We start from the raw sequence: 115,343 nt of genomic DNA on the forward strand, positions 1-115,343 counted from the left end.
CTGCGGCGCTGGCATACACCTTGGGGTCGCGGCGACAAAGCGCCAAGTACTCCTCGAGGCTCATGTCCTCTTGCTGAACGCGGGCAAAACGGTCTTGAACGTGATCAAAGATGCTCATGGAACTCTCCTGTGGCCCATCCCCCAGCGCAACCGCCAAGCCAATACCCCAGACGGCGTGCTATTCGAGGTGTCGCTCTATCAGCGTAGTCAGCATTAGCAAAAAGTGATGACACTATCTTCAACGCAGCTCATGTGACCGCTGAGATACCCTTATGAGCGTATGAGGAGAGGTTTAGTTGCGTTGAATCCAACTCGGCGCTACAACGCAACACGCCACCTTTTAGGTGGCGTGTAAGCAGTGCTCTAGCCGCTTGGCCAGGCTATCCTAGTACCTCTTTCACATCGGCCAATAGCTGATCGAGCAATTCAACGGTGGTGTTCCAAGCGCAGACGAACCGCGCTCCGCCAGCACCGATGAAGGTATAAAAGGTCCATCCTTTGGCTTTCAACGCTTCGATGGCGTGAGGCGGCAATTCAACGAACACGCTGTTCGCCTGGGTGGGGAACATCAGCGAGACACCCGGCAGCGCCTGTAGCCCTTCCGATAGATAACGCGCCATGGCGTTGGCATGTTCGGCGTTGGTCAGCCAGGCCCCGCTCTCCAGCAAGCCCAACCACGGCGCAGAGACATAGCGCATTTTCGATGCTAGCTGCCCCGCCTGCTTGCATCGGTAGGAGAAGTCTTCCGCCAATTCGCGATTGAAGAATAGGATCGCCTCACCAAACGCCAAGCCGTTCTTGGTGCCCGAGAAGCACAGTGCATCGACGCCCACTTGCCACGTCAGCTCTGCTGGCGATGCATTGAGGCTTGCGCAAGCGTTGGCAAAGCGTGCACCGTCCATGTGCAGCCGAAGGTCATGCTTATCTGCCATGGCGCGAATGGCCAGCAGCTCTTCGCGAGAATAGACGGTACCCACTTCGGTGGCCTGGGTGAGCGAAACGACTTTCGGTTTCGGATAGTGAATGTCGCTACGCTTGGTGACCAGCGCTTCGATCCCCTTGGGCGTCAACTTGCCATTTGCCCCCGGCGAGGTGAGCAACTTCGCACCGTTGGAAAAGAACTCAGGGCCGCCACACTCGTCGGTCTCGATATGTGCCAGCTCATGACAAATCACGCTGTGGTAGCTGCGCCCCATCGCGGAGAGCGCCAGTGAATTGGCTGCAGTGCCGTTGAACACGAAAAACACGTCGCAGTCGTAGTCGAACATTTCCCGAAAACGGTCGGCGGCACGGGCGGTCCAGCGGTCATTGCCGTAGGCGAGGTCATCCGCCTGATTGGCTTCGAGTAAGTACTGCATCGCCTCCGGGCAGATACCGGAGGTGTTGTCACTGGCTAGAAATCGTGGGGTACACTCCGAGGGCATGACGATAATCCTTATGTCTGACGGTCGTGCGGCGCAGGCTGGGTGCCACCTGCGCCTTAAATCCCTAACGTGGCTTAGTAGTTAGGGTGATTCATCAGTCTATCGCCATTGTGCCGTTAACGTCACGCTCTCGATGCGCGTTACAGCGCTGCCGCCAACCGCGTGCCTTGATCGATGGCACGTTTGGCATCCAACTCGGCCGCTTCTGCTGCGCCACCAATGACATGCACGCGGCCACCTAACTGGGTGAGCGGCGCTATCAAATCGCGCACGGACTCCTGCCCTGCGCACACTACGACGGTGTCCACCTCGATCACTTGCTCCTGTCCGTCGCGACGAATATGCAACCCGGCATCATCGATACGCACGTATTCGCAGCCGGTGAGCGTCTGCACACCCCGCTGCTTTAGAGAAGCACGATGTACCCAGCCCGTGGTTTTGCCTAAGTTTTTGCCTGGCTTGGAGCTTTTACGCTGCAGCATGACGATACTGCGCGGTGAGCGCGGCGGCTGTGGCGCTTTCAAGCCGCCTCGCTCGCCCACTGCCAAATCCACGCCCCATTCATCGCACCACGCGTCGATATCCGTAGCAGGGTGGCCTTCGTGAGACAGCAGCTCAGACACATCGAAGCCAATTCCGCCTGCCCCAATGACCGCCACGCGTTGCCCCACCCGCTCGGGCTGCTCGATCGCCTCGGCATAGCTCAACACGCAGGGATGGCCGGCGCCCAACAGCGCCAGTTCACGGGGCATCACTCCAGTGGCCACCACGATCTCATCGAAATCCGCCAATGCGTCTACGGTGGCCTCGGTATTCAGACGCACATCCACCGCGTGTTTCTCCAGCATCACACGGAAGTAACGCAGCGTTTCGTTGAACTCTTCCTTTCCAGGAATTTTACGAGCGTAATTGAACTGTCCGCCCAGCTCGCTGCGCCGCTCGAACAGCACCACGGCGTGGCCACGGCTGGCCGCCGCCACGGCCGTCGCCAACCCCGCCGGGCCGCCGCCAACGACCGCGACCCGCTTAGGCGTTTGCGTCGGTGTCAGGGTAATCTCGGTTTCGTGGCAAGCGCGGGGATTGACCAAGCAGGAGGTCAACTTACCCATGAAGGTGTGGTCCAGACAGGCTTGGTTACAGGCAATGCAGGTATTGATCTCATCCGCCAAGCCCGCCTGCGCTTTGCGTACCCACTCAGGGTCTGCCAAAAACGGGCGCGCCATCGACACCATGTCCGCATGGCCTTCTGCCAGCACCCGCTCGGCCACCTCGGGCATATTGATACGGTTGGTGGTGATCAACGGAATCGACAGGGCCGCACGCATGCGCCGAGACACCTCGGTAAATGCGGCCCGGGGCACGCTGGTCACGATGGTCGGCACCCGCGCCTCGTGCCAGCCAATGCCGGTATTGATGACGTTGGCGCCAGCGGCTTCGATGGCTTGGCCCAGCTGCACGACTTCTTCCCAGGAGCTGCCCTCCTCTACCAAATCGATCATCGAGAGCCGGAAGATCAGCAGGAAGCGCTCGCCCACGGCTTGGCGAATACGCTTGACGATCTCGACGGGGAAACGCATGCGCCGCTCGAAATCTCCCCCCCAGTCGTCATCACGCTGGTTGGTACGCCGGCAGATGAACTGGTTGATCAAGTAGCCTTCCGATCCCATCACCTCGACGCCATCGTAGCCCGCCTGTTTCGCCAGGATGGCGCAGCGAACGTAGTCGTCGATTTGCTGCTCGACGTCGTCGCTGGAGAGCGCCCGGGGCGTAAAGGGGTTGATCGGTGCCTGCAGCGCTGAAGGAGCGACCAACTCCGGAGAGTAGGCGTAGCGCCCCGCATGCAGAATCTGCATACATAAATGGCCGCCTTCGGCGTGAACCGCCTCGACCACCTGGCGGTGCGCCGCTACCTGCGAGGCGTCCGTCAGCGCATTGGCTCCCTGAAAGACGGCGCCTTCGGCGTTCGGCGCGATGCCTCCCGTCACGATAAGGCTGACCCCCGCCCGCGCCCGCTCTGCATAGAACGCAGCCAAACGCTCGAAACCGTTCGGCGCCTCTTCCAAATTTGTGTGCATGGACCCCATCAAAACGCGATTGGGCAGCGTCAAATGACCGACGGTCAGCGGTCGAAACAGGTGCGGATAAGCTGGCGCTGGGTGCATCACGGCGCTCCTTTAATGTTATCGATGTGGCTAGCCTCTCATATTCAAACAAGCGTATGACATGGCGCGTTCGACGTACAGCCTTTTAGGCGGCTCGTTGACCTGCTCTTTGGTCTACCACGAAACGCCGCTGCCCCTTGCTCATCGTAGCAAAGCGCGTCACATTAACCGGCTAACGATAAGGGACCGAGTTAAGGGAAGCCGCTATGCCGTTGATGTACTTTTTACCCCCGCTGGCCACGGTGTTGATCTGGTCGGGCAACATGACCATCAACCAGCTGACCGTTGGGGCGATTGCCCCCAGCAGCATCGCCTTTTTGCGCTGGCTGCTCGCGCTGCTGGTCATGACGCCCTTCGTGCTGCCTGCCGCTCTGCGCCACCGTGAGGAAATAGTGCGTAACTGGCCGAAACTGGCGCTGCTGGGGCTGCTGGGCATGGGGCTGTGGCAAGGGCTGGCCTACGTGGCTGCAGAGACCACCACCGCGACCAACATGGGCATTTTAGCCGCCATGGTTCCGCTCCTGACGGTGCTACTCAGCGCCTTGATTCTCAAGGAACCCCCAACGCTGGGCGGTGTCGTAGGCGGCGTGCTCGCCTTTATCGGCGTCACCGTGCTGCTGGGCCGCGGCAACCCACTTTCTCTGCTGCAGTTAGAGGTGGCGCAGGGCGACGCGTTAATGGTGGTCGCCGCCACTTGCTATGCGCTTTATGGCGTGATGCTCAAACGCTGGGCGATGAATCTGCCTCCTTGGGTCATGCTCTATGCCCAGGTCTGTTTTGCCGTGTTGTTCTTGCTGCCGCCCTATCTCATGGGCCCCATGACACCGGTGGATGGGCAGAACGTTTGGCTGATCCTGTACGCGGGCATTCCCGCCTCGGTCATCACCACGTTTTTATGGATGCGCGCCGTACGCCAGATCGGTGCCAATCAATCGAGTATTTTCATCAACCTCATGCCATTATTTAGTGCGCTGATTGCCATGGCGCTATTGGGTGAGCAGGTATCGGGCTTCCACTTCATTGGCGGCCTGCTGATTCTCGCCGGGGTGATCATGGCCCAAACGCTGACGCGCCCGCTGGTACGCGCCGCCGCGCCGCATAAAACGCGCAGCGCCCAGCAGTGATACACTAGGCTATCTCCATTCGACGACTGGGTACCCCTGAACTATGTCCCTAGAAGACCTGCACCTCAATCTGCGTAACCTCGCCAGCGACGACTACGATCAGTTGAAGTCGCTGATGGACGCGGTGTATCACGACATTGGTGGCGCTTGGCCCAAGCACACCATCGATAAGCTGATCCAAGAATTTCCTGATGGTCAGATTGCTATCGAGGACGATGGCGTGCTGGTCGGCGTGGCGCTCACCGTGCAGGTGGATTACGACGAGTTCTCCAACCCGCACAAATACGACGATTTGATCGGCCATCGTGAAATCATCCTGAACGATCCGGAAGGCGATGCCATGTACGGGCTGGATGTACTGATCCACCCAGACTATCGCGGCTACCGCCTGGGCCGCCGCCTGTACGAAGCGCGTAAAGAGCTGTGCCGTTCGCTCAACCTGCGGGCTATTTTGGCGGGCGGACGTATTCCCGAGTATCACCAGCACGCCGTCGAGCTAACGCCTGCCCAGTACATCGACAAAGTCTCCCGCAAAGAGATTTACGATCCGATTCTGTCGTTCCAGCTTGCCAACGACTTCCAGGTCAAACGTCTGTTACGCAAGTACCTGCCGGAAGATGAGCAGTCCCGAGGCTACGCCACGCTGTTGGAGTGGAACAACATTCTGTTCGAGCCCGCTGAAAACGTGCTGGACACTCGCCCCACTCAGGTACGCGTGGGCGCGGTGCAGTGGCAAATGCGTGAGTTCGCCTCCGTGGAGGCTGCGCTGCAGCAAATCGAGTATTTCGTCGATGCTTTGTCGGATTATCAGAGCGACTTTGCCGTTTTCCCGGAGCTGTTCACCACGCCACTCATGGGGCTTCAGGACCGGGCTGCCCAAAAAGACCAAACGGCGGCCATTCGCTTTTTGGCGGGCTTTACCGACCGCTTCAAGAGCGAGCTTTCCCGCATGGCGGTCTCTTACAACATCAATATCATCGGTGGCTCGATGATCGAGGTGGGCGAAGACGACCGTCTTTATAACGTAGCGTACCTGTTCCACCGCGATGGCGAGGTCGAGAAGCAGCTCAAGCTACATATCACCCCGCAGGAGCGCCGCGACTGGGTGATCGAAGGGGGCGACAATCTGCAGGTCTTCGACACCGACGCGGGCCGAGTGGGCATTCTCATCTGCTACGACGTGGAATTCCCGGAGCTGGGCCGCCTGCTGGCCGATCAGGACATGGACATTCTCTTCGTGCCGTTCTGGGTCGATACCAAAAACGGCTACCTGCGGGTACGCCACTGCGCCCAGGCCCGCGCCATCGAAAACGAGTGCTACGTGGTGATTTGCGGCAGCGTCGGCAACCTGCCGTCCATCGAGAACCTGGATATCCAATACGCGCAGTCGGCGGTGTTCACGCCCTCCGACTTCGCGTTCCCCCACGATGCGGTGCTGGCCGAAACCACGCCCAACACGGAGATGATCTTCTTCTCCGACTTGGACCTCACCCGCCTCACCGTGGTGCGCGCCGAAGGCTCGGTCACCAACCTCAAAGACCGCCGCAAGGATCTCTTCGACCTACGCTGGCGCGACTGGTCGTGGAAGTCCGGCAGTAAGCAGGAAGACTGACGGCCAAGCCGCCAATCCATCCCGCATAAAAAACGCCGCCCACACCGGGCGGCGTTTTGCCATTCACAACTAGCTATTCACAACTAGCCATTCACAACTAGCCATTCACAACTAGCTATTCACACCTCCCCATTCACCACTTACAAATCACCACTCACCACAAAGCTACTCATCCGGCCAAACGAGGTGGCGCGGCACGCGGCCTTTGGCATCGAACGCGACGCCCTCGGCACGCAGCTTTTCGTGCTGGCGTGCCGCGCCGCCGTGGTCAGCCAGTTTGAGTGACGCGGCAATGACACGATGCCAGGGTAGCTGATGCCCCTCAGGCAAGTGGCGCATGGCCGACCCCACCATGCGCGGCGTGGCCCCTTCGGTCATCTTAGCGATGCGCCCATAGGTCGTGACTCGCCCTGCCGGAATCTGATCGACGATGGTGTAGATCTGTTCGAGCAGTTCGGGGCGTGGCATGGCGACCTCGTTAGCAGGTGTCGATTTTAGAGTGCTTCGACGAGCTGATCGATGGCTTGGAAGGCTTCTTTCAGCGCGGTATCGCGGTGAGCATCGCCCATGTTCAGGCCTTCTGCAAACACCACCTCCACATCGCTGATGCCCATCAGGCCTAGCATGGTTGTCAGGTGCGGCGTTTGGCTATCGAACTCGGTGCCTGCGTACTGGCCCCCACGCGCGGCCAGAATGATGGCCCGTTTGCCTTCGATCAGCCCCTGAGGGCCGTTTTCGGTGTAGCGGAACGTTTCACCGGCGCGCAGCACGCGGTCGAACCAGGCTTTCAACTGGGAAGGAATGCCCAGGTTATACATCGGTACCGCCAACACCAGCACATCATTAGCGCGCAGCTCTGCCAGCAGCTCATCCGAGTGGGCGGCCAGCGCCTGCTGCTCGGCGGTGCGCTCGTCAGCAGGCGTTTGCCACGCGCCCAACTCTTCGATGGCCAGGTGCGGCAGCGCGTTGGCAACGACATCGCGATGGGTCACCTTGACGCCCTCGCGTGCCGCGGCCTGCTGTCGAAAATGGCTCGCTAACGCATTGGACTGGCCGTTATCACCCAAAATCGAAGACGTCACTAATAGGGCATGGGTGGTCATGAAAACTCCTTAAAAATCAGTGGGAAGGTTAAGCGCTATTCTACGTCGCTTTTCGGTAAGCAAAAGCGCAACGTTTTCCGAGTTACATTCGACAAAATCGAACTATCCACCCATGAAAAAGCCCCACGCGTGGCTGCTTTTATCGCAGCATCGCGTGGGGCGGATGACGCCTAGCAGGCTAATGCGTGGCTATTTCTTAGTCGGCCAGGCGTTCGGATCTACTTTGTTCGCCAGTTTCGGAAACTGGTTGGGGTCGAAGACCGGCTCTTTACCCGCTTTGAGCTGGATGTCGTAATCTTTGAACAGCGCAAAAGCGATGGGCGATAGCAGCAGGATCGCCACGAGGTTGATAATCGCCATCATGCCCATGGAGAGATCGGCAAAATTCCAGATGGCCCCCAGGCTTGCCACCGAACCGACCATGATCATGCCCAGCACGGCGACGCGATACACCATCACCGCCAGGGGCGCACGACGGCCTGCCAAGTACTCGATATTGGATTCGCCGTAGGAGTAGTTGGCAATTACCGAGGTGAAGGCAAATAGTAAAATGGCGATGGCAATGAACATACCGCCCCAGTCACCCACATGGCTAGACAGCGCCATTTGCGTGAGCTGTATGCCGTTATTCTCTTCACCCGCCAGAAGCTCAGGGCCTGCCATGATGATGATGGCCGCCGTCGCGGTACAGATCACCAGGGTGTCCAGAAAAACGCCCAGCATTTGAATGAAGCCCTGAGCCGCCGGGTGATCCGGACGGGTGCTGGCGGTCGCTGCCGCGTTAGGCGCCGAGCCCATGCCCGCTTCATTGGAGAACAGTCCGCGCTGAATCCCGTTCATGATCGCCTGAGAAATCGCATAGCCAACCGCTCCACCTGCTGCCTGCTCGATACCAAACGCGCTCTGCACGATCGTCATGATGGCCGCGGGCAGGTCGCTGATATTAAGCGCCACCACGACCAGCGCCAAGATCAGGTACAGCAGCGCCATCAGCGGCACCACCAGCTCGGCGACTTTGGCAATCGATTTCAGACCACCGAAGATGATCGGCGCAACGATGGCCATCAAGACGAGCCCCATGGCCCAGGTGGGAATGGCAAACGCCTGCTCCATGGCCTGCGCGATGGAGTTGGCCTGCACGCTGTTGAACGCCAACCCAAACGCAATGATCAGGCAGATCGAAAACAGCACCGCTAACCAGCGCAGGCCCAAACCGCGCTCGATATAGCGCGCCGGGCCACCGCGGAAAGTATTGTCGCCATGGTCGGTCTTGTACGCCTGGGCCAGCGTGGACTCCACGAAGCTGGTCGCCATGCCGACCATGGCCGTCATCCACATCCAAAAAATAGCCCCTGGGCCACCAAAATAGATGGCGACCGCCACACCCGCCAAATTGCCCGTACCGACGCGGGCAGCCAGACTGGTCGAGAGCGCCTGAAACGACGAGATCCCGCCGTTGGCTTGCCGCGAGCCGCGCAGCAGCTTGAACATATGACCGAAATAGCGAATCTGAATGGCGCGGGTCATGACCGTAAAATAGAGGCCAGCGCCGATGAGCAGGTAAATCAGTACACTGCCCCATAACAGCCCGTTGCCGCGATCCACCATCGCGGTCAACAGAGGAGGAAGAGTAACATCCATACGAAACACGCCTTTTTGAAACAATGAAGGCGCATCATTCTTCATGGCTGCACCAAAATGGCAAGAAAAAGGGCAAATTTCTTGTCCAGCAGTCGTAATCACTGCTGGATGACTCAAGGCAACTCGCGAGACGCTGCCAGCCACGCCCACACGTCTGCGGCTTCGTCGCTGACTTGGCGCTTGCTGGGCCGCACCAACCAGAAACGCTCATCGCTGGGTACACTCATATCGAAGGGGGCCACCAAATCCTCACGCTGCTCCAACAGTCGGTGATGCGTGAGCGCCACCCCACCGCCCTGGCTAGCGAGCGCTAGCGTCATCACCTGATTATCGCAGGTGAGGGAGCGACATTCGGACTCTAGATGGGCTATTCCCGCCGCTTGCAGCCAACCAGGCCACCCAACGCCAAAGCCCACCGCGTGTAACAACGTATGCCCGGCCAAATCTGCAGGCACGTTGAGCGAGCGCGCCAGCGCAGGGGCGCACACGGGCAGCAAGTGCTCGTCGCCCAGCGGCAACATCTCGAGCCCACTCCACTCACCCCGACCATAGCGAATCTCGATGTCGGCCCCTTCAGGCCCAAAGTCGTCGGGCCAAATCGCGCTGACCAAGCGCAGCAAAATCGTTGGTTTCTGTCGATGCAGGGCCACGAGCCTTGGCGCGAGCCAAGATTGTTGGATCACCGGCGTAGCGCGCAGCGTCACCGGTCGTTCGCTGGTAATACCAAACACTTCCGACGTCCCTTCACTGATGCGTGAAAACGCATCGTGAATGCTGGGCAGCCACGCTTGACCTGCCGGGGTCAACGAAAGGCTGCGCGCGTGGCGAACGAACAGCTTTTGCCCCAGGCGATCCTCCAGCAGCCGAATGCGCTGGCTGATGGCCGCCTGGGTCACGCCCAGCTCATTACCCGCCGCCGTAAAGCTTAGGGTTCGGGCGGCGGACTCAAACGCTTGTAGCCATAACAGCGGAGGGAGTGAGCTCATGGGAAAGCAACCTATAAGTTAAACAGGGTCTTTGGGGCCAAATTCATCGTTTGTCACTGCGCAAGGGACTCCGCATCCTAATAAGCAGATCGTGTGTTACGTCACCCATTCTCAGTGAGGTTTCTATGTCCAGCGCACTAGCCACAACGGAAAAGCGTTCAGCCCCTCAAATGAGCGAACTCATGCCGTATGACCACGGCCCGGCACTCAAGGACGCCACGCTCACCGACAGCGGCCTTTCGCTAACGTGGCAAGACGGTACGCAAACGACGCTACCTCTGTTGTGGTTTCGTGATCACTGCGCTTGCCAGGCGTGTCGCCACCCGCAAACCCGCGAGCGCCTCTACCTACCGCTAGACGATATCGAACAAGCGCCCAGCGTTACCTTGGCCGATGGTCATCTCTATCTTCAGTGGCACGACGGGCATGACAGCGTCTTTCATAGCGGCTGGCTTTACCAGCGCCGCCCCGAGGCGACTCGCGTCTCATCCCTGCCGAATCCGACGCCGTGGCGCGATGACTTTTTCCCAGAGCGCGTTCGCCATGCCGATTTCATGACCCCGGCAGGGGAGAAAGCCTGGCTGACCGCCCTGCTACGCGACGGTTTGGCGTTGATCACTGACGCACCGCTGGTGGAAGAGGAAGTTAGCCGCCTTGCCGAGCGAATTGGCCCGCAACGCACCACCAATTTCGGCGGGCGATTCAACGTGCGCTCCAAGCCCAACCCTAACAACGCAGCCTACACCGCCGTAGGCTTGCCGCTGCATATCGACCTACCCAACTGGCAGCAGCCGCCGGACATTCAACTGCTCTACTGCTTGCAAAACGACGCCAGCGGCGGTGAGTCACTGTTTGCCGACGGCGCCCGGGTCATCGATGCGCTACGCGAACAGGACCCTGAGGCACTCGCCATTCTGAGTGAGACCCCCATCGACTTCCGGTTTCAAGACAACCATCACGATATCGCCTTCAAAGCTCCGGTGATCACCTTGGATAGCCAAGGCGAGCTGATGGAGATACGCCTCAATAATTGGATACGCGATACGCTCCATTTGCCGGCCGAAAAAATGACGGCTTGGTACCGGGCCTACAAAGTACTGTGGCAACTCTTCCACAGCGAGGCGCATCAGTTGGAGTTCACACTAACACCGGGCCAGATGGTGGCGTTCGATAACCGTCGCGTACTCCACGGCCGCCGGGAGTTCGATCCTAATAGCGGTGCTCGCCACCTTCAAGGCACCTACCTAGACCGGGACATGCTGGCCTCGCGCCTGCGTGTTCTTGCCCGTACGACCGCACCATCACAATAACCCTAGCAAGGAGACCCTCCTCCATGACACGTTCACTTCGTCCTTTCGTTGCGACCATTACCCTGGGCCTAGCAGGCGTTACTACCCAAGCCGCCGTCGCCGATGACGCCACGCTAGATTTCGGCGTTCCCGCTTGGCCTGGCATTACCGTGAAAACCGAAATCGCCGAGCAGCTCCTTAACCCGCTGGGCTACGACACTCAAACCCATGAAATTGGCCTGCAAGTGATCTATCAAGGCCTGGAAAGTGGCGACGTCGACGCCTTTCTAGGCGCTTGGCTTCCTGCGCAAAAAGAGATGTTCGAGCCTCGCAAAACCTCCGGCGTCATCAGGGACATCGCCAACAACGTCGATGGCGCGCAGATGACCCTGGCCGTTCCAGCGTATTTACATGAGCGCGGTATTCGCAGCTTTGCCGATCTAGACGCGCACCGTGACGAGTTCAATGGCCAAATTCATGGTTTTGGCGCAGGATCGGCCGCCAGTGAAATTCTACATAACGCCATCGATAACGATATCTGGGGCCTCGGCGACTGGCGCTTGGTGGATACCAGCGAAGTGGGCATGCTCTCTGCAGCACAAGATGCCATTTCCAGAGAAGAAGCCATCGTTTGGGTCGGTTGGACGCCCCACTGGATGAATCTCGAACTCCCCATGCGCTACCTGGAAGACCCGGAAAACCTGTTTGGTGAGAACAACGGCGAAAGCGACGTACGTACCCTGCTGCGCAGCGACTACGCTGATGCCCACCCGGCGCTGGTCACCTTTTTCGAGCAGTTCAGCTTTACCGCCGAGGAACAGAGCTGGATGATCCAAGCCTTCGGTCAAGAAGAGCGTGACCTCGCCGAGGTGGCTCAGCAGTGGATCAACGACAACCCCGAACGCATAGAGGCCATGCTGGCCGATGTCACGACCGCCGAGGGTGATGCCGCTTGGCCCGTCATTGAAGCGCGCCTACAGTAACGCGCTCGTTCACCCCACCGCCGCAGTGGCGTATGCTAACGCTCTTTTGCCAGATAGGCGGTGGGGATGGAATGTCACGAACGTTGCTAAAAGGGCTAGGCTTACTGATCACGCTGGTGATACTGGGCGTGATGTGGCGCTACCTGCAGCAGCAAGGGCTGCTGACTCAGGCGCAGCTCGAAGCACTCACTACCACCATTAGCCAGTGGCAGCGTGCCCCCTGGATGTTTGCCGCCGTCATGGCCGTCTATACCGGTTCGCTGTTAGTGATGTTTCCGCTAAGCCTGCTGGTCGTGTTGACCGGCATGCTGTTTGGCCCGGTATGGGGATTGGCTTACGCTACGTTGGGCACGCTGAGTTCGTCGGTGGTGTCTTACTGGGTGGGCCACTGGCTGGGGCGAGATGCCCTCATGCGCTACGGTGGCCGCCACCTACGCGGCCTTTCCGGCTATCTCTCCCAACGCGGCATTCGTACGATGACGGTGATCAACCTGCTGCCGCTGGCTCCCTTCACGCTCACCAATATGTTGGCCGGGGCGTTTCATCTCAATTTCCGCGACTACATGATCGGCTCGACGCTGGGCATCGTGCCGGGACTGGCCGCCGTCATCCTGCTCGGCAGCCAGCTAGGGGCGCTGTTCACCGCTGCCTCACAACAAGAGTTGGTGCTGGCCGTGGCAGGCGTGGTCGTCGGGGTGGGCCTACTCTGGCTACTCAAGCGCGTGGCCACCGCTCGGACGAGCCGTCCTCGAAACGACGGCTAGCCTCTCGCTTGCATCACTTGGGCTGACGCTCGTGGGTCTGATGCGTCGTGTGATGTTTCGCTAGCACCTCGGCATAAAAGTGCGCCACCGCGGCGGCAAACTTGCCGATATCGTAGTCAGCGGCGAACGCTTTGGCTTGATCGCCGAGGGTTTCGCGCAACGCGTCATCCTCGACCAGTTCCACCACTCGCTGCCCCCACTTCTGGCGGTTTTGCGGCGTCTTGAAGCCGTTGTGGCCATCGCGCACCACGTCATCGATACCGCTCGAGCGTACGGCGACCACCGGAAGCCCAGCGGCCATGGCCTCTAGAATCACCATACCTTGTGTTTCCGAGGTAGAGGCAAACACGAACACATCGCCTACGTGATAGTAAAGCGCCATCTCTTCTGGCGGCACGGCCCCCACCAAGGTGACCTGTGCTTCCAAACCCAGCGTGTCGATCTGTGTTTGGATCGCTTGTCGGTCCGGGCCGTCGCCGACCAACAGCAAGCGTAGGCCGGTCTTTCCCTGGCGCTTCAACTCTGCCAACGCTTCCAGCATGAAGCCGATGTTCTTCTCTTTACTGATGCGAGAAACGCTTACCAGCACCGTATCGTCGACCGCGATAGCCAACTGCTGGCGAAGCGACGCCACGGCCTCCTCGTCGGCATCGGCAAAGCGTGCCGCGTCGATCCCCGTGGGCTGCACCAGCGTCGGCGTCTTGACCCCGATCATGCGCAGGTACTCCTCTGCCGAATAGGTCGGCACGATGACCCCCTGGCAACGATTAGAGAAGCGCTTGATCAAATAGTGAGAGATCAGGTTGCGAAACAGTGCCCCCGGCAGCGGTACGAAGTGCGCGTAGTGCTCCAGGCGCGTGTGATAGGTGTAGATGACCGGCACTTTCAAACGACGCCCCATCCACAGACCCATCGACCCCAGCCAGAACGGGTGATGTACATGGATCACATCGGGCTTGAACTCACGCAGGCAGCGGCGAAAGCCCGCGCTGAACGGGTTGGTCAAGCGAAATTCACGCTTCTCGCCAAACGCCATCAGCGTGGGTACCCGCAGAATGGTGTCATCGTCCTGCCACGACTCCCGGTAGCGCGGTACCAGCAGCTGCACCCGATGTGAGAGATCGCCAAGACCCTGGCGTAGCCGCTCCACCGATACCGACACGCCGGAAACGAACGGGAAGTAGTTGTTCGACACCATCGCCACTCGTAAACTTTTTTCCAGATAGGGCGTGGGGTCGATATCGAAGTCGGGATAGTAGTCGCGCTCCTCGAAAATCAGCCTGTAAAGCCGCATGGCCAACAGTGTCAGCAGCCCGACGATCAGCAAGAACCGCGGATAGCTGACGTAGAAGAAGGCGTAAATCGTCGACCCCACGCTGCTCAGCATGCGCCACCAGCCGGGGCGGTCGACGTTCAATCGCACCGGCGAGATGCCCACGCTGTCACCGGCCACCTCGACGACGACGTAATGATGAAAACTCTCATCGGCATCCAGCAGCAGGCCGCCCGCGCCGCCGGTGGTCACGTACGTCACCCCGTTGACGGTGTGCTGGGCGTATAGCGAGAGATTCGCGGAAAACACCGTATCGACCCCATAGCGCTCGGCCAAACGCATGATGCCTTCAGCAAGCCGGGGATCGTTGAGGTAGTTATCTTCTTCGAACAGCGGGGCATCCTGGATGACGTTATGCAGTGGCAGGCCCACGAACACGAACCGATGGGCCGCGTCAGAGGCGGCTAGCTCGCGCTCCAGCCAATCCAACTGCCAGGAAGTCGACGACTTGCCAGTGCCATCTAGAAAAATGAAGTGGCTGTTGCCCGCTACGAACGCATAGAAATGCGGGCCAAAGTAGTCGTAAAACAGATAGCTGCCGAAATCGCTGTCTTCATTATCGCCGTAGGTCAAGAGATAAGGCATGTCGAGCAGTTCGAGGCTGTGATAAATCGCCTGATAACTCTCCTGCTGGCCGCCACTCACCGCATTGCCCGCCGACACCATGAAATCGATATCGCCCTGGTTGAGCAGCGGAACGATCTCGTCTTGAAAGACATTTACCGAGTTATTGATGTTGCCCACCACCGCAAAGCGGTAGGCATCTCGGCCTGCTAGTCGGTCGCGTACCTCGGCGACTTCTACGGTATGCAGCGATTCGAACTCGGGTTCGGCCACGTAGAGCCACACTTGGTGAACGATCAACCCCGCCACCAGCGCAAGGTTCAAAACGAAAAACAGCCTCAACCAGCGCTGGCGGGAGAGGCGAAAAAGGCGTCGAGGCATGTAGAGGCGCTTATCTCAAAGAGTCATTCGGTGGCTGTGACTAAAGCGCGGCACAGCCGTTCAAGGTGGCCAGCAAGCGGCGCGAACCACCCTGCTCACGATGCTCACCTAACCACACCCCTTGCCACGTGCCAAGGGCCAAGCGGCCATCGCGTACCGCAAGGCTGAGCTGAGTGCCCAATAGACTAGACGCCACATGGGCGGGCATGTCGTCGGGGCCCTCTAACGTATGCTGAAAGTAGCTCAGTCCTTCTGGCACCAAACGTCGCATGAAAGCATCCAGATCATGGCGCACGTCCGGGTCGGTGTTCTCGTTGAGCGTCAACGACGCGGAGGTATGCATGAGCTGTAGATGCAAAAGCCCCTGATGGCACTCCGCCAAACAGGGCAGTGCTCTGGCGATCTCATCAGTAATCAAATGAAAACCGCGGGACATTTCCGGCAAGTGAATCTCTTGTTGATGCCACATAAACACTCCTTTGTTATATGCATTGTCAGAGGATACGTTAACAGACATACCATAGCCTATTTCCACTACCTGCCGAACAGTACCAAGAGGACCGCGTGGCGTGGTGCCACCTACCCTGATAAATTGAGCGCTGTGATGGTCTGACATTAAAAGGAGCGAGATGATGACATCCGTATGGCGGCCAAGGAGCATGGCCACGCTGGCAACCCTGGCCGTGACCGGCACATTCTTGATGGGTTGCACCGGCATTCCCGATGGCACGGAACCGGTGACTGACTTCGAGCTCGAGCGCTATCTTGGCGAGTGGTACGAAATCGCTCGCCTGGATCACTCCTTCGAAGAGGGACTAGACTGCGTCACCGCTACCTACAGTAGGCGCGACGATGGGGGCGTCAAGGTGATCAACCGAGGCTACGACCTGGAAGAACGCGCCTGGGACGAAGCCGAAGGTCGCGCCTACTTCATCGATGACGAGAGCGTGGGGCGGCTGAAAGTCAGCTTTTTCGGCCCGTTTTACGGCGGCTACAACGTTCTCGAACTCGACGATGACTACCAGTGGGCGTTGGTGGCAGGCCCTAACCGAGACTACCTGTGGATTCTGGCACGCACCCCCACGATAGCAGGCGACGTGGAGCAGCGCCTTCGTCAGCGCGCCGCCGAGCTGGACTTTCCCACCGACGAGTTGATCGACGTGGTGCAGGATCAAACCTGCCCAGGCCGCTAACGGACCCACGTTAGCCATTGGGCAAGGCGGGCACCCGGCCCGCCATTTCTCGCTGTAAGAAGTCGATCAACGCGCTGATCCTTTCCGGCACATGGCGGCGATGCTCGAACACGGCGTAAAAGTCAGCGCGTATGCCCTGCCACTCCGGTAGCAACGTTTGCAACGTCCCACTGGATAGTTGCTCGTTCACATCCCACCAGGAACGCAGCATCACGCCGTGGCCATCCAGCGCTAAGCGGGTAATGACCTCGCCGTCGTTACTCGCCAATGGCCCCCTGACCTTCACGGCCTGGCGCTGCTGGGATTGCCGGTGCTCGAAGCGCCATAGCGGGAAGTCGCTATCGTTTTCACGAATCACCAGGCAACGGTGCTGAGTAAGATCGCTCGGAGCCTTCAGCGGCGGCATTTTTTTCATATAGCTAGGCGCAGCGCACAAGACGCGGCGGTTGGGTAGGATACGCTTGGCGACGAGGCGTGAATCCGGTGGCTCGCCAATACGGATGCCGACGTCAAAGCCGTGATCGCTCAAATTGAGGGGGAAGTTGGTCAGCTCAAGCCAGCTCTCCACGCCTGGGTGCTCGGCGCAAAACCGCGATAGCAGCGGCGCGATATGCCGCCTGCCAAAGCCGAAGGTCGCGTTGACCCTCAGCCGACCGCTTAGGCCTTGGTTCGCGGTCTCGCTGAGTGAGCTTTCGAGCGTTTGTAACTCCTCCAGAATGAGACCACCTTGAGACAGGTAGCGCTCGCCTTCGAGAGTAAGCGTCAACCGGCGCGTCGTACGCGCCGCCAGCGTCACCCCCAGCCGAGCCTCTAGCTGCTTCAAACGTTTACTCACGGCTGAGAGAGACAGCCCAAGCTCGCGAGCAGTGGCGGTCAAGCTTCCCGCTCGCGCTAGCTGCTGAAAAAAGGCGAGGTCATCCAGCATCATGGGATTATTCACTTTTAGGCAACAATAGCTTGCATAATAGCCTGATTATCTCGTCGCCAACAGGCGCTACACTCCTACTAAGCAATCACACTCCATCCTTTCCGCGACATCCAACCACATAAGGATCTTCCATGGCCCATCGTATTGCAGTCATCGCTGGCGACGGTATCGGTACCGAAGTGATGCCCGAAGGTATTCGCGTGCTGGAAGCCGCCGCCAAGCGCTTCAATATCGACCTGGCGTTCACCACCTTCGAGTTCGGCAGCTGTGACTACTACTTGGAACACGGCAAGATGCTGCCCGACGACTGGTTCGACCAGCTCAAAGGATTCGATGCACTGTTTTACGGAGCCGTGGGCTGGCCAGACAAAGTGCCCGACCATATTTCGCTATGGGGCTCGCTGCTGCAGTTTCGTCGCCAGTTCGACCAGTACATCAACCTGCGCCCCTGCCGATTGATGCCCGGCATCAAAAGCCCGCTAGCGGGCCGCAAGCCCGGCGACATCGACTTTTACGTCGTGCGCGAAAACACCGAGGGCGAGTACTCGAGCGTCGGCGGCAAGATGTATGAAGGCACCGAGCGTGAAATCGTCATTCAGGAAACGGTGATGAGCCGAACCGGTGTCGACCGCGTACTAAAGTATGCCTTCGACCTAGCGCAAACCCGCCCACGTAAAAAGCTCACCTCGGCCACGAAGTCCAACGGCATCTCGATCACCATGCCCTACTGGGACGAGCGGGTGGCCGAGATGGCCAAGCAGTACCCAGAGATCGCGGTGGATAAATTCCATATCGATATTTTGACCGCCAACTTCGTGCTGCATCCGGACTGGTTCGACGTGGTGGTGGGCAGCAACCTGTTTGGCGATATTCTCTCCGACTTAGGCCCTGCGTGCACCGGCACCATTGGCGTCGCCCCCTCGGCCAACATCAACCCAGAAGGCAAGTTCCCCAGCCTGTTCGAACCGGTACACGGCAGCGCACCGGACATCGCCGGTCAAGGCATTGCCAACCCTATCGGCCAAATTTGGTCTGGGGCGATGATGCTGGAGCACCTGGGCTATAAGGAGGCGGGCGACGCGATGGTCGAGGCCATTGAAGCGGTGCTGAGTGAGGGCGATAGCCAAGTGCTCACCCGCGACGTGGGCGGCCAGGGCACGACCGAAAGCCTCGGTAACGCCATTGCCGAGCGGATTCGCGGTTGATTCTTCTATAAAAGCGTTCGTTAACGAACAACGCCTCGCTGGCAGCGAGGCGTTGTGCGTTTCAAGCGTCGATTAGTTTGCCAGTTTGGCAGCAATCTCAGCGACATGTTTGCCCTGGAAGCGGGCAATTTTCAGCTCGCGGTCATCCGGCTGGCGGGAACCATCACCACCGGCCAGCGTCGCAGCGCCATAGGGCGTACCGCCGCTGACTTTCGAAATATCGAACTGCTCTTCGATGCCGTAGCCAATGGGCACGATGACCATGCCGTGGTGGGCCAACGTGGTCCAGGTAGAGGTAATGGTCATCTCATCGCCGCCGCCAGTGCCGGTCGACGTGAACACGCTCGCCACTTTGCCGCGCAGCGCGCCGTTGGCCCACAGGCCGCCGGTTTGATCGAGGAAGGTGCGCATCTGACCCGCCATGTTGCCAAAGCGCGTCGGCGTGCCGAAGATGATGGCATCGTAATCCGACAACTCCTGAGGTGTGGCTTCCGGCGTGGTGAAGTCCTGCTTGCCGCCAGCGTTTTTGAACGCCTCCTCCGGCATGGTTTCAGGCACACGTTTTACCGTCACTTCGACACCGTCCACTCCCTTAGCGCCTTCGGCCACCGCGGCAGCCAGTGTATCGATATGGCCATACATGGAGTAATACAGCACCAGTACCTTCGTCATAACGCACTCCTTTGGACTTGCATTCGAGCATTGGACAGGTTGCCCGTCGAGGGCAATGAAAACTCACTAAACCATAGCCTAGTCAAACGTAGAGAAAAGCGAATGTTTTCGATGCTCCGCATCGATTTCATCGACGTGCCGACCTTGCGCTTTTGCCACTTCGGCACTAATTTTTCTTGTATCGTATTTACGGTATGTTTCATTCACGTATAACGCCAAGGAGTCCGGCATGACGATTTTCGAAGCACTTCGCAAAGATCACGACATCCAGCGAGACCTGCTGGCCCGCTTGGTAGAGACCCATGGCGATAGTGAAGAGCGCGATACCCTCTATCAACAGGTACGCGCCGAACTGAAATACCACGCCAACGCGGAAGAGAGAGCGCTTTACATCCCCATGATGGACATCGATCTCACCCAAGAAAAAGCGCGCCACAGCGTGGCGGAGCATCATGAGATCGACGAGCTGATCGAACTGCTGGACGACACCGACTATAGCGCCAGCCACTGGCTCACTCACGCTAAGCAGCTTCAACACTTGGTGACGCATCACTTGGACGAAGAGGAGCAGGAAGTTTTTCAACTGGCAGGCCGCGGCCTCCAAGAGAACCAGAAATCCTCTCTGGCCAAAGAGTATCAGGAAGAAATGCGGCGACAGCGAGCAGACTAAACGTCCTTAGTGTGCGACAGACGCAAGAGCGTCGGTGATCAAAGCGCTTGTGGCAAAGGGCCATGAGCGCTTTTTTGTACCGGCAACTTTCATCATCCCACCCGCCATTTTCACGCGAACGACGCCTCCCCTTGTGGACAGCTACGGGCGTGGGTAAAGGTAGGAACGATAAAAAAGCAAATGCCCATGCTCAAGGACACTTTCATGCTAGGCCAATGGCTCGACTGGACGCTCGACGAGGAACGCCCCTCCCCGCGCATCGGCCGCTTCCCAAGCGGCACTTACCATCTTCACGGGCCAGGTATTCTAGAGCTCACCCCTAACATTCTGCGCCCAGAGGCACGCGCCTGTGTATTTTCTGCGGCGATACACGGTAACGAAACCGCCCCGGTGGAACTGCTCGGTGATTGGCTGAGCGCTTTGGAAGCCAGCACGCTGCAGTTAGGCGCGCCGGTGCTGGTGATCTTGGGTAACATTCCCGCGTTAAAAGCGCACAAACGCTTCATTGCCACCAACCTCAACCGGCTGTTCAAACGCGATCTGGACGAGCGGGGGGCCGAACCCGACCGAGCGCGAGCGTTAATGGAAGCAGTAGATACGTTCTTCGCCCGCCACCATGCGCTGCCGAAACTGCACTACGATCTGCACACGGCGATTCGGGACAGTTTGTATACCCGCTTCGTCGTCGAACCCTACGCCCTCGCCGCCACCGATGCGCAGCAGTGGCAGTGGCTGGCCGGAGCCGATATGCAGGCCGTGCTCCACCAACATCAGCACAGTTGGACGTTCTCCCACTACAGTAAGCACTATCATCACGCCCAAGCGTTTACGTTCGAACTGGGTCGGGTTGCCCCGTTTGGTGACAATGATATGGCTCCCCTGGCGCCAATGCTGACGCTCTTGGGCTCACTCAGCTCAGGTTATCCGCCGCCGACAAAGCCCGCAGATAACATGGCCTTTTTTAAAGTACAGCACGAGCTGATGCGCCAAGCGGAGGACTTTACGCTCTGCTTCGACGATGACGTACCCAATTTCAGCCGTTTCGAGCCCGGCACCTGCCTCGCCAAAGATGGGGTAGCGGGTGATTTCATCGTGGAGAAGACACCATTACATGTGGTGTTCCCCAATGCCCACGTCGACATAGGCGCTCGTGCGGCACTGTTGGTGGTGCCCAGTCATGCCATTACCTGACGGACACTTGCGCTACTGCTTGACGATGAAAACGTACTTTTCATAACGACGTCTTTTTTTATAACAACAACGTGAAGGGGCCGTCAGGACACATCGCCACGTACCAAGACCAATGTCGTCCTGATAAAGTACGCGCATTTGGCGCAGTCCTGATAGAATCGCCCCTTTTTTCGCGCCAGCCGCACACACGCACGACAAATTCATTTGTTGCTGCTGCGGCAACCCTGTACTGGAGCCTACGTTATGGCCGCTACGCCTACTCCCCTTGAAGTGCGCAATATTAAAAAGCGCTTTGGCGATACGGAAGTTCTCAAAGGTCTCTCCCTGGAAGCCCAAAAAGGTGACGTCATCACCCTCATTGGCGCCTCAGGGTCGGGCAAAAGCACCTTCCTGCGCTGCATGAACCTGCTTGAACAGCCCGACGATGGAGAGCTCTACGTCCACGGCGAACAAATTCGTTTTAAAACCACCAAACACGGCCGTGAGCCCGCCGACTGGAAACAGGTGGTGCAGATGCGTGCCAAGCTCTCGATGGTCTTCCAAAGCTTCAATCTATGGGCACACATGACGCTGCTGGAAAACATCATCGAAGCGCCGATCCACGTGCTCGGCAAGCCCAAAAAAGAGGCAATCGAGCATGCCCATGCGCTGCTGGATCGCGTAGGGCTGAGCGCTCGCGCCAATGCCTACCCGGCACAAATGTCCGGCGGCCAGCAGCAGCGCGGTGCCATTGCACGGGCGCTCGCCATGGACCCGGAAGTCATGCTGTTCGACGAGCCCACCTCGGCACTGGACCCGGAGTTGGTCGGCGACGTGCTGAAAGTCATGCGTGACTTAGCCAATGAAGGACGCACCATGGTCGTGGTCACCCACGAGATGAGCTTTGCCCGCGACGTGTCCAGCAAAGTGATCTACCTGCACCAAGGCTTGGTAGAAGAAGCCGGGGCGCCGAACGAGGTGCTGGGTAATCCGCAGTCACCGCGCTTGAAGCAGTTTCTAGCGCCCAAATACTGATCCGCGAGGCACGCACACCATGCTCGATTTGCAAGGTTACGGCCCCCGCCTGATCGAAGGGGCGGGCGTCACCGTTCAACTGGCCGTTCTATCGCTGATCTTGGCCATCCTCCTAGGGCTGCTGACGGCCAGCGCCAAGATGTCGCGTAACTGGCTGTTACGTCGCACCGCCACCGTTTACACCACGGTGATTCGCGGTGTGCCGGACCTAGTGCTGATGATGCTGCTGTTCTTCGGCGGCCAGATCGGCGTCAACGCCATCAGCGACATGCTGTATTACAACTACGACATCGACATTTATATCAATTTCAATGCCTTTGCCGCAGGCGTACTGACCATCGGCTTTATCTTCGGTGCCTACATGGGCGAAACCTTTCGTGGGGCGTTCATGGCAGTGGATAACGGCCAGATAGAGGCAGGCAAAGCCTACGGCATGAGCAGTGGTTTGGTGTTTCGTCGCATTCGCTTCCCCCAAATGATGCGCCACGCCCTGCCCGGCCTTTCCAATAACTGGATGGTACTGCTCAAAACCACCGCGCTGGTCTCGGTAATCGGCCTGACCGACATGGTCCGAGTAGCCGCCGAAGCCTCCCGCGCGACCCACGAGCCCTTCGTGTTTTTGATCCCCGTCGCGGTGGCCTACCTGCTCATTGCCAGCGTCTCCGAGTGGATCTTTGCGCGCCTACAAAAACGTTACGACATCGGCTTTGGGGGGCAGTGACATGTTAGATATCTCTGCATGGTTCAACGACCTACTAGCGGACAACCTGATTTTCACACCGACGACCCTCGGCTACTACTGGGAAGGATTGGTGACCACCACACAATTGGTCTTTCTCTCGCTGGTGGCCGGGCTCATCCTAGCGGTACCGCTGGCCATCATGCGTAGCTCCAGGCACAAATGGATCAGCCTGCCAGTCTATCTGTATACCTACGTGTTTCGCGGAACGCCGCTGTTGATCCAGCTCTACATCATTTACTACGGCGTCGTATTTATCGACGGCATTCAAGAAACCTTTCTGTGGCCGGTGCTGCGCGAAGCGTTTTACCCCGCGCTGATTGCCTTTACGCTGAACACGGCCGCCTATACCACCGAAATTTTCCGTGGTGCCATCAAGGCAACGTCGAAAGGCGAAATAGAGGCCGCACGGGCCTATGGCATGTCGCAACGTTTGATGATGCGGCGGATCATTCTGCCCAGCGCCTTTCGACGCGCGCTGCCAGCCTACGGCAACGAAGTCATATTCATGCTGCATGCCAGCGCCATTGCCAGTGTGGTGACGTTGATGGATCTGACCGGTGCGGCACGCTTCGTGTATGCGCGCTTTTATGCGCCCTTCGATGCGTTCCTATTCGTCGCAGCCATCTATCTCTGTTTGACCTTCGCGATCTTGTATTTTTTCCGCTTCTTAGAGAAAAAGCTGCTGGCCCACCTGCAGCCACAAACCACCTAACCAAAACAAAGACAACACGCGCCAGCGTAAAACAAACGTTGGTTCAAATGCAGACTCCCCCTTTTCGCCAACCTCAACCTGGGGTACGTTAAGGGGGATCACCTTGGGTGAACCTGCTTCTTTTGGAGTCTAAAAATGAAAAAACTACTGACTGTTTCTCTGCTGGGCTTGGCCGTCGCTGCAGCATCTTCTGCTCACGCGCGCGATTACGACAACGTCCGTATCGGCGTCGACGTTCCCTACGAGCCCATGGAATACCGCACCGCTGAAGGTGAACTGACCGGCTTCGACATCGACCTGGGCAACGCCCTATGCGAGCGTATCGGTGTTACCTGTGAATGGGTCGAGCAGGAGTGGGACGGTATCATTCCAGGCCTGATGTCACGCAACTACGATGCGATCATGTCCTCCATGACCATCAACGACGAACGCCGTCAGCAGGTACTGTTCTCAGACCCCTACATCACCATGCCGTCTGCCTGGTTCGCTCCGAGCAGCCTGGACATCAGCGAAGCCAACGAAGAGACCCTGGCAGGCAAAACCATTGGCGTTCAGCGCGGCACCCTACAGGATAACTACGTCACCGATAACTTCAGTAGCGTCGCTGACATCAGCCGCTACTCCACCGCCGACGACATGGTGCTGGACATGGAAGCACAGCGTCTGGATATCGTCTTCCTCGACTTCCCGATCGGCCAGTCCACGCTGCTCGAAAGCGATGAAGCCGAATATGTCGTAGTGGGTGAGCGTATCAGCGAGCCGAAAGAGTACTTCGGCGACGGTTTCGGTATCGCCTTCCGTCAGCGTGACGAAGCGCTAGCCGAGCAGTTCAACGAAGCTCTGGCGGAGCTCAAAGAAGACGGCACCTACGATGAGATCTACGCCCGTTATTTCGGCGAAGAGTAAGCGCTAGCTGCTTGAGCGAGCCTCCCCACTTGGGGAGGTTCGCAAGCGAGACGCCAACATGCCCTCACGCCTCCTCTTATCCCCCGCGCTGCACGCGCTTCGCCCAGGTACCCGTGGCAACATCGCCCGTTTCTACCTGAGCGAATGGTTCGACGAATAGCCCTCCCCTTTTGGCACGCCCGTGCCAAGGCACGCCCCTGTGCGTGCATATTGCCCTGCGTGTAAGGCGCACGGCACTCCTGCGCTTAGCGCACCCCATGCAATAGCCGCCCTAAGGCGGTTGGCATACAGCAGCATCGACCTACCTACTAAAAATCGCTTCAGGAGACTGACTATGCGTTATGCAACGCTGTCCGTGGCCGCTGTTCTTGCGGCTGGTGTTTCACTTTCATTGGCATCCACTGGCGCCTTTGCCCGGGATTATGACGAGATTCGACTCGGCGTCGATGTCCCTTACGAACCCTTCATGTACCGCGAGGCCGACGGCACGCTCACCGGTTTCGAAATCGAGCTCGGCAACGCTGCCTGCGCCTACATGGAGGTCACCTGTACATGGGTCGAGCAAGACTGGGACGGCATCATTCCGGGACTGCTGGCGCGTAACTACGACGCCATCATGTCCTCCATGGCGATCACCGACGAGCGCGCCCAGCGGGTGCTGTTCTCCGAGGCGTACTACACCACGCCCAGCGCCTGGATCACCACCCGTGATAAAGAGATCGATATCGAAGATCGTGCCAGCCTGGAAGGCTTGACCGTTGGCGTGCAGCGAGCGACGTTGCAGGACAACTACGTCACTCAGCTTTACGGCGATGTCTTGGAGATCCGTCGCTATACCGGTGCGGACGATGTGGTCACCGACCTGATGGCGGGCCGCCTGGACCTCACCTTCATGGACTACCCCATCGCCGAAGCCACCATCGATATCGACACGCCAGAGAGCGATTTCCAGCGCATCAGCGACTTCATCAAGCAGCCCGAGGAGATTTTTGGCCAAGGTGTGGGGATGGCGTTTCGCCCCCGCGATGAAGCCCTGGCCGAACGCTTCAACGAGGCTCTGCACGCGCTCAAGGAGAACGGCACTTATGATGAGATCATGAACCGCTACTTCAACTACGATGTACGTTTATAAGCGCGCTGTTCGAATAGCCTGACGCTACCACTACGAGCGCCGGCCTCTGGTCGGCGCTTATCGTTTCTGATGACTCTCCAGGGAACTCCATGCTGACACTTGTAAAGAATGCCCAACTCTTTGCCCCCGAACCGCTTGGGCTGTGCCACCTGCTGATCGCCGACCAACGCGTTGCCGCCGTGCTGAATGCCGATGAAACGTATCAATTGGGCACGCTGATTCGTACGGTGGACCTGGAAGGGCGCCGCGTGATTCCAGGGTTCGTCGACCCGCTGGTGCACTACATCGGCGGTGGCGGTGAAGGCGGCTTTGGCAACCGCACCGCCGAACTCAGCCTGGAAGACGCCTGTGCCTCCGGGGTGACCACGCTGGTGGGCGCGCTAGGCACCGATGCACTTACCCGCACCCCAGCCAACCTGATTGGCAAAGCGCGGGAGCTGGCCGCTGGCGGGCTGAGCACTTACGCCTACACTGGCTCTTACCAACTCCCCCCCGTTACGCTGACTGGTTCGGTAGCCAGCGATATTCTCTACATTCCTGAGTTCATCGGCGTGGGTGAAGTCGCGATTAGTGACCATCGCGGCTCCCAACCCACTACCCAAGAGTTAACGCGGCTAGCCTCCGACGCCCGCACCGCCGGGCTGCTCGCAGGGAAATCAGGCATCGTCTTCATTCACACCGGCGACGCCGACACCCACTTGGAGCCGCTGCGCCAAGTCGCCAAAAACAGCGCCATCCCGCTGACGCAGTTCTACCCCACTCACATAAACCGCACTGCCGCGCTGTTCGAAGATGGCCTGCGCTTTGCCCGTGAAGGCGGGCGCATCGACTTCACCACCAGCACCACGCCCGAGCTGCTGGCCGGTGGTGAAGTGCCTGCCTCCGAGGCAGTGGCTCGGGCGCTGAAAGCGCGGATCGAGCCCGGCCAACTCAGTCTCTCCTCCGATGCCAACGCCTCGCTGCCGGAATTTGATGATCAACACCGGTTTATTGGCTTGAAACCCGGTAAACTCAGCAGTCTATTCGAGGTGCTGGGCGAGTGCGTCAATGAGCATCAGATCAACATGGAGCACGCGCTACGCTGCGCGTCGACCACCGCCGCCGATACGCTCAAACTGCCCCGCAAAGGCCGCTTACAGACGGGTTCGGACGCAGATTTCATCGTACTAAGCGAAAATCACTGGGCCATCGACCAGGTCTGGGCACTGGGCAAACCCATTTTCAGCGCCAGCTAAGTGTCACGCCCTCCGGCGAACTTGCTCAGCCAAACCGGGTCTTTACTATCACCCCACCACATACAAGGAGGTAGCATGGCTGAAACGACGGCGGGCCCCGCAACGCCCCATCAGGAGACGACAAGCGCGTTTCGTCCCTCCTCCCACTGGACCGCATGGGGACAGTGGCTAGCGCTGTTCACCATGACCGTGGATCACCTCACCCGCTACGTGCTTCCGGGTGATTGGGATTTGAGCTGGGCGGGTTCCTCGATTGGGCGCATTGCGTTCCCCCTCTTTGCCGCCATGGTGGCGTGGCACGGCCTGTTCAATACCCGCAACCCACTTCGCTATTCGCGACGCATTCTGATCATTGGGCTCGTTGCGCAAATTCCCTACATGATGATGCCCCGCGCGTCCGATGCGTTCATTTTGAACGTCTGTTTTACGTTGGCCAGCGGGTTGGCACTAGGAGCGCTGGTACGGCAAGGCTGGCAGCACTATCAACAGCAAACGTTAGGCTTTGGTTGGCTCATGTTAGGCGCTGCCGTCGGCGTTACGGTGTGGTATCTATTGGGATTTTGGGTGGAGTATGGCCACAACGGCCTGCTGCTGATTCCGCTGTTCATGTTTGCGATGCAGGCGCTCAGTGACACAGGGGATGCGCTGAAATCACGCCTATGGGCGGGGCTCGCGGCATTTCCCGTACTGTGGATTGCCGGGCAAATGAACGCCTCCGACATGGCCAAATCGTTCACCGTCGCCACGTGCGTGCTGGTCCTGATGCTCGCCGCAGGCGCAGCCCAGCGAGTGCCGCCGGTGGCGCTGGCCATGCCCCGACGTTTATGGCTGGCGTGGTACCCAGGGCACTTCGCCCTCATTGCCCTGTGGCTTCTGCTTAGCGGTCAATTGGCGGGGTAGATGCCTGCTCGGCGACGCGCTTGTTCACGTCATCACGCATCCAGGGCTGGTAGCGGCGAAGCCGCGCTCGGCCCTCGGTCTTGGCTTGATACATCGCGGTATCCGCCTGCTTGAGCACATCTGCGTGGTCACAGTCAGCGGCATTGAAACAGGTATAGCCCATGCTCGGGGTGACCTCGACCCAGCGGCTCTCTAGGCGGTACTGACCGGCCAACGCCTGCTGTACGGTCGCCATATAGCGGGCAGCGGCAAGGTCGAGTGCCTCGCTCTCCGACACATCGAACAGTGCCAACAGCACAAACTCATCGCCGCTCAGACGGGCAGCCATATCCTGGTCGTGTAGGCAGGACTCCAAACGGCGCGCGACCTGTACGAGCAAATCATCGCCCGCTGCGTGGCCAAGCGTATCGTTAATCAACTTGAAGCGGTCCATGTCCAGGAACATCACCAAGCCTCCGCGTTGGCCGCTCTCTGGCTCTCGGCATAGCGCCTCCAGACGCTCGATGAACAGCCGTCGATTGGGCAAATCGGTCAGCGCGTCGTAGTAGGCTTGGCGATAGATGATCGCCTCGCTGCGCTTTCGTTCAGTGAAGTCCTCGATGATCGCCACACCACCTATCATTTGATCGCTAGCACTGTGAACCCCATTGAAAAACGCCCTCAGCGGCGTTCCCTCATTGGCTTTGGGCAGTCGATACGTGCCTTCGTAATAGCCGGTGCCTTTTTCCAGCGCATCCTTCACCGCTTGCGCCACATCACGGTCGGCAGAGCGATCCAGCATACGGTAGCCGAGCAGGTTCGAGCGCTCCACGCCCAGTATATCCAGCAGCTTGCTATTGCAGTCGGTGATCTGGCCCTGCTCATCAAAGTGCAGAACGCCTAGCGGCGAGTGCTGAAAAATGGAGCGATAGCGATTTTCGCTCTCCTTGAGCTGTGCTTCGCGGGCCCCCATGCTCACCCGCAGAGCGATATTGTCATGGATGGTCCGGCTAAAACGTCGGCTGGTCGCCATGATCAACCCTAAAAACAGCACTAACATCAAGCCAATCAAAATCGATAGTGGCGAGCCTTGCAGCAGAAACTGCAGCTTAAGCGGCAATAGAATGGGAAGCACGAAGCCAATGGCAATCCACCATACCGACGAGAGCGTCGTCACACCGCCTGCCGCAATGCCAGCCAGCACGATCGATAGCGCAGCGATTTGGCCAGGATGGTCATGGCTGAACAGCAGCACGCCGGAAGCTCCCCAAACACAGCCTGACGCAATGGCCCCCATGGCAAACCAATGCAACCACCGTCGACGCTGTTGCTGGAGAGCGGGCAACCGTTTGAACCGCTGCGCCAGCAGTAACCTTACGGTAGAAATCAATGCCAGTGACACAAACCACCCCAACAGCAGTGGGGTGTCCACTACGGGCCACATGGCCGCCACCAGCAGCCCACCTGCCAGTACACTGCTCAACACCGGTTGCCATAAGTTGTCGTAAAGCAAGCGCACTTTTTCACCGCGCAAACGCTGCAACGTAATGTGGTGATCACGCTGATAACCACTGCGCAGCCCAGAGGCCGTTGCCGTGGCGGCAAGGGGGGTGGGGGGCGACATACAAACTCCCTGTTTTTAGTCGGCTTGACGCCAATCTTATTGGTTAGGTTGTTTTTAATACACCTGTTTTAGCACGTTTACGCGCTATTAAGGAGTAGCCGCCGACAATAAAAAAGCCGCGTTATTAAGCGGCTTGCCTTACGAAAAGAGGGCGATGACGTCAGCCCATCAGGACTGCCTGGATCGCTTCATGCCCTAGAGATCTAGCGGCGCGGGGCCACATGGGAAGATTGTTCGCTAACACGCCTGTTGACCTCATCACTCATCCACGGCTGATAGCGACGCAGCCGCGCACGGCCTTCGGATTTGGCCTGATACATGGCGATATCGGCCTGCTTGAGCACGTCGACATGGTTATAGGCCGCCGTATCAAAGCAGGTGTACCCCATACTCGGGGTAACATCGACCAAGCGGTTTTCCAACCAGTATTTCCCTGACAGCGCCTGCTGAACGCGGGCCATGTACTGCTCGGCAAGAGCGTCCGTTTGGCTCGCGTTCTCTTCGTCAAACAGGGCCAGCAAAACAAATTCATCGCCACTTAACCGTGCGGCCATATCGCCGTCGCGTAGGCAAGACTCCAAGCGTCGCGCGACCTGCACCAGCAATGCATCCCCAGCCGCATGCCCCAGGGTGTCGTTGATCAACTTGAAGCGGTCCATGTCTAGAAACAGAACCAACCCGCTGCGCTTTTGGTCGATCGTGTGGGTATCGAGCGATTCCAGCCGTTCGATGAACAGACGCCGATTGGGCAAATCCGTGAGCGCATCGTAATAGGCTTGGCGATAAATGATCTCTTCGCTGCGTTTACGCTCGGTGAAGTCCTCGATAATGGCCACCCCACCAATAATGCGATTGTCCATGCCGTGCACACCGTTAAAAAAAGCACGCAGTGGCGTCTTTTTTTGGGTGTTGGGGAGGTGGTACGTGCCTTCGTAGTAACCCGCCCCTTTTTCAATCGCATCCCTGACGCTGTCGGCCACCCGGGGGTCTGCGGAAGGCACAAGCAAGTCATGGCCCACGATGCAACGACGATCAACGCCCAGGATCACCGGCAGCTTGCTATTGCAGTCCGTCACCTTGCCGTCTTCATCGAAGTGAAGCACGCCCAGCGGTGAGTTTTGAAAGATGGAGCGGTAGCGATTTTCGCTCTCAAGCAATTTTGCTTCTCGATCGGCCATGCTCATGCGTAGCGAAATATTATCGTGAATGACTTGTCCCAGGCGTCGGCTGGTAAGAATCAACAAACCGACAAACACAATAATCAACCCACCGATAGCCTGCTGGGTCGGCGCTGGCGAGAGCAGTAGCAGCACTTGCAAGGGCAAGCTAATCGGGATGATGAAGCATACGGCCACCCACCACACAGCCGAAAGCATCGTAACGCTACCCGCTGCCACGCCTGACAGCACAATCACGAGAAAAGCCACATAATCCGTTTGCTCACCCTGAAACATCAAGACGCCACCGCCGCCCCATGTGCACCCCGCCACCAGCGCTCCCAGAGCGAATCGCCACAGCCACTGGGCCTTTGCCTGCTCTTCCAGCGACGACTGCAAAAAACGACGGGCGTCACACAACCGCCAGGCAGACACGGCCAAAAGGACGATAAACCACATCACTACATGTGCCGTATCAATTACGTTTCGCATGACGGCCGCTAATACGAGAGCACCTAAAATGCCTGCTGACACAGGCTGCCAGATGTTGGCGTAAAGAAGGCGCACTTTTTCGCTGCGTAAACGCATGGTGTCTACCGAGCATGGTTGAGGAAAATCACTGGGCAAGCCTGAAGACGTTATCATGGGCAAGACACCATACGTTCAGTGATACGGAGAGCGACCTTTCACATAGGTAATGCCTTTCACGCATTCGTGGGTGAACGGTGGCGACATCCAAACGACATGGTCCTTGTATCATGGTGGCGTCGTTTGAGGAGTCCTTGTCACAAAAATTCACCTCCATCGCTGGGGCATCCAACGATGGAGGTGAAGTAGTAAAAGGCGAGGGGTCGACCTGTAGGAATCCCTATAGCATGGATTCGAAACTCCACGCCACGGGAGGCGCATCGGGAATCAATGCTTGGCAAGCACGCACTTTCTCTAACAGCTCGGCGTGGGTGGCGGCCACGACGTTGACATGCGCCAGCTTACGCCCAGGGCGCTCTTCCTTGTCATAGCGGTGTAGATGCGTGTCGGCCATGGCCAGCAGCGCAGCATTGTCGCCTTCCAAGCCGATGACGTTCACCATGCAAGTGGGCGCAGTGGCGTTCGTTGCGCCTAATGGCAAACCTTGCACTGCCCGCAGATGGTTCTCGAACTGGCTGGTGACGGCGCCATCCATCGTCCAGTGGCCAGAATTATGCACTCGCGGGGCCATTTCGTTGGCCAACAGGCTGCCGTCGCGGGTTTGGAACAGCTCCAGCGCCAACACGCCAACGTAATCCAGCTCGTCAAGCAGCGCACGAATATAGCTGTCGGCCGTCTGCTGAACGCTGGCGTCCAAATCCGGTAGCGGCGCCACGGAGTAGCGCAGAATGCCGCCCACGTGTTGGTTTTCGGCCATGGGGTAGAACACCACCTCCCCATCGCGGCCGCGCACGGCAATCATCGAAACTTCGCGAACGAAATCGACGAACGCCTCGACGATGAGCTGTGAATGGCCAATGGCCTCCCACGCCTCTTGGGCCTGCTCTGGCGCTTTCAGCACCGCTTGCCCTTTGCCGTCGTAGCCTTCGGTGACCGACTTGGCTACCACCGGGCAGCCCAGCTCGGCGGCGGCGGCGGCGAGCTGCTCAGCACTTTCCACCACGCGGTAGGCGGGCGTGGGAATACCTAAGCGGTCGAACAGCGCCTTCTCTTCTACTCGGTTCTGGCACACCGCAATGGCGCGACTGCCGGGATACACCGGCTTGTGCTGCTCGATCTGCTGGACCAGCGCCACGGGCAGGTGCTCGAACTCGTAGGTGACCACGTCGACCTTCTCGAGGAACGCCGCCAAGTGCTGGTTATCAGGGTCGACGATCACCTCACCGATGCCCGCGCTGGGGTTACCGGTGGTATCCAAAAACGTGAAGGTATTGCCCAGCGGATAGCCTGCCAGCGCCAGCATACGGCCGAGCTGACCCGCCCCAAGAACACCAATGTTTTTTGCAATCATACGGTTTGCACTCTGTCCGCTCATGAGGGCTACCTATTGGGCTTGGTCCGCTTCGGGGCGCGGATCGGGGTTGTCAAGCACCATCTGCGTCTGTTCGGCACGGAAGGCATCTACGGCGTCGCGCACGGCGCTGTCGTGCAGGCCAACGATTTGAGCCGCCAGCAGGCCAGCATTGGTGGCCCCCGCTTTGCCGATGGCCAGCGTCCCCACGGCAATACCGCCCGGCATTTGCGCAATCGAGAGCAGTGAGTCCAGGCCTTTCAGCGCTTTGGACTCCACCGGCACGCCGAGTACCGGCAGCGCCGTTTGTGATGCCACCATGCCAGGCAAATGAGCCGCTCCACCGGCACCGGCCACGATGACTTGCAAGCCGCGCTCGGCAGCGCTTTTGGCATAATCGAACAGCAAGTCAGGCGTGCGATGCGCCGACACCACGCGAGTCTCGTAGGGAACGCCCAGCCGCTCCAACATCGCCACCGCGTGCTCCATGACCGGCCAATCGGACTTCGACCCCATGATCACGCCCACTTTGGGTGCGCTGTTCGACATGCAAAACTCCTCGGCCAACGGCCTAACATAAGCTAGAAAGCAGTCCATAAGCCGTGCAAAGCGCGGCTCACTCAGAATTAGGAAGGCGCATAGTTTACCAGAGCCACGGGCGTTTGCGGGCGTGGTGAGGCGTGTGAAATTTTCCTCGAATTAGGCATTGAAAACCGCGTGAGTTGGCGGCATTGTGTGTTTGTCATTTCAGACTGATGGAGTCACATGAGTACGGCATACTCGACTGCTCACGCAGAAGCGATGGATCCTCCGCGAAGCAGCCCTGACCTCGATGTCAGGGAACTTGAAAAACGTACGCGCCTTATGCGCATCATTACCCGCCTGATCGCCGTATCAGATCTGGGGAGCCGTGAAATCGCCCGCCGGGCTGGCTTACCCGTTCAAAAGATCAGCGACCTGCTCGCCGGAAGGCTCGAGCATCTGGACATCGACGAACTGAATGTCCTGCGTCGCACGTTAGAGCCGGAGACGCCATAGTAGCCACGCCACCTCCCGCTCGATACCCTCTTTGAGTATCTTCCCGCCCCGATTACAGGGGCGGAATCATCACGCCGCCCAGCGCCACCAGAATGACGACGAGCCAAGCAGGCAGCTTCCACACGGAGAGCAGCAGAAAGCCCGTCAATGCCAGCACGAACGCGTAAGGCCCCACGATGGCACTGGTCCACACCGGCTGATAGAGCGCCGCGCCTAAAATCCCCACCACCGCAGCGTTGGCACCGCGCATCAGCGCTTGAGCGCTTCTCCACTGACGGAACTGATTCCAAAAGGGCAGCACGCCGACCAGCAGCAAAAACCCCGGCACAAAAATCGCTAGCAGTGCTAACAGCGCACCCACCAAACTAGGGATGCCCGGCAGCAGCGCTCCCAAATACGCCGCAAACGTAAACAGCGGCCCCGGCACCGCTTGTGCCGCGCCGTAACCCGCCAAAAACGCATCCGCCGTGACCCAACCCGATTGCACCACTTCCGCTTCCAGCAGCGGCAGCACCACATGGCCGCCGCCAAATACCAGCGCCCCTGAGCGGTAGAAGGCATCGACCACGTTCAACCAACCGGCGCTTCCGGCTAACAGCGGTAAGAGCACCAACAGAATGGCGAACAGCGCCAACGCTAACGTGCCCGCTCGGCGCGACACCGGGAAGTGCAGCGATTCGCTGGACGCCGATGCCGTGCTGTCGCGGCACAGCAGCAAGCCCGCCGCGCTGCCCAACACGATCGCCGCCACCTGACCCAGCGGCCCGGTGACCACTACCACCGCAAACACCGCCGCCAAGGCAATGCCCGTGCGAGTTTTATCCGGGCAGAGGTTGCGCGCCATGCCCCACACCGCGTGGGCCACGATGGCCACCGCGACGATTTTCAAGCCGTGAATGATGCCGCTGGCCACCCGGCCCTCCAGCACGGCGGCACCCAGTGCAAACAGCACCAACACGATGGCCGAGGGCAGTGTAAACGCCAGCCACGCCAGCGCGGCTCCCCAGGGGCCAGCACGCATCAACCCTAAGGCAAAGCCCACCTGGCTGCTGGCGGGACCCGGTAAAAACTGGCACAGCGCGACCAAATCGGCGTACGCCTGCTCGCTGAGCCACTGGCGGCGTTCAACGAAGGCCGTGCGAAAATAGCCCAGGTGCGCCACCGGCCCGCCAAACGACGTCAGCCCCAGCGCTAAAAACGCCCAAAAAACCTCGCTAGCGCGTCCTCGAATCTTATTTTCTACCGCCATCATGCCCACCGTTTACTCATTAAAAAGCGCAAAGCGTTGAGGGTACGCCTTGCGCTTGACGACTTAGTGACAGCCTAACCGGACAGGTTACTCTTGGTCGGTGACGGCCCCCGTGCTTGCCGAACTGACCAGCCGCGCGTACTTGGCCAGCACGCCGCGGGTATAGCGAGGCGTAGGCTGCTGCCAGGCCGCGCGGCGGCGCATCATCTCGTCATCGCTGATGTGCACGTCGATGGTATCGGCTTCGGCATCGATGGTAATGGGGTCGCCATCTTCGACCAGCGCCAGCGGGCCGCCGTCGAACGCTTCCGGCGAGACATGCCCCACCACGAACCCGTGACTGCCGCCCGAGAAGCGACCATCGGTAATCAGCGCCACGTCGTTACCCAAGCCACGCCCCATGATGGCTGAGGTGGGCGTGAGCATCTCGCGCATGCCGGGGCCGCCCTTCGGGCCTTCGTAGCGGATCACCACCACGTCGCCCGCCACCACGGTGCCATCGTTGATACGCGCCTGGGCTTCCTCTTCCGAGCCAAACACCCGCGCCGAGCCGCTAAAGCGGGTGCCCTCTTTGCCGGTGATTTTCGCCACCGCCCCTTCCGGCGCTAGATTACCGAACAGAATACGCAGGTGGCTTTCGGCTTTGATCGGATTACCCAGCGGCGCGATGATCTGCTGATCCATCGGGTAGGGCTCGACATCGGCGAGGTTTTCCGCCAGCGTTTTACCGGTCACGGTCAAGCAGTTGCCGTTGAGCAGTCCAGCGTCCAGCAGAATTTTCATCAGCGGCTGAATACCGCCAATCGCCACCAGCTCGCTCATCATGTAGTGGCCGCTGGGGCGCAGGTCGGCCAGTACCGGCACGCGCTTACCGATCTCGGTGAAATCGGCCAGGGTCAGCTCGACGCCGATGGTGCGCGCCATGCCGATCAAGTGCAGCACCGCGTTGGTGGAGCCACCCAGGGCAATCACCACGGTCACGGCGTTCTCGAACGCTTCGCGGGTCATGATATCGGAAGGCTTGATGTCTTGAGCCAGCAGCGCCAACACGGCTTCGCCTGCAGCTTTGCAGTCGTCGCGCTTCTCTTGGGAAATCGCGTTCTGCGCCGAGCTGCCCGGCAGGCTCATGCCCAGCGCCTCGATGGCCGAGGCCATGGTGTTGGCGGTGTACATGCCCCCACAGGAGCCAGGGCCGGGAATCGCCGTCTCTTCGATGTTTTTCAGCTCGATCAGGTCGATGTCGCCACGGGAATGGGCGCCCATCGCCTCGAACACCGAGACGATATCGGTGTGGCCCTTGCCGGGCATGATGGTGCCGCCATAAACGAACACGCTGGGGCGGTCGAGCCGTGCCAGCCCCATCACGCAGCCCGGCATGTTCTTATCGCAGCCGCCAATCGCCACCAGGCCATCGAACCCTTCGCAGCCCGCCACGGTTTCGATGGAATCGGCAATCACCTCCCGCGAGACCAGCGAGTACTTCATGCCTTCGGTGCCGTTGGCAATGCCATCAGAAATGGTGATGGTATTGAACACCACGCCTTTGCCGCCTGCGGCATCAGCCCCATCGCGGGCGAGCTCCGCCAACTCACCAATGTGGCTATTGCACGGCGTCACCATGCTCCAGGTGGACGCGATACCTACTTGGGGCTTTCGAAAATCGTCATCGTTGAAGCCCACGGCGCGCAGCATGGCGCGGCTAGCCGCTTTACCGGGGCCATCCACCACCGGGGCAGAGTGGCGGCGGGTACTATGATTGGTCGGCTCGGTCATCACGGACTCCTCTTCATTGCATGGCAGAGGCCACAGCTTGGCGATATATCTTACATCCCGCAAGGTACTTAACTTATGGCACCATAGCGTCACCGCACCCCGTAACGCCGATTGCCGTGAAGGAACGCCGCCGTATGCATGCCAATGCCTTGTTCTCCCCCACCTCGCTGACGCCCGGGTTTATGGTGGTGCACGCCAATCGCCTGGAGGATTTACGCGGGCTGGCAGTGGAGTGGATGCGGCTGCACCCGCTGGGGCCGCTAGAGAACGAAACCATTCTGGTGCAGAGCAATGGTATTGGGCAGTGGCTAAAGCTGGCGTTAGCGGAAGACCCTAAGAACGGCGGTGCGGGCATTGCGGCGGCGCTGGACGTCATGCTGCCCGCGCGGTTTTTATGGCAGGCCTACCGCACGGTGCTTACCCACGTTTCCCAACACGCCGATGCCGTGCCGGAAACCTCGCCGTTCGACAAGTCGCGCTTGGTCTGGCGGCTACTGCGCCTGCTGCCTACGTTGGCCGGGCAACCAGTGTTCGAGCCGCTGGCGCAGTTTCTAGAAACCGACCGCGACCAGCGCAAGCATTACCAGTTGGCCGAGCGGCTAGCAGACCTGTTCGACCAGTACCAAGTGTACCGCGCCGACTGGCTGGACGCCTGGGCCAACGGCCACGATGTGCTGATTACTGCCAAAGGCGAGCACCGCCCATTGGAAGAGCATCAGCGCTGGCAGCCTTCGCTGTGGCGCATCCTGCGTGACGATGTGGCCGCCACCCAAGGCGAGGCCGGGCTGAACAGCAGCCGCGCCCAGGTACACCAGCGCTTCTTGAAAGCCACCGAAAAGTTAGAGGGCCAAGCCTGCCCGCCGGGGCTGCCCCGTCGGCTGATCATTTTCGGTATTTCGTCGCTGCCCCAACAAACCCTGGAAGCCCTGGCAGCGCTCTCCCGCTGCTGCCAAATCGTGCTGTGCGTGCACAACCCCTGCCAGTTCTACTGGGCGGACATCATCGAGCACAAAGACCTGCTACGCGCCCAGCGTTATCGTCAGCGGCGCAAAACCGGCATGCCTGACACGCTGGACGTACTAGGCACCGGCGATGCCGATGACGCCCTGCACCTGCACGCCCAGCCGCTGCTGGCCGCCTGGGGCAAGCAGGGCCGCGACTACCTCCGCCTACTCGATGAGCACGACGACGCGGGCAACTACCAAACGCTTTTCGAGCAGCAGGCGCTGCGCATCGATATGTTCGAGCCGTTCAGCGGCGAGGAGCGCCACTGCCTGCTCAGCCAACTGCAAGACGATATCCGCGAGCTACGCCCGGTGGCAGAAACCCAAGGCCACTGGCCCGCACTGCCCGAGCACGACGACTCCATCGTGTTCCATATCGCCCACGGCCCCCAGCGGGAAGTGGAGATTCTCCACGACCAGCTGCTGGCCGCCTTCAGCGCCGACCCCGCCCTGCGCCCGCGCGACATCATCGTCATGGTGCCGGATATCGACCGCTACGCGCCGCACATTGAAGCAGTATTTGGCCAGCTGCCCACCGACGACCCGCGGCATATTCCCTATACGCTCTCCGACCAAGCCAGCCGCCACCGCCTGCCGCTGATGATTGCGCTGGAAAAGCTGCTACGGCTGCCGGAGCTGCGCCTGTCGGTGAGCGATTTACTCGACCTGCTGGATGTACCCGCCCTGCGCCAGCGCTTTGGCCTAGAAGAGCGCGACTTGCCAGTACTGGAGCGCTGGATGGAAGGCGCGGGCATCCGCTGGGGGCTGAACGCCCAGCAGCGCCAGCGGCTGGAGCTGCCCGGCGGGCTGAGCCAAAACACCTGGGCCTTCGGCCTGCGCCGCCTGCTGCTGGGCTACACCGTGGGCGACGGCCACGCCTGGCAAGGCATCGAGCCCTTTGATGATATTGGCGGCTTGGAAGCGGGCCTGGCAGGGCCACTGGCCACGCTGCTTGAAAAACTCGACGCCACCTGGGAAACCTTCTGCCAACCCACCGATGCCGCCACTTGGGTCGCGCGGCTGCGGGCGCTGCTGGAAACCTTCTTCCTCACCGACGATGCCCAGGAAAGCATCATGCTCACCAAGCTGGAAAACGGCTTGCAGCAGATGCTGGAAAGCAGCCAGGAAGCAGAACTCGACGACCCGCTGCCGCTCTCCATGGTGCGCGAACACTGGCTGGCACAAATCGATGAACACAGCCTTTCCCAGCGCTTTTTGGCCGGGGCGGTCAACTTCGCCACGCTGATGCCCATGCGCGCCATCCCCTTCAAGCGGGTGTGCCTGCTGGGCATGAACGACGGCGACTATCCCCGCTCCCAGCCACCGCTGGATTTCGACCTGATGGGCAGCGACTACCGTCCCGGCGACCGTTCCCGCCGGGAAGACGACCGCTACCTGTTTCTCGAAGCGCTGCTCTCCGCCCGGGACCAGCTCTACATCAGCTGGATGGGCCGCAGCCAGATCGACAACTCCCCGCTGCCCCCCTCGGTACTGGTGGGCCAGTTGCGCGACCACCTGGAGGCTGGCTGGCAAACGCACACCGGCGCTCCGCTGCTGGAAAGTCTCACCACCGAACACCCGCTGCAGCCGTTCAGCCGCGCTTACTTCAACCACCCGGCGGGCCGCCTGTTCACCTACGCCCACGAATGGCGGGAAGTGCACGCCCCCCGCACGCCGCCTGCGGTGGAGCGCATGCTACCCGCGCCGGAAAACGCCCCCACCAGCCTCTCGCTGGCGCAGTTGGGCGGCTTTCTGCGCGAGCCGGTGCGCAGCTTCTTCAATACCCGGTTGGGGGTCTATTTCGAGCAGGAGGCAATGGCCGAACTGGATGCCGAGCCCTTCGCGCTGGATGGCCTGCAAAATTGGCAGCTCCAAGACCAATTGATTGCCGCCCAGCGCCAGGCGGTGGATCACGGCCAGCCGCGTATCGAGGCATTGCACGAGGCGCTAGAGCGCTTTCAAGGCCAAGGCGTACTAGCCATGGGCGCGTTCGGCGAACGCATGCGCGCGGCACTCGCCGACCCCATGGAGGAATTGTTCAACGCCTACGAAGAGGCGCTAGACGCATGGCCGCATCTCCTGCCCGACACCATGATTCACTTCCAAGCCCACGGCCTAACGCTGGAAGAGCCTTTGGGCGAGCTGCGCCAGGATGAGGAAGGCCAGCGCTGCCGCCTGCTGCTGCTCAGCAGCAGCCTGATTAGCCAGGGCAGCGGGCGCGGCCAATACCGCTGGAGCCACCTGCTGCGCCCCTGGGTCGCCCACTTGGCAGGCAACCTCAACGGCCCGATGACCACCCGGCTACTTTCCAAAGCCGGACACGTCACGCTGGAGCCGATGGATGCCGAGACCGCACGCCAGCACCTAGAAACCCAGCTCGCCGCGTGGCAATCGGGCCTGCAAACCCCGCTGCCGCTATCCCCACAGGCCGGTTTTGCCTGGCTGGCCAAGCAAGGCACGCCGGACATGGCACAAGAGAAAGGACGAGAGAGCGACGCCTACGCCGCCGCCGAAGCCGCCTATGAAGGCGGCTACAAAGTGACCGGGGAAGTAGCGCAAAGCGCCTATCTAGGCCACCAATGGCCCCGATTCGAGCGGCTGTTTTTCGAGCAGGCCAACGGACATACTTTTGCCACACTGACCGAATCACTTTACGCACCGCTCTTTTTCGCTGTTAAGGGCAAAAAGGAGTAAAGCCACACGGCTAGGAACGGCCCATGCTGAGGACTTTCTTCGCCAACGCAATCATCTCCGGGTCGCCGGTGTGCTTGGTAGGCACATCGGAGAGCTTCACCACCGGCAGCCAGCCCTGCCCTTCGGGGCGGGCCTCGACCATCTTGATCACCATGTTCATGGGCGCCACGCCAATATCGTTGGTGAAGTTGGTGCCAATACCAAACGCCATGCCAATTCGCCCCTGGCAGAACGAACGAATGCGCTCCACTTTTTCAGGCGTCAGGGCATCGGAGAAGATGATGGTTTTGCTCAATGGGTTGATGCCCAAGCGCTGATAGTGGGCCATGGTGGCATCGGCGAACTCGATGGGGTCGCCGCTATCGTGGCGAACGCCGTCGAACAGCTTGGCGAACTTCTTATCGAAGCTCTCGAAAAAAGCACGAGTGGTAAAGGTATCGGTCAGCGCGATGCCCAAATCGCCCCGGTAGACATCCACCCAGTGCTCCAGCGCCAAGCTATTGGCCATTTTGAAACCAAAACGAGCGCCGTGGAACATGAACCACTCGTGAGCGTGGGTGCCGATGGGTTTTACCCCATGGCGCATCGCGAGCAGTACATTGCTGGTGCCACTAAACGCCTCACCGCCGTAATAGCGCAGCGCCTGCACGACCCGGTCGTGTACCGCAAACGAGAAGCGCCGCCGAGTGCCGAACTCGGCAATCTTCAGCCCGTGCTGGCGATACAGCTCGATCTTCTCGCGGGTGCGCTGCTCGATGAGCGCTTCATCCTCTTTGGTCACCGCCACGCCACGCAGTTGGTACCAAAGCTCGCTAATCACCGCCATCAGCGGCACTTCCCATAAGATGGTGCGGTACCACGGGCCTTCGATCACCACCGACAGCTCGCTGCCCTGCTGCTCGATCGTGACCTCACTGGGGTCATAACGAAAGCCCGCGAGAAAATCGAGATAGGTGGGATCCAAATAGGGGCAGGTGGTTTGCAGGTAGCGCTTCTCTTCATCCGACAAGCGCAGCGTCGCCATGCGAACCACTTCACCGCGCAGCGCCTCACCAAAGCCCTCGGGAAACGCATGCTCACCGCGATTGATGAACGCGTAGCGGGCATGGGCATAGGGGAAGCGTTTGATCACGGCATTCTGCATCGTGATCTTGTAAAAATCGTTATCCAGAAGCGAGGTCAGCATGAGATCCCTTCACCAGCATCAACAGATCGCCAAGAGCGGCTAGCCCATTAGATTACCAGTTGGCGACGATACCTCACAGCCTAACCCCTGTTTACTGTGGCTAGCAGGTGGGCGAACGGCTATCTGCTATCGTGAGTAGAGTGCTACCATTTAAACACCGGTTTATCACTAGGAGCGGACTCCATGCGTCTTTCGCAATCACAGCGCGAGCTTATTCTGTCAGGCGTCCGTGAGTTTGTAGGGCCTTCGGTGGCAGTGCATGTTTTCGGCTCGCGGCTAGATGATAGTAAGCGCGGCGGCGATGTCGATCTGCTGCTTATATCCCCCAACGCCATCCCGCTACTCGCCTGTGCTGAGTTCAAGATGGCGCTAGAACAACGCCTCCAGCTACCGCTTGATATCGTGACCTACGTAACAACAGCTGAACCTACTCCGTTTCAAGCCATTGCACTCGCCCAGTCACGGCCAATGACGCTTGAGGTAGCCGCATGAGCCAGGATGTACTTAGCGAACAGCAGCGCTATCTGGCGCAACTGCTTGAAGCCATTCAGCGCTGCGCTTGGTTTCTTCATCAATCACGCAAAAAAGTCACATGGCCTTTGGACGGTGATTGGTTAGCCGACCATAAAAAAGATGTCGACCTTTTTGAAACACTGGCCGCTATCAATGAGCGGTTTGCCAAGCTACAGGACTCTATTGCTTCTGCTATGCGGCACAGCGCCCTGTTGGCAGGTGAGTCTACTGACAGTTTTCTCAAAGTCCTTTCGCTGTTCGAAAAGCAGGGCGTCGTGGACGCTACCAGTGACTGGCAGCGCTGCCGCGCTATTCGCAATATTGCCGCTCATGATTACTCGACGCACTATGCACAAATAGCAGAGCACTTTAACTTGCTGAACGAACTTGCCGACGTTCTCCTTGTGACCTCAAAAAGACTAGTGACATGGAGTGCTGAACAATTGGGCATTTTTCCTGCCACCCAAGACTTCTCTGACGAATTCGACACCGTCTTTCAACCCCGTCTCTAACGCTGCTTTGCTCTTTTGCCCAGCTCTTGGCAACGCGATATAGTGCCGGTGCCTTGGGTCAGCCACCCAAGGCGCTTTGCTTTTCGCCTGCCGTGATGTTCGGAGAATGAGAATGAGCCAGCCCGCCCCGCTGAACCCGCTGACGCTGCCGCTTCACGGCAGCCGTTTGATCGAAGCCAGCGCGGGCACGGGGAAAACCTTCACCATCGCGCTGCTCTACGTGCGCCTGGTGCTGGGCGGGCAGCACAGTGACGACGACACCGCCTTCATACGCCCACTCACCCCGCCGGAAATTTTGGTGGTCACGTTCACCAACGCCGCCACGCAAGAATTACGCGAACGTATCCGCCACCGGCTGGTGGAAGCGGCGGCGGTGTTTCGGCATCAGGGTGAAGACTCACTGCTTCTAGCACTGCGCAGCCAATACCCCGAGGCCACGTGGCCCGCCTGCGCCCGCCGCCTGGAGCTGGCCGCCGAGTGGATGGACGAAGCCGCCGTTTCCACTATTCATAGCTGGTGCTACCGCATGCTGCGCGAGCACGCCTTCGATAGCGGCAGCCTGTTCTCGCTCAATTTGGAAAACGACCAGCAAGAGCTGGAGCAAGAAGTGGTGCGCGACTACTGGCGCACCTTCTACTACCCGCTGGACGCCGAAGCGCTGGGCAGCATTACCGGCTACTGGAAGTCGCCGGACCAGCTCCACGGGCAGGTGCGCAAACTACTGACCGAAAGCGAAGCCCTAGGCAACCCACGCCCCGCGCCCGAGCAAACCCTAAGCGCCGCCCAGGCCGAGCGCAGCGCACGCCTAACCGAGCTAAAAGCCCCCTGGCCTGCGTGGCTGGATGAACTAGTACCCGCACTGGAAGACGCCGCCAAACGCAAAGCCTTCAAAGGCCAAAGCTTCAACGCCAAAAGCCGCGCCAACTGGCTAGGCGCGCTGCGGGAGTGGTGTGACAGCGACGCCACCCGCCCCGCACTCACCGATGCCGCCTGGAAACGCCTTACCCCAGACGGCATGGCCGAGATATGGAAAGAGGGCGCGCCCCCTTGCCCCGCCGCCTGGGAAGCGCTGGCCGAGCTGCCCACCGCGCTTAACGCCCTGCCCGAGCCGCGTAACGACCTGCTGATTCACGCCGTGCAGTGGTGCAAAGTGCGCCTGGAGCGGGAGCAAGAGCGCCGCGCCGAAATGGGCCCCAACGACCTGCTCACCCACTTGGACCGCGCCCTGCAAGGCCCCAATAAAGAGGCCCTAGCCGCGCAGATACTGCGCCAGTTCCCCGTGGCGCTGATCGACGAGTTCCAAGACACCGACCCCGTCCAGTACCGCATCTTCAACGCGGTGTATGAGGTCGCCAAGCCCCGCCGAGACGCCGCCATGCTGCTGATCGGCGACCCCAAACAGGCCATCTACGCCTTTCGCGGCGCGGATATCTTCACCTACCTCAAAGCCCGCGAAGACACCGCAGGCCGCCACGTGACGCTGGGCACCAACTTCCGTTCCAGCCGCGCCATGGTCGAGGCGGTGAACCACTGCTTCCGCTACGCCGATGAACACCCGGCCGGGGCGTTCCTGTTCCGCGAAGAAGGCGGCAACAACCCGCTGCCGTTTCTGCCGGTAGATGCCAAAGGCCGCAGTGAGCAGCTCGTTCACCAAGGCCAACCGCTGCCCGCCATGACGCTCTGGCCGCTCGCCGCCGACGAGCCGCTCTCCAAAACCGCCTACCAGACCGAAATGGCCGAACGCTGCGCCTCGTATATGGCGGAACTGCTCAACGCAGGCCAACACGGCAAGAGTGGCTTTCAAACCGACGACGCACTCACCCCGCTCAAACCTTCCGATATGGCAGTGCTGGTGAACGGCCTGCAGGAAGCCCGCGCCATTCGTCAGGCGCTGGCCAGCCGAGGGGTGAAGAGCGTGTACCTGTCGGACCACGACAAGGTGTTCAGCTCGCCCATGGCCGCCCAGGTAGAGCGCTGGCTGCGCGCCTGCGCCGAGCCGCTGGCCAGCTCCCGCCAGGCCGAAGCGCACCTGCGCGCCGCGCTGGCCACCCCAGTGCTGGGGCTCAGCCTTGCCGAGCTGGACCACCTGCAGCAAAACGAGCTGGCCTGGGAGGCGCGGGTCGAGCAGTTCAGCCACTACCACCGCCTGTGGCAGCGCCAGGGCGTGCTGCCGCTGGTGCGCCGCATCATGGTGGATTTCGAGATTCCCGCCCGGCTGCTGGCAGAGTTCGAGGAAGGTGAGCGCTTGCTCACCGACCTGCTGCACCTGGGCGAACTGCTGCAACAGGCCAGCGCCGAGCTGGACGGCGAACACGCGCTGATTCGCTTTCTGTTTGATGCCATTGCCGACCCGGAAAGCCACGGCGACAGCCACAAGCTGCGCCTGGAGAGCGACGCGGATCTGGTCAAGGTGGTCACCATCCACAAATCCAAAGGGCTGGAGTACCCGCTGGTGTTCCTGCCCTTCATCGCCAACCACCGGCCGGTGAAAGCCGAAGACGTACCGCTGCGCTGGCACGACAGCGAGGGCAACCTGCAGCTCAGCCTGGACGCCGATGACACGATACTCGCCACCGCCGACCGCGAACGGCTGGGGGAAGACCTGCGCAAACTCTACGTGGCGCTCACCCGCGCCCGCCACGCCACCTGGCTGGGGCTGGCCCCGCTAAAAGGCCTGGAAAACAGCGCGCTGGGCTATCTGTTGACCGGTGGCAGCGCCCTTACCCCCGATGCGCTCCCCAAAGCGCTCGGTGCTCTGGTGGAAGGCAGCGATATTCACCTCGGCACGCCGCCCGAGCCCACCGCTGATCGCGTGACGCCCGTGGCGGAAAGCGGCGCCCTGGGCCATGCCCGCACGCCCACGCGCCCGGCCAAAGAGCACTGGTGGATTGCCAGCTACTCCGCGCTGCGGCTTTCCGGCACGCTCACCGCCCCGGTGCTGCCACCGCTGGAGCCCACTACCGCCCAGGAAGCCACCGCCTTCGAAGTACTGGATGAACCTCGGGATCTTTCCCAACCAGAAGCGTATCACCTGCACAAATTCCCCCGTGGCCCCGGCCCCGGCACCTTCCTGCACGGGCTGCTGGAGTGGGCAGGCAAGCAAGGTTTCGATGCTGCCGCAAATGATAGAGACGCGCTCAACGACATGCTGTGGCGGCGGGTGCAGCTACGCGGCTGGCAAGCATGGCAAGAGCCGCTGGCGGGCTGGCTAAGCGCCCTGCTCACCACGCCGCTACCGCTGGCCGCGCCCTCCCCGCAAAGCGTGGCGCTGAATGAGCTGGAAAGCTACCAGGTAGAGCTAGAGTTCTGGTTTGCCGCCAAGCGGGTGAACACCCAAGCCATCGACGCGCTGGTGAGCAAGCACTTACTGCCAGGCATCGAACGCCCCGCGCTGGATGCCGACACCCTCAACGGCATGCTGAAAGGCTTCATCGACCTGGCCTTCGAGCATCAGGGGCGCTTCTACGTGCTGGACTGGAAATCGAACTACCTGGGCCCCAACGACAGCGCCTACGAACCCGAGGCCCTGCGCCACGCGCTGCTCGCCAAACGCTACGACCTGCAGGCCGCACTCTACCTGCTCGCCATGCACCGGCTGTTAAAAGCGCGCCTGCCAGATTACGACCCGCACCAGCACTTGGGCGGTTCGATGACGGTATTTCTACGCGGCAGCCGCAGCCCTGTGCGCGGCGTGGTGGGCGAACCCGCCCCGGTTGAACTCATCGACGCCCTGGATAGCCTGTTTGCAGGCGAGCCACACGCCACCCAGCAGGAGGCCACGGCATGAGCCGCCAGCACGATACTCACACCTTCGATATGTTCGGCGATGCCGCCAGCGCCCACCCGGCACTCGGCAGCACCCCGGAACTGCTGGCCCTGTGCGAACGCTGGGTAGCGCGAGGCTGGCTGCGGGATTTAGACCGCGCCCTGGTGCGCTTTTTAGCCAGTGAAGCCCCGGACGCCCCCACGCTGCTGCTACTGGCGGCAGCGCTGGCCAGCCACCAGCTAGGCCGCGGCCATGTATGCCTGGATATTAACGCCACGCTCAACGCGCCGGATTTCGCCCTTTCGCTACCGCCCGAAGGGGACGACCTCACCGACCCGCCGCCGCTGCCCAGCGACGTGCTGGCCACGCTCACGCTCAGCGAATGGCAAGCCGCCCTGCACCACCCGCTGCTCACCAGCGAAGGCCCCGGCAACACACCGCTGGTTGTAGTGACCACTCACTCAGTCAGCGGCACCCCCAGCACGCGGCTCTACCTGCGCCGCTACTGGCAGTACGAACAAAGCCTGCACCAACACATCGCCGCACGCCTGGAAGCCACCAGCACCGGCTCAGAAAGCACGGGCACAGAAGGCCAAAGTGGGAGGCCAAATCATCTGACAACCGAGCCAACCACTAGCCACACAGCAAGCACAGGCTCAGAAAGCAAAGGTGGGAGGCCAATTCATTGGGCGACGGGTGACGCCAGTCACCCTGGGTTACTCCCCCAAGCCCTGAACATACTGTTCAAACAAAGCAACGGCCTAGACTGGCAAAAAACCGCCTGCGCCCTGGCTGCCCGCAGCCGCTTCGGCATCATTACCGGCGGCCCCGGCACCGGCAAAACCACCACCGTGGTACGCCTGCTCGCCCTGCTGCAAACCCTGCAACTGGCCCAGCACCCCAGCCAGCCGTTGCGCATTCGCCTAGCCGCCCCCACCGGCAAAGCCGCCGCCCGCTTGAACGAATCTATTGCTGGGCAGGTGAATGCGTTACCGCTCGCTGAATTGGCAACGCTACTCAGTGAACACTCACCTGCGGCAACAGCCAGCGAGATCGCGATTCCCACGGAAGTTACCACCCTCCACCGCCTGCTCGGCGCACGCCCCGATACCCGCCACTTCCGCCACAGCGCCGCCAACCCGCTGGCGCTGGATGTGCTGGTGATCGACGAAGCCTCGATGGTGGATATCGAAATGATGGCCGCGACCCTCAGCGCCCTGCCCGCCCACGCCCAGTGCATTCTGCTGGGGGATAAAGACCAGCTCGCCTCGGTAGAGGCAGGCTCGGTACTCGGCGACCTATGCCGCCGCGCGGAAGCCTCACACTACACCCCCGCCACCGCCGACTGGCTGGCCCAAGCCACCGGCCAGCCGCTGCCAGCCGAGTTCATCGACCCTGCAGGCCAACCGCTCGACCAAGCCATTACCATGCTGCGGGTTAGCCACCGCTTCAATGAACACAGCGGCATCGGCCAGTTAGCGAAAGCCATTAACCAGCCTGGCCATGCGCAAAGTGATCGGGAAAAACAGCAGGCGGTAACGGCCGTGCTGCGCCACGGCTACCCAGATATTCACCATTTGGTGATGAGTGACGACGCCGCGCTGGATAAGCTGGTAATTCACGGTAGCCCCAGCGGCTTTGCGGGCAACGGTGACGGCCGCACCGACCACGAAGGCCAGCCTATCGCCCCGCCCACCGGCTACTGCCACTACCTCAACGTGCTGCAAGCCCAGCGCCCACGGGGGGAGTCGTTCGAGGAGAACCAAGCCGCCTATAACACCTGGGCCAGCGAGGTGCTCAGCGCCTATAGCCACTTCCAACTGCTGTGCGCGCTGCGCAAAGGCCCCTGGGGGGTTGAAGGGTTAAACCAACGCATCGCCAGCACATTGCGCCGCGAAAAGCTGCTGTTCGGCAGTGACTACACGCTAGAGAAAGGCTGGTATGAAGGCCGCCCCGTGCTGGTGACCCAAAACGACTACGGCCTGAAACTGATGAACGGCGATATCGGCATCACCCTGGCCGTGCCCGACCCGCGCCATCCGCAGCAAACGCTATTGAGAGTGGCCTTTCCCACTAGCGACACCGACAAACCCATCCGCTGGGTGCTGCCTTCACGCCTGCACGCGGTAGAAACCGTGTTTGCGATGACGGTGCACAAATCCCAAGGCTCGGAGTTCTTGCACACCGCGCTACTGCTGTCCCCCACGCTCAACCCCATTCTGACCCGCGAGCTGGTCTACACCGGCATCACCCGCGCCCGCGAATGGCTCACGGTGGTGGAAGCCAAACGCGGGGTGTTGAATGAGGCGGTGACTCGAGAGGTTATGAGAGTTAGTGGAGTGAAGAGGTAAATACCGCTTAATAAAAACACTACCTAGAAAGCAAGACAAAAATAAAGAAAGAAATCCAAGAACAAGCTATCAAAACACCTGATAGAGTAGAGCGAATATACTCTGCATTTGTACCATTTGGGATTTTTCTTACAATCTTTGCTAGCAAAGACCAACTAGGCTGAGGAGTCATTTTAAGAATTATGCCTTCAGCTATAGTCATTGCTACCGCTGCGGCTAGAACACTTAAAAAAACAGCTAACCATAAGAAAAAATCATGCTCTGAATTTTCAAAATAAACACTTGAAATAGTTAGCATCCCACCTACTGTAAGCATTAAAAATTTTACCACAAACTTCAAGTAATCAATTTTCATTTTCTTACTTTCAATTATTTCATATTGCATAAAACCACCTCATAAAAAATACTGTTCTTTAAAACTAAAATCAATATAAATAAAATTATACAACAAAAATATTAAAATTAAATAAACCATCGATTTTTTTAGGGATCATTCCCCATCTACCATAAACGTCCAGACCGATTATCACACGCGACCTGGTCGACATCACCCGCGCCCGCGAATGGCTCATGCTGATCGAAACCAAATACGAGATTTTGAAGAATGCGGTGATGAGGGAGGTTATGAGGGTTAGTGGGATAGGGCAACTTTTCTAACAAAGAAAACAGCTGAAGAGAAGATATCGATGGTTTAACTATGTTCTACTATTACTTATAACCTTAAAAAATTACACTAACACAGTGCATATTAATAAATATTAAATATTGAAAAAATAAAACAAACATTTACAATCTCGAACACCCAGATACAAACATATTATATTTATTTAAAAAAAATCAATCATCAACCAACGGGTTAGATTAAGTTTCTTCAAAAAGATTGTATGTCAAAGAGCGTTCTTTTATTTTATAAAGCAATTCAATCTGTTCAAGAAAAACATTCTGACCACCATAGCTTGGATGCCTTACTTTTACGTATTCACACTTATCGCTATATCGGCGAGCAGTTTTCTCAGCATCATTACCAATAGCAATAAGTCTTTTAGGTTTTAAAATTCCAATTAGATCATCAAGCAATTCCTCGCCCACTTTCCTTTCTGCAGCATTATGAGGTCTGTTACTAAAAGGCTTACCAGACTCAAATGGGTGAAACGGGAAAACGTTCCATAAAAAAACTGGCGCTGAAATATGGGCCAGTGCACTCCAAATTACAGCCGCTGTTCTCTCTGGAACAGCATTGCCTTTATTGATTTTTTCACATGCAATACCCCAGCGATTAGCATGATGTATCAAATGAATATCATCAGTTAAGGCTAATCCTGTACGTCGTCCCCCACGATATCCCAAATCCCGACCTATCCATATCGAATCAATTTCAACTTCACTTGCTGCGCAAAGCATTTTTTTCAATAGAACACGGCGCTTCTTAGGCGCATCAGCATAATCATAAACTTCACAACGATCAGAATAAGGATTAAAAACATTTTCAAAATGAAAATCACTTATTTTCTGAATGAATTTATCAGCCCTCATTCTCTTCTCCAATAGCTCTATACTTTAATGTTCTTTTTTCTCTATCGCCGATAACAATTCCACCATTATTATCTTTGACCTTCCTAAAGACTGAATATCCCTGAAGAATAGCATCTTCCCATAATTTAAGAGGGCATTCTTCCACCTCATAACCTTGAATAAATTTCTGAATTGTTTTTAAGACGTCAAAAGATACTCCATCATGACCATCAAAATAATTAAGACCTTTAGAATAAGAATAAATCCACGCAGTCAGCCCCTCCTCTACAACGATTGCTCTCCCACTATCTTGAGCTTCGTCGTAGAAAGGATCACTTTTCCGCTTATGTTTTATTAATGCCCTGAATGTTGGAGACCAGTGTAAAATTGCAGCATAAGCAAAATGAAACACATCGTGAAATCTATATCCGTCTGGGTTTTTAATATTATCAGTTAAAGGGGAACCAATAAAAACACCATTCCACCTCATATATGATTGTCCGCTTTTTCGCTCAGAAATATAAATTTCAAAATATCGAGGAAGCTGTTCTTCTTCTGGAAAAAACACATCAAAATCTGGTAAGTTTTCTATTACTGGTTTTGAAAATCTGCCGAATGTTTTTTTGACGTTTCCTTTTATAACCTTTGCAAATGAAAGCTTTGTTGTCTGTAACGCTTGAACATAGACACGTGCAAATGCAACTAATGTCTTTCTTCCATCATCCGAATTCACATCGACTTTTAAAAGCTGCGCAGCAATGTATCCTAGTTCCAACAAAGAGGCATCGAGACTCTCTGCATTCTCAGCAAATATAAGTTGAGAAATGGGTGCATGCTCTTGATCATTTGCCGATATTAATTTACTTAAACTTCTAATAGTTGCTTCGTCAAATACCTCTGATATATTTAAAGACACACGACGACATAAGGCTGTAAAATACCATAGCGCATCACCGAACTCTTCTTCAACAGCCTCTTTATAACCAATGTAAGCCTGCTTTTCTCTATGGTATTTCTTTGACGCTGACATAATGCTACCAACTTCACCATAAAGTCCTAGAAGGATCGGCGTTATAACATCTTCTTCAAACCGGTCGGTTTCTTTTATTAAACGCTCATATTCGCACAGAGGAATAGAACCGCTCATGATTTCAAAATCTTTTGGGCTTAACCTTTCCATAAAACAATATCTCCTTTGACTTAATCATATACAATTAGTTTTTTATATTTTTCAAGCCTTTTAATACTATATGTACGCACTCATCTATAAAAGGAGAGGTCATCAACTTCTTGTATTCATTTTCATCCAACCCACACAATGATGCCAAACTAGATAATTGCGTATTCTGTAAAACTTTTAAAATTTCATAATATTTGGCATCAAAACCTTGTTCGCTGGCTATTTTTTGTAATTCATCATAACCTGCGTTATGAGCAACCTGCCATTTTAAGGTTAATGAATCGGGGGTTTTTTTATCAATAATAGCTTTACAAACATCCTTAACAATTCCACCGAATGCACCCAATAAAAAAATGGGTTTGTTTTCTTCTAAAGCAATGATTATTTCTTCTAACACTCCCGGCATCTTGCCTTTATAGCCAGAAACTCTACCACCAGCACAGATCCTTGCAGTGGAATTAAGAATAGAAGACCTTCGCATCTCAGTTAGACACCTAGACCATATGTATAGATTCTGAGGCGTATCTGGAGGTAGAAAAGTATTCTCGCTTACCTCTCCGGCCAAATCACTAGGTATTGGATGCTCTTTAGTACTCATTACATCATTATATCTTGCTCTCCAAGCCACAACTTCTGTATTAGAAATATACAAAGGCCAAGCCAAGTGGTTTTCTACATGAATAGAGGGTTCTGTAAGTCTCTCATTTAATATCCGAGCCTCATCTAATATAAACTCTGTAAACCCACCCGGCCTCAAATCCCCACCATAAATAAGAATCGCCGATCGAGCTAATAAGTGCCTTGCAATGTCTTGCGAGAGATTTACTAAACAATCTTGATGAATGTTTTCACTAGAAGAATAAGATGTAGTAAAATCTGAAATTGATAGACCAACTCTTTTTTGATAAAAACAATTTTGATCTTCCTTATTCCAAAGAGGAGTAAATGCTTCTATCCCTATAAACTCATGCCAATCAGCTTCTTCAGAATAAATAGGAGGCTCAGGATAACAAATCATCTTCTTATTTTCTTTTTTTAATTTTATGACCTGCCTAATTTCTGGCGGTCTTGCCACTAGAGCACAGTCACTGTTAATCCATCTTGCACGTTTATAAGATTCTAGGCATTTCATCGAATATTCAAAACGAATTGCCTCTATGATAGTAGCAGCAAGTATTCTTAAAATATCTTTATCGGTAATGTCACCAGAAGATGCTAAATGAACACATGGTACATTTGATGCTGCTGGAAAAATACGGTCTTCATAATCCTCAAGGCAGTTGACTACTATCACTGGGCGATTATACTCTTTAGCCAACAATATCTCACGTTGACACCAGTACCTAGAAGAATAAGCATCACTTTCGAGCGCAACTAATGTTGACTTTTTTATATGTTCAATAATCTCATTATCAAATCCATAGCCAGGAGATATTTCATTAGCATCGAAAAATCTATTCATATTTGTATTATCGATAAACTGTTTGATTCTCTCAGAATAAATACGTCCTGTATCGCCAGCTTTTGCATGACTTAAAAATATAGAGATAGATGAACTTTTACCCTCCTTATTTGGGTTAAGCGTACACAGCCCAAAACGATAAATTTCGTGAGATAAAAAAACCGTAGCATAAAGGCCTATATCAACTTGAGCCCATTCATACATACGAATACAGTTTAGACCAAATAGCGCGCCATTATGAGCTAACCCATTTCTGTCTACAGCCACAGGAATAATATGAAAAGAATCACCTGCTGGAATTGATTCAATATACTTTTTCCATTTTTCATTACCCAATGTATTTACACTTGTAAAAACAAAAATAATGTTCTTTAAAGCTAATTTTTTTGGTTTATTCTTAGGTGGAATCACAGGGCTTGATGAATTAAAAAAAAATAAAGGAATGTTTAAGCCACGGGAAAAGGGTCTATTTTTGTCACGTGCCAAACTAACTCTAAGAACTTCTATTATCGGCAATACATATTCTTGATCTGAAAGATTCCAAACAAAACTTACAGCCAAAGGTGACATATACGATTCTTTCATTTACCTACCTTCCAATTAGTATATTTTACCCAATTTCTGATTAACCCTTTTTTGGGAATCAATAAACTGACAAGGATCTGATACCACACTATTCAAATCATTAAAATAATGCTCATAGACTCTCTCTATCAACTTTCTTCCTTCATTGGATTGTGAAATTTCTGTCTTTTTAAAACCAACTCCAGATTTATAATTGATAGAAGCCAAGTTTACTGGTATGGCTTGTGAACCAAAATAGAAAAAAAAATTTGAAATTAAAACCTTATCAGAAGTACCCGTATCTCTTTCTAAATTCTCTATATTGAGACTCCCATCTGGATTACTATGATGGGAGTCTTCTTGAACCCACTTACCTTCAATATCTTGATGGTAAATATTATCACCAAGCATCATTACATTACTGCCATTGCGACAAGGCTTTTTTAATAAAAAACGTTCATCTTCCCAGTACTCCTGAAAACTAATTTTTTCAGTAACCTTCATCAGAAGAATACATTTTTTGTGAACAGAGCCTAGCCTTTTGCCAGCCACTCCTAAAATCCAATCGCCAACACATGCTGACCTCCTGATGCCTGGCTTACATGTGGCAAGTGTACATATACCATGGAAAGGGTTAGGTGCAAAACCAAAGTCTCTTGCTATGACATATGTAAACAGACGGGAATTTGGTTCTATTAACATACTATGTGCCGTCCATCAGTTTTAGGAGATGGTGTACCATCTGGGTTCTGAAATTGACTTTCACCCTCAAGAGCACTTATCACTGTAGCTGATCTCCAGCCTACGATTGAGGTTGCATATTTCTTAAGGTTCTCAGGTAGCTCGACTTTATTTTTCAAGCCACTCTCATAAACTCCAATTATAGGTTTACCGAGCTTATGTGCTGCTTGTACTTCCCAGTTTACCCATTTTCTTTGATGTGTTTCTTTGCCAATAATGACTATAACTTGGCTCGCCCACCGCATCTTCATTCTCAAAAGTCTTTCAATTGTTCTATTACTAATCTTATCTTTATCAATACGCTCTTGATTTTCTGGTTTTACACGAATTGAGCTATTCCTTATTTTATATTCTTTTCCAGATAGCATTTTAGTTAAACCATCGACGCTTGAATCATCTTTGTGATGGTGGCTCACAAATACATTCTTAATTTTTTTAGTCACGCCAGCCCCCTTCTAACCGAATGCTCATATTAATCTTAAAAAGTTATAACTTACACTTTACATATCTTTCCATTCTATATGTTCATTTTTACTTGAAACCCAATGGTCATATGTTGCATAAGTTGAATTATTTTTAAATATAAATAAAACATCTCGCCCTGATTTGCTTTTTTGTTTAACACTATACGGATATAGCCCAAGATATTCTTGTCCTTTAAAATCATTATCATACGATTTTTTTACAACAGGAGTTATAGCAACTTTCCCCTTAAAACCGTCAAAAAAACCACACTCCCAAGGCATCCATTTTGAATGGAAAGAATTTTCAGTAGTAATATAAAATAAAGAATCACACGATTTCATTCTGTTTTTTAGTGCTTCTGCTGTATTTCTATTTACTCTTTCTCGATCTAAAAAGGGGTCTTCTATCCAATCCACATAAACAGAATATTGCAAATCTTCCAAAATTCCTTTAATACCTAAAATAATGTCAGCATCATTTAGGCTATGAGATAAAAAAATATTATAATTTTTATTTTCATCAAATGACTCTAGAGATTCCGTTAAAATCTCACTTTCACTTTTAAAAAAATATTTTGATTTTTCTTCTTGAGCTCTTTTTTTAACATTTGCTTCTTCGAATAACATAACCACCCCCTAAAAATTAAAAAAACCTCTCGTAAAAACCATACACTTTCTTTAAAATTTTCTTCTCATATAACCGAGCAGAAATATGACCAAAAGAGTGGACGCACTAAAGTAAAACACTCCATGCATATACTATTTAATGAATGAAAAATATGCTTATATCGCGCCAATAAAAAATTAATGCCGTTTTGTTTAGACGCACTAGCGGATTTTCAGTGGCATTTTTAAGTAACATCCGTTGTCAATAATTTGCAAGATTTTACGATGGGACTGAAGCCCGATACGAGAGCCATTCCCATTTTAGTTGTTTGTTATGGCGATTTTTTGCCCTAACTATTTCAGACTAGCAGCTAATTTCGCTGAAGCCCATGCTTGATTCATTAAACTTTAGGCTACGGCTATGGCCTAAGTCATGCTCATACCTCATTACCGCCCTACTCCTTCCTAAGCTACTCCAGAACAGTACGGCTAGGATCTGTAATATTTTGAGTATCATGCATTGCAGGAAGGCATCACGAAAACGCCTCGCAGTAGCGAGGCGATGAAGGCAATGAGTTTATTGGGCGGTTATGCTAAGCGAATGCAGTTTCCTGAAAGCTATCGCGCGCAGTCACACCAGTATGCCATGCCTGAAGCCGCGGATACTCTTCTTTCCAATTCACCTCTGGCAGCCTGAATGCCAAATAATCCAGCGCGACCGCAATAGCGATTTCACCCAGGTTAATAGAGGCCTGCTGTTTGTCGCCAAGCTCGCTGTTCAGTTGATTCAACAGCCGCTGAATGGCTCGCGAGCGCCGCTGGCCCAGCTCGCTATTGTCAATCTCGTTGCCGTAATGCTTTCTGGCAATCACGGTGGTGAACGCGGCGTCCATCAGGTTTTGGCCCAGCCCCGCTAGGTGTAGCACATTCCCCAAACTGGCTGCTGGCAGCATGGGCGGGTTGGGGCTTACGCTATCCAGGTACACGGCAATCAGCATGGATTCACTAAGCGTGGTGCCCTCCTCCGTTACCAGTGCGGGAATGCGCCCGGCGGGGTTGGCCTTTAACAGCTCGGCATCGTCTGCCCAGGGGTCGCACCACTTCAGCGTCACGGCATCCATCAAGCCTTTTTCTAGTAATACGATGCGCACTAGGCGTGCATAGGGCGAGGTTGCGTTTAGGTAGAGTTCCATTATTGCCTCCCGTGGTGTGTAGAGTGCTGGGTAGCGTGCTTTGTGATTTGTTGGGCAGAACGTTGCGTGTGGCGATGCTGTACGCCCCGGCTAAGCAGCACCAGCAAAAAGCCCGCGACGAGGATAAGGCCGCTGATGGCAAATAGTGGTGTGTAGCTGCCCCAGCTGCCATAAAGCGCCGACATGGCATAGCCTGCCACTGCCTGGGCGGCTGCAAAAGCGGCGGTGGCTTGCCCCCAGAGCTTCTTGTGGGCGGTTGGCCCTACCAGCTCTGCAAGGCGGCCAGAGGTAAGGGCGACAATGCCGGGGATCATCGCTCCCACCATGAACGAGGAAACTGACTGGCTTAGCAGTGCGAGCGAGAAGACCGGCAGCAAGACGGCGGCGGCCTTCGCCGCAAAGGCGATCATCAAGCCACCCTGCCAACCTACTCGATGCGCCAGCGTGCCTACCATGAACGGCCCACACAGGGCGCCTAACCCGAAGATTCCCCACTGCAGTGAAGCCGCTTGATTGCCTAGGGCGTTTTCCCTGGCGAGATAGTCCACCCAGAACACGGTATGGGGCACAAAGCCAATCGCATCTAGGGCATAAGCGCCCACCACCAACATCACGATTATCTTTACCCCCGCATACCCTGAAGGGCTATTCCCCTTTGGGTTAGCAGTGATCGGTGAGGCCAAGTGTGCTACACCCCAGTCGCACAAAAGGCCAGCGGCAACACACAGCAGCCCAAGCGTGCCCCAGGTGACGGAGAGGCTTAACGCTAGGAGTAGCGGTACGATAAAGGCCGAAAGCAGTGCCCCAAAGCCAATGCCGGTAAACACCATGGCACCGACACGCGTTCGCCTTTCAGGTGGCGTGGCTGCTAGCGCCAGCGAGGGGCCAACGACCATTAAGATGGCCCCGGCAACCCCCGAGACCAGCCGCCAGAAGAAAAACCAGAGAAAACCGCCCGCCCCGGCGCAGAGCACAAAGCTAAGCACGATACCCGCGAAGCTTGCGGCCATCACTAAACGAGGCGAAAAGCGCTCACTCAGTGAGTGGGCGGCGAGTGCGCCGATAAAATACCCCAGCAGATTAGCGGCCCCCAGGTAGGCGCCTTGGTTCGCGGTGAACCAACCCTCTTGAATAATCGCAGGCAATAGCTGGGTATAGGCGAAGCGTGCGATGCCAATCGCCGCTAGGGTCGCCATTATGCCTGTCATTAGGGCGGGCAGATCATCGGTAGTGAGTGTTCGCTTCATCACGCCAGTTCCTTTTGGAGCCACCCTGAGTAGGTCAGCAGCAAGTGGTTACCCACTTAGGCTACGCGTGCGTATCCATTCCTAGAAACGATTAGTTTTGATCGCTACTATCTTGTTTATAGATAATCTGATTGGGGGATGGCGCGTGCAACTTAAATCGCTGCGACTACTGGTGGCCGTGGCCGAAACCGGCAGCTTTGGGGCGGCGGCCAAACGGCTGCACACGGTGCAATCCAATGTGACCACCCACATTAAGAAACTTGAGGAGGAGCTTGGCGTACAGCTGATTCACCGTGCGGGGCGGGTGCGCCCTACCAGTGCCGGGTGGGCGCTGGTGGAGTACGCTGAGCGCATGCTAACAGCCCACGATGAAGCGGTGTCGTTGTTTAAAGGTCAGGAGAAAGCATGTGGGCGGCTGCGCATAGGTGCCATGGAGACCACGACGGCGTTGCGCCTTCCACCGATACTGGCGGCTTACCACGCAGCGCAGCCTGACGTTGATATCCAGATCAAGACCGGCCCCACGGCTGAGTTGGTCGAGTTGTTGCTTAATGGGCAGGTGGACTGTGTCTTCGTGGCCGGGAGGCTCGAGCATGGCCGCTACCACTCGCTCAAAGCGTTTAGCGAGCAGCTTGTCTTAGTCGGCTCGACGCCGATGACGAAAGTGCCCTCTTCACAAGCGCTGCTGACGTCTGCTTTCCTGGCATTTCGCCAGGGGTGCAGCTACCGCCAGCGTATCGAGCTGCTGCTGGCCTCTCAGGGTGTTAATGCAGGAAGGATCTTTGAGTTCGGGTCGCTGGACGCGATGCTTGGCTGCGTTGCTGCCGGGATGGGTTACACGGTGCTCCCCCGTGGCACGGTTGACGCTCACCAGCACCGGTTCGGGATTCACACACTGGAGCTGCCCGCCTCCATCGCCAATATCGATACCTATTTTGTCGCCCCCGAAACAGAAACCTGGACACCCGCCCTTGCAAGCTTCGCTGACACCTTGCGTGACGCGGTGGTGGTGAATGAGCCTCAGTTGACGGCGTCGTGAGGTGGGCGGAAGAATTCCGGGGGTTGTGACAGCCTTTTAGGCCTTCTGATCTTACCCAGCAACAGTGGACACTGGTTTAAGCGATCATTCGGGCTTCAAATGCCTCTGGGCTAATCATCCCAATAGCACTGTGCCGCCGTTGCTTGTTGTAGTCCAGTTCGATGTATTCAAACACCTGGCGCTTCATCGTATCCCGCGCTTTAAATGGCTCTCCGTGGATCGCTTCCACCTTGAGACTGTGAAAGAAGCTTTCGGCACACGCGTTATCATAGCAGTTGCCTTTAGCGCTCATGCTGCACCTAAGCTCATGACGGGTAAGCAGCGATTGGTAAAGCGTGGAACAGTACTGACTACCTCGGTCAGAGTGAACTATCACGCCTTTGGGCATTTTCCGTTTCCATAGCGCCATCTGAAGCGCGTCACAGACAAGATCGGCTGTCATACGCTCACTCATTGCCCAACCGACCACTTTCCGAGAGTAAAGATCAATGAGCACGGCTAGGTAAAGCCAGCCTTCGCCCGTCGCTAAATAGGTGATGTCACCTGCCCACTTTTGATTGGGGGCTGATGCCATGAAGTTTTGCTCTAGTAGATTCGGCGCCACTGGCAGCGAATGCCGAGAGTTCGTGGTGGCCTTAAACTTGCGGGCTGCTTTAGCGCGCAAGCCTTGACGCTGTAAGCTGGCAGCCACCGTCTTACGGTTGATCGGCATGCCATCATCTTGCAGGTCTAGAGCTAATCTCGGGGCGCCTGAGCGGCCTTTACGCTGGTGAAAAGCCTCAGCCACACGCTGATCGAGAATGGCCTGCTGGCTGCGTTTTGGAGACGATGCACCCTCGCGTTGCCGCCAAGCGTAGTAGCCGCTTCGAGCGACCCCAACAACATGGCACATCCGTTGAACGCTGAAAGCCTGACGATGACGATGGATAAAGGCGTACTTCACTTCAGGCTCTTCGCAAAGTACACCGCGGCTTTTTTTGTGATGGCCAGCTCTTCATTTGCTTCGGCTAATTGGCGCTTCAAGCGAGCGTTTTCTTCTGCTAACGACCGCTCTCGTTCAGATGTGTCTTGCTGCAGCTGTGCTTTAGAGCGCCATTGATAGAGCTGACTCGCGTGTATTCCCAGTTCACGAGCCGCTGCTGCAACGCCAATGCGATCAGCGAGTGCTAACGCTTCTTGACGGTAGGTATCTGAGTAACGGGTATAGGATTTTTTCTTCATTGATGTTGTCGATCTTGCCATGGTTCACCTCAGCGTAGCGTATTACATTTTTGAGGTGTCCACTGTTACTGGGCAGGATCATTCTTCACAAAATGGGCGGTCACCATCATGTCGCCTGCGCCGTCTACTTTGCAGTCCAGTTGATGATCCTTACTATCCATGAGCCGCTTAATAACGGCTTTGGTGCCTACCTTGAGTACCAATGAGCTGCCTTTGACTTTGAGGTCTTTGATCATGGTTACCTTGTCGCCTTCCGCCAACAGGGTGCCGTGGGCATCTTTTACCGTCACGGTGTTTTCCGCCTCAGTCTCAGCAGGGTTCCATTCGTGGGCGCATTCGGGGCAGACGAACAGGCGCTGGTCCTGATAGACGAATTCCGACTGGCAGCGGGGGCATGGCGGGCAAGACATAAGCAGTGGCTTCTGTGGTGAATGAGCGGGTGATGATACTGAGCCAGGGCGGCCTTGGCGACTGGCGAGCGCCTTGGGTAGCGCCTTGGGTAGCGCCGCCGTGGGCGCTGGCGAGGCTCAGGCGCTGGCATCGTCCGCGTGTTCGCTGGGGTGAAACGCTTCTTTCTGCTCAGCCCATTTCAGCAGCGCATCCAACGCGGGGCAGAGCGCTTGGCCCCACTCGGTTAGGCGGTACTCCACTTTGGGCGGCACTTGCGGGTACACCTTGCGCGCCACGATGCCGTCGGCTTCCAGTTGCCGTAGCTGCTGGGCGAGCATCTTTTGTGAGATGCCGGGGATCAGCTTCTCAAAATCGGAGTAGCGCTGCACGTTACCGTCGAAGAGGTGGAAGAGAATAATCAGCTTCCAGCGCCCTTCTAGCATTTTTAATACATCTTCCACTCCGCTGGCCGCGCTAGTGGGCGTGTAAATCCTTCTCATGGGTAAGCCACTTACCTTTTTGTGCGTTCTTGATAATCGGTAAGCCTAAGCAGAAGATCCTCGTACAGCAACCACGATGAGGAAGGCCTACCATGAGCGTGTCACTCTCTACTCCCATTGCCACCTATATCGCCATTAGCAACGGCGCGGATGATGCCCCGCTGGCGGAGTGCTTTACCGCCGATGCCCGCGTGCTGGATGAAGGGCAAACCCATCAGGGCATTGCCGCCATTCGTGCCTGGTTACGCGACACCCGCCGCCAGTTTGAGTACCACGTGGCGCCCACCAACGTCTCTCGCGATGGCGACAAGATGGTGATTACCACCACCGTGACCGGCGATTTTCCCGGTAGTCCGGTGCAGCTGTTTCACCATATCGAACTGGTCGATGAGCGCATCCACAGCCTGGAGATTACCCCATGAACCTGCAGCTTAGTGGCCGTCGCATATTGATCACAGGTGGCGGTAAAGGCGCGGGCGCGGCGGTGGTGGCGCTGTTTCGTGAAGAGGGCGCGCAGGTGCTCACCACCGCCCGAAACCGCCCCGCTGCCCTGCCCGAGGAGTTGTTCGTCGCTGCCGATCTCACTACTGTGGATGGCTGCGCCACCGTGGCGGAAGCCGTGAAGGCGCGCATGGGCGGTGTGGATATCATCGTGCATGTGGTGGGCGGATCGTCTGCCCCGGCAGGCGGCTTTGCGGCCCTGGGTGAAGAGGAGTGGCAGCAGGAGCTGAACCTAAACCTATTCCCCGCCGTTCGGCTAGACCGCGCCCTGCTCCCCGGTATGCTGGCCCAGGGCGAAGGGGTGATCGTTCACGTGACCTCGATACAGCGGGAGCTGCCGTTGCCGGACTCCACCACCGCGTACGCGGCGGCCAAGGCGGCGCTCTCGACTTACAGCAAGAGTTTGTCGAAGGAGGTGTCGCCGCAAGGCGTTCGAGTGGTGCGCGTCTCGCCGGGTTGGATCGAGACGGAGGCTGCCGTTGCCTTGGCAGAGCGGCTGGCCGAGCAGGCAGGCACCGATTACGAGGGGGGCAAGCAGATCATCATGGGCGCGCTGGGCGGCATTCCGCTGGGCAGGCCCTCTACCCCGGCGGAAGTGGCGAACCTGATTGCGTTCGTGGCCTCGCCGCTGGCGGGCTCGATTACGGGCACGGAGTTCGTGATAGATGGAGGCACGGTGCCGGTGGTGTAGCGCTTGAGTCGGCGGGTATCTCAATTGCCGTTGGCGTCGGCGGGCGACGGCCCCTAGACTGAAGCTTCGTTTCTCTTGAGATACCCGGCCTATGCGCGTGTTTTCTAATCCGGTCGGTGCCGGTTCACTCTGGTTCGATAATTTGGTCACGGCGGATGGTGTGCCGGTGGCCTACGACCCCCAAGCGCGGGCGTTCATTCCCATGCCGCCCTTCTGCGCCAATCGCGAGGTGATTGGCTGTAACTGGATTGCCCCGACGCAGGGCGAGTTCTGTCGCGCCTGCGCGATGACCGCCCTGGCGCCAGACCCTTCCATTTCCGATGCGATACCCCACTGGGCGCACACCGAGGCGGCCAAGCGTTGGGTCATCGATAATCTGGGCCGCTGGCACTGGTTTCGCCCGGAAGACCCGGGCGCGCCGCCGGTGTTTCATATGTTGGCAGAAGGCGGTACGCCGGTGCCCATGGGACACGTGGGGGGCGTGGTGACGATCAGCGTGGCGGAAGCGGATGCCGTGCTGCGCACCACCCGTAAAGAGGCGCTGGATGAACCCTACCGCACCATGATTGGCCATATGCGCCATGAAATCGCCCATATGCTGTGGTGGCGGCTTAGCCTGCGAGAGGATTTTCTGGCGGCCTTCCGCGAGACGTTTGGCGATGAGCGGGAAGACTACCCGGCGGCGCTGCAGCGCCACTACCAAAGCGGCCCGCCGGCGGATTGGCAAACGCGCTTTCTTTCCACCTATGCCTCTTCCCACCCCCACGAGGATTGGGCAGAAACCGCCTCGCACCTGCTGCACCTGACGGATATCACCGACAGCTTCGTATCGTCGGGCATGACCTCGCCCGCGCTACCGGACGACCACAACTGGGATGCCTACGCCGAGCCAGACGCCGAGCGGCTGATACATATTGCGGCCTCTTTGGTAGCGGGCGTGAACCACGTGAATCGCTCGATGGGCCTGTCGGATCTCTATCCATTCGTGCTCTCCGATGTGGCCCTGCGCAAGCTGGCATTCGTGCACGACTGGCTGCGGCGCGGTGCGCAAGGGCTGTAAACCACGTGCGCTTCGCTTGATGCGATCTAGTGAAGCCCCAACGCCTCGATCACCGCTGCCACCTGCTGGCGGGCCTCCCCTTGCAGGGTATTCAGCGGCTGGGGCAGGCAGGGGGCGCTCACGCGGCCAGTGAGTTCGGCCATGGTCGCCACCACCCGCAGGCTGCCACCATAGTCGTGATACAGCGCCCATAGCGGGGCCAAGGCGTCGGAACGGGCTTGGGTTTCTTCGGCGTTGCCCGCTTGAGCGGCACGGGTGAGCGCCAGCGCGAGTTCTGGGTAGAGCCCGCCGATCACCGAGTACCACGCCTCGCAGCCTGCCAGCAGGCCCGTGGCGGCGGCGGGGTCGCCGCTGATGCCGATGGTCACGTCCTCGGGAATCAGCGCCCGCAGCCGCGCCACCCGGGCGTTGGCCTCGTCTAGATGGTTGGGCACCGGCGGAATTTTGATCGAGCGCACCTGGGGCAGCTCGGCAATGCGCCCGTGCAGTTCGTCGCTGAACGTAAAATGCGTGGTGCCAGGGTTGTCATACACGCACAGCGGTACGCTGATGGCACGGCTGACGGTGCTGAACAGGTTAAACACGTCGTCATTGGTGAGTTTTTGATACGAAACAGGCGCTAACAGTAGCCCGCTCGCCCCGGCCTGCTGGGCATGTTCAGCATTGGCCAGCACATCGCGAGTGCGCAGCGCGCCAATGCCCACCACCACGGGCACCCCAGCGGCGTTTTCCACGCTCAGCTTGGCCACCCGAGCCCGCTCTTCCACGCTCAAATAGGCGTAGCTGCCGGTCGAGCCCAGTACACCGATGGAATCCACCTTCGCGTGGGCCAGCCGGGCCACTAGCTGGATGAACTCCTGCTCGTGGATGCCCTGCTCGTTCATGGGGGTCAGCGGAAACGCACTCAGGCCGGTAAACATGGGGTGTCCTTTTTTGGGGTCTGCCTGGGCAGCCAAGGGGGCTGGTCAGGGCGTTACAGGCCACCCGCCAGATCCAGTAAAGTGCCGGTGGCAAAGGATGACTTGTCACTGGCCAGCCAGACAATGGCTTCTGCAACTTCGGAAGGCTGGCCACCCCGCTGCAGGGGGATGCGAGACTTCAAGCGGTCTACGCGGGCAGGCTCGCCACCGAGTGCGTGCATCTCGGTGTAGATGAGGCCGGGACGCACTGCATTCACGCGGATGCCTTCGGCCGCGACTTCCAGCGCCAACCCCCGAGTCAAGGTATCCACGGCCCCTTTCGAGGCGGCGTAATCCACGTACTCGTTGGGCGAGCCGCTTTTGGCGGCCATGGAGGAAACATTGACGATACTGCCGCCCGCGCCGCCCTGGCGGGTAGACATGCGCTGCACGGCCTCCTTGCAGCAGAGAAAGCAGCTCATGACGTTCTTTTGCAGCACGTTGCCAAAACGCTCCGGCGAGATATCCACCAGCCGCGCCTGGGTGTTGAGAATGGCGGCGTTGTTGACCAGCACCGTCAGTGTGCCGAGTTCCTGATCGACCCGGCGAAACAGGTTCGCCACCTCATCGGCTTTCGACACATCCGCCTTCACGGCCAGGCAGCGCACGCCCAGAGCAAGGATGTCACTGCGCACACGCTCGGCGGCCACGTCGTTTTCGACATAGTTGAGGCACACATCGTAGCCATGCCGGGCGAACAGCCGGGCCGTCTCGGCACCAATGCCTCGACTCCCGCCGGTAATCACCACCACGTTGGGGTTTGCCATGCGCTCTCCTCGTTTGCCAGCGTTTTGCGAATGCCGCCCACTGTGTACGTCTAGTGAATATACACTGACACCGCCGTTGAGCAATTATGTACAAGCCACGCTGGCGCCCGCGTCATATCCTGAAACGGGTCAGGTTAAGCCCGCCCTGGGCCGAATGCGATCAAGGAGGTTGGCATGGGCAGCAGCCAGTTCGAGTTTTTCAAAAATCACCATGTGCCGTCACTGACCGTCTTGAAAGCGGCCATCGAGGATTTTAGCTATGACCGTCATGCCCACGAGGAGTACGCCTTTGGGGTGACGCTGGCGGGGCGGCAGGATTTCTTCAGCGGCGGGCAGTTTCATCGTAGCCCACCGGGCAACGTGATTCTGTTCAACCCTGAAGAGGTTCACGACGGCCACGCTGGCGGTGAGCAGGCCTTGGGCTACGTGATGGTATACGTGCATCCCAACCAAGTGTTGCCGCTGTTCGAGGAGCTGCTTGGCCGCCCCCAAACGTCACCGTTTCGCTCCCGGAGTACGCTGATTCACGACCCGCTGCTGCGCCAGGCGATACAGGAAATCGCACGCCTGACCACGCATCAAGCGGGCAGCTGCATCGACCAGGAAAACGCATTGTATCGCGTGATCGAGCGTATGGTTCAGCTTGGCGGGCACAAGGTGACTGGCCAACGTACCACTCGCCCAGACACGCTGTTGGGCCACGCCAAAACGTATATTCATGAGCATCTTGAGGCAGATATCTCGCTGGACGATATCAGCCAGGCCGCGCATTTGTCGAAGTACCACTTTTTGAGGCTATTTCGCCAACAGTTCGGCATGACCCCTCATCAATACGTGATCAATTGCCGCGTGAACGCCGCCCGCTCCGCGCTCGACCAGGGCGCGCCACTCACCGAGATAGCGCTGCGTTTCGGCTTTGCGGATTTGAGCCACTTCAACCGCCGTTTCAAACGCATCTACGGCATGACCCCTTTCCAGTACCAACGCGACATCACGCGTTAAGCATCACGTCCACCTAGAGGTTTTCTCATGTTAGCAATCGTCGCCTATGCCCTGGGCGTCATGTACACGCCTGGGCCTGTGAATCTGTTGGGGTTGAATGTCGGTATCAACGGGCAGGGTAAAACCTCGCTGGGGTTTTGCCTGGGCGTGGGGCTGGCCATGCTGCTGTACTTGCTGGTGTTGGGGTGGGCGGGAGCCGCCTGGATATCTCAAGACTCCCTGGTGCTGCTCAGCGCGCTCGGCTGCGCTTATATCCTTTATCTGGCCTACAAGGTGGCCCGCGCCAATGCCACCCTGGATACCCACGCCCCGGCACCACGCATGCTCAGTTTTCGTGATGGCCTGATGATGCAGTTACTCAACCCCAAAGCCATGGTCGCGACACTGCCTATCGCGACGCTGCAGTTTCCTGCCGAGGGTATTCAGGGCATGAGCCTGTTTATCTGGGCACTAGGGCTGGCCGCTCTGGCGGCAGGCGCCCCCGGCAGCTATGTGGTGATCGGCAGCTTGCTTGGCCAGCGCGTCAGACAGCCAATGTTTATCAAAGGGTTTAACTGGATAATGGCAGGATTGCTGGTGGCTGTATCATTATCGATTGGCTACGAGCATGTATGGCTGGTGGTTACTGCCCAAAACTAATCCCCAAGCGCAGCGCTTGCAGGCTATCGAGCTGTAACGTGACGTCATCAGAGAACAGCGGGTGGCCTTGTAATTGCACATTGACTGCTGCCTGGGAGCCACGGTAGCTAAGCGTCACGGCAATGTTGGCGCTGTCGCTCACCGGGGCCAGCCAATCGTACTCGACGTCATCCACGCTCACCGATGACAGCCCACGGGCTTCTAGCTGCTGCTCGACTTCCTTCTCGATCACCACGCCGTAGTAGAAATAGAGTCCTGCGTAGCCCAACCCCAGCAGTACCAGCAACGAAAAGAGCTTGCCCATAATTTTCCTCTGTTTGAGTACACGTGACGTTATCCCGCCGTCAAACGTGGATGATGCCTGTTTTCTAGAAACAACGGCAAGTCGGGCGTGGTGGATTCAGTAAAACACAGAGCGGGCCATCATGGCCCGCTCTGTGTTTTTGATAGCGCTTTCCCACTTCCTTCAGGCTGGCAAACTGGCATGTTCCTGCTGGGCTTCTCGGCAGCCTCTCACACTCTCCGCCAGCGCTTTGACGAGCCCATGCACCCGCGACACGGCGTCATCGCCGCTGCTGGCGTGTTCGATGCAATCTACCAGCGCGGAGCCCACGACCACGGCGTCGCTGAAGCGGCCAATGGTGGCGGCCTGTTCGGCGGTGCGAATGCCGAAGCCCACGGCAATGGGTAGCGGCGTGTGTTCGCGCAGCTGGTGCACGGCGCTTTCCAGACGCTCGGGTGTGGGGGCACTGCCGCCCGTCACACCCGCCACGGAAACGTAGTAGATGAACCCGGAAGCGTTGGCCAGCACCTTGGGTAGCCGCTTGGCATCGGTGGTGGGCGTGGCAAGGCGGATGAAATCGATGCCGTGCTTGGCGGCGGGCTGGCACAGCTCTTCGTCGTGCTCGGGAGGCAGGTCCACCACGATCAGCCCGTCTACTCCGGCCTGGGCGGCGTCACTGAGAAAACGCTCGACGCCGTAGCAGTAAATCGGGTTGTAGTAGCCCATCAGCACGATGGGAGTCGTGCCGTTTTGTTCACGGAACTGGCGCACCATGTCCAGCGTTTTGGCCTGGGTTTGGCCATTTTTCAGGGCGCGCAGGGCAGCCTTTTGAATGGCGGGGCCATCGGCCATGGGATCGCTGAACGGCATGCCGAGCTCTATGATGTCCACACCGGCCTCCGGCAGCCCGTGCAGCAGGCGGCGGGAGGTCTCGGCGTCCGGGTCGCCGGCGGTGAGGTAGCTGATCAGCGCGGGCCGGTTTTGCTCTTTGAGCGCGGCAAAGCAGTCGTCGAGTCGAGAGGTACGGTTCATGGTGTTCTCCTGGGTCGCGCTCATGAATGTGTCATGCCGAAGCGGTCGCCTAAATGCTCGGCCACGCTGTTCATGTCCTTGTCGCCGCGTCCGCTGAGGTTGACCACCATCAGGTGCTCGCGGGGAAGTGTTGGCGCGCGCTTAGCCACTTCGGCCAGGGCGTGGGCGGTTTCCAGGGCGGGGATGATGCCCTCCTGGCGGCAGCAGATCTGGAAGGCTTCCAGCGCTTCGTCATCGGTGGCAGAGACGTACTCGACCCGCCCCTGTTCGTGCAGCCAGGCGTGTTCGGGGCCGATGCCGGGATAATCGAGCCCGGCGGAAATCGAGTGAGCGTCGATAATCTGGCCGTCTTCGTTTTGCAGCAGATAGGTGCGGTTGCCGTGTAGGACACCTGGCGTACCGCCGTTCAGGCTGGCGGCGTGCAGGCCGCTCTTGACCCCTTTGCCGCCCGCCTCTACGCCGACCATGTGCACGCTGTCATCGTTGATGAACGGGTAGAACAGGCCCATGGCATTGGAACCGCCGCCCACGCAGGCAATCAGTGAATCCGGCAGGCGGCCCTGCTTTTCGAGCATTTGGGCGCGGGTTTCGTGGCCAATCACCGCTTGGAAATCGCGCACCATCGCCGGGTACGGGTGCGGCCCTGCCACGGTGCCAATGATGTAGAAGGTGTCGTCGACGTTCGTGACCCAGTCGCGCAGCGCTTCGTTCATGGCGTCTTTCAGGGTGCCGGTGCCGGAAGTGACCGGCACGATCTCCGCGCCCAGCAGCTTCATGCGGAATACGTTGGGCTGCTGGCGCTCGATGTCGGTGGCGCCCATGTAAATCACGCAGGGCAACCCAAAGCGGGCGGCGACGGTGGCAGTAGCAACGCCGTGCATGCCCGCGCCGGTTTCCGCGATGATGCGCTTTTTGCCCATCTGCTTGGCCAATAATACTTGGCCAATGCAGTTGTTAATTTTGTGCGCGCCGGTGTGGTTCAGCTCTTCGCGCTTGAGGTAAATACTCGCGCCGCCAAAGTGCTCGGTGAGCCGCTCGGCAAAGTAGAGCGGGCTGGGGCGGCCAACGTAATCGCCCTGGAAATAGGCAAGCTGGCGCTGAAACTCAGGGTCGTTTTTGGCGGTGGCGTACTCATCCTGCAGCTCAAGGATCAGTGGCATCAGGGTTTCCGCTACAAAGCGGCCACCAAAGCTGCCAAACAGCCCGTTGGCATCGGGTAGGCTTAGGGGTTTGTTCATCACGACCTCTGCGGTTTCGGGGCGATTTAAGATGCTGACGACGTTAACGCAGGCAGGTGAGAAGAAAAATCGATAAGATGGCAAGCACCTGTGAGTTTTACGCAACTGTTTCAGGAGACCCCATGCAACACAGCCTGCCGCCCTTGAGCGCCCTGCGCGCCTTTGAAGCTACTGCCCGGCTAGGCAGCGTGACCGCTGCTGCCGATGAGCTGAGCGTGACCCACGGCGCGGTAAGTCGCCAGCTAAAGAGCCTGGATGAGCATTTTGGCGTGGCGCTGTTCACCAAGTCCGGGCGCGGGTTGGTACTTACCCACCACGGCGAGCGGCTGCAAAGCGGCCTGGGCGAAGCCTTTGCAAAACTGAGGGATAGTTGCACGTTGCTCAAGCATGAGGTGGAAGAAGCGCCGTTTACCCTGGCCTGCCCCGGCAGTCTGCTGGCCCGCTGGCTGATTCCTCGTTTAGACCGCTTGAACCAAGCGCTGCCGGAGCTAAAACTTCAGGTGGTGGTGAGCGATGCCGAGCAGCCTGGGCAGCCGGAAACCAGTGTCACGCTGGCCTTTTTCGAACCGCCCTGGCCTGAAGAGGGTGAATTGATCACGCTGATGCCTGAGGAAATTTGCGCCGTCGCCAGCCCCCGCTTGGCTTGCGCTTGCCAAAACGCTGATCCGGCAACGCTATTTGCCAATAAGCTCCTTTATACCGCCTCGCGCCCCCAAGCGTGGCCCCAGTGGGCAGCCGCTCAAAAGTTGAATGGCAGCACCTTGGAAACGGCTCTGAAGAAGGGCCAAGGCTTCGCGCATCTTTATTACTTAATGGAAGCCGCCGTAGCGGGCTTGGGGGTAGCTATCGCCCCTAGGCTACTGGTGGAGGACGACCTAAACAGCGGCCGGCTAGTCGCCCCCTGGGGCAGCATCGAAACCCCGGCCAGACTTTGCCTATGGCTACCCAAACACACCAACGCCCGCCGCAGCGAAGCGCTGGTGGATTGGTTACTAAGGGAGTTGAAAGGTTAGAGCCCTACCCGGTGTGGGTAAACTACGAACGCCAGCTTGTTGCCATCGGGGTCGCGCACATAGGCGGCGTAGAAACCGTCGCCATACTGCGGTCGAAAGCCCGGTGCGCCTTCGTCGCTTCCGCCGCTTTCCAGGGCGAGGTGATGCAGCGTATCGACCTCTTTGATATCGGCGAATTGGAAAGCGGTCATGGTGCCATTGCCGACGGTGGCCTCGTGACCATCGAAGGGGTAGCCTACGAAGTATTGGGGCACGTTGACATCGTCCGGGTCACCAAATGAGACGCAACTATCATCTTGCCAACAAATATCCAGCCCCATGGCATTGAACAGCGGCGTATAGAACCGCAGAGCACGCGCGAGGTCTTTCGTTCCCACCATGGTATAGGCCAGCATGCGCGTTCTCCTTACAAGCGATGGACATATACAGGTTATGCCATAACGCCAAACAATCGGCCAATCAGCGATGTCAACGCCATGGCCAGCGCACCCCAAAACAGCACCCGTAAGGCGGCGGTACGCACTGGCGCACCGCCCACTTTGGCGGCCAGTGCACCCAACAGCGCCAGCGACGCCAATGACGCAATGGCAACGAGAGGTATCAGCAGCACTAAGGGTGCCCACCAAGCGACGAGTAGCGGTAGCAGCGCACCGAGGGTAAACATCACCGCCGATGAGAACGCTGCCTGCAATGGCCGCGCTTGGCTCACATCGGTAATGCCGATTTCATCCCGCGCATGTGCCCCCAAGGCATCTTTTTGCATCAGCTGCTCCGCGACTTGGTGGGCCAGCTCAGGCGTCAGGCCACGCTCGACATAGATGGCGGCCAGCTCCTCTTTTTCGTCATCGAAATGGTGCGCTAACGCCTTCCGCTCCATGGCCAAATCGGCCCGCTCAGTGTCCGATTGCGAACTGACTGAGACGTACTCCCCCGCCGCCATCGACATCGCCCCAGCGACTAACCCTGCCACCCCCGCCAGCAAAATATCGCTTTGTGCCGTAGCCGCTGCGGCTACCCCTAAAATCAAGCTGCTAGTCGACACAATGCCATCGTTGGCGCCTAGTACAGCGGCCCTTAACCAGCCCGACCGATGAGAGCGGTGATGTTCCTTATGAATCATGACATCTCCTGAGCAACCTACCTGTTAGCGCTTTCTTTATTCAGTTTAGTTGATTAACGGGGCACCACCCGCAGTAGTTGCCCATCTGGGCTGTCGGTGAGCAGATACACCGCCCCTTCGGGGCCGACCCGCACATCGCGAATTCGGGCATCGAGTTCACCGAACAGCCTCTCTACCTCTTCTGCGCCGCCGTCTTCACGCAGCCGCACCCTGCGGACCTCACGATTGACCAACGAACCGACGAGTAGATCGCCCTGCCATTCGGGAAACAGTTCACCTTGGTATAGCGCTAGACCGGAAGGCGCGATGGAGGGCGTCCATTCAAGCGCAGGTGGCAGCATGCCGGGGTACGCTTCAAACGGGGATACCCGAGCGCCGGTGTAATCTAGCCCACCAGTGGCAATAGGCCAGCCGTAGTTGCCTCCTGGGGTGATCACGTTTAACTCATCGCCGCCTCGTGGGCCGTGCTCGTGGGCGATGAGACGTTGATTGGCGTTATCGAAGACCAGCCCCTGCACGTTGCGGTGGCCAATGCTGTAAAGCGCTGGCAGTGCGTTGGCATCTGCGATGAAGGGGTTATCGCTTGGAGCGCTGCCATCAGGATTCAGGCGCACAATCCCGCCAATATGGCTGGTCGTTCGCTGCGCTTCTTCGCGGTTATCAAATCCATCGCCTAGGGTCATGATCAAGGTGCTATCCGCAAGCCACGCGAGGCGGCCGCCAAAGTGGGCATCGCCGCTTTTTGCTGGGTGTACGCGAAATATCTCTTCCACTTGCTCCAAGCGATTCTCCCCGAGCGTCGCTTTCGCCAAGCACGTGTGGTTAGCGCTAGCGGTGCCACAGGCATAGCTAAGATAGAGCTGCTGGTCTTGCTCGAATTGGGGTGATAACAGCACATCAAAAAGGCCCGATTGCCCAGAGGCATAAACGTCGGGAATACCCCCCAGCGACTCCACCAGTGTCTCGCCCTGCGCGCTTAACAGCCGAAGACGCCCAGGGCGCTCGATGACCAGCATATGCCCATCAGGTAACCATGCCAGCGACCACGGATGCGCCAAGCCCTCCGTTAAAATGTCTATTTGGTAGGTGCTTTGAGCAGGCTGAGCGTCTACCGAAGGTGCCACGGGCAGTAGTAACGCCCCTGCCATCACGGCTATGTTGGCCGCCCCTCGAGCGTTACTCCTGTCACGTGTGAGCACTGCCAACAGCCACCCCGCAAGCCCTGCCGTAGCCAGCATGGCTACCAACCCTAACGGCCCGCGAGTCGCCGCAATCAACGTGGGCATGGGCGCAAAGGCATTCGCCAGCCAAAAAGTGACCCACAGCCCGACCACGGCCGCTAAGGCGTGAATCAGCGCGCGACACTTCCTCACCTTTCGGCGAACTATCAGCGCAGCAGCAACCTGTGACATGGCAAACCCAGGCAGCAGTACGGCTGCATAAAGGGGGGCAAAGTGGATGAGATCTTTCCCGGTAGTCGATGCTCTTACGCTAAACGGGATAGCCACGCCTAACGCTTGTAGTGCTGCCAGATTGATCTGAGTCTGCACCACGCTCCCCAGGATAACGCCTGCTAACAAAGCGATGACAAAACGCAGAACTCGCGCTCCGACGCTGAGCGGTTGGGTCATAACGCACCTCTATAGTGGTTCTTTTTGATAACGCTATCCAGCAGACTAAAACATTCGGCGATGCTTGGTCGCTTTTACGTTTTCCGTTACTGATTCAACGGTCAGTGCACTATTCCCAACGACGCTGCGTGCGTTTGTCATGTGGCGAGGTTAAGGTCGTTACATGACCTTCGTTATGACTCGTTTTCAAGGAGTGTTCATGTCGCGCTATTCCCTGATGACTGCTCTGTTGATGACTCCGATGGTGATCACGGGCATTGCTACCGCTGCTACGGCGGCAAACGATACGCCGTTGAAACAGCAGCGTGAGGATTTAACTAGTTTCCAGGTGATTGCCCACCGCGGCGCAAGCGGCCACGCACCGGAAAGTACGTTAGCGGCCTACGAACTCGCCCACCGTTGGGGCGTAGACTATTTAGAGTTGGACGCGCAGCTCAGCGCCGATGGCGAGGTGGTGCTGTTTCACGATGACACCCTCGAGCGTACCAGCGACGGCGAAGGCCATATTCACGATTACACCTTGGCCGAGTTAAAAACGCTGGATACGGGGACATGGTTCCACGAGGCCCACCCCGAGCGTACGGAAGAGGAGTATCGCGGCGCGCAAATCCTGACGCTGGACGAGCTGTTCGATCATTTCGGTCATACAACCCGCTATTACATCGAGACCAAATCCCCCGACCTCAACCCTGGCTTGGAAGAAGCCTTGGTCGAACGCCTGGAAGCCTACGACATGATCGAGCAAGGCCGTGTGCTGGTGCAGTCGTTCGACCAAGAGAGCCTGCTCAAAGTGCGTACGGCGAACCCCCATGTGCCGCTCATTCAACTGCTCTGGTACTCCCCAAGCGAGCAGGATAGCGCCACGTTGACCGAGTGGAACGACACCACGCCGGGGGCCGACAGCATCCGAGATGAGGATTTCGAGCGCATTGCCGAATACGCCGTGGGGATTGGCACCAATGCCGCCTACCGGGGCCACGAGGTCATCGATGCTGATTTTGTTCGTCAGGCGCAGACACATGGCCTGTCGGTTCACGTGTATACCATCAATGGGCAGGACGAGATGAAGCGGTTGATGGCGCTAGGCGTCGATGGCCTGTTTACCGATTATCCTGATCGCCTGCTGGAGCTCGTCAGCGAGTAAGCCAGGCTACCTACACCACCGTTGATACAGGCCAACGCACGCATGCGAAAGGTGATGTAAATTACCATGACACCCTGGTCAGTTTTTGCCATTGCGTGTCGCTTGCGTCGTTGAATACAGTCGATAAGCGTTTGGCTCTGGCTGCTCTTTTTTGGTCGTACGTCGCAAGGGAGACGCGTCATTTATTCATTCACAGCTAATGGGTGGGCACTCCCCACAGGAGGCATCACGCTGACGTTTGGCCAGCACGGACACCCCTTAGGTCATGCCGTCTAAGAGGCCGCGACGTACGCTGCTGAGCGCTTCACTGACAGCGCTCATAGCCATTGGCCTGCTTTTTACCCCCGCGTCAGCCCAGCCCAACGAATTACCGAACACGATCGTTTTGATTGCCCACCCGTCGGTGGGCACTGCCAACGTTAGCCGGGATACCGCGCGCGCCATGTTCGCCATGCGCCAGCGCACTTGGCCCAACGGACAGGCTGCGCAAGTGTACGTGCTACCCAATCGGGACCCGGTTCACGGTCGATTTAGCAAAGAGCAGTTGGGGGTCTATCCCCATCAACTACAGTTAGCATGGGACAGAATGGTATTTTCCGGCATGGGGCAAGCCCCTAACCGAGCACGCGACCAAGCCGACATGCCTCAGCAAGTCGCTAGCACACCCGGCGCGCTGGGTTACCTTGAAAGGGAGTACCTGGATGAGAGCGTCCGTGTCATTTCAATGGAGTGAACGTTCCCCACTCACGTCATGGCTGGCTGCGGGGCTGCTGACGCTGCTGCCCTTGGGCGCCCATGGTGACGACCACCCAAGCAATACGCTGCAGGTACATGGCTTTCTTAGCCAAGCGCTGGTGGTCACCGATGATAACGATTTTTTTGGTGCCAGTAGCGATCACGCAGGCAGCCTGGAGTTCACCGAGCTTGGGTTGAACGCGTCGTTTCGTCCTCACCGTAAGGTGCTGGTGGCCGCCCAACTGTTGAGCCGCCGCGCTGGCGGCGACACCGAGGATGCCGAGCCCACGCTGGATTACGGCGTCATCGACTATCAAATGAGCTCCAATACCTCACGCACGGTGGGCATTCAGCTAGGACGTTTCAAGAACCCTTTCGGACTCTACAACCAAACCCGCGACGTGGCGTTCACACGGCCCAGTATCTTACTGCCGCAATCTATCTATTTCGATCGCACCCGCGCCCTGGGCCTGGCCGCCGATGGCGTGAGCGTCTATTGGGAAGCCTACACTGACGCAGGCACGCTGCGTTTTCGCAGTGGGCTTGGCCGCCCGCAAACCGGCTCGACGCTCACGCGCCAGCTCTTCAATGGTGCGGCGCAGGATGTCTCGGCGGCAGAGCCTTCCGCGATTGCCCAACTGCTTTTCGAAGACCCTACCGGTCAGTGGGTCGCGGCGCTAAGTACCGCCACGGTGAACCTCGATACATCGCTTGGCGGACAGGCTGCCGATTTCGAGTTCCAGCCCTGGATCGCTTCGCTTCAGTACAACGATGAGTACTGGAGCCTGACCGCCGAGTACGCGCGTCGCCAACAGTCCCTCGACGGCGACTCCTTGCCGCGCACCTTCGATATCACCGGCGAGAGCTGGTACGTGCAATATCAGTACCGCTTTACGCCTACCTGGAGCGGGCTGGTCCGTTTCGATCGCTTGATCAACGACACTGACGACCGCTCGGGCCAGCGCTATCAGCAGGCAGGCCTTGGCCCGGCCCATTCACAGTTTGCCGACGACCTGACACTGGGCGTGCAGTGGACGCCCACGCCCAGGCTGATGTTGGCAGGCGAGTACCACGCGGTGGATGGCACTGGCTGGCTACCCAATCAAGACAATCCAGACGCCAACGCCACACGCCAACGCTGGAATATGCTGCTTTTTCAACTATCGCTGCGCTTCTAACCCATGGACCTGATCGGGAACTGCTGTGATGAGTCGGTTTTCTTCTTTACCAGCACGTCATCGGTTTAGCCTCGCTTGGCGGGTCACCGCGCTTAGCAGCCTTCTGTTGCTGACGTTGGTGGCACTGCTCATTTGGCTTGGGCATCACCACCTGACCCAACAGTTTGCCAATAGCCGCGTGGCCCATCACGAGCGCCAGCAGCGCGAGATACGCCTTGCCCTTCAACGCTCTGCTGATAACTTACGCCAGTTGGCGGGGCTCACTGCTTCGGCAGCCCCCCTCGGCGAGGCACTGTCCATCGGCGATGTTACCGCCATCGATGACGCGCTACGCGATCAGTGGCCACCGCTGCAATTGGAGGCGGGTGTGGACGAGGTCTTTGTGTTCGACCCATTGGGACGGTTGCTCGGCCACTCCGGTGGCAACCACCCCCCGTTAGATATACCCGTCGAGGGCTGGGTCGACGAGGTGCTGTCAAGCGAGGCCCCGATGACCACGCTGCGCTGCGGGCTGACCTGTCAGCAGTTCGCCGCCGTGCCTATTTTATTGGCAGGCAGCAGCATTGGCATGGTGGTGCTGTCTCGTTCGCTGGCTGACGTGACCCGGGAAGCCAGGGAAGTTTCTGGTAGTGAGGTTGCCCTACTAGTGGCGGGCTACACCGGCACGAACCGCTTAGAGGCGAGCCGCCAACTGTCGGAGTGGAATGGCCACTTGGTTGCCCTTACCAGCCGCGAGACGACGCTGCCTCTGCTGGAACGCGCGGCGCGCTCGGCGCCCATTGCGGAACTGGCCAAACGGCCGCTCAACCTGTCTTACGCGCAGCGCGACTTAGAACTCAGCGCCGTATACATGGAGAACGATGCCGACTGGCGCAGCACCGGCTATTTTCTGCTGATTTCCGATGTGACGGCGCAGGTCGTCGCGATTCAGAAAGCCACCAATACGCTGCTGCTGCTCGGCGTAGCAGGCTGGCTGGCTGCTCAGCTGTTACTCCTCGCCATTCTACTGGGTCCCATGGCGCGCCTACGTCGAGTAGCCGCGCTGTTACCGGCGCTGGCCAGAAGGGACTTTACGGAAGTACGCGGCAAACTGCCTGCGCGCACGCCACGGCTCTCCAACGAAATCGATGTGGTTGAGCGCGCGACTCGCACGCTGGCGAACCAGTTAGCGAACTTGGAAGCCAGCGTGACCGAAAACAGCCGCCAGTTGGCCGAGCGTATCGACGAGCTGGCTCATGAGAGAGATTTCGTCAACAGTCTGCTAGATACCGCTCAGGTATTTATCGTGGTACACAGCCAGGAAGGGCGTATTCGGCGGGTCAACGACTACACCCGCGCCCGCTTGGCGCTGAAAGATAGCGAACTCATTGGCCGCTACTTTAGCGATATTTTCGATCAAGCCCGCCACACGGCGCTGCCGGGACGCTTCATGGCAAAAGATGCGTCGTTCGATTCCGCATCGTCCACGCCACGCCAGGAAGAGAAAACCCTACAAACCGCCGATAAACGCTGCTGCATCGTTGCGTGGTACCACTCCGTCCTGCCCGCTAGCCCCCGGGAAGAGGCGCTGTGCATTTCGGTAGGGTTGGACATTACCGAACGCAAAGCAGCCGAAGAGCGGCTGATTTGGTTAGCAGAACGCGACCCGCTCACGGAGCTGTTCAATCGCCGCTATTTTCAGGATGCCCTGCAAAATGCGCTGTTGCACAACGGCGAAGGCGCCATCTTGCTGCTGGATTTGGATCAATTCAAAGAGATCAACGAGCTCAGCGGCCACCACGTTGGCGATCATCTTCTGCGCGAGGTCGCCGAGACGCTGTTCTTGAACCTTGGCCAGCGCAGCATCATTGCACGCCTGGGTGGGGATGAGTTCGCGCTGCTGCTGGAAGGGGTCAGCAGCGAGCAGGCCATTAGCATGGCGGGGTATATTCATCAGCTGCTAAGCGGGATCGGTTTCCAATCGGCGGGCAGAAAGCACCATATCTCCGCCAGCATGGGCATTGCGCTCTTCCCACTTCACGGGCGCAACCCCGCCGATCTGCTGGCGAGCGCCGACATGGCGATGTACAAAGCCAAGGAGAGCACTCACCAGCGTTGGTATCTCCTATCCCAGGCCGAAAACGCAAAAGACGAGTTACAGGATCGCGTGTATTGGGTAGAGCAGTTGCATCACGCGCTGGAAAACGACAGCTTCGAACTGATGGTACAACCCATCGTGCGTTTGGCCGATCAAGATATCAAACATTATGAAGTACTGCTGCGTCTTCGCCATCCCGACGGCAACCTGATCGCTCCACAGCACTTCATTGCCATTGCCGAACAGAGTGGCTTGGTGGTGCCGCTGGACCGATGGGTCATCCAGCATAGCGTGCAAGCGCTTGGTACGCTGCAAGATCGCGGTATTTCCTTGGCGGTGAATCTGTCAGGGCAGTCGCTGCATGACCTGGAGCTAAAGCAGTATCTAACCGACGAGCTGCAGCGTAGTGGCGCTGACCCTCATCATTTGATTCTCGAAGTCACCGAAACCGCTGCGATCACCGACTTTTCGACCGCACGCAACGTGTTACAAACGGTGCGCGATTTAGGCTGCCGCACGGCATTGGACGATTTCGGTATTGGCTTTAGCAGCTTTCACTATTTGGGCCAGCTACCGGTGGATTACATCAAAATAGACGGCTCGTTCATTCGTAGCTTATTGATCAATCCCGATAGCCATACCATCGTGAAAGCCATAGCCGACATCGCCAAAGGGTTTGGCAAGCAAACCATTGCAGAGTTCGTCGACCAAGCGCCGCTACTGCCTATCCTACAAGGGTACGGTATTACATACGGGCAAGGCTTTCATGTAGGCAAGCCACTGCCCCTAGCGCAGCTACTGAGAGGATGAACGATGGGGATAACGACAATAAAACCCACCATGACGTCACCTGATACGCTTCAAGAGAGCACGTTTAGCCCAACGTTTTTCAATGACCACTTTACGTTGATCATTGCCCAGACCCCAGACGAACAATATCGAGCGTTTGCGCTGCGCCACGCGGTCTTCATCGAAGAACTCAACTATGCCATTGGTAATGAAAACACGCTGAACATCGAGTGCGACGCACACGATCAACACTCGCTGCTCTGCTTGCTTCACCATAACGCGACGGGTATCGACGTGGGCTGCGTCAGGGTCGTGTTGATCGAACCCGTCCGTGGTCGACCTTTATGTTCCCTACCGTTGGAAGCGTACTATCCTGCTCCTCTCTTCATGCCTGATACCCATCCACATGCCTTTTCTTCTGACAAAACGTGCGAAGTGTCGCGATTGGCCGTCCACCCCACCGTGCGGAAAAAACCGCTCTCGCGTCCTGAGCTTGCCTCTCAGGACTTCCCTTCGACTTCACCAACGGCTCAAACGCCTTACGAAAGCATCAAAGAGAGCCCGGCCTTGTTGAGTCTTAGCCTCTTTCTTGCCGCCACGGCCATGGTGGGGTTGAGCGGGCGCCACCATGTCTTTGCCATGTTGGAGCCTCGCTTTAGCCGTTTATTGAAAGCGTCCGGACTGCATTTTCAACAAGTAGGTGGGGTGATCAATTATTGCGGCAGCCGAGCGCCCTACTACATCGACCAGCGGGTAGCGGAGGCGCATCTTCCCAAGCGCATCGTCCCGCTGTACCACACCATCAAAACGCAGCTGGCTGTGCAGCTTTTGGCATCGTTCTGCCCCGCTGCCGATAGACGTTTCCCCTAAACGGCAGGCGTCATGGAGGACGACGTCGAAACGCTAGTGGGCGAGATGCTGGCAAACTTATCGACAAAATACACGAGCGTTTCAGGATGCCGAAAACGGCGCTCGAAGGTTTCCTGTCGATGCTCATCGTCCGTTTGGTAGCGACGCGTCACGTTGGCTAGGTAGTCGTTGCCAGCTTTGACGACGTTAACGCTATTTTCATGCCCCGGCTCCCGGTACACCAGCGTGACTTTCGACTGCTGCTCCAACAGCGTCGCCAGCCGCTTGGCCGCATCACGCTCTTCGTCGGTGGCCCATAACGGCTGGTCGCGGTTACCGTAGTGGTAGAGGAGGACCGCCAGCAGAACAGCGAAAATGCTGCTGGTCAGCATCCAAGTCAACAGTACGCCCGATACCGGCATGGTCAGCATGATGACAAGCTGAATCACGCTACCGACCAACAAGACCGCTGCCAGCGGCCGCCACATGCGTTGGCTCATCATGGCGCGATTCAAGATGTATCCCCACAGCCCCACCACGCCTAGCGCTCCGAAGAACAAGTGCGCCATGGCCAGCGGCGTTCCCCCGCCGGCAAAGATCGCCACGACGCCCATGACGGGTAACAGGCTATAAAGCCCGGCCAGTAGCACATAGGCACGCTGTAGAGACATAGAGGACTCCTTATTTCATGGTAAAGCCGCGTTTCACCAAGAAGTCACGCATATGGGGGCGCAGCTTGCTATCGAATAGAGGGGTTAGGTTGTGCGACCAATCACTGTTTTTATTACCGCTACTACGCGATTGATAGTACGCCTGCATGGTGTCGTCAAAGGCGGCTACATGATCGCTATCCTCAGTGTAGTAGTCCTCTTTCAGAATCGCTTCAACGGGCAGACGCGGCTTCACTTCCGGCTGATGCGCTGGGTAGCCCAGGCACATGCCGAACACGGGATACACATGGGCTGGCAGGCGCAATAGTTCACTAACGGCTTCCGGGTTATTGCGAATGCCACCGATATAGCAAATGCCCAAGCCCTCGGACTCCGCTGCCACGGCCACGTTCTGCGCCATCAGCGCCGTATCCACGGTGGCCACTAAGAGCTGTTCGGTCATACCGCGTTCGACGTTGGCACCGGTGCGCGCAGACGCTTCCGTAGGTCGCTTCATATCGGCACAGAAAACCAAAAACGCCGCGCTGCTGGCTACGTAGCCTTGGCCTCCGGCCAGCTCCGCGATGGCTTCTCGATTGGCGGCATCTTTCACATGGATCACCGTATAGGCCTGTACATGGCTCGACGTTGCCGCCGCTTGGCCCGCTTGAATCAGTTCACGCAGCAGGCCTTGGGGGATCGCTTGATCGGTGAATTTACGAATCGAACGGTGGGCGTTCAGTAGCTTGATGACATCATTCATACCAGTTGCCTCCTGAGTAATCGTCTATTGAGAAAGTTAGCGCTGGCGACGGTTGAACAGGCCCTGCTTACACTCTCGCTGCGCCTCGACGTCGCCGCGAATCTGCGCATGGCTGATCAGCGCAAAAATGAAGGTACCGCCAATGACGTTACCAGCCAGCGTCGGTAGCGCGAACCCGACGACCGCGTCGGACCATGTAATATGGCCATCGAACACCAAATACAGCGCTTCGCTGGTGCCGACGATGATGTGGGTGAATTCACCAATCGCCATGACATAGGTCACGATGATGATCATCCACACTTTGGCTTGATCGGCAGCGGGAATCAGCCATACCAGGGTCGCAATCATCCAACCAGCGAGAATCCCTTTAGAGAACATTTCCATGGGCGTGTTGGCCATCATGTGCTCTCCCAGCGCGATGAACGCCTGGTGCGTCGCTTCGTCGAACATCGGCATGTGCAAAAAAGTAAACGAGGAGAGCGCCGCCCCCATCAGGTTGCCTACCAATACCACGCCCCATAGCCTGCCCAATGCTCCCAGATTGGGTAACGTGGGTCGGCTCATCACAGGCAGAACGGCGGTGACCGTGTTTTCGGTAAATAACTGTTGGCGGGCCAAAATGACGACGATGAAGCCCACGGTATAGCCTAAACACTCGACTAAGAAGCCAATATCGGTTTGCGGCAGATGGGCATGCAGTACGCCACGTGCCACCATGGAGAAACTCATCGAAATCCCCGCCGCAATGGCTGACCATAGCAACGCCATGGAGTCTCTCGAGAGCTCTTTTTGCCCTTCTAAGCGTAAATGCTGATGCACCACGGCCGCTCTTGAAGGCAAATTCGCTTCTCGTGTTTCCTGCTGAGTACCGGACGCCTGGGAGGTGGGTTCGCGCTGGCCGGTCGCCTCACGACCCTGATCCCCCCCTTCAAAATTATCATCCGCTTGATGTTGTTGGTTCATACCGGCTCTCTCCCTGGTGAGGTTTCAGCGTAACGCTATTGTCTAAGATTGGGTAGCTACTCGAGCGGGTTAACGTACGGTGGATAAAAGAATTTTTACGCACTGTTGCACGCGGGATAGCCAAGGCTCGCTATACTATTTGTAATACTCAGGCCTATTAACGTTGCTAGGAAGCCGATATGTCACACGCCTCTCACACACCGCCCGGTCAGGCATGGAACGCCGGTCGGTATGCGGAACACGCCAGCTTTGTTCCTGACCTAGGTATGGAGGTCGTGCGCCTGCTATCGCCGCAGCCTGGACAGCGTATTTTGGACTTGGGCTGTGGTGACGGTGCGCTTACCGAGCGCATCATGCAACTTGGCGCCGACGTGCTGGGTATCGATGCGTCAGAAGAGATGGTCGCCGCCGCCCAACAGCGAGGGGTGACGGCGCGTGTGATCGACGGCCATCAATTGCCCTTCGACCACGAGTTCGATGCGGTCTTCAGCAATGCGGCGCTGCACTGGATGCTCGACCCTCAAGCCGTGCTGGCGGGAATAAAGCGTGCTTTGAAACCCGGCGGACGATTCGTGGCGGAGTTTGGTGGCCATGGCAATGTGGCAGCGATCTGCACCGCACTGATTGCCTCGCTACAGTTTCGCGGCATTAGCTCGAAGGGACGCCACCCCTGGTATTTTCCGACCACACAGGAGTACACCAACCTTCTGCAAACGGTCGGTTTTCGTGTGGAAAGCGTCGAACTCATTCCGCGCCCTACGCCGCTACCCAAAGGCATGGCAAGCTGGCTAGACACCTTTGCGAGTCCCTTCTTTCACGGGTTAGACCCGGACCTGAAAGACGCTATCTTCGACAACACCCTCAACCTGCTGGCCCATAGCCTAAGCGACGGCCAAGGTAACTGGACGGCGGACTACGTACGTATTCGCGTTGTCGCCCACACCTAAAACGCGCTCCTTCCTATCGATGTCGGCATCCATCATCAGGGCGGCCCTCTAGCCGCCCTGTTTCGTGACGTTCGAGATGGCTGCTTGGCTAGAACTCATCCCAATCGTCGTTGTTGGGCGCCGCCGCAGACGTAGCGGGCTTGGCAGGCGCATGCTGCGGCGGTTGCGCTAATGTGGGTGCGCTGGCCGCTGGCGCTTGGCTACCTTCGGCCAGCCTGAAGGTGGCCATCAGCGTTGCCAACTGGCTCGCCTGAGCTTCCAGCGCGCTGGCTGCCGAGCTGGTTTGCTGCACCAGCGCGGCGTTTTGCTGCGTCACCGAGTCCATTTCCGTCAGCGCGGCATTGATCTGCTCGATGCCGCTATTTTGCTCGCGCGTTGCCGTGGAAATCTCGCCCATCAACGTGGTGACTTGGCGGATGGCATCGACGGTTTGGCTTAGGGTCTCCCCGCTGCGCTCGGCTTGAGTGGCGCCCGTGGTGATTTGCGACGTGGTCTGTTCGATCAGGCCCCGTATCTCTTTGGCCGACTCGGCACTGCGTGTCGCTAGGGAACGTACTTCGCTCGCCACCACCGCAAAGCCACGCCCCTGCTCGCCAGCCCGGGCCGCCTCGACCGAAGCATTCAGCGCCAGTATGTTGGTTTGAAAGGCAATCGAGTCGATCACCCCGATAATATCGTTGACCCGGTCGGCACTGGCGGCGATCTCACGCATGAGCTGAACGGTACGCTCGACCTCTTCACCGCTCGCTTCGGCAGACTGAGACGCCGTGACCGACAGTTGATCGGCCTCTTGCGCTATCTCGGCATTTTTACCCACCGTGGTGGCCATTTGCTCCATGCTCGAGGCCGTCTGCTGCAGCGCCGAGGCCTGCTGCTCGGTGCGCGACGAGAGATCTTGGCTACCCGATGAAATATCGCTGGCACCGTTGTAGACGTGCTCGCTGCTGCTGCGAAGGGACATGACCAGCGTCTTCAGTTTCTCTTGCATGGTCGCCAGGCCGATGAAGAGCTGGCCAATTTCATTATGCCCACGGTCCTCGATACGCCCGGTCAAATCACCGTTGGCGATGCGATCGAAATGGCCGAGCGCCTGCTGGAGCGGGTTCACCACGCCACGCATCATCGCGATACGAATGGCGATCGCCGCCAGCAGTGAAAACAGCAGCAAACCTATCGCCACCGCGCCGCCGATCGTCGCTAAGCGCTCTACCTGACTCATGACCTGCTGGCCGCGTGCTTCGGTGTAGGCCACGAACTCGCCCATCGCGACATCCAGGTCGGCTCCCAGCTCCCCCAACGCCTCCTGTTGGCGCTGAATTTGAAACGGCGCGGCGTCCAAGAGCGGCACGATGCCGTCGGTCACAAAGGCATGGTAGGCCTCGACCACGCTATCACGCCGTTGGGCCAATTCGCTGCCCGGCGTGACCGGGATCGCCGAGAACTCAGCGAAGCGGGTTTGCGCTGCCGCCACGGCCTCTGCCGCCATGGCTAAGCTCTGCTGCCCTTTGTCAGGGTTGCCTTGGGTACTGAAGCTGGCCGAACGGTCGAGGAAGGTTTGCGCTCTGAGCGCGTTCACTTGAGTACGGTTCGCCAAGTTGGCAAGCCGCACGTTGATATTATTGATCTCGTTGAGTGCTCGATCACTCGTTGTATTGGTGTAAAACCCCAGTGCACTGATCAAGCCAATCATGACGACGAGCAGCGCCAGGGCCGCCGTCAGGCTCCATTTTATGGAGAGTCGTTTCATCATTCTGTTCCCTTCTGCTTTTTTAGTCGTCACCCCACTCATCACGAGGGTAAAGCATCACAGGAAGTAATATGAAGACACTAAGACCTTTGTCTACCAACGAAGATGACATAACGAACGAACAAAAAAGCCCACCGCCATTTTGCGGTGGGCTTGCTGGAGCACGATGGCTTAGGCAGCGGTATCTTTCAACGTCGCCATGTCGATCACGAAGCGGTAGCGCACGTCCCCTTTCTCCATACGCTCGAAGCCTTCGTTGATCTTGTGGATATCGAGCATTTCGATATCGCAAGAGATGTTCTGCTCGGCACAAAGCTTGAGCAGCTCCTCGGTTTCCGCAATACCGCCGATGAGAGAGCCTGCGACGACGCGGCGCTTGAACACCAGATTGAATGCTTCGATGGCCGGTTCGATGGGCTCTAGAAGGCCGACCAGAATATGCGTACCGTCGTACTTCAGCGATGCGAGGTAAGGGTTCAAGTCGTGTTGAACCGGCACGGTATCGAGCATGAAGTCGAACGTCTCGGCCACGGCGTCCATTTGCGCCTGGTCGCTGGAGACCACCACATGGTCGGCACCGTTACGCTTGGCTTCTTCCACCTTGGCATCGGAGCGCGTGAAGACTGTCACTTCGGCGCCCAATGCCTTGGCCAGTTTGACCCCCATATGGCCCAGGCCACCCATACCAATCACGCCTACTTTATGACCTTTGCCTACACCGTGATGCTTCAGCGGAGAGTAGGTGGTGATACCGGCGCACAGGATGGGGGCTGCTGAGGCTAGATCGATACCGTCCGGCATTTTCAGCACGAAGTGCTCACTGACGACGATGGCGTCGGAATAACCACCCTGCGTCATGGTGCCGTCTTGGCGGTCCGGGCTGCCGTAGGTCATGGTGAAGCCTTCCAAGCAGTACTGTTCGACGCCATCTTGACAGGCGGAGCAGGTGCGGCAGGAATCGACCATACAACCCACACCGACCAAATCACCGGCTTTGAAACGGGTCACGTCGCTGCCCACGGACGTCACACGGCCCACGATTTCGTGACCAGGCACCACGGGATACTGGGTCATGCCCCAGTCGTTGCGCGCAAAGTGCAGGTCGCTGTGACATACGCCGCAGTAAAGGATTTCAATGGCAACATCGTCAGGGCGAGGCTCACGACGATCAAAGGTAAACGGCGCGAGCGGCTTGTCAGCGGAAAACGCGGCGTAAGATTTTGCTTGGCTCATGAAAACTCCTTTTTTGATACATCCCGCAGAGGCGGAAGGTGTTTTCATTATTGGCTGCCTGGGCGGAGATAGCGATGAACGAAGCTACGTTTTTTTTGCTTATTTCTCTATAAATGGGTAATAAAATAACAAAAATGCACAACAAAACGTCATAATTCTCGCGAACGATTCGATTTCATTTGCGTAAGGAGGGCCTTGTGGCCAGTACCGCACATGTTGGTAATGCGCTTTCCGACCTCATCATACCGCTCGTAAAAGGCGACGGCCCCAGCCCTTCCCGCTTGGATCGCGTCAGCCTGCTCTGCCTGGGCAGGCAGCAAGTCCGTACACCTCTGATGTATGACCCTTGTCTCATCATCATCGCTCAGGGGCGCAAAGTGGGCTATCTGGGCGACCGAGAGATTCACTACAACCCCGGGCACTATTTGGTCCAGACGCTGCCCATGCCGTTCGAGTGCGAAACGTACGGTTCTCCCGAGGCCCCGCTACTGGGTATGTCGGTCAAACTCGACCCAGCACTGCTCAGTGAAATGGTCACCGCGATGGGCGAGGGATACCCGCCAAGCAGCACCGCGCCTTTGCCCATGGCATCGGTCGCAATGAACGAAGGGATGCAGGATGCCGTCATGCGCTTGGCCCATACGCTGCACGATGCGGTTGCGTGCAGCGCCATGGGCGATGCCCGAATACGTGACGTGGTGTTCGAAGCGCTCAAAGGTGAACAAGGCCCGGCTTTGAGGGCGCTGGTGCAGGGGCACGGCAACTATTCACGCATCGTGCAGGTGCTCTCGCAGCTACATACCCACTTTGCAGAGGACTTTTCGGTAGAGCGGCTCGCGCAGCAGGCGAACATGAGCGTGTCGACGTTTCACCAGCATTTCAAGCAGATTACCCGCGCCTCGCCCGCTCAGTATCTCAAGCGGCTGCGCTTGATCAAAGCGCAGCAGCTCTTATTGCAAGATAGCCATAACGTGAATCAGGCGGCGCTGGCGGTGGGCTACCGCAGTGTGCCGCAGTTTAGCCGCGACTATAAGCGCTACTTTGGCGAGTCACCCCTTCAGCATCGTCGCCAGGAGCAGGCGCTGCGCGCTTAGTGGCCTTTAGACACGCCCTGCCTATTTAGCGAAGATCTGGCTCTTGTCTTTGAATGCCTTGAATTCGAGCGCATTGCCGCAGGGGTCGAGCAGAAACATGGTGGCCTGCTCGCCCACTTCGCCCTTGAAGCGAATGTAAGGCTCGATGACAAAGTCGGTGTTACGCGCTTTCAAGCGCTCGGCTAGCGCTTCCCACTCGTCCCACTCCAAAATGACCCCAAAGTGAGGCACCGGTACGTTATGACCATCTACCGGGTTGGTGTGGGCACTCTCTTGTCCGGGCGTTTTGGGGTGCTCATGGATCACCAACTGATGCCCGAAAAAGTCGAAATCGACCCAATGATCGCTGGAACGGCCCTCTTCTAGGCCAAACACATCGTTGTAGAAAGTGCGCGCCAAAGCGACGTCATAAACGGGAATGGCTAAGTGAAAGGGGGAAAGGCTCATGGATGTCTCCTGATAGGTGCTTTTGTTGGTACACGGCTAGCGCGCTGCGCTTGACCCGTGTCACTATCCTAAAAGGCGCAATGTAAAAATTAAATCAATTGTTTTTTGATCTATTCACAAATTTTATTGATGAAAATCTCACCATGATCCGCGAACTCAAAACGCTCATCGCCGTTGCCCAGCACGGCACCTTTGCGGCAGCGGGCCAGCATATCGGCCTGACCCAAGCCGCCGTCAGCGCGCAGATGAAACGTTTGGAGGCAGCGCTTGGCGTAGCGCTGTTCGAGCGCAGCGGGCGGGCAGCGGTACTGACTAAGCGCGGACAAGAGACGTTGCAACAAGCGCAGGCACTGATAGCCCTATACGGCACCTTAGGCGCCGCTTCTGCTGGACAGGAAGCCGCCACTCGCGTCACCTTGGGTGCGATAGCCTCCATTCAACGCTCGCTTCTGCCGAACGTATTGGCGCATTTTCACCGTCAGTTTCCCGAATGCCGCTCCCGCGTGGTGCCGGGGCTGTCTCTCTCATTGATGAACCAAGTGGATGCAGGGGAACTGGACATGGCGGTGATCATTCGACCGCCGTTTTCGCTGCATAGCGACCTGCGCTGGCAGCCGTTGGCCCATGAGCCGTTTCGTCTGCTGGTGCCCCGCAGGCTAACCACGGACGACTGGCGGGCGCTACTCACTCAACAGCCGTTCGTCCGCTACGATCGTGCCTCGTTCGGCGGCCGTCAGGTCGATCGTTTCTTGCGTGACAACCACTGTCACGTCAGGGACGTGTGCGAGGTAGACGAGCTAGACGCCATCATACAGCTGGTGGCCAACGGCGTGGGCGTGGCGCTAGTGCCGCAGCCAAGCGCCCTTCGGCGCTGGCCCGCGGGCGTGCGTGCCATCGACTTGAAAGAGCACACCTTCCATCGCGATATCGGTATCGTTCATCGCGCTAGCGGCCAGCTCAGCAAACCGGCCCAGGCACTGGCCGCCCTGCTGACGCAAGTCGCTGCAGCCGAACACTAAAACGCCAGCCCGAGGGCTGGCGCTAGTGAGCACGGAACGCATGTGGCTTAAGCCTCGGTAGTGCTTTCGGCTTCCGTACTGCTCTCTTCTGTCATGCTCTCTTCGTCTGCACTCGGCTCGTCTTGCGACGCCTCGTCAGCGCTGGGTAGGTTCATGGGCTCGTCTAAATTGAGCGTCTGTGCCGTGTAAGCGCGCACCTCGCGCAACAACTCAGGGTTCTCCGCCAGCTTTTGGCCGTACGAAGGAATGATCTCGGTCAGCGTAGATTGCCACTCGTCGCTGGCCACCTGAGTCGGGAAGACGCGATCCAGCAAGCCAAGCATGATCGACGGCGCAGTAGAGGCGCCCGGCGACGCGCCCAACAGCGCGGACATGGTGCCGTCCTGCGAGGTCACGACTTCCGTACCGAACTGTAGCACGCCGCCACGCTCGGGGTCGTTCTTGATGATCTGTACGCGCTGGCCCGCCGTCCACAGCGTCCAATCGTCACGCTGGGCGTTGGGATAGTACGCCTGCAGCGCTTCGAAGCGGTCGTCGTCGGACATCAAGACCTGGCCGACGAGATAGCTGACCAGATTGAAGTTATCCAGACCGACTTCCATCATCGGCCAGGTGTTATCCAGCGTCATGGAGCCAAATAGATCCGTCCAAGAGCCCTCTTTCAAGAACTTGCTGGAGAACGTGGCAAAGGGCCCGAAGAACAGCGCAGGCTCGCCATCCAGGTAGCGCAGATCCAGGTGCGGGACGGACATGGGCGGCGAGCCTTCGCCCGCTTTCCCATACGCTTTCACGTCGTGCTGTGACACGACATCCGGATTGGTGGTGTAGAGAAACTGGCCACCCACAGGGAAACCGGCGTAAGCCTCGGCTTCGGGAATGCCCGATGCCTGCAGCAGCGGAAGCGCTGCACCACCGGCGCCGATGAACACGTAGCGAGCATCGACCGTGCTCTCTTCACCGCTGTCCAGGTGGGCAATGGTGACTTGCCAGGTATCGTCGTCGTTACGGCTCAGGTCACGTACTTCGCTGTGCAAACCGAGCGTAAAGTGCTCGCTGCGCGTCAGCGCTTCGACCATTTCACGGGCCTGAGCACCGTAGTTCACTTCGGTGCCCATTTGCATGCGCGTGGCGGCCACTGGGCGGTCGTCGTTGTCACGACCTTCCATGATCAGCGGCATCCACTCGGCCAGCTCTGCGCGATCTTCCGAGTACTCCATGCCCGCATACAGCGGGTTCTGCGTCATGGCGTCGTAACGCTCGCGCAGGAAGCTGACGTCTTCATCGCCCCACACCACGGCAATGTGCGGCACGCTATTGATAAATGAGGAGGGTTCACCAAGAATGCCGTTCTCGACTTGATGCGCCCAGAATTGACGAGAAATTTCGAACTGCTCGGTGACGTTGATGGCGCGCTGGATCTCGACACGGCCACTGGCATCCGGCGTGTAGTTCATTTCCATGAACGCAGAGTGGCCACTACCGGCGTTGTTCCACGCGTTGGAGCTCTCTTGCGCCACTTCACCAAGACGCTCGTAAAGGTGAATGTCCCACTCCGGCTCTAACTCTTGCAGGTAAGTGCCTAACGTAGCGCTCATGATACCACCGCCGATGAGCACCACATCGATCGGTTCATCGGCGGAAACAGGCGATGTCGCCAAGGCTAAAAGTGGTGAACAAAGTAACAGACTTAAACGTTTTTGCATGTCATGTCCCTGACGATACAGAAATGACGTACCGGAACAGCAGGTGCCCAGCGTCGAGGAGGGTAAAAGAATTGCGACGAAAGTCTAACAAATAACCGCGGGCGCGGGAATATAAAAGAGAGCTTAAATGAGAATGAAAGGAATTAACGAATGAAACCCGAGGATTTAGAAAAACTGGTCACGCGCAAGATGCCTTTCGGTAAATACGAGGGCTGGCTCATTGCGGATTTGCCGGGCCCTTATTTGAACTGGTTTGCTCGGGAAGGATTTCCCCAAGGGGAGATCGGTCAGCTACTGCACCTGATGCATGAAATCGACCATAACGGCCTGAGCGACCTGCTCACGCCGCTGCGCGCCCGCTAACGAGCGCGCAGCGCCTGCTCCCGCTCTTCGACGTAACGGCGGCGATGCTGGGCGGGGTCGTTCGGAAACCGGCCTAACGCGACGGCTTTTTGGAAAAAACCGGTGGCCGGTATATCGTCTCCCCGACGGCTGATCACCAGGGCGGCGATCATCGGCCGCCCGGCGGCGACGTCCTGCTCCATTAACTGCTCCAGCGCTTGTGTCACCCGTGCAATGGTGCGCGGTGGCGTCAGCCCCAAGGCGTTAGCAACCTGCTGATAGTTCATGGGCAGTGCACTGGTGGGTGCCTGAATGAGGAGCGTGCGCACTTGGTGGGCAAGCATAGCGATGGCATCGGATGAGCGCATTGGGTCGTGACTCGCTGATTCAATCATGTGGTAGAAATAGCCACGCTACCACATCGCTGGCTATGCTGTGGCCAGACGATACGTTCCTATCACTGCGAGGAGAGACAGATGGTCGGTAGACGCAATCAGCGACATTACAGCCGCTGGCCTAAAGCCTTTGCCTGGCTAAGCGTGCTGGCGCTCGTGGCGGCAGCGCTATTAATGGCAGGGGCTGGCCCCGCCTATCGCTGGCAGTGGGTCGGCTTAGGAGAGGCCTTCAACCTGCTACGTAATGGTGTCTATGCAGCCACGGCGGCAGTGGCGCTGAGCGTGTTGGTGCTACTCATCAGCGCATTCACTCGGCGGGGCGGCACGGCGATCGTGGCCATTGGCGTGCTCATGCTCACCGCAGCCCTACTCTACATGCCCTGGCAACAGTGGCAGCGCGCTCAGCAGGCGCCGGTCATCCATGACATCACCACCGATACCCAAAACCCGCCAGCGTTCGCTGCCCTGCGGGAGGCCCGCGAAGCCGCCCCCAACGAAGTAGACTACCCAGGCGAGGCGACCGCCGAGCAGCAGCAAGCGGCCTACCCGAACGTTCGCCCCTTGGTCGTCGATGCCCCTGCCGCCACCGTACTGGCTGCAGTGCAGGCCGAAGTAGAGGCCGCCGGTTGGAACATTGCCGAGATTACCCCTACCGGTTTGGAAGCCACCGCCGTGACGCGCTGGTTTGGGTTCGAAGATGACGTGGTCATTCGGCTGACCGAGCAGGGCAACCGCACTAGGGTGGACATGCGCTCGGCTTCGCGGCTGGGGGCCAGCGATGTAGGCACCAATGCGCAGCGTATCGAGACGTTTATGAGCGCGCTGCGCGAGCGGCTGGAGTAACTCAGCCGGACGTGACTAGTGAACGTGCTTTTTGTTGAGGACGTCTTTATGCAGCGTGCTTTCACGGGAAAGAATCTGCTGGGCGTCCAGCTCACCGATGGGCACGGCTACGTTGGCGGGAATATCGCCGCTAAGCTGTAGCGCCTGGTAACGCAGCGCGCAGACCCTCAAGAACGAGGTGAAATTCCCCAGGTCATGGTCCGCATCGATCGACTCGTGATATAGCCGAGTGATCATCTGTGCGGTGTTCATTCCGTCGCGCTGCGCGATCTCTTCCAGCAGTCGCCAGAAATAATTTTCCATCCGCACGCTGGTCACCATACCATCGATGCGCAGCGAGTGGGTGGCGCTGCGCCATAGGTCAGGGTCCGCATCGATAAACAGTTTGCACATGGCCATCTCCCCTCTTCGTCTCATTCAGCATAGCCGCCGAGCAAGCGCGCGCCCAGCGCAGGCGCGCACCTGTTGCCGATCGCCGCTACTGATCGAGTAACGCCATGAACTGCGCCAGCCAAGCAGGATGGGCAGGCCATGCGGGTGCGGTGACCAGGTTGCCATCGGTCACCGCGTCGGTGACCTCTATGTCCGCGAACTGCCCGCCTGCCAACTCGACCTCAGGTTGACAAGCAGGGTACGCCGAGCACCGTTTTCCCTCCAGCACCTTGGCCGCGGCCAGCAGTTGGGCGCCATGACAAATCGCCGCCACCGGTTTCTGGGCATCGAAGAAGTGCGTCACCATCGCTAACACTTCTTGGTTCAGCCGCAGGTACTCTGGCGCTCGGCCACCGGGCACCACCAGGGCGTCGTAATCGGCAGGGTCGACGCTGGCGAAATCCGCATTCAGCGCAAAGCGGTGGCCCGGCTTCTCGGTGTACGTCTGGTCGCCTTCGAAATCGTGAATGGCGGTGGCCACGGTATCTCCCGAGGCTTTGCCGGGGCAAACCGCATCGACACGGTGACCTACCGCCATCAGCGCTTGGAAGGGCACCATGGTTTCGTAATCTTCGGTAAAATCACCGGTGATCATTAGAATACGCTTGCTGCTCATCTCCGTTCTCCTTGTGATTGTCGTCGGTGGAGCACGCCGTAGGCGTGTGGTGGCAGAGTAGCAAGCCGCCAGAGAACGGGGGTAGTACGCCATTACTACAGCGCGTCAGCGATACGTACGGCTCGCCCCAACGCAAAAAAGAGCGCAAAAAAAGCCCGCTACGAGTGAGCGGGCTTGGCACGACAGGTCGGGGTTACAGAAGCGCGTCGACGGGGCGCTTGCCGTCCAACAACGTGATGTCTCGATTGACGAGACCAGGGGTTTGCACCACGCGCAGCAGTGCATAGGCCACGTTGGCCCGGGAAATTTGGTTATCGCCCGCTTCGTCCACGCTGCTAGCGAACTTGAGGGTCGGCGCTTCGTCGGTAAGACGGCCAGGCTTGACGATGACATGGGAAACGTCACTGTGGCGCAGGTGGGCATCGGCGGCGAACTTGGCCGCCATATAGGGGCGCATTTTTTCAGGCGCCTCCAGCGGCTTTTCTGCCCGCATGGCGCTGACCATGATATAGCGCGAGAGCCCCTTCTGGCTGGCAATATCGGCCGCACGAATCGCGCCAAATAGATCGATCAATAGCGTTTTGTCAGGGCCTGTGTGTGGGCCAGAACCGGCGGTAAAAACGACTTGATCGCATCCTTCGAAGGCGTGCTCCATCTCGCCTTCTAAATCGCCCACGACGGTACGAATTCCCCGTTCTTGGAACCAAGTGGCCTGCTCTTCGTTACGAATCATGGCTTTAATGGGCGTGCCTGCCTCTTTGGCTAATGCACAGAACTGTTTACCGATCTGACCATTGGCACCAATCACTAAGGTCGTCATTTTGCCTCCTTGTCTATCGTGTCCCCTGTATCAGTGTAGGCGGTGCGTCCAAAGTTCAACCGTCAATACAAACACGGCGGGCACCTTCCGGTGCCCGCGACAAGACCGAACGCCCCACCCCGGGGCTAAGTCAGGCTATGGTGCTCGGGCTGGCTTGGCAGCGCGGCCGGTTGGCCAACGCCATGACTAACGTGAAACCGGCTTACCAAGGTATGCATATCGCCTGCGCGTTCATCCAACGTATGGCTAGCGCTGGAGGCCTCTTGCACCAAGCGTGCGTTTTGATGCGTTACTTGATCCAACTGTGAAATGGCCTGGTTGATCTGATCGATACCGGCCGACTGCTCTTTCGTCGCGTCTGCAATCTCCGTGACGTAACGAGTTACCTCGGAGAGGCTATCGACAATATCCTGCAAATGATGGCTCGATGCGTTTACTAACTGCTCGCCTTCGCTTACTTTTTGTACGCTGTCGTCTACCAAGTGGCGAATTTGCGCGGCCTCTTCTGCACTGCGCCCTGCCAGCTTACGCACTTCTTGAGCGACCACGGCAAAGCCTCGTCCTTGTTCACCCGCTCGGGCTGCTTCCACCGAGGCGTTCAGTGCCAGCAAGTTAGTCTGGAAGGCAATATCGTCGATGGCTTTGATGATGGAGGTGATTTTTTCACTCGCTTGACGAATGTCACTCATGGCCGCCGTCGTGCGTTTGGCGACATCACCCGCCGAGCGCGCGCGGTCATCCACGCTGTTGCTCGCGCCCTTGGCCTGATCGGCATAGTCGGCGGTCTGCTTGACGGTGGCGGTAATCTGCTCGAGGCTGGAAGCCGTCTCTGCCAGCGATGCCGCCTGTTGGTCAGTACGCTGAGAGAGGTTTTCATTACCGGAGGCGATCTGGCGGCTGCTTGCGGCAATCGCCTCGGCGCTTTCACGGATCTGAGACACCATGCCTTCGAAGGTGTCCATCATACGGTTGAACGCTTGGGCAGCTTGACCGACTTCGTCATCACGCTGCAGCGCCAGCCGCATGGAAAGGTCGGCATTTTCACCGGCGGCACCGCTGATGCTCTCCATCTGACGACGCATGGCCACCAGCGGCCCCAGTACGCGTACCAATGTGCGCCAGCCAAAGATGGCCAGTACGACGATCACGCCCAAGGTGACCAACACCAGCAGCGTACGGCCCGCATTCGCCAACGTCTCGGCCTCTTCACTGGCGCTTGCCGCCTGGGCGACGGTGTAGGCTTCGATATCGCTTAGCGCTGAGCGCATCTCACGTGTTGCCGCCGCCACGTTCGCCAACGCCGCTTGCACTTGAGCACCCAGATCCAGTTGCTGCTGGCGTAGCGCGTAGACCGAATCGGCATCTTCCACCATCAACCCGTTCAGCTCGACGATGACCTCATCGAGTTCGCCAATGAGCACGCGCTGCTCTACGGTCGTGCTGGGGGCCTCGGCAATGGCCGCCAAAGACTGTCGTGCCAGCGCCACCTGTTGGGAAATTTCGTTGCTACGCAGATTGACCAACGCATCGATGCTCTCCACCTGCATCATTTGTCGCCCCAGATCGGACAGCGTGGCAACGGCCATACGGGCGTTGCCGCTCAGACGACCGATATCGACACGAGCAGAGAACATGCTATCCAACAGTTGAGTCGGCAGCGTGGTGGTGCCCTCTTCCCGCCATGCTTCCATGAGTTCGCGCTGCCGACGCTCTTCGCGCACCTGAGCCAGAGCGGTACGTCCGGCGATGTCTTCGGCACTGCGCATGACGTTAGTGATGGCCGCCTGCATTTGAGCAATCTGCTCGGCCATTTGGGCCTGCAGGCTCAGCGCATCGCGCCGCACGTTTTCCAACGCCTCGTCGCCAGCCATTAGCTCTTGGTACTGGCTATCCAGTGCAGCGAGCTGCGTTGCGGCATTGGTCTGCTCGATACGCGCAAGCCCCGTGCGGGCTTGGCCATAGCGTGCTGTCAACTCGCTGCGCGGCGTGACTTCTTCCAACGCTTGGAGATTACCAGCGGCGAGTAGATCGGCATGTCGCTGGCCAAAGGCACCCATGGTCAATACCATGCTGCGGCTCGCATCTTGCAGCGGCAGCACCTCATCGGCCACGAAGTGCTGAACGTTGATCAGCCGCTGGTTGGTCATCCACCCAGTGCCGGCCAACACGATGCTGCCCAGCACGGCGGCGACAAAGAGGCTAATGAGCATCGCGCGGATACTTATGGTTTTTTTCATCAGGGGTATTCGCTGTGTCAGAGATTGCAAACGGAATAGAGAGCCACGGCTAGCGGGCTAGGCTGTTCCAATCCACCGGCTCGAACTGGCCATTTCGGATAATGGTAGGCCAGACGGCATCGCTGGCTTGATGGTCGTTCGGGCCCAATGTGAGCGGTTCGCCAACGCCGATATCGATACTGCCCAGGCTCAAAAGGCCATTGACCACCGCTTCTCGATCAGGGTTATTACCCGCCGCCTTGAGGCCTTCGGCAAACAGCTTGGCGGCTAGGTAGCCTTCAAGGGAAATAAAGTCGGGGGTGGCGTCGGGGGCGTACTCAGCCAACGCCTGACGATACTCTTCGACGGCCGGCAGATCGGCATCCAACGGCGGTACCACTTGCGTCACGATGACCCCCTCCGCCTGCGGGCCAAGCGCCTCTAGCAGCGCCTGGCTACCGACGAATGAGACATTTAGAAACAGCGCATCGGGCAGGTCTTGTCGCGCTTCACGAATGAAGTCAGCGGCCGGGCCAAAGGTGCCGACGATGATCACTGCCTTGGGTGTGACCGGTGCCTGAAGAATACTGGCAAGCCCTTGATGAACGTTACGCGTTCCGCGGGTGAAACGACCATGAACCAGTTGGGAGGTATTCAAGACGCCTTGGGCATTGAGCGCGCGAATTGCGCCGTTATAGCCCGCGTCGCCAAAACTGTCGTTTTGGGTAAAAAATGCGATCTCTTCGGGCTCTATACCAGCCGCAAGAAGGCCATCGATCATTGCTGCCGTTTCTTGAACGTAGCTGGCACGGTAGTTGATGACATAACGATCGGGCGGTGAGCGGCGCAGAATTCCCGCCCCGGTGAATGCCCCAAATAGCAGCGTCTTTTGCTGATTATAGATCGGGATAGTGACCGCTGCCGTAGGCGTTCCTACATTGCCAATCGCGGCAAGCAGGCGATCGTTACCCACTAGCTCGCGGGTGTACTTGGCTGCCTGCAGCGGCGAGTATTGATCATCGAACGTCGTGAGGCTGATCGTTTGACCGTTGATACCGCCTTCACTATTGAGCTTGGCAAAGTAGGTGTCGATGCCCTGCTGCATACCAATGCCCAGAGGAGCAGCACCGCCGCTTGCGGGCGCCACCATGCCGACTTCGAGTGCGGCATGAGCCAGCGGAGCAGCCACAAGCCCCGCCGCCATTAGCCATGTTGTGATTCGACGCATTGGTTCTCTCCCACATCGCGATGCTTTTTTCTAATATCGGCGGAAGAGTATACGACTTAAGCTTGGCGAGCTTTTAAACAGAGTGTAAAAAAACGTGTCTTGATTTAAGCAGGCCGCTCGATGGCGAAGCGGTCAGTGATGCGCACGTAGTCACTCCCCGCCAAGCGGCCGATCGGTTGCAGCGCGGCCATATCCACGTGACGACCGTCCCACAGCGTATCGTCGATATGAATCGACACGATTTGCGCCAACACTAGGCTACCCGCTAGCGGCCGATCGCCAAAACGCTTCACTTCCAACAGTGTACAGCCAAATGCCACCGGGGCCGCTGCGATGCGTGGCACGCTCACCCCCGGCATGGTGGACTTTTCCAGCCCCGCCAGCGTGAACTCGTCTTCGTGTCTTGGCAGGCTGGCGCTCGTGGTATTGAGCGCATCGACCAACCCTTCGGTGCCGACATGTACCACGCACTCTTGGACTTCTGCCAAATTTCGCAGCGTGTCTTTGGGTTGGGCGCTACCATCCAACAGCGGCGAAAATGCTAAAATGGGCGGGTCGATGCTGGCCACGTTGAAAAACGAGAATGGCGCTAGGTTGGCGTTCCGCTGCTTGTCCTGAGTAGCCACCCAGGCAATCGGTCGTGGGCAAACGCAGCCCGATAGCAGCCGGTAGAGACTACCTGCACTGAGCGACGACTCGGTCAATAGAGTATTCATGGACTCTCCTGATGGCGTGGCAAGAACGGTGCCCTTAATAGGCCGCTGGCGCCTACCCTCTGTCAAGTATGTTAGCCTACAGACTCATACAACGATCCGGGAACGGAATGCTCACTATTACCAATAGCGTTAGCTTGGCCGACTGGGAAATCGACATTAGCCAAATTCGCGCACAGGGGGCAGGCGGTCAGAATGTCAATAAAGTCGCGTCTGCGGTGCATTTACGTTTCGACATTCAGCGTTCGACGCTGCCGCCGGTCTACAAAGAGCGACTAATGGCCCTGTCGGACCAGCGTATCAGTAAAGAGGGGGTAGTGATCATCAAAGCTCAGAGCTACCGCACGCTCGAGCTGAATAAAGAGGACGCCTTGAACCGCCTCGAGGCGCTGATCAAGAGCGTGGCCAAACAGCCCAAAACGCGCCGTCCTACGAAACCTACGAAAGCCTCTCAGCGCCGCCGAGTGGACCACAAAACCCGGAAAGGCAAGCTCAAGTCGCTACGTGGTAAAGTGCCAGCCAGTGAGCGCTGATCGCTTTCCCCTTTCTACTACTTGACACAGTGAACTCGATGCCATCGACACCTCGCCCGCTATCGCCCTGTATTCACGTATGCCAGATCGAGCCGAACACCCAAACGTGCCAGGGATGCGGGCGCACGTTGGATGAAATTGCCTGCTGGGGAAGCATGACCGAGGCCGAGAAGGCCCCGGTGTGGGAACGAATCGAACAGGAGGGCTACGTCTCTTCGTGATGGCGATCACTCAGGATATGATGCAACTCGCCACAGGCGACCATCGGGTCGTCGCAGTTGATCACGATACTCGACTCCGCCAGCACGTAGCTGCGTCCCGTAATGGTGTTTTCCACCACTTGATAAGCCCCTTCTTGATGCGTGCCGGTAAACGTGCCAATGAAGCCGGTTTCCCTAAGCGATACGGTTTCCAGCTTATCGCCGAGGCTCAACCGCCCCTCGTAATTCATTAGCGCTAGCCTTGCCGACGTGCCGGTGCCCGTGGTACTCCGGCAAATGACGCCGGGGTGCACGTAGGTGGTCGACCGCGAGCGGATATAACCTTCGGCGATCGGCTCTTCGGGCCCCATGAAGTGCAGAAAAGGCAGCGGACCCACGTCGCCTAGGGTGTAGTGGGAGAAACCGCGTTGCGCCTTGATGGCCTCCACGATTTTGTACGCACAAGCCGCCAGCGCCTGCTCTTCATCACGCACCAGCTTGAAGCCCAACGCCTCGGCATCGACCAAGGCGTAAAAACCGCCACTATAGGCGACGGAGTAGGTGACTTCCCCAATCCCTGGCACTTGAATGGTGTCGCGATAGGTATCGATATAGCTCGGCAGGCCTTCGCAGGTCACGGACTCCACCACGCCGTTGTGCACTCGGGCCTCGATTTGAACCAGCCCTGCCGGGGCCTCTAACTTGAAGCGTTGAATTCCCTCCTGCTTGGGCACGATGCCGGTTTCCAGAACGGCCGTGGCCGTGCACAGCGTGTTCGAGCCGGAATAGATCGGGTAGCCCATCACTTCCATGATGATGTATCCGGCCACGGCTTCCGGGTCGGTGGCAGGCACCAAGAGATCCACCGACATTTCGGGAATGCCGTAGGGCTCTTCTAACAACAAACGGCGCAACCCGTCGGCGTCGTCGCGCAGGTACTCCATCTGTTGACGCACCGTCGCACCGGGCAATGCATCGATGCCGCCCGTGACGATGCGGCTGACATCTCCCCCGGCATGGGTGTCCAACAATCGAATCGTATGCAGGTTTTTCACTCACCCGGCTCCTAGGCAGAGGTTATGGCAAATGGGGCACCGTGGGTGTCCCACTGGGCATCGGGAACGATGACGATTTTCCCCAGGTAGTTGCTGCCTCGGTTCACGAAGTAGCGCTCGGCCTGATGCAAGTCAGAGAGTTTGAACGCGCCATGCAGCACCGGTTTTAACTCACCGCTGCGTATCCACGCTATCAACTGCTCTGCTTCTTCCCGAGTACCGTGGGACACGCCGACTATCTGCACCTGATAGAGATAGATGCGGGTCCACATGATCTCGCTGAGGTTACCGCCGCTGGCACCGGCAATGGAGAGCCGGGGGTAGGTGGTGCGACGCTGCATATCGCCGATCATGGTATCGATGAACAGATCGGTCATCTCGCCACCAACGAGATCCATGACGGCATCGATGGCCTGACCATCGGTGGCGGCCAGCACACGCTCGACGAAAGTGGGCAGGTCGCCTCGATCGATGACGGCTTCTGCGCCCAACGCACGTAGCGCGTCGGCTTTATCGAGCTGGCTAACGGCGTAGGGAATCGCGCCGACGATACGGCATAGCTGGATCAACGCCGTGCCCACCCCGCCGCTGGCGCCGCTGACGAGGATACGCTCGCCCGCCTGAACGTTGGCCGCCGTCATCATGTGGTAGGCCGTTTGATACGAGCACATGCCCATGGCCGCAAGCTCGGCATCGTGTAGCTCAGGGTTGGGGACATGGTGAAACTGGTCGGCAGGCACTGCCACGTACTCGGCGTAGCCGCCGTCTGCGCCGTGTCCGTAGTAGTCCGGCGTCAGGTTAATGTCACGACGCTCGTCGGCATACAAATTGAAATCCAGCAGCCCGCGCTCCCCGATACGCCGGGGATCGACCCCCTCGCCGACAGAAACGACCCGACCTGCCACGTCAGCGCCTTGAATACGCGGAAACGTCAGGGTCGGCGACCCACCCATGGCAAACGAGGTCACGTCCTCTTTGCCTTTGGTGGGGTATAAGCCTTCGCGCGCTTTGCGGTCGGTGTTGTTTTTCGCCGTCGCCGTGACTTGCACCAGCACCTGCCCAGGGCCGGGCGTTGGCGTGGGAACGTCCTGACGGTATTGCAGAGCGTCGACATCACCGTGACCGGTCAAGAGCATCGCCGACATCGTGGCCGGAATCGTTGCGCTGTTATCCGTGTGGGCCATGGGTGGTTCCTTGTTGAGTGCATATGTCGCGACGATAACAAACGCCGGGCGAGGTTCAAGGGGGCGAACGAAGGACAGCATGCCCTCGATCACGATGGATGAGTAGAGCACATAGTGCCCTTAAGCCACACTCCCCCAGTCAGCCGCCTGGCGGGTCGTCAACTTTTCGCCAATAGTGAGAGTAAGCAAAACCCGTCAAGCTACGGGTCGACCGTGCTTCTGCCCCTGCCAAGGATCGGTATGCTTCACTTCACCTCGACGTACCATCGCCGTCTCACCTGGACCTACTTTGGCCTGTTCATTGCCATTGGGATGACCGGCGGACTGCTTGGCCCAGCACTGCCCCATTTGGCCGAGGCCAGCGGTGCCTCCATGAGCCAAATCGCCGTGCTGTTCACTGCACGTGCCGTTGGCAACATGAGCGGCGCCATGGTCACCGGGCTGCTCATGGATCGCTTCAACGGCCACCGCGTGTTGGTGATGATGGGCGTGCTGGCGGTAGCCGGACTGGCGCTGGCCCCGCTTAGCCCGCTTCTGCTGCTGTTGACGCTGCTGTTCATGCTGCTGGGATTTGCGGAGGTATCGCTCAACGCGGGCGGGAACACGCTGCTTTTGTGGCTGCACCGAGACGCAGCGGGCCCCAATGTAAGCGCGCTGCACTTCTGTTTCAGTTTCGGCAACATGCTCACGCCGCTGATCATGATTGCTGCGCTATCCCTCACCGGACAGTTTCACCTCACGTTTTGGATCGTCGCGGCCAGCGTGGCTGCCATGCTGTGGCCGCTGTCACGCTTCGTCAGCCCGTCCATGCCCACCGTTGACCCTAATCCCGCGTCCTTGGCTACGCTCAAACACCGCGACCCGCTCTTGCTGGGACTATTCATGCTACTGTTTTCTCTTTATGTGGGCATCGAAATTACGTTCGCCGGCTGGGTCACCGCATACGGTACGCTCTCTGGATTAACCACCGAGCAGGCGGCGTTGCTGGCAACGCTGTTCTGGCTGGCGCTCTCGGCGGGACGCCTGCTCGCCATCCCGCTACTACGCGTTTGCTCACCTTGGCAGGTGCTCGCTGGCTGCCTAGCGCTGGGGCTGAGCGCAGCGGCAGGTCTGCACCTCAACGCGCTGCCGCCAAGCGCTGGCGCGCTGCTGTTTGGCCTCTCCGCCTCGGCGTTTTTCCCTACGCTGTTTGCACTGTGCAACCAGTCGATCGTCATGCGCGGGCGCACCACCGGCGCCATCTTTACCGCCGCGGGCAGCGGGGCGCTGGTCATTCCGTCACTGACCGGCCCGCTGCTGGATTTGGCGGGTGCGGGGGCGTTTCCTATATTGTTGGCCACGCTTTGGCTACTGATTGCGCTGGGGCTCTTACTGTTGGCCAGTCGTCTGCGGCAATTGGCGGTTCGACAAGGGGGTTAAAACCAGCGTTTCCGTTTGAACAGCCAAATGAGCACCCCACCAATCCCTAGCATGGCCCCCCAAACGAAAAAGTAGCCGTACTGATAGCTCAGTTCTGGCATGTACTCGAAGTTCATGCCGTAAATACCGGCGATAAAGGTTAGCGGGACGAAAATAGCGGTAATCACCGTCAACACCCGCATGGTGATGTTCAACTGGTGTGATGAAATGGAGATATAGCCGTCGACGAGATCGCCACAAATGTCGTAGTACATTTGCGTTAGGGTGTAGAGTCGCTCGAAACGTTCTTCGACATCGGTTATGGCATGCAGCGTTTCGCTTTCGCCTCGCGGCAAGTGCGCGTAGTCGTACGCCGTCAGCTCTTGGGTGATGCCTTTGTGATAGCTGAAGATCCGGCGCATTTTGACCAGACGCGAGCGATACGTGGTGATTTTACGCATCAACACGTCGTTACCATTGTCTAGCAGCTCGTCCTCGAGATCACTGAGCTCCGTTTCGAATTCCAGCAAGCTATCGATATAAAAGCCCGCCGAGGTGTACATCACTCTCAGTGCCACCTGCTCGGGTGACTGGGCCAATAGCGTTTTGCCGTGCTCATTGAGTAAGCGTTCGATACTCATCGCCTCGCCGGGGTGCAAGGTCACCAAAAAGCGTTCGCCGACGAAGAAACAGATCTGCTGAGGTACGAAGTTTAGCTGGGCATCGAACGAGGAAATGCCGCGATAGATGATCAGCGTGTGATTGTCGAACTCTTCGATTTTCGGCGGATGGCGCTCTTTGTGGGCGTCTTGTATGGCCATCGGGTGACACTCGAAGCGCTCCAGTATCTCACGCTCCTGCGCTTCGCTCTCTCCTTTCATGTCGACCCACAAGTGTGCTGTGGGCATGCGCATCCACTCGTCCATCAGGCGAATGTCGCCCTCGCGCACGTCGCCCTCTGGGGTGGTCAATAGACAACGAATCATACTCGTCCTTGGGTTCGTTAATGGGGGGCAGACGTATCCGCCGGACGTGCCAGCGCGATACGCGCTTTGCCTGCGCGTTTGGCGTTGTACATGGCCTCATCGGCGCGCTTCAATAACTCCTGAGGTGTCTCCGCCGCGTCGTGGACGAACAGCGCCACACCAATGCTGGTACTTACTTGCAGGGTCACGCCACCTGCGCTGAGCGGCTCCTCGATCACCTCGATCAGCTTATGGGCCAGCGGCTCCGGTGCGTCGCTGGTCACCCCCTCAAGCAGCACGACGAACTCATCTCCCGCCCATCGGGCAACGAAATCCGTCTCGCGGACGGTTCGCTGGAGACGGCTCGCGATGTCGCGCAGCAGCTCGTCCCCCATGGCATGGCCGTGCTGATCGTTAATGCGTTTGAACCCATCGAGGTCTAGAAACAGCACGGCCAGCGGTGCGAGCGTACGGCGTACCCGTGCCATTGCCTCCGGCAAACGCTCATCTAGGGCGCGGCGGTTGGGCAAACGGGTGAGCACGTCTTCTCGGGCCTGCTGGTCGCGTAGGCGCTCTAGCTGCTGGCGTTCGGTAATGTCGTGAATGAACAAGCTGCGGCGTGGGCGGCCATTCACCTCGAAACGCTTCAGTCGCACCTCGACCGGCAAGCGAACGCCATCGCGCCGTAGGGCTTCTCCGGTCACTGGCATGGCGACATCGTCACTGGTGATTCCGTCGGGAAACATGAGCGATGTAATCGGTCGAGTGAGGGCTTCTTTGCGACGCCAGCCGAACATGGTCTCGGCTGCATGGTTCCAATCCAGCACGCGCCCCTGCTCATCGACGCTCAAATAGGCATCATATGCCGACTCGATCACCAGATTGAGTTCGCGGGTTCGCTGCTCGATACGCTGCTCGAGGCTTTGATGCAGCGCCGTGAGCGCCTGCTGAGTGGCGGCACGAATCTTCTGCTCGTTGATGAGCCGTTCGCGCAGGTGGATTTCGCCAATCACGATATCGGCCAAATCTTGCATCGCAGCCTTTTCTTGGTCACTTAAGCTGCGTGGCTGGCTGTCCATGGCGCATAGCGATCCGAGGACCAGCCCTTGTGAACTACGCAGCGGTATCCCGGCATAAAAACGGATGCCGCCAGGTGTCATCACGTAGGGATTGGTCACGAAGCGTGCGTCTTGCTGAGCGTCTTCGACCACTAGCGGCTCATCTTCGAGTACCGTGTAAGCACAAAACGCGACGTCCCTAGGTGTTTCCGATACCGCCATGCCCACTTGAGACTTGAACCACTGACGATCGGTGTCGATCAGACTGATGGTAGATTTAGGAACGCCGAGCAGCACGGTGACCAATCGCGTGATCCGATCGAAAACGGGCTCGTTTGGCGTATCCAGGAGGGCCAGTTCGTTAAGCGCAGCCAAACGGGCAGTTTCGTTGGGGGGTAACAGGTGGCTCATGGCGATCACACCTAAATGGTCATCAAACCCTTAACAGCATAACGCGAAACGAAATGTCCTGCTTAACGCCTTGATTAACGGACTTCGACACGTTGACGGCTCACCAGAGCCAACGCCACGCTGACCGTTGTTGAGAGTAGCAGCGCCCCTACGAACGGGCCTAACGTCGGTACGCTGCCGGGGAACGTGGCGGCCATTACCCCTGCGCTGACGCTGCCCTGACCGATCCAGCCAGGCAGCACGGCCCCTACAAGCCCCGCAAACCCGCCGCTTATTGCTGCCATCGGTGTCATACGCTGCCACAAACCCAGCAGCACCGGCACCACTATCGCTGCACACAGCAGATCGGCAATCAAAAATAGCCGCAGCACGGAGAGCCCTTGCAAGGCAATCACGATCACAGGCAGCATGATCGCCACGGTGAGCCAGCGCGCCTTGTTGAGGGCCTCGGCCCGGTGACCATTGGCCCACAGCGACGCAATGCCGTTTTGTAAGGTGTCGACGCTCGAGGTGACCAGCGTGACGGCCAGTACCAATGAAGGCAGCGTGATCCATACCGGGGCATCACTAAGCAGCGCAAAAAACGGCATGGGCGGCTCGCCGAGACTGACCCCGCTCATCGCTGCCATGATACCTACGCCACCAATCACCATGACGACCAGTACGGTCAAGCCGCCACCCAACCAGGCACCGCGCCCCAGGCTCGCGTCGTCTTGGGCCGCCCATACCCGCTGCCAATAGCCTTGGTGAAACAAGTTAGCCGCCGTCACGGCGATCACCAGCGTCAACGCCACGCTGAGCGAGCTGCCGATGGGGAGCGACGGGAGTTGTGCGTCATTCGGCATACTGGGCAGTCGCCAGAGCGTCACGCTGGCGACGGCGAGCAGCAGCGCCAAAAGCAGCCACGCTTGCCAGCGGTCGGTGGCCAAGCTTGCCCGCAGCCCGCCCATGACGGTGTACACCAGCGTGGTGAGCGCCACCCCGATGATCACCACAGCGGGAGGCACGTCGGAGAGTAGCGCGGTAATCGCCCCGATGGCGGTGAGTTCAGCAGCCAGGAAGCAGCCCATGTAAGCCACGGAAACGATCGCCACGAAATGGCGTACCCCCTTGCCATAGCAGGCGTCGGCAAACTCGGCAATGCTGCGTCCCTCGGGCAGTGCTTGGCGTATCTTAGGCCCGTAGAGACCCAAAACGATGAACGGCAGCGCCGAGCCAAGGGCATAGCCCAGTAGCGCCACGGGCCCTACGAATGCGCCGATTTCAGGGGGTGCAAAGAGTATCCAAGCCCCCATACCGGACGCCAAAAAGGAGAGCCCCAGGGTGGCCGACGTTTGCGAATTACGAGCGGTGACATAGTCATCCAACGAGCCGCCACTGAAGCGTGCCCGAAGACCCAGAAAAGCAAAGCAGCATAACGCTGCGCCTAACACGAAAGACGTTAGGTAAGGCATGTCGCGCTTCCTCCGCCGGTACGAACCGGATCAGGTTCCAGGGTCTGCGTTGCGCGCATTCTCAGCCCCATTGGGGCTCCCCTGGCGACAGTGAGTGGAGGCAGTATCCTCAAGCAAAGTGGTGCGTTAGTAAAGCCTTGCCCATGGGGCCGGGCTGCTTATTCCACTTTCTTGGGGACACGCCCCATCAGGTAAAACTCGGCGTTGGGCGGTGTTCCAGCTAGTGTCACCAAGCGGTTGGACATGCCAAAAAACGCGGCAATGGCACCGATGTCCCAGCAATCATCCAGTGTGAACCCCACTGCCTCTAAACGCGCCTGCCATTCGTCTGAAAACTCGCCCAGATCGATGGCACTGTGCAGTGCAAAGTCGAGCATCAACCGATGACGCTCGCTCAATCCCGCCACACGATGGTTGATGGCGATATTATCGGCCAGTAACGGATCTTTACTGTAGATACGCACCAGCGCGCCATGGGCGACGACACAGTACAAGCAGCGATTGCGGGCACTGGTCGCAACGACAATCATCTCTTTCTCTGCTTTGGTCAGCGTCTCCGATGGTCGCTCCATCAACGCATCGTGATACGCAAAAAAAGCGCGAAACTCGTCGGGTCGGTGAGCCAACATCAAAAATACGTTGGGCACGAAGCCCGCTTTCTCCTGCACGGCCAACATGGCTTCCCGAATATCATTGGGAACATTATCCAGAGTGTCAGGAAGTTTGAACCGACTGATCGATGCAGCCATAGAGGCTCCTTTTTTATTTTGAAGTAGAGTCCCACTACCAACTCACTTTTATCCGTAACAAATTGCTAACTAAAGACTCTTTTCATATGGCTTTACGCTCGCCATACTTTTAGTGATCTAATGTCATAAAAGCCGTACGCTATTCGGCTAGCCAAGCGGCGTACTTACAGGGAAACCACCATGTCATACTCCGAAGCAAAAGAGCACACGCCAGGGCGTTTGCATGAACTGTTCGCAGACCCGTACCGTGCGTTCGAGAACGATACGGATGAGCGTCAGTTGCATATCCGTGTCATGCTTCACACCCTGCTGGCCCGGCCTATGCAGCGCGGCCTGGTCACGCTTCGTGTGATTCACGGCTGGGAGAACGGTGGTTTCGAACCTGCCGACCTACAGCATGCCGATTTTACGCTGCACAACCTGCAAGATTTCGAGGCGGCGGCCACCTCCTTTCACGCAGCGGCGGAACGAAATGCCCCCCTACCCGCAGATCAAACCGCTATTCTCGCGGCTCCCCTGGCCGATGCCATTGCCGATGCCGAAGCAGAAGGCAACGCGCTCACCGACGATATTCGTGCCACACCGGCTCGCTGGCCCGCGTTCGAGGGTGGGCTTGCCCTCTACACTCTGTTCAAAATGTACCATCGCCTCGTATATGGCGAGGACGATACCTACCGTTGCTCACAATGTGAGACCCCCCACGGCCTTCGTGAAATTCATGAATTTCACCTCGAAGAGGGAGAATTCGCGCTGCTGGCGCCCGTTCGCGATGAGCAGGAGGCGCCATACCTGCTCGTACTACACGAGAGCCAGCTTGGTCCCATAGGGCAACTACTCTCGGAGAGCTTACCGCTGTTTCAGGACGTGTGAAGGTCGCCTCCTCTACCGAGGAGGCGCAGCGTGTTGCCGCTCGCTATAGCGAGATCGTGCTATTGATACCGCTAGAGACGTTTTCGGGCTCGAACCAGCGGGCAGTGACCGTTTTAGTCTGCGTCCAGAACGCAATCGCCTGTTTACCGTTAGGCCCTAGGTCGCCCAGCTTCGACGCCCGAGAACCGGTAAAGCTAAAGTAGGCGACCGGCACCGGAATGGGCACGTTGATGCCGATTTGGCCGACGTCGATGTCGGTCTCGAAGCGTCGCGCGACCCAGCCCGAGTTCGTAAAGATCGAGGTGCCGTTGCCATTCGGATTGGCGTTAATGAAAGCGATGGCGTCGTCCAGCGTTTCGACGTTGACGACACACAGCACCGGCCCAAAAATTTCCTCACGATAGATCGTCATCTCTGCCGTCACATCGGAAAACAGAGTCGGCCCGACGAAATTACCGTCTGGGTAGCCGTCGACCGTGTAGCCGCGCCCATCGACCAGCAGCGTAGCCCCCTCCTTGTCACCTGCCGTAATCAAACGCTCGACCCGCTCCTTGGCTTGCGGAGAGACCAGTGGCCCCAGATCGGCCTCGCGCTGGGTGCCGGGTCCCACGGTCATACCGCGCGCGCCGGCTTCGATGTCTTTGATCCACTCGCGCGCTTCCCCCACCAGCACGACCACCGAGTTCGCCATGCAGCGCTGACCGGCGGCACCAAAGGCAGAGCCCAGCAGGCTATCGATGGCTTGACTACGGTTGGCATCCGGCATGACAACACAGTGGTTTTTTGCACCCATCATGGCCTGCATACGTTTGCCAGCAGCGGCCGCACGGTTATAAAGCAGCGACCCCACATGGGTCGAACCGATGAACGACAGCGCCTTGATATCTTGATGGTCGGCAATTTGATTGGCGACGTCAGGCCCACCGTGCACGACGTTCAATACCCCAGCCGGAATACCCGCTTCATGTGCCAGTTCCACGAGCCGCATGGTAGAACTCGGGTCTTGCTCGGAAGGCTTCAAGACGAAGGTGTTTCCGGTGGCAATCGCCAACGGGAACATGAAACAGGGCAGCATGATCGGAAAATTGAAGGCGGTAATGCCCGCCCCCACACCCAGCGGCTGATGCATGGTATAGACGTCCACCTCGTTGGCCGCATTCTCCGCCAGCTCGCCAAGCTGTAGGGAGGTAATCGAACAGGCGTGCTCTACCACTTCTAGCCCGCGCCCCACTTCACCCTCGGCATCCGGCAGGGTTTTACCGTGCTCTTCGGTGATCAAGGCGGCAAGTTCCGCTGTATTCTCGCGAATCAACGCCTGCAGTTTGAGCATGATGCGCATGCGCTTGCCGAGCGGCACTTTGCGCCACTCTTTGAACGCTGTTTTGGCGCTGGCGATGGCGCGCTCGACTTCTTCGGACGTACAGAACGGTACTCGCGCCACCACTTCCTGGGTGGCAGGATTCACCACATCGCGCCACTCTTGGCTTTGCGACATGACCGGCTGGCCATCGATGTACATCGGAATTTCACGAACGGACATGATGCGTTTCCTCAGCTTGTGTTTGTTATGGGATCGAATAGGGAACCGTTAGGGTATATCAGCAAGTTGACGTAAACGTCAATTAGCCACTGGACAAAGACAATATGCCCTCCGCCCGACGATTTGGCTTTCCCTCTCGGTAAGGGCATCGCTATGCTGAGACAATGACGTATCATTACTCACCCTCGTGAGATGCGCTGTGGTGATCACAAGGAGGTATCCATGCAGACGTTTAGCTGCCGCTGTGGCAATCCGCTGTTTTTCGAAAATACCCACTGCTTGGCCTGTGAGTCGGAGGTTGGCTGGTGCCCCGCGTGTTGTAACATCGTGGCGCTGGAACCGTTGGATAGCGGCGGCTACCGCTGTACCCATGAAGACTGCGGCACGGCACTAATGAAGTGCCACAACTATTCCGTCGAAAACGTCTGCAACCGGATGGTGGTGATGACCGACGGGCACGCCGATACGCTATGCGACTGCTGCCGCTACAACGAGGTGATTCCCGACCTAGAGGTCGAGGGCAACCGGGAACGCTGGGCAGCGCTGGAGAGCGCCAAACGGCGGCTTTTCTATACGCTGGATTTGCTCAAGCTTCCCCACGGCGTCGAGGGCGAGGACATCCGCGTCCCACTGAGTTTTTCGTTCATGGCCGATGCGCTGCCCGACCAAGGGCTGTGGCGCTCCACGGCAAACCAAGAAAAAGTTTACACCGGCCACGCCAATGGCCATATCACCATCAACGTCAAAGAGGCCGATGACGTCGAGCGTGAGCGGCTGCGTGTCGACATGAATGAATCCCACCGTACGTTGATCGGCCATTTTCGTCACGAAATCGGCCACTACTACTGGGACCTACTGGTCAAAGACCAAGATGAAGCCGCCAGCATTCGCGTGTTCGGCAACCACAACCATCCCACCTATGGCGACGCCCTAGAGCAGTACTATCAGCAAGGCGCGCCGGCAGACTGGCCCACACGGTTCATCTCCGCCTACGCCGCCATGCATCCGTGGGAGGATTTCGCAGAGACGTTTGCCTTTTATCTGGACATGGTGGCTGTGCTGGATACGGCACTGCACATGGGCCTCTCTCGGGCCGAGTACGATGGCTCATTGGAGAGCATGCTACAAGCGTTTCATCAGGTAGGCTTGACGGTGAATGAACTCAATCGTGACATGGGCCTACTGGATCTGGCCCCGGGGGTTCTTGCCCCCGCGGTGCATGAAAAGCTGGCGTATCTACACGATCTCATTCAACGCGAGAACGCCAGCCCTAAAACGGCCTAATCAGTCGTTGTCATGGTCGCCCACGTGGCTCTGGGTTTGGCGCTGAGTGACTCGAGGAACGCCATCGCCGTTTACGAAATACGTAGCGCTGAGCGTATCGTGAATGGCGGCAAAACCAATTTGTAGCTCGTCCACGAAAGCGTGTAGTTTGCTCGGTGAGTGGGCCAATGCCTGAATGTCCGCATCGACCACATCGGCGCGTACCAGTGACACCGTGGCTGCCACACGATCTTGACGAGGCAGTAACTGCAGCTCGTGCCCCAATGTTTCCAGGCTACAGGCAATGGAGCGCGGCAGGTGCGGATCTTGAAGCAGAAAACGCAATACGTCCGGCCCACGCACGCGCAGCCTGACCTGCTGACGATACATCTGATACGCCGTCAGGGATTTCAGCACGCTCATCCACTGTAGATTTTCGAACGGCAGCAATTCTTCAGGATTTTGCGGCAGCAAGCTCGCCGAACGCACGTCGACGATCCGTGTGGTCATGTCCGCCCGTTCCAACTGACGGCCCAGCTTGATGAACGTACGCGCCGGGCCGTGGCTCAAGGTGCCTTCGATGAGCCCTGTTAGCGTTTGGCAGCCTCGAATGACGTTTTTCAAAAATGCATCCCGACGCCGAGGGCTCACGCCGTTCTCCGCGTGATCCGCCACGCTGAGATAGAGCTGGTTGACCTCTTCCCAAATCTCTCGGGGCACCACGTCCCGCGTGGTGCGCAGGTTTTCTCTGGCGCTGGCGAGCGCCGAGAGAATCGAGCTGCCGTTTTCGGCATCGGCGCACAAAAAGTGCATCACACTTCGCTCATCGAAACTGGTATGCCGAGCGTTGAAGGCATCCAGCGTCCCGGTCATTTCGATCAGCGGCGCCCAGCCCAGCGGTAAATGGCGTGGCAAATCCAGCATCAGGTGCGTATTGACGCTCAATAACCGTGCGGTGTCTTCGGCACGCTCGATGTAGCGAGCCATCCAATAGAGGTTTTCAGCAACGCGTGACAGCATGGCGCTAGGCTCCTTTCTGCTCAGCGGCACCCGCCGCGTTCTCGTCGGTTTCGACGATCCAGGTGTCTTTACTCCCGCCCCCTTGGGACGAATTGACCACCAGCGACCCTTCGACCAGTGCCACGCGGGTCAACCCACCAGTGGTTACATGGGTTTCCGGTCCCGAGAGGATGAACGGGCGAAGGTCGACATGGCGGGGCTGAGGCAAACCGTTGGCCAGCGTTGGCGTAGTGGAAAGTGCCAGTGTCGGTTGGGCCATATAGTTACGCGGATTTTCATTGATCAAGCGCGCAAACTCGTCCCGCGTTTCTTTGGTGGAGCGCGGTCCGATCAGCATGCCGTAACCACCGGATTCATTGGCGGGTTTTACCACCAGCTCGTCCAAATGATCGAGCACGTACTGGCGGTCCTCGTCGAACATACAGAGATAACTCGGCACGTTCGGCAGCAGTGGCTCTTGATCCAGGTAGTAACGAATCAACTCAGGGACGAAGGCGTAAACGACTTTGTCGTCGGCGACGCCCGCCCCGGGCGCGTTGGCCAGCGCGACGTTGCCCGCCCGCCAAGCGCGCATCAATCCCGGCACGCCCAGCATGGAGTGCGGATTGAACGCCTCGGGGTCGAGAAACTCATCGTCTACGCGGCGGTAGATCACATCGACACGGCGCAAGCCCTCTACCGTGCGCATGTAGACCACATCGTCGTCATCGACCAGCATATCGCTGCCCTGCACCAGCTCGACCCCCATTTGCTGCGCTAGGTAGGCGTGTTCGAAATAGGCAGAGTTATAGATGCCAGGCGTCAGCACCACTACCTGCGGGTCGTCGCCCGGACGGGGCGACATGGCCGCCAGCATGTCGTACAGCTGCGCGACATAGTCGTCCACTGGCAAGATCTTGCCCGAGGCGAAAAGCTCCGGTAACACGCGCTTGGTGACGTTGCGGTTTTCCAGCATGTACGAAACGCCCGACGGGATACGCAAGTTGTCTTCCAACACGTAAAGCATGCCATCGCCGCCGCGCACCAAGTCAGATCCGCAAATATGGGCCCACACGCCGTGGGGCGGATTGATGCCCACACACTGAGGTCGAAAATTGGCCGACTGAGCCAATACTTCGGCGGGCAACACTTTATCTTTGACGACTTTTTGCTCGTGATAGAGATCATCGATGAACAAGTTCAGCGCTTGTACGCGCTGCTTTAAACCCGCCTCGGTTTTTCGCCACTCATTGGCCGGAATGATGCGGGGAACGATATCGAAAGGCCAGGCGCGATCGATCATCGCCCCTTCTGAATAAACGGTAAACGTGATGCCCATCGTTCGAATGGCAATTTCTGCCGCAGTTTTACGTTCAGCTAGCTCTTCCGCACTAAATCGCGCCAACATGTGACATAACTCGTCCGCAGAAGCACGAGGCTTGCCTGGCGCCGCCAACAGCTCGTCGTAAAAGTCACGGCACGCATAGTTATTCCAATCTACTTGGCTCATGGGCGCTCTCCTGGCGCTAGGGTGGAAGCGGCAACTTCCTTAATTCAGTAGTGTAGGCCTGCCGCGTGCAATGTACGTAGCAACTGGACCATATAAACACGCAAAACTCGCGCCATATTCCCCGCTATTTCAACGCTCAATTGGCGCTTAGCGTTTACTCTTCTCTTTGTATGGCTTGGTTGGCACAACTTTTATACATGAAAGAAATTAACATTCATTTTTTAGCACTTAATCGTTATTAGAGCACCAAAATAGTGCATACCAGTTATCGATTATGGTGCGATGACAATTTTCCACACTCTTTAAACGCCATTACTCATATTGCAGCTGCAAAATAGTTCAACTCCAACGATACTTCTGGGTACTTATTTTCTTCACCGACGCGCTATGCGGAATACGCACGGTGACTTTTAGCTTTCTTTGAGGGTGGCTCATGACCATTCGCGTTGCCTTGCATCACCGCACGACCTATCGCTTCGACCGCCCCGTCAAGCTCTCGCCCCATGTGATTCGCCTGCGTCCGGCCCCCCACTGCCGTACCCATATCGACGCCTATTCACTGAATATTTCAGGCGACGACCATTTCTTGAATTGGCAGCAGGATCCGTTCGGTAACTTCAATGCCCGCGTGGTGTTCCCCGAGCCACGTAAAGAGCTCACCATTGCCGTCGAACTCGTGGCCCCCATGACGGTGATCAACCCGTTCGATTTCTTTTTGGATGACGTCGCCCAAAAGATTCCGTTCACCTATCCCGACGAACTCAGCAAAGAGCTTGGCCCCTACCTAGAGGTAACCGAAGCGGGACCGCGACTCCTGGACTGGTTGAAAGACGTCTCTCTCGAACCGACCACCAGCGTCGATTTCCTCGTCGCCCTCAATCAGCGCCTGCAAAAGGACATCAGTTATTTGGTGCGTATGGAGCCTGGGGTACAAAGCTGTGAAGAGACGCTGACTCTGGCGAGCGGCTCCTGCCGCGACAGCGCTTGGCTATTGGTACAAATACTGCGTCATCTAGGCTTGGCGGCACGCTTCGTGTCGGGTTATTTGATTCAACTGACACCGGATGTGAAAGCGCTGGATGGTCCTAGCGGCACCGACGTGGACTTTACCGACCTCCACGCCTGGACCGAAGTCTTCCTGCCCGGCGCTGGCTGGGTAGGACTGGACCCCACCTCTGGCCTGTTTGCAGGCGAAGGTCATATTCCACTCGCCGCTACGCCTACGACCGGCAGCGCCGCCGCCATCACTGGCTTTTCCGATAAGTGCGAGGTGGAGTTCGACGTCGAGATGCGCGTCGAGCGCATTCATGAAGACCCGCGCGTCACCAAACCCTATAGCGAGCAGCAGTGGCAACGCATTCTGACGCTGGGCGACGAGGTTGACCAAGCGCTCAACCAGCAAGACGTTCGACTGACCATGGGCGGCGAACCGACGTTCGTTTCCATCGACGACATGGAGAGCCCTCAGTGGAACACCGAAGCCTTGGGGGAGCACAAACGTGAACGCGCCGAAGCGCTATTGTCGCGCCTGCAGGCCGCCTACGCCCCTGGCAGCGTGATTCAGCAGCAGCAGGGCAAGTGGTATCCTGGCGAGCCGCTGCCCCGCTGGGCGCTGGCCTGCTACTGGCGTAAAGATGGGGTGCCGCTATGGCGCGACCCAAGCTGGCTGGCCTGCATGGAAGGTGCCCCCGACGTGGTGGCCGACGACACCATGGCTCAGCGCTTTACTCAAGCGCTGAGCGAACGTCTGGGTGTGGCTCAGCGCTGCTGGATTCCTGCCTATGAGGATGCTTACTACTATTTGTGGAAAGAGCAAACGCTGCCGGTCAACGTAGACCCACGCAAAGCCGATTTGAAAGATGACGCCGAGCGCCGACGCCTTGCCCGCCTGCTGGAGCAGGATCTGAGCTCGGTCGTTGGCTATGCGCTGCCACTGCGCCACTCGATTGCCCAGTCACACCGTTGGGAGAGCGGACGCTGGCCGCTGAAACGCGACCACCTTTTCCTGGTACCCGGGGACTCGCCCATGGGGTTACGCCTTCCGCTCTCTGCCCTGCCCTGGGCCGACCCGGAAGACCAGCCCCAACCGCAGTCGCTGTTTGCTCCTCGCCCGGCGCTGGGCGACATTCACGGAGAGGTGGCGCGTCGTAACGCCGAACAGCACCGCTTCACCAGTGCTGAGCGCCTGGGCCAAAGCACCCATCCAAGCCATAGCCACCCGGAAGGCGAATCGGTACAGCAGCAACCTAGCGCCGAGGAGGATCGGGAGCACAAGATCATCCACACGAGTCTGTGCGTCGAACCCCGTGAAGGCAGGCTGCATATTTTTTTGCCGCCGCTGACTCAACTCGAGCACTACCTCGACCTGCTCAGCAGTATCGAAGCGTGCGCCCGCGAACTTGCCTGCCCGGTCATGATCGAAGGCTACGCGCCGCCGCGCGA

The 115,343-nt window shown here is 57.9% G+C and carries 106 protein-coding genes and 1 riboswitch (2 of these 107 cut by a window edge); of the genes, 45 read left to right on the plus strand and 61 right to left on the minus strand.

Translation table 11 applies throughout. The annotated features are described in order from the left end of the window. From GYM47_RS12140 to GYM47_RS12150, 3 genes are all read right to left on the minus strand, one after another. On the minus strand, positions 1-118 hold the 5' portion of the coding sequence (locus tag GYM47_RS12140) for a PrkA family serine protein kinase (protein ID WP_153843766.1). It extends 1,805 nt beyond the left edge of the window; only the first 118 of its 1,923 coding nucleotides appear in the window; it begins with the start codon at positions 116-118; its stop codon lies beyond the left edge, outside the window. Positions 119-380: 262 nt separating this feature from the next. Beyond that, on the minus strand, positions 381-1,424 hold the full coding sequence (locus tag GYM47_RS12145) for a threonine aldolase family protein (RefSeq protein WP_139526792.1): 1,044 nt from the start codon (positions 1,422-1,424) through the stop codon (positions 381-383). Between the two features lie 140 nt (positions 1,425-1,564). After that, positions 1,565-3,586 carry an NADPH-dependent 2,4-dienoyl-CoA reductase gene (locus tag GYM47_RS12150; protein ID WP_153843767.1) on the minus strand — a complete coding sequence of 674 codons (2,022 nt, stop codon included), beginning with the start codon at positions 3,584-3,586 and terminating at the stop codon, positions 1,565-1,567. A gap of 206 nt (positions 3,587-3,792) precedes the next feature. On the opposite strand from GYM47_RS12150, the gene GYM47_RS12155 reads away from it, so the two are divergent. Next, positions 3,793-4,710 (plus strand): DMT family transporter, encoded by a 918-nt coding sequence (locus GYM47_RS12155; protein WP_139526789.1) that lies wholly within the window; start codon positions 3,793-3,795, stop codon positions 4,708-4,710. 43 nt (positions 4,711-4,753) lie between these two features. Continuing rightward, positions 4,754-6,322 carry a bifunctional GNAT family N-acetyltransferase/carbon-nitrogen hydrolase family protein gene (locus GYM47_RS12160; protein WP_139526787.1) on the plus strand — a complete coding sequence of 523 codons (1,569 nt, stop codon included), beginning with the start codon at positions 4,754-4,756 and terminating at the stop codon, positions 6,320-6,322. A gap of 165 nt (positions 6,323-6,487) precedes the next feature. Here the strand turns inward: GYM47_RS12160 and GYM47_RS12165 are convergent, their stop codons facing one another. From GYM47_RS12165 to GYM47_RS12180, 4 genes are all read right to left on the minus strand, one after another. Next, positions 6,488-6,790 carry an MGMT family protein gene (locus tag GYM47_RS12165; protein ID WP_139526785.1) on the minus strand — a complete coding sequence of 101 codons (303 nt, stop codon included), beginning with the start codon at positions 6,788-6,790 and terminating at the stop codon, positions 6,488-6,490. 26 nt (positions 6,791-6,816) lie between these two features. Beyond that, positions 6,817-7,425 (minus strand): FMN-dependent NADH-azoreductase, encoded by a 609-nt coding sequence (locus tag GYM47_RS12170; RefSeq protein ID WP_153843768.1) that lies wholly within the window; start codon positions 7,423-7,425, stop codon positions 6,817-6,819. A gap of 189 nt (positions 7,426-7,614) precedes the next feature. After that, the gene (locus tag GYM47_RS12175) at positions 7,615-9,066 is read right to left on the minus strand and encodes an alanine/glycine:cation symporter family protein (protein WP_139526780.1); all 1,452 of its coding nucleotides are present in this window, start codon (positions 9,064-9,066) and stop codon (positions 7,615-7,617) included. Between the two features lie 113 nt (positions 9,067-9,179). After that, the gene (locus GYM47_RS12180; protein ID WP_139526779.1) at positions 9,180-10,052 is read right to left on the minus strand and encodes a LysR substrate-binding domain-containing protein; all 873 of its coding nucleotides are present in this window, start codon (positions 10,050-10,052) and stop codon (positions 9,180-9,182) included. Between the two features lie 182 nt (positions 10,053-10,234). Here GYM47_RS12180 and GYM47_RS12185 point away from each other — a divergent pair, with 182 nt between their 5' ends. From GYM47_RS12185 to GYM47_RS12195, 3 genes are all read left to right on the plus strand, one after another. Next, entirely contained in the window at positions 10,235-11,362 is a 1,128-nt protein-coding gene (locus GYM47_RS12185) for a TauD/TfdA family dioxygenase (RefSeq protein WP_231125651.1), read from the plus strand. A gap of 23 nt (positions 11,363-11,385) precedes the next feature. Further along, a complete protein-coding gene (locus GYM47_RS12190) occupies positions 11,386-12,324 on the plus strand; it encodes an ABC transporter substrate-binding protein (protein WP_062372743.1) in 939 nt (312 codons plus the stop codon). Positions 12,325-12,395: 71 nt separating this feature from the next. Further along, on the plus strand, positions 12,396-13,088 hold the full coding sequence (locus GYM47_RS12195) for a TVP38/TMEM64 family protein (protein ID WP_153843769.1): 693 nt from the start codon (positions 12,396-12,398) through the stop codon (positions 13,086-13,088). 13 nt (positions 13,089-13,101) lie between these two features. Here the strand turns inward: GYM47_RS12195 and GYM47_RS12200 are convergent, their stop codons facing one another. Both GYM47_RS12200 and GYM47_RS12205 read right to left on the minus strand, forming a co-directional pair. Further along, a complete protein-coding gene (locus GYM47_RS12200; protein WP_153843770.1) occupies positions 13,102-15,366 on the minus strand; it encodes a glycosyltransferase in 2,265 nt (754 codons plus the stop codon). 40 nt (positions 15,367-15,406) lie between these two features. Next, on the minus strand, positions 15,407-15,835 hold the full coding sequence (locus GYM47_RS12205; protein ID WP_062372734.1) for a secondary thiamine-phosphate synthase enzyme YjbQ: 429 nt from the start codon (positions 15,833-15,835) through the stop codon (positions 15,407-15,409). Between the two features lie 190 nt (positions 15,836-16,025). Between GYM47_RS12205 and GYM47_RS12210 the strand changes: the two genes are divergently transcribed. Next, on the plus strand, positions 16,026-16,559 hold the full coding sequence (locus GYM47_RS12210) for a lipocalin family protein (protein ID WP_062372732.1): 534 nt from the start codon (positions 16,026-16,028) through the stop codon (positions 16,557-16,559). Between the two features lie 10 nt (positions 16,560-16,569). Here GYM47_RS12210 and GYM47_RS12215 read toward each other — a convergent pair whose 3' ends face one another. Then, a complete protein-coding gene (locus GYM47_RS12215) occupies positions 16,570-17,487 on the minus strand; it encodes a LysR family transcriptional regulator (RefSeq protein ID WP_153843771.1) in 918 nt (305 codons plus the stop codon). A 131-nt stretch (positions 17,488-17,618) separates the two neighbouring features. On the opposite strand from GYM47_RS12215, the gene GYM47_RS12220 reads away from it, so the two are divergent. Then, positions 17,619-18,692 (plus strand): tartrate dehydrogenase, encoded by a 1,074-nt coding sequence (locus GYM47_RS12220; protein WP_153843772.1) that lies wholly within the window; start codon positions 17,619-17,621, stop codon positions 18,690-18,692. A gap of 72 nt (positions 18,693-18,764) precedes the next feature. Here the strand turns inward: GYM47_RS12220 and wrbA are convergent, their stop codons facing one another. Beyond that, a complete protein-coding gene (gene wrbA, locus GYM47_RS12225) occupies positions 18,765-19,364 on the minus strand; it encodes an NAD(P)H:quinone oxidoreductase (RefSeq protein WP_153843773.1) in 600 nt (199 codons plus the stop codon). Positions 19,365-19,593: 229 nt separating this feature from the next. Between wrbA and GYM47_RS12230 the strand changes: the two genes are divergently transcribed. The 9 genes from GYM47_RS12230 to GYM47_RS12270 all read left to right on the plus strand — a co-directional run bounded on the left by GYM47_RS12230 (position 19,594) and on the right by GYM47_RS12270 (position 27,866). After that, positions 19,594-20,034 carry a hemerythrin domain-containing protein gene (locus tag GYM47_RS12230; RefSeq protein ID WP_139526768.1) on the plus strand — a complete coding sequence of 147 codons (441 nt, stop codon included), beginning with the start codon at positions 19,594-19,596 and terminating at the stop codon, positions 20,032-20,034. Between the two features lie 204 nt (positions 20,035-20,238). Next, entirely contained in the window at positions 20,239-21,225 is a 987-nt protein-coding gene (locus GYM47_RS12235) for a succinylglutamate desuccinylase (RefSeq protein ID WP_153843774.1), read from the plus strand. Positions 21,226-21,468: 243 nt separating this feature from the next. Further along, positions 21,469-22,239: an ABC transporter ATP-binding protein gene (locus GYM47_RS12240; protein WP_139526764.1), complete on the plus strand. Its 771-nt coding sequence runs from the start codon at positions 21,469-21,471 to the stop codon at positions 22,237-22,239. A 19-nt stretch (positions 22,240-22,258) separates the two neighbouring features. Further along, complete coding sequence (locus GYM47_RS12245) at positions 22,259-22,960, plus strand: ABC transporter permease (protein WP_058577210.1); 702 nt, start codon at positions 22,259-22,261, stop codon at positions 22,958-22,960. 1 nt (position 22,961) lies between these two features. Beyond that, the gene (locus GYM47_RS12250; RefSeq protein ID WP_139526762.1) at positions 22,962-23,693 is read left to right on the plus strand and encodes an ABC transporter permease; all 732 of its coding nucleotides are present in this window, start codon (positions 22,962-22,964) and stop codon (positions 23,691-23,693) included. Positions 23,694-23,828: 135 nt separating this feature from the next. After that, complete coding sequence (locus GYM47_RS12255; RefSeq protein ID WP_139526760.1) at positions 23,829-24,599, plus strand: transporter substrate-binding domain-containing protein; 771 nt, start codon at positions 23,829-23,831, stop codon at positions 24,597-24,599. Between the two features lie 334 nt (positions 24,600-24,933). After that, complete coding sequence (locus GYM47_RS12260; RefSeq protein WP_139526758.1) at positions 24,934-25,731, plus strand: transporter substrate-binding domain-containing protein; 798 nt, start codon at positions 24,934-24,936, stop codon at positions 25,729-25,731. 89 nt (positions 25,732-25,820) lie between these two features. Beyond that, the gene (gene iadA, locus GYM47_RS12265) at positions 25,821-26,966 is read left to right on the plus strand and encodes a beta-aspartyl-peptidase (protein WP_153843775.1); all 1,146 of its coding nucleotides are present in this window, start codon (positions 25,821-25,823) and stop codon (positions 26,964-26,966) included. A gap of 75 nt (positions 26,967-27,041) precedes the next feature. Beyond that, positions 27,042-27,866, plus strand: a complete 825-nt coding sequence (locus GYM47_RS12270) for a TraX family protein (protein ID WP_153843776.1) — start codon at positions 27,042-27,044, stop codon at positions 27,864-27,866. Here the strand turns inward: GYM47_RS12270 and GYM47_RS12275 are convergent. The 4 genes from GYM47_RS12275 to purE all read right to left on the minus strand — a co-directional run bounded on the left by GYM47_RS12275 (position 27,844) and on the right by purE (position 33,174). Then, positions 27,844-29,469 (minus strand): diguanylate cyclase domain-containing protein, encoded by a 1,626-nt coding sequence (locus GYM47_RS12275; protein ID WP_153843777.1) that lies wholly within the window; start codon positions 29,467-29,469, stop codon positions 27,844-27,846. The genes GYM47_RS12270 and GYM47_RS12275 overlap by 23 nt on opposite strands. Before the next feature lie 203 nt (positions 29,470-29,672). Beyond that, positions 29,673-31,271, minus strand: coding sequence for a diguanylate cyclase domain-containing protein (locus GYM47_RS12280; RefSeq protein WP_153843778.1), 1,599 nt, complete (start codon positions 31,269-31,271; stop codon positions 29,673-29,675). A gap of 223 nt (positions 31,272-31,494) precedes the next feature. After that, on the minus strand, positions 31,495-32,625 hold the full coding sequence (locus GYM47_RS12285; RefSeq protein WP_153843779.1) for a 5-(carboxyamino)imidazole ribonucleotide synthase: 1,131 nt from the start codon (positions 32,623-32,625) through the stop codon (positions 31,495-31,497). A 33-nt stretch (positions 32,626-32,658) separates the two neighbouring features. Continuing rightward, positions 32,659-33,174, minus strand: coding sequence for a 5-(carboxyamino)imidazole ribonucleotide mutase (purE, locus tag GYM47_RS12290; protein ID WP_139526746.1), 516 nt, complete (start codon positions 33,172-33,174; stop codon positions 32,659-32,661). Between the two features lie 216 nt (positions 33,175-33,390). On the opposite strand from purE, the gene GYM47_RS12295 reads away from it, so the two are divergent. Beyond that, entirely contained in the window at positions 33,391-33,663 is a 273-nt protein-coding gene (locus GYM47_RS12295; protein ID WP_153843780.1) for an XRE family transcriptional regulator, read from the plus strand. A 52-nt stretch (positions 33,664-33,715) separates the two neighbouring features. On the opposite strand, the gene chrA is transcribed toward GYM47_RS12295, so the two are convergent. Both chrA and ilvD read right to left on the minus strand, forming a co-directional pair. Beyond that, positions 33,716-34,912, minus strand: coding sequence for a chromate efflux transporter (gene chrA, locus GYM47_RS12300; RefSeq protein WP_153843781.1), 1,197 nt, complete (start codon positions 34,910-34,912; stop codon positions 33,716-33,718). A gap of 87 nt (positions 34,913-34,999) precedes the next feature. Continuing rightward, positions 35,000-36,685, minus strand: coding sequence for a dihydroxy-acid dehydratase (gene ilvD / locus GYM47_RS12305; RefSeq protein ID WP_153843782.1), 1,686 nt, complete (start codon positions 36,683-36,685; stop codon positions 35,000-35,002). A gap of 134 nt (positions 36,686-36,819) precedes the next feature. Between ilvD and recC the strand changes: the two genes are divergently transcribed. Beyond that, a complete protein-coding gene (gene recC, locus GYM47_RS12310; RefSeq protein WP_153843783.1) occupies positions 36,820-40,383 on the plus strand; it encodes an exodeoxyribonuclease V subunit gamma in 3,564 nt (1,187 codons plus the stop codon). A 10-nt stretch (positions 40,384-40,393) separates the two neighbouring features. Here the strand turns inward: recC and pncB are convergent, their stop codons facing one another. Then, the gene (pncB, locus tag GYM47_RS12315; RefSeq protein ID WP_153843784.1) at positions 40,394-41,569 is read right to left on the minus strand and encodes a nicotinate phosphoribosyltransferase; all 1,176 of its coding nucleotides are present in this window, start codon (positions 41,567-41,569) and stop codon (positions 40,394-40,396) included. A 183-nt stretch (positions 41,570-41,752) separates the two neighbouring features. Here pncB and GYM47_RS12320 point away from each other — a divergent pair, with 183 nt between their 5' ends. The 4 genes from GYM47_RS12320 to recD all read left to right on the plus strand — a co-directional run bounded on the left by GYM47_RS12320 (position 41,753) and on the right by recD (position 48,711). After that, on the plus strand, positions 41,753-42,061 hold the full coding sequence (locus GYM47_RS12320) for a nucleotidyltransferase domain-containing protein (RefSeq protein WP_054641497.1): 309 nt from the start codon (positions 41,753-41,755) through the stop codon (positions 42,059-42,061). After that, complete coding sequence (locus GYM47_RS12325; protein WP_153843785.1) at positions 42,058-42,594, plus strand: hypothetical protein; 537 nt, start codon at positions 42,058-42,060, stop codon at positions 42,592-42,594. Before GYM47_RS12320 ends, GYM47_RS12325 begins: the two co-directional genes overlap by 4 nt. A 112-nt stretch (positions 42,595-42,706) precedes the next feature. Then, complete coding sequence (gene recB / locus GYM47_RS12330) at positions 42,707-46,381, plus strand: exodeoxyribonuclease V subunit beta (protein ID WP_153843786.1); 3,675 nt, start codon at positions 42,707-42,709, stop codon at positions 46,379-46,381. Further along, positions 46,378-48,711 carry an exodeoxyribonuclease V subunit alpha gene (gene recD, locus GYM47_RS12335; RefSeq protein WP_153843787.1) on the plus strand — a complete coding sequence of 778 codons (2,334 nt, stop codon included), beginning with the start codon at positions 46,378-46,380 and terminating at the stop codon, positions 48,709-48,711. The genes recB and recD overlap by 4 nt, the downstream gene beginning before the upstream one ends. A gap of 19 nt (positions 48,712-48,730) precedes the next feature. On the opposite strand, the gene GYM47_RS12340 is transcribed toward recD, so the two are convergent. From GYM47_RS12340 to GYM47_RS12380, 9 genes are all read right to left on the minus strand, one after another. Then, entirely contained in the window at positions 48,731-49,096 is a 366-nt protein-coding gene (locus tag GYM47_RS12340; RefSeq protein ID WP_153843788.1) for a hypothetical protein, read from the minus strand. Positions 49,097-49,572: 476 nt separating this feature from the next. Beyond that, a complete protein-coding gene (locus GYM47_RS12345) occupies positions 49,573-50,244 on the minus strand; it encodes a uracil-DNA glycosylase (protein ID WP_153843789.1) in 672 nt (223 codons plus the stop codon). After that, positions 50,234-51,403, minus strand: a complete 1,170-nt coding sequence (locus GYM47_RS12350) for a nucleoside triphosphate pyrophosphohydrolase family protein (protein ID WP_196781555.1) — start codon at positions 51,401-51,403, stop codon at positions 50,234-50,236. The genes GYM47_RS12345 and GYM47_RS12350 overlap by 11 nt, the downstream gene beginning before the upstream one ends. 34 nt (positions 51,404-51,437) lie before the next feature. Beyond that, positions 51,438-53,450, minus strand: a complete 2,013-nt coding sequence (locus tag GYM47_RS12355; RefSeq protein ID WP_153843790.1) for a TIR domain-containing protein — start codon at positions 53,448-53,450, stop codon at positions 51,438-51,440. A 15-nt stretch (positions 53,451-53,465) separates the two neighbouring features. Next, positions 53,466-54,131, minus strand: a complete 666-nt coding sequence (locus tag GYM47_RS12360; protein WP_153843791.1) for an Nmad2 family putative nucleotide modification protein — start codon at positions 54,129-54,131, stop codon at positions 53,466-53,468. Further along, positions 54,125-54,613: a TIR domain-containing protein gene (locus GYM47_RS12365; protein ID WP_194928587.1), complete on the minus strand. Its 489-nt coding sequence runs from the start codon at positions 54,611-54,613 to the stop codon at positions 54,125-54,127. The genes GYM47_RS12360 and GYM47_RS12365 overlap by 7 nt, the downstream gene beginning before the upstream one ends. A gap of 57 nt (positions 54,614-54,670) precedes the next feature. Then, positions 54,671-55,261 (minus strand): TIR domain-containing protein, encoded by a 591-nt coding sequence (locus GYM47_RS12370; RefSeq protein WP_153843792.1) that lies wholly within the window; start codon positions 55,259-55,261, stop codon positions 54,671-54,673. 572 nt (positions 55,262-55,833) lie between these two features. Next, positions 55,834-56,433 (minus strand): glutathione S-transferase N-terminal domain-containing protein, encoded by a 600-nt coding sequence (locus GYM47_RS12375; protein WP_153843793.1) that lies wholly within the window; start codon positions 56,431-56,433, stop codon positions 55,834-55,836. Beyond that, positions 56,433-57,680: a YbfB/YjiJ family MFS transporter gene (locus tag GYM47_RS12380; protein ID WP_153843794.1), complete on the minus strand. Its 1,248-nt coding sequence runs from the start codon at positions 57,678-57,680 to the stop codon at positions 56,433-56,435. The genes GYM47_RS12375 and GYM47_RS12380 overlap by 1 nt, the downstream gene beginning before the upstream one ends. 145 nt (positions 57,681-57,825) lie before the next feature. On the opposite strand from GYM47_RS12380, the gene GYM47_RS12385 reads away from it, so the two are divergent. After that, positions 57,826-58,719, plus strand: a complete 894-nt coding sequence (locus GYM47_RS12385) for a LysR family transcriptional regulator (RefSeq protein ID WP_153843795.1) — start codon at positions 57,826-57,828, stop codon at positions 58,717-58,719. A 76-nt stretch (positions 58,720-58,795) separates the two neighbouring features. Here GYM47_RS12385 and GYM47_RS12390 read toward each other — a convergent pair. From GYM47_RS12390 to GYM47_RS12400, 3 genes are all read right to left on the minus strand, one after another. Further along, a protein-coding gene (locus tag GYM47_RS12390) for an IS3 family transposase (RefSeq protein WP_168444466.1) occupies positions 58,796-59,961 on the minus strand; the annotation gives its coding sequence in 2 pieces (ribosomal slippage) (positions 58,796-59,700 and positions 59,700-59,961; 1,167 coding nt in all). 44 nt (positions 59,962-60,005) lie between these two features. After that, positions 60,006-60,350 (minus strand): zinc ribbon domain-containing protein YjdM, encoded by a 345-nt coding sequence (locus GYM47_RS12395; protein ID WP_153842708.1) that lies wholly within the window; start codon positions 60,348-60,350, stop codon positions 60,006-60,008. A 117-nt stretch (positions 60,351-60,467) separates the two neighbouring features. Continuing rightward, positions 60,468-60,830, minus strand: coding sequence for a winged helix-turn-helix transcriptional regulator (locus GYM47_RS12400; protein ID WP_153842707.1), 363 nt, complete (start codon positions 60,828-60,830; stop codon positions 60,468-60,470). Between the two features lie 92 nt (positions 60,831-60,922). Between GYM47_RS12400 and GYM47_RS12405 the strand changes: the two genes are divergently transcribed. From GYM47_RS12405 to GYM47_RS12415, 3 genes are all read left to right on the plus strand, one after another. Then, positions 60,923-61,252, plus strand: coding sequence for a nuclear transport factor 2 family protein (locus GYM47_RS12405; protein WP_153842706.1), 330 nt, complete (start codon positions 60,923-60,925; stop codon positions 61,250-61,252). After that, on the plus strand, positions 61,249-62,022 hold the full coding sequence (locus GYM47_RS12410) for an SDR family oxidoreductase (RefSeq protein WP_153842705.1): 774 nt from the start codon (positions 61,249-61,251) through the stop codon (positions 62,020-62,022). The genes GYM47_RS12405 and GYM47_RS12410 overlap by 4 nt, the downstream gene beginning before the upstream one ends. A gap of 91 nt (positions 62,023-62,113) precedes the next feature. Next, positions 62,114-63,082, plus strand: coding sequence for a zinc-binding metallopeptidase family protein (locus GYM47_RS12415; protein WP_153842704.1), 969 nt, complete (start codon positions 62,114-62,116; stop codon positions 63,080-63,082). 26 nt (positions 63,083-63,108) lie between these two features. On the opposite strand, the gene GYM47_RS12420 is transcribed toward GYM47_RS12415, so the two are convergent. Together GYM47_RS12420 and GYM47_RS12425 are read right to left on the minus strand one after the other, a co-directional pair. Beyond that, positions 63,109-64,002 carry a dihydrodipicolinate synthase family protein gene (locus GYM47_RS12420; RefSeq protein WP_153842703.1) on the minus strand — a complete coding sequence of 298 codons (894 nt, stop codon included), beginning with the start codon at positions 64,000-64,002 and terminating at the stop codon, positions 63,109-63,111. 53 nt (positions 64,003-64,055) lie between these two features. After that, the gene (locus GYM47_RS12425) at positions 64,056-64,808 is read right to left on the minus strand and encodes an SDR family oxidoreductase (protein WP_153842702.1); all 753 of its coding nucleotides are present in this window, start codon (positions 64,806-64,808) and stop codon (positions 64,056-64,058) included. Between the two features lie 174 nt (positions 64,809-64,982). Between GYM47_RS12425 and GYM47_RS12430 the strand changes: the two genes are divergently transcribed. Together GYM47_RS12430 and GYM47_RS12435 are read left to right on the plus strand one after the other, a co-directional pair. Then, the gene (locus tag GYM47_RS12430) at positions 64,983-65,810 is read left to right on the plus strand and encodes an AraC family transcriptional regulator (protein ID WP_153842701.1); all 828 of its coding nucleotides are present in this window, start codon (positions 64,983-64,985) and stop codon (positions 65,808-65,810) included. A 27-nt stretch (positions 65,811-65,837) separates the two neighbouring features. Beyond that, entirely contained in the window at positions 65,838-66,449 is a 612-nt protein-coding gene (locus tag GYM47_RS12435) for a LysE family translocator (RefSeq protein ID WP_153842700.1), read from the plus strand. On the opposite strand, the gene GYM47_RS12440 is transcribed toward GYM47_RS12435, so the two are convergent. The 3 genes from GYM47_RS12440 to trpB form a co-directional block, all read right to left on the minus strand. Beyond that, complete coding sequence (locus GYM47_RS12440; RefSeq protein ID WP_139526711.1) at positions 66,433-66,753, minus strand: hypothetical protein; 321 nt, start codon at positions 66,751-66,753, stop codon at positions 66,433-66,435. The genes GYM47_RS12435 and GYM47_RS12440 overlap by 17 nt on opposite strands. 162 nt (positions 66,754-66,915) lie before the next feature. After that, positions 66,916-67,764 carry a tryptophan synthase subunit alpha gene (gene trpA, locus GYM47_RS12445; protein ID WP_153842699.1) on the minus strand — a complete coding sequence of 283 codons (849 nt, stop codon included), beginning with the start codon at positions 67,762-67,764 and terminating at the stop codon, positions 66,916-66,918. A gap of 20 nt (positions 67,765-67,784) precedes the next feature. Beyond that, positions 67,785-69,002, minus strand: a complete 1,218-nt coding sequence (gene trpB, locus GYM47_RS12450; RefSeq protein WP_153842698.1) for a tryptophan synthase subunit beta — start codon at positions 69,000-69,002, stop codon at positions 67,785-67,787. 122 nt (positions 69,003-69,124) lie between these two features. Here trpB and GYM47_RS12455 point away from each other — a divergent pair, with 122 nt between their 5' ends. After that, positions 69,125-70,015, plus strand: coding sequence for a LysR family transcriptional regulator (locus tag GYM47_RS12455; RefSeq protein WP_153842697.1), 891 nt, complete (start codon positions 69,125-69,127; stop codon positions 70,013-70,015). Here GYM47_RS12455 and GYM47_RS12460 read toward each other — a convergent pair. Genes GYM47_RS12460 through GYM47_RS12470 form a run of 3 tightly spaced genes read right to left on the minus strand, consistent with a single transcriptional unit; the run spans position 70,012 to position 72,766 of the window. Beyond that, positions 70,012-70,410 (minus strand): VOC family protein, encoded by a 399-nt coding sequence (locus GYM47_RS12460; protein WP_139526703.1) that lies wholly within the window; start codon positions 70,408-70,410, stop codon positions 70,012-70,014. The genes GYM47_RS12455 and GYM47_RS12460 overlap by 4 nt on opposite strands. A 35-nt stretch (positions 70,411-70,445) precedes the next feature. Next, on the minus strand, positions 70,446-71,135 hold the full coding sequence (locus GYM47_RS12465) for a VIT1/CCC1 transporter family protein (protein ID WP_044628427.1): 690 nt from the start codon (positions 71,133-71,135) through the stop codon (positions 70,446-70,448). A 53-nt stretch (positions 71,136-71,188) separates the two neighbouring features. Next, the gene (locus GYM47_RS12470; RefSeq protein ID WP_153842696.1) at positions 71,189-72,766 is read right to left on the minus strand and encodes a PQQ-dependent sugar dehydrogenase; all 1,578 of its coding nucleotides are present in this window, start codon (positions 72,764-72,766) and stop codon (positions 71,189-71,191) included. A 199-nt stretch (positions 72,767-72,965) separates the two neighbouring features. Here GYM47_RS12470 and GYM47_RS12475 point away from each other — a divergent pair, with 199 nt between their 5' ends. The 5 genes from GYM47_RS12475 to GYM47_RS12495 all read left to right on the plus strand — a co-directional run bounded on the left by GYM47_RS12475 (position 72,966) and on the right by GYM47_RS12495 (position 79,559). Beyond that, on the plus strand, positions 72,966-73,910 hold the full coding sequence (locus GYM47_RS12475; protein ID WP_153842695.1) for a glycerophosphodiester phosphodiesterase family protein: 945 nt from the start codon (positions 72,966-72,968) through the stop codon (positions 73,908-73,910). A 265-nt stretch (positions 73,911-74,175) separates the two neighbouring features. Then, the gene (locus GYM47_RS12480; protein WP_196781556.1) at positions 74,176-74,643 is read left to right on the plus strand and encodes a hypothetical protein; all 468 of its coding nucleotides are present in this window, start codon (positions 74,176-74,178) and stop codon (positions 74,641-74,643) included. Positions 74,644-74,677: 34 nt separating this feature from the next. After that, a complete protein-coding gene (locus tag GYM47_RS12485) occupies positions 74,678-75,823 on the plus strand; it encodes a porin family protein (RefSeq protein WP_399465015.1) in 1,146 nt (381 codons plus the stop codon). A gap of 28 nt (positions 75,824-75,851) precedes the next feature. After that, positions 75,852-78,710 (plus strand): bifunctional diguanylate cyclase/phosphodiesterase, encoded by a 2,859-nt coding sequence (locus GYM47_RS12490; RefSeq protein ID WP_153842693.1) that lies wholly within the window; start codon positions 75,852-75,854, stop codon positions 78,708-78,710. Positions 78,711-78,740: 30 nt separating this feature from the next. Next, a complete protein-coding gene (locus GYM47_RS12495; protein WP_231125564.1) occupies positions 78,741-79,559 on the plus strand; it encodes a PEP-CTERM/exosortase system-associated acyltransferase in 819 nt (272 codons plus the stop codon). Here GYM47_RS12495 and GYM47_RS12500 read toward each other — a convergent pair. The 3 genes from GYM47_RS12500 to GYM47_RS12510 are packed head-to-tail and all read right to left on the minus strand — an operon-like array spanning position 79,556 to position 81,917. Then, on the minus strand, positions 79,556-80,209 hold the full coding sequence (locus GYM47_RS12500; RefSeq protein WP_153842691.1) for a hypothetical protein: 654 nt from the start codon (positions 80,207-80,209) through the stop codon (positions 79,556-79,558). The genes GYM47_RS12495 and GYM47_RS12500 overlap by 4 nt on opposite strands. Before the next feature lie 10 nt (positions 80,210-80,219). Further along, positions 80,220-80,951 (minus strand): oxygen-insensitive NADPH nitroreductase, encoded by a 732-nt coding sequence (nfsA, locus tag GYM47_RS12505; RefSeq protein ID WP_139526687.1) that lies wholly within the window; start codon positions 80,949-80,951, stop codon positions 80,220-80,222. A 36-nt stretch (positions 80,952-80,987) separates the two neighbouring features. Further along, entirely contained in the window at positions 80,988-81,917 is a 930-nt protein-coding gene (locus GYM47_RS12510) for a formate/nitrite transporter family protein (protein WP_044628422.1), read from the minus strand. 179 nt (positions 81,918-82,096) lie between these two features. Between GYM47_RS12510 and GYM47_RS12515 the strand changes: the two genes are divergently transcribed. Continuing rightward, entirely contained in the window at positions 82,097-82,864 is a 768-nt protein-coding gene (locus GYM47_RS12515) for a class I SAM-dependent methyltransferase (protein WP_139526684.1), read from the plus strand. Positions 82,865-82,952: 88 nt separating this feature from the next. On the opposite strand, the gene GYM47_RS12520 is transcribed toward GYM47_RS12515, so the two are convergent. Together GYM47_RS12520 and GYM47_RS12525 are read right to left on the minus strand one after the other, a co-directional pair. After that, the gene (locus GYM47_RS12520; protein ID WP_153842690.1) at positions 82,953-84,611 is read right to left on the minus strand and encodes a methyl-accepting chemotaxis protein; all 1,659 of its coding nucleotides are present in this window, start codon (positions 84,609-84,611) and stop codon (positions 82,953-82,955) included. 171 nt (positions 84,612-84,782) lie between these two features. Continuing rightward, entirely contained in the window at positions 84,783-85,844 is a 1,062-nt protein-coding gene (locus tag GYM47_RS12525) for an NAD(P)-dependent alcohol dehydrogenase (protein WP_044628419.1), read from the minus strand. Positions 85,845-86,041: 197 nt separating this feature from the next. Here GYM47_RS12525 and GYM47_RS12530 point away from each other — a divergent pair, with 197 nt between their 5' ends. Next, on the plus strand, positions 86,042-86,938 hold the full coding sequence (locus GYM47_RS12530; protein ID WP_153842689.1) for an AraC family transcriptional regulator: 897 nt from the start codon (positions 86,042-86,044) through the stop codon (positions 86,936-86,938). Positions 86,939-86,959: 21 nt separating this feature from the next. On the opposite strand, the gene GYM47_RS12535 is transcribed toward GYM47_RS12530, so the two are convergent. Further along, entirely contained in the window at positions 86,960-87,385 is a 426-nt protein-coding gene (locus GYM47_RS12535) for a VOC family protein (RefSeq protein WP_044628417.1), read from the minus strand. Between the two features lie 143 nt (positions 87,386-87,528). On the opposite strand from GYM47_RS12535, the gene GYM47_RS12540 reads away from it, so the two are divergent. After that, positions 87,529-88,404 (plus strand): LysR family transcriptional regulator, encoded by an 876-nt coding sequence (locus GYM47_RS12540; protein WP_153842688.1) that lies wholly within the window; start codon positions 87,529-87,531, stop codon positions 88,402-88,404. 47 nt (positions 88,405-88,451) lie between these two features. On the opposite strand, the gene mqo is transcribed toward GYM47_RS12540, so the two are convergent. Further along, on the minus strand, positions 88,452-90,107 hold the full coding sequence (mqo, locus tag GYM47_RS12545; RefSeq protein ID WP_153842687.1) for a malate dehydrogenase (quinone): 1,656 nt from the start codon (positions 90,105-90,107) through the stop codon (positions 88,452-88,454). 150 nt (positions 90,108-90,257) lie between these two features. On the opposite strand from mqo, the gene GYM47_RS12550 reads away from it, so the two are divergent. Beyond that, positions 90,258-90,470, plus strand: coding sequence for a DUF3820 family protein (locus tag GYM47_RS12550; RefSeq protein WP_139526677.1), 213 nt, complete (start codon positions 90,258-90,260; stop codon positions 90,468-90,470). Here the strand turns inward: GYM47_RS12550 and GYM47_RS12555 are convergent. Continuing rightward, complete coding sequence (locus tag GYM47_RS12555) at positions 90,467-90,817, minus strand: hypothetical protein (RefSeq protein WP_153842686.1); 351 nt, start codon at positions 90,815-90,817, stop codon at positions 90,467-90,469. The two genes, GYM47_RS12550 and GYM47_RS12555, sit on opposite strands and share 4 nt — an antisense overlap. 108 nt (positions 90,818-90,925) lie before the next feature. On the opposite strand from GYM47_RS12555, the gene GYM47_RS12560 reads away from it, so the two are divergent. Continuing rightward, complete coding sequence (locus tag GYM47_RS12560; RefSeq protein WP_044628413.1) at positions 90,926-91,687, plus strand: DUF1499 domain-containing protein; 762 nt, start codon at positions 90,926-90,928, stop codon at positions 91,685-91,687. Positions 91,688-91,702: 15 nt separating this feature from the next. Here the strand turns inward: GYM47_RS12560 and GYM47_RS12565 are convergent, their stop codons facing one another. From GYM47_RS12565 to GYM47_RS12590, 6 genes are all read right to left on the minus strand, one after another. Continuing rightward, positions 91,703-92,080, minus strand: coding sequence for a ribbon-helix-helix domain-containing protein (locus GYM47_RS12565; protein WP_153842685.1), 378 nt, complete (start codon positions 92,078-92,080; stop codon positions 91,703-91,705). A gap of 85 nt (positions 92,081-92,165) precedes the next feature. Next, positions 92,166-92,735: a DJ-1/PfpI family protein gene (locus GYM47_RS12570; RefSeq protein WP_044628412.1), complete on the minus strand. Its 570-nt coding sequence runs from the start codon at positions 92,733-92,735 to the stop codon at positions 92,166-92,168. Between the two features lie 193 nt (positions 92,736-92,928). Then, entirely contained in the window at positions 92,929-93,555 is a 627-nt protein-coding gene (locus GYM47_RS12575) for an SDR family oxidoreductase (protein ID WP_139526671.1), read from the minus strand. Positions 93,556-93,680: 125 nt separating this feature from the next. Further along, positions 93,681-95,792 (minus strand): methyl-accepting chemotaxis protein, encoded by a 2,112-nt coding sequence (locus tag GYM47_RS12580; protein WP_153842684.1) that lies wholly within the window; start codon positions 95,790-95,792, stop codon positions 93,681-93,683. 49 nt (positions 95,793-95,841) lie between these two features. After that, entirely contained in the window at positions 95,842-96,999 is a 1,158-nt protein-coding gene (locus GYM47_RS12585) for an ABC transporter substrate-binding protein (RefSeq protein WP_153842683.1), read from the minus strand. A 104-nt stretch (positions 97,000-97,103) separates the two neighbouring features. Next, a complete protein-coding gene (locus tag GYM47_RS12590; protein ID WP_153842682.1) occupies positions 97,104-97,715 on the minus strand; it encodes a flavin reductase family protein in 612 nt (203 codons plus the stop codon). A gap of 107 nt (positions 97,716-97,822) precedes the next feature. On the opposite strand from GYM47_RS12590, the gene arfB reads away from it, so the two are divergent. Both arfB and GYM47_RS12600 read left to right on the plus strand, forming a co-directional pair. Continuing rightward, positions 97,823-98,245, plus strand: a complete 423-nt coding sequence (gene arfB / locus GYM47_RS12595; protein WP_044628407.1) for an alternative ribosome rescue aminoacyl-tRNA hydrolase ArfB — start codon at positions 97,823-97,825, stop codon at positions 98,243-98,245. Positions 98,246-98,283: 38 nt separating this feature from the next. Beyond that, entirely contained in the window at positions 98,284-98,466 is a 183-nt protein-coding gene (locus GYM47_RS12600; protein ID WP_044628406.1) for a DUF1289 domain-containing protein, read from the plus strand. Here GYM47_RS12600 and GYM47_RS12605 read toward each other — a convergent pair. After that, positions 98,451-99,500: a proline racemase family protein gene (locus GYM47_RS12605; protein ID WP_044628405.1), complete on the minus strand. Its 1,050-nt coding sequence runs from the start codon at positions 99,498-99,500 to the stop codon at positions 98,451-98,453. The genes GYM47_RS12600 and GYM47_RS12605 overlap by 16 nt on opposite strands. A gap of 11 nt (positions 99,501-99,511) precedes the next feature. Then, on the minus strand, positions 99,512-100,684 hold the full coding sequence (locus GYM47_RS12610) for an alcohol dehydrogenase catalytic domain-containing protein (protein WP_153842681.1): 1,173 nt from the start codon (positions 100,682-100,684) through the stop codon (positions 99,512-99,514). A 240-nt stretch (positions 100,685-100,924) separates the two neighbouring features. On the opposite strand from GYM47_RS12610, the gene GYM47_RS12615 reads away from it, so the two are divergent. Continuing rightward, positions 100,925-102,103, plus strand: a complete 1,179-nt coding sequence (locus GYM47_RS12615) for an MFS transporter (protein WP_139526660.1) — start codon at positions 100,925-100,927, stop codon at positions 102,101-102,103. Here the strand turns inward: GYM47_RS12615 and GYM47_RS12620 are convergent. The 4 genes from GYM47_RS12620 to GYM47_RS12635 all read right to left on the minus strand — a co-directional run bounded on the left by GYM47_RS12620 (position 102,100) and on the right by GYM47_RS12635 (position 106,719). After that, a complete protein-coding gene (locus GYM47_RS12620; protein WP_044628402.1) occupies positions 102,100-103,068 on the minus strand; it encodes a magnesium transporter CorA family protein in 969 nt (322 codons plus the stop codon). The genes GYM47_RS12615 and GYM47_RS12620 overlap by 4 nt on opposite strands. A 17-nt stretch (positions 103,069-103,085) precedes the next feature. Then, the gene (locus GYM47_RS12625) at positions 103,086-104,516 is read right to left on the minus strand and encodes a diguanylate cyclase domain-containing protein (protein ID WP_153842680.1); all 1,431 of its coding nucleotides are present in this window, start codon (positions 104,514-104,516) and stop codon (positions 103,086-103,088) included. Between the two features lie 74 nt (positions 104,517-104,590). Beyond that, positions 104,591-105,970, minus strand: a complete 1,380-nt coding sequence (locus tag GYM47_RS12630) for a sodium:solute symporter family transporter (RefSeq protein WP_153842679.1) — start codon at positions 105,968-105,970, stop codon at positions 104,591-104,593. Beyond that, positions 105,960-106,063: riboswitch (TPP riboswitch) on the minus strand. Its footprint overlaps the gene before it by 11 nt. 65 nt (positions 106,064-106,128) lie before the next feature. Continuing rightward, entirely contained in the window at positions 106,129-106,719 is a 591-nt protein-coding gene (locus GYM47_RS12635; protein ID WP_044629233.1) for a peroxidase-related enzyme, read from the minus strand. Positions 106,720-106,899: 180 nt separating this feature from the next. Between GYM47_RS12635 and GYM47_RS12640 the strand changes: the two genes are divergently transcribed. After that, positions 106,900-107,589, plus strand: a complete 690-nt coding sequence (locus GYM47_RS12640) for a hypothetical protein (protein WP_044629234.1) — start codon at positions 106,900-106,902, stop codon at positions 107,587-107,589. A 43-nt stretch (positions 107,590-107,632) separates the two neighbouring features. Here the strand turns inward: GYM47_RS12640 and GYM47_RS12645 are convergent, their stop codons facing one another. Next, on the minus strand, positions 107,633-109,129 hold the full coding sequence (locus tag GYM47_RS12645) for a CoA-acylating methylmalonate-semialdehyde dehydrogenase (protein WP_153842678.1): 1,497 nt from the start codon (positions 109,127-109,129) through the stop codon (positions 107,633-107,635). 222 nt (positions 109,130-109,351) lie between these two features. Here GYM47_RS12645 and GYM47_RS12650 point away from each other — a divergent pair, with 222 nt between their 5' ends. Continuing rightward, on the plus strand, positions 109,352-110,413 hold the full coding sequence (locus GYM47_RS12650; protein WP_153842677.1) for a zinc-binding metallopeptidase family protein: 1,062 nt from the start codon (positions 109,352-109,354) through the stop codon (positions 110,411-110,413). Here the strand turns inward: GYM47_RS12650 and GYM47_RS12655 are convergent, their stop codons facing one another. Both GYM47_RS12655 and GYM47_RS12660 read right to left on the minus strand, forming a co-directional pair. Then, complete coding sequence (locus GYM47_RS12655) at positions 110,414-111,412, minus strand: alpha-E domain-containing protein (RefSeq protein ID WP_139526649.1); 999 nt, start codon at positions 111,410-111,412, stop codon at positions 110,414-110,416. A 4-nt stretch (positions 111,413-111,416) separates the two neighbouring features. Beyond that, positions 111,417-112,901: a circularly permuted type 2 ATP-grasp protein gene (locus GYM47_RS12660; protein WP_139526647.1), complete on the minus strand. Its 1,485-nt coding sequence runs from the start codon at positions 112,899-112,901 to the stop codon at positions 111,417-111,419. A gap of 433 nt (positions 112,902-113,334) precedes the next feature. Here GYM47_RS12660 and GYM47_RS12665 point away from each other — a divergent pair, with 433 nt between their 5' ends. Next, positions 113,335-115,343, plus strand: the 5' portion of a protein-coding gene (locus GYM47_RS12665) for a transglutaminase family protein (protein WP_139526645.1). It continues 1,342 nt past the right edge of the window; 2,009 of the gene's 3,351 nt are visible here — the first part of the coding sequence; its start codon is at positions 113,335-113,337; the stop codon falls past the right edge of the window.

Source organism: Vreelandella piezotolerans (assembly GCF_012427705.1).
GTDB lineage: Bacteria > Pseudomonadota > Gammaproteobacteria > Pseudomonadales > Halomonadaceae > Vreelandella > Vreelandella piezotolerans.

Bases quoted from the DNA above. Each gene is read 5' to 3' on its own strand.
- GYM47_RS12480 (WP_196781556.1), top strand. From the start codon at position 74,176: ATGCCGTCTAAGAGGCCGCGACGTACGCTGCTGAGCGCTTCACTGACA.
- GYM47_RS12395 (WP_153842708.1), bottom strand. From the start codon at position 60,350: ATGTCTTGCCCGCCATGCCCCCGCTGCCAGTCGGAATTCGTCTATCAG.
- iadA (WP_153843775.1), top strand. From the start codon at position 25,821: ATGCTGACACTTGTAAAGAATGCCCAACTCTTTGCCCCCGAACCGCTT.
- GYM47_RS12180 (WP_139526779.1), bottom strand. From the start codon at position 10,052: ATGAGCTCACTCCCTCCGCTGTTATGGCTACAAGCGTTTGAGTCCGCC.
- GYM47_RS12615 (WP_139526660.1), top strand. From the start codon at position 100,925: ATGCTTCACTTCACCTCGACGTACCATCGCCGTCTCACCTGGACCTAC.
- GYM47_RS12630 (WP_153842679.1), bottom strand. From the start codon at position 105,970: ATGCCTTACCTAACGTCTTTCGTGTTAGGCGCAGCGTTATGCTGCTTT.
- GYM47_RS12240 (WP_139526764.1), top strand. From the start codon at position 21,469: ATGGCCGCTACGCCTACTCCCCTTGAAGTGCGCAATATTAAAAAGCGC.
- GYM47_RS12250 (WP_139526762.1), top strand. From the start codon at position 22,962: ATGTTAGATATCTCTGCATGGTTCAACGACCTACTAGCGGACAACCTG.
- GYM47_RS12600 (WP_044628406.1), top strand. From the start codon at position 98,284: ATGCCATCGACACCTCGCCCGCTATCGCCCTGTATTCACGTATGCCAG.
- GYM47_RS12425 (WP_153842702.1), bottom strand. From the start codon at position 64,808: ATGGCAAACCCCAACGTGGTGGTGATTACCGGCGGGAGTCGAGGCATT.
- arfB (WP_044628407.1), top strand. From the start codon at position 97,823: ATGCTCACTATTACCAATAGCGTTAGCTTGGCCGACTGGGAAATCGAC.
- GYM47_RS12170 (WP_153843768.1), bottom strand. From the start codon at position 7,425: ATGACCACCCATGCCCTATTAGTGACGTCTTCGATTTTGGGTGATAAC.
- GYM47_RS12625 (WP_153842680.1), bottom strand. From the start codon at position 104,516: ATGAGCCACCTGTTACCCCCCAACGAAACTGCCCGTTTGGCTGCGCTT.
- GYM47_RS12420 (WP_153842703.1), bottom strand. From the start codon at position 64,002: ATGTTTACCGGCCTGAGTGCGTTTCCGCTGACCCCCATGAACGAGCAG.
- chrA (WP_153843781.1), bottom strand. From the start codon at position 34,912: ATGGCGGTAGAAAATAAGATTCGAGGACGCGCTAGCGAGGTTTTTTGG.
- GYM47_RS12255 (WP_139526760.1), top strand. From the start codon at position 23,829: ATGAAAAAACTACTGACTGTTTCTCTGCTGGGCTTGGCCGTCGCTGCA.
- GYM47_RS12635 (WP_044629233.1), bottom strand. From the start codon at position 106,719: ATGGCTGCATCGATCAGTCGGTTCAAACTTCCTGACACTCTGGATAAT.
- GYM47_RS12510 (WP_044628422.1), bottom strand. From the start codon at position 81,917: ATGAACCAACAACATCAAGCGGATGATAATTTTGAAGGGGGGGATCAG.
- recB (WP_153843786.1), top strand. From the start codon at position 42,707: ATGAGCCAGCCCGCCCCGCTGAACCCGCTGACGCTGCCGCTTCACGGC.
- trpA (WP_153842699.1), bottom strand. From the start codon at position 67,764: ATGAACCGTACCTCTCGACTCGACGACTGCTTTGCCGCGCTCAAAGAG.
- GYM47_RS12455 (WP_153842697.1), top strand. From the start codon at position 69,125: ATGCAACACAGCCTGCCGCCCTTGAGCGCCCTGCGCGCCTTTGAAGCT.
- GYM47_RS12515 (WP_139526684.1), top strand. From the start codon at position 82,097: ATGTCACACGCCTCTCACACACCGCCCGGTCAGGCATGGAACGCCGGT.
- GYM47_RS12160 (WP_139526787.1), top strand. From the start codon at position 4,754: ATGTCCCTAGAAGACCTGCACCTCAATCTGCGTAACCTCGCCAGCGAC.
- GYM47_RS12325 (WP_153843785.1), top strand. From the start codon at position 42,058: ATGAGCCAGGATGTACTTAGCGAACAGCAGCGCTATCTGGCGCAACTG.
- GYM47_RS12375 (WP_153843793.1), bottom strand. From the start codon at position 56,433: ATGGAACTCTACCTAAACGCAACCTCGCCCTATGCACGCCTAGTGCGC.
- GYM47_RS12245 (WP_058577210.1), top strand. From the start codon at position 22,259: ATGCTCGATTTGCAAGGTTACGGCCCCCGCCTGATCGAAGGGGCGGGC.
- GYM47_RS12555 (WP_153842686.1), bottom strand. From the start codon at position 90,817: ATGCGCTCATCCGATGCCATCGCTATGCTTGCCCACCAAGTGCGCACG.
- GYM47_RS12370 (WP_153843792.1), bottom strand. From the start codon at position 55,261: ATGTTATTCGAAGAAGCAAATGTTAAAAAAAGAGCTCAAGAAGAAAAA.
- GYM47_RS12405 (WP_153842706.1), top strand. From the start codon at position 60,923: ATGAGCGTGTCACTCTCTACTCCCATTGCCACCTATATCGCCATTAGC.
- GYM47_RS12435 (WP_153842700.1), top strand. From the start codon at position 65,838: ATGTTAGCAATCGTCGCCTATGCCCTGGGCGTCATGTACACGCCTGGG.
- GYM47_RS12320 (WP_054641497.1), top strand. From the start codon at position 41,753: ATGCGTCTTTCGCAATCACAGCGCGAGCTTATTCTGTCAGGCGTCCGT.
- GYM47_RS12580 (WP_153842684.1), bottom strand. From the start codon at position 95,792: ATGAAAAAAACCATAAGTATCCGCGCGATGCTCATTAGCCTCTTTGTC.
- GYM47_RS12415 (WP_153842704.1), top strand. From the start codon at position 62,114: ATGCGCGTGTTTTCTAATCCGGTCGGTGCCGGTTCACTCTGGTTCGAT.
- GYM47_RS12400 (WP_153842707.1), bottom strand. From the start codon at position 60,830: ATGAGAAGGATTTACACGCCCACTAGCGCGGCCAGCGGAGTGGAAGAT.
- GYM47_RS12260 (WP_139526758.1), top strand. From the start codon at position 24,934: ATGCGTTATGCAACGCTGTCCGTGGCCGCTGTTCTTGCGGCTGGTGTT.
- GYM47_RS12430 (WP_153842701.1), top strand. From the start codon at position 64,983: ATGGGCAGCAGCCAGTTCGAGTTTTTCAAAAATCACCATGTGCCGTCA.
- GYM47_RS12440 (WP_139526711.1), bottom strand. From the start codon at position 66,753: ATGGGCAAGCTCTTTTCGTTGCTGGTACTGCTGGGGTTGGGCTACGCA.
- GYM47_RS12470 (WP_153842696.1), bottom strand. From the start codon at position 72,766: ATGACCCAACCGCTCAGCGTCGGAGCGCGAGTTCTGCGTTTTGTCATC.
- GYM47_RS12565 (WP_153842685.1), bottom strand. From the start codon at position 92,080: ATGTGCAAACTGTTTATCGATGCGGACCCTGACCTATGGCGCAGCGCC.
- GYM47_RS12230 (WP_139526768.1), top strand. From the start codon at position 19,594: ATGACGATTTTCGAAGCACTTCGCAAAGATCACGACATCCAGCGAGAC.
- GYM47_RS12475 (WP_153842695.1), top strand. From the start codon at position 72,966: ATGTCGCGCTATTCCCTGATGACTGCTCTGTTGATGACTCCGATGGTG.
- GYM47_RS12270 (WP_153843776.1), top strand. From the start codon at position 27,042: ATGGCTGAAACGACGGCGGGCCCCGCAACGCCCCATCAGGAGACGACA.
- GYM47_RS12295 (WP_153843780.1), top strand. From the start codon at position 33,391: ATGAGTACGGCATACTCGACTGCTCACGCAGAAGCGATGGATCCTCCG.
- GYM47_RS12610 (WP_153842681.1), bottom strand. From the start codon at position 100,684: ATGGCCCACACGGATAACAGCGCAACGATTCCGGCCACGATGTCGGCG.
- GYM47_RS12220 (WP_153843772.1), top strand. From the start codon at position 17,619: ATGGCCCATCGTATTGCAGTCATCGCTGGCGACGGTATCGGTACCGAA.
- mqo (WP_153842687.1), bottom strand. From the start codon at position 90,107: ATGCAAAAACGTTTAAGTCTGTTACTTTGTTCACCACTTTTAGCCTTG.
- GYM47_RS12585 (WP_153842683.1), bottom strand. From the start codon at position 96,999: ATGCGTCGAATCACAACATGGCTAATGGCGGCGGGGCTTGTGGCTGCT.
- GYM47_RS12145 (WP_139526792.1), bottom strand. From the start codon at position 1,424: ATGCCCTCGGAGTGTACCCCACGATTTCTAGCCAGTGACAACACCTCC.
- GYM47_RS12500 (WP_153842691.1), bottom strand. From the start codon at position 80,209: ATGTCTCTACAGCGTGCCTATGTGCTACTGGCCGGGCTTTATAGCCTG.
- GYM47_RS12340 (WP_153843788.1), bottom strand. From the start codon at position 49,096: ATGCAATATGAAATAATTGAAAGTAAGAAAATGAAAATTGATTACTTG.
- GYM47_RS12550 (WP_139526677.1), top strand. From the start codon at position 90,258: ATGAAACCCGAGGATTTAGAAAAACTGGTCACGCGCAAGATGCCTTTC.
- GYM47_RS12175 (WP_139526780.1), bottom strand. From the start codon at position 9,066: ATGGATGTTACTCTTCCTCCTCTGTTGACCGCGATGGTGGATCGCGGC.
- GYM47_RS12155 (WP_139526789.1), top strand. From the start codon at position 3,793: ATGCCGTTGATGTACTTTTTACCCCCGCTGGCCACGGTGTTGATCTGG.
- GYM47_RS12150 (WP_153843767.1), bottom strand. From the start codon at position 3,586: ATGCACCCAGCGCCAGCTTATCCGCACCTGTTTCGACCGCTGACCGTC.
- GYM47_RS12620 (WP_044628402.1), bottom strand. From the start codon at position 103,068: ATGATTCGTTGTCTATTGACCACCCCAGAGGGCGACGTGCGCGAGGGC.
- GYM47_RS12535 (WP_044628417.1), bottom strand. From the start codon at position 87,385: ATGAGCCTTTCCCCCTTTCACTTAGCCATTCCCGTTTATGACGTCGCT.
- pncB (WP_153843784.1), bottom strand. From the start codon at position 41,569: ATGCTGACCTCGCTTCTGGATAACGATTTTTACAAGATCACGATGCAG.
- GYM47_RS12560 (WP_044628413.1), top strand. From the start codon at position 90,926: ATGGTCGGTAGACGCAATCAGCGACATTACAGCCGCTGGCCTAAAGCC.
- GYM47_RS12215 (WP_153843771.1), bottom strand. From the start codon at position 17,487: ATGATGCTGGATGACCTCGCCTTTTTTCAGCAGCTAGCGCGAGCGGGA.
- nfsA (WP_139526687.1), bottom strand. From the start codon at position 80,951: ATGAATGATGTCATCAAGCTACTGAACGCCCACCGTTCGATTCGTAAA.
- recD (WP_153843787.1), top strand. From the start codon at position 46,378: ATGAGCCGCCAGCACGATACTCACACCTTCGATATGTTCGGCGATGCC.
- GYM47_RS12235 (WP_153843774.1), top strand. From the start codon at position 20,239: ATGCTAGGCCAATGGCTCGACTGGACGCTCGACGAGGAACGCCCCTCC.
- GYM47_RS12575 (WP_139526671.1), bottom strand. From the start codon at position 93,555: ATGACGACCTTAGTGATTGGTGCCAATGGTCAGATCGGTAAACAGTTC.
- GYM47_RS12165 (WP_139526785.1), bottom strand. From the start codon at position 6,790: ATGCCACGCCCCGAACTGCTCGAACAGATCTACACCATCGTCGATCAG.
- GYM47_RS12205 (WP_062372734.1), bottom strand. From the start codon at position 15,835: ATGTGGCATCAACAAGAGATTCACTTGCCGGAAATGTCCCGCGGTTTT.
- GYM47_RS12590 (WP_153842682.1), bottom strand. From the start codon at position 97,715: ATGAATACTCTATTGACCGAGTCGTCGCTCAGTGCAGGTAGTCTCTAC.
- GYM47_RS12490 (WP_153842693.1), top strand. From the start codon at position 75,852: ATGAGTCGGTTTTCTTCTTTACCAGCACGTCATCGGTTTAGCCTCGCT.
- GYM47_RS12355 (WP_153843790.1), bottom strand. From the start codon at position 53,450: ATGAAAGAATCGTATATGTCACCTTTGGCTGTAAGTTTTGTTTGGAAT.
- trpB (WP_153842698.1), bottom strand. From the start codon at position 69,002: ATGAACAAACCCCTAAGCCTACCCGATGCCAACGGGCTGTTTGGCAGC.
- GYM47_RS12360 (WP_153843791.1), bottom strand. From the start codon at position 54,131: ATGTTAATAGAACCAAATTCCCGTCTGTTTACATATGTCATAGCAAGA.
- GYM47_RS12190 (WP_062372743.1), top strand. From the start codon at position 11,386: ATGACACGTTCACTTCGTCCTTTCGTTGCGACCATTACCCTGGGCCTA.
- GYM47_RS12570 (WP_044628412.1), bottom strand. From the start codon at position 92,735: ATGAGCAGCAAGCGTATTCTAATGATCACCGGTGATTTTACCGAAGAT.
- GYM47_RS12275 (WP_153843777.1), bottom strand. From the start codon at position 29,469: ATGTCGCCCCCCACCCCCCTTGCCGCCACGGCAACGGCCTCTGGGCTG.
- GYM47_RS12650 (WP_153842677.1), top strand. From the start codon at position 109,352: ATGCAGACGTTTAGCTGCCGCTGTGGCAATCCGCTGTTTTTCGAAAAT.
- GYM47_RS12195 (WP_153843769.1), top strand. From the start codon at position 12,396: ATGTCACGAACGTTGCTAAAAGGGCTAGGCTTACTGATCACGCTGGTG.
- GYM47_RS12185 (WP_231125651.1), top strand. From the start codon at position 10,235: ATGCCGTATGACCACGGCCCGGCACTCAAGGACGCCACGCTCACCGAC.
- wrbA (WP_153843773.1), bottom strand. From the start codon at position 19,364: ATGACGAAGGTACTGGTGCTGTATTACTCCATGTATGGCCATATCGAT.
- GYM47_RS12280 (WP_153843778.1), bottom strand. From the start codon at position 31,271: ATGATAACGTCTTCAGGCTTGCCCAGTGATTTTCCTCAACCATGCTCG.
- GYM47_RS12210 (WP_062372732.1), top strand. From the start codon at position 16,026: ATGGCCACGCTGGCAACCCTGGCCGTGACCGGCACATTCTTGATGGGT.
- purE (WP_139526746.1), bottom strand. From the start codon at position 33,174: ATGTCGAACAGCGCACCCAAAGTGGGCGTGATCATGGGGTCGAAGTCC.
- GYM47_RS12525 (WP_044628419.1), bottom strand. From the start codon at position 85,844: ATGAGCCAAGCAAAATCTTACGCCGCGTTTTCCGCTGACAAGCCGCTC.
- GYM47_RS12495 (WP_231125564.1), top strand. From the start codon at position 78,741: ATGACGTCACCTGATACGCTTCAAGAGAGCACGTTTAGCCCAACGTTT.
- GYM47_RS12410 (WP_153842705.1), top strand. From the start codon at position 61,249: ATGAACCTGCAGCTTAGTGGCCGTCGCATATTGATCACAGGTGGCGGT.
- GYM47_RS12465 (WP_044628427.1), bottom strand. From the start codon at position 71,135: ATGATTCATAAGGAACATCACCGCTCTCATCGGTCGGGCTGGTTAAGG.
- GYM47_RS12460 (WP_139526703.1), bottom strand. From the start codon at position 70,410: ATGCTGGCCTATACCATGGTGGGAACGAAAGACCTCGCGCGTGCTCTG.
- GYM47_RS12285 (WP_153843779.1), bottom strand. From the start codon at position 32,625: ATGATTGCAAAAAACATTGGTGTTCTTGGGGCGGGTCAGCTCGGCCGT.
- GYM47_RS12655 (WP_139526649.1), bottom strand. From the start codon at position 111,412: ATGCTGTCACGCGTTGCTGAAAACCTCTATTGGATGGCTCGCTACATC.
- GYM47_RS12380 (WP_153843794.1), bottom strand. From the start codon at position 57,680: ATGAAGCGAACACTCACTACCGATGATCTGCCCGCCCTAATGACAGGC.
- GYM47_RS12345 (WP_153843789.1), bottom strand. From the start codon at position 50,244: ATGAGGGCTGATAAATTCATTCAGAAAATAAGTGATTTTCATTTTGAA.
- GYM47_RS12200 (WP_153843770.1), bottom strand. From the start codon at position 15,366: ATGCCTCGACGCCTTTTTCGCCTCTCCCGCCAGCGCTGGTTGAGGCTG.
- GYM47_RS12520 (WP_153842690.1), bottom strand. From the start codon at position 84,611: ATGAAACGACTCTCCATAAAATGGAGCCTGACGGCGGCCCTGGCGCTG.
- GYM47_RS12540 (WP_153842688.1), top strand. From the start codon at position 87,529: ATGATCCGCGAACTCAAAACGCTCATCGCCGTTGCCCAGCACGGCACC.
- GYM47_RS12645 (WP_153842678.1), bottom strand. From the start codon at position 109,129: ATGTCCGTTCGTGAAATTCCGATGTACATCGATGGCCAGCCGGTCATG.
- GYM47_RS12350 (WP_196781555.1), bottom strand. From the start codon at position 51,403: ATGGAAAGGTTAAGCCCAAAAGATTTTGAAATCATGAGCGGTTCTATT.
- GYM47_RS12660 (WP_139526647.1), bottom strand. From the start codon at position 112,901: ATGAGCCAAGTAGATTGGAATAACTATGCGTGCCGTGACTTTTACGAC.
- recC (WP_153843783.1), top strand. From the start codon at position 36,820: ATGCATGCCAATGCCTTGTTCTCCCCCACCTCGCTGACGCCCGGGTTT.
- ilvD (WP_153843782.1), bottom strand. From the start codon at position 36,685: ATGACCGAGCCGACCAATCATAGTACCCGCCGCCACTCTGCCCCGGTG.
- GYM47_RS12640 (WP_044629234.1), top strand. From the start codon at position 106,900: ATGTCATACTCCGAAGCAAAAGAGCACACGCCAGGGCGTTTGCATGAA.